Source organism: Synechococcus sp. MVIR-18-1, assembly GCF_014279835.1.
Lineage (GTDB): Bacteria > Cyanobacteriota > Cyanobacteriia > PCC-6307 > Cyanobiaceae > Synechococcus_C.
Map to the genome: position 1 here is coordinate 1272944 of NZ_CP047942.1, position 111514 is coordinate 1384457.

At 50.9% G+C, this 111514-nt stretch carries 117 protein-coding genes and 1 riboswitch (1 of these 118 only partly in view); of the genes, 58 read left to right on the forward strand and 59 right to left on the reverse strand.

Features of this window, described 5'->3' with window-relative positions:
- Positions 1 to 51: 51 nt before the first annotated feature.
- From SynMVIR181_RS06680 to SynMVIR181_RS06695, 4 genes are all read right to left on the reverse strand, one after another.
- Positions 52 to 456 (reverse strand): hypothetical protein, encoded by a 405-nt coding sequence (locus tag SynMVIR181_RS06680; RefSeq protein WP_186588690.1) that lies wholly within the window; start codon positions 454 to 456, stop codon positions 52 to 54.
- A 200-nt stretch (positions 457 to 656) separates the two neighbouring features.
- Positions 657 to 1487 carry a hypothetical protein gene (locus tag SynMVIR181_RS06685; protein ID WP_186588691.1) on the reverse strand — a complete coding sequence of 277 codons (831 nt, stop codon included), beginning with the start codon at positions 1485 to 1487 and terminating at the stop codon, positions 657 to 659.
- 827 nt (positions 1488 to 2314) lie between these two features.
- Entirely contained in the window at positions 2315 to 2587 is a 273-nt protein-coding gene (locus SynMVIR181_RS06690) for a SemiSWEET family sugar transporter (protein ID WP_186588692.1), read from the reverse strand.
- Positions 2588 to 2695: 108 nt separating this feature from the next.
- The gene (locus SynMVIR181_RS06695) at positions 2696 to 3172 is read right to left on the reverse strand and encodes a hypothetical protein (RefSeq protein WP_186588693.1); all 477 of its coding nucleotides are present in this window, start codon (positions 3170 to 3172) and stop codon (positions 2696 to 2698) included.
- Between the two features lie 395 nt (positions 3173 to 3567).
- Here SynMVIR181_RS06695 and SynMVIR181_RS06700 point away from each other — a divergent pair, with 395 nt between their 5' ends.
- Complete coding sequence (locus SynMVIR181_RS06700; protein ID WP_186588694.1) at positions 3568 to 3897, forward strand: hypothetical protein; 330 nt, start codon at positions 3568 to 3570, stop codon at positions 3895 to 3897.
- A 102-nt stretch (positions 3898 to 3999) separates the two neighbouring features.
- On the opposite strand, the gene SynMVIR181_RS06705 is transcribed toward SynMVIR181_RS06700, so the two are convergent.
- From SynMVIR181_RS06705 to SynMVIR181_RS06715, 3 genes are read right to left on the reverse strand one after another with little or no spacing between them, the layout of a single operon-like run.
- Positions 4000 to 5235: a flotillin family protein gene (locus SynMVIR181_RS06705; protein WP_186588695.1), complete on the reverse strand. Its 1236-nt coding sequence runs from the start codon at positions 5233 to 5235 to the stop codon at positions 4000 to 4002.
- Complete coding sequence (locus SynMVIR181_RS06710) at positions 5235 to 6554, reverse strand: flotillin family protein (protein WP_186588696.1); 1320 nt, start codon at positions 6552 to 6554, stop codon at positions 5235 to 5237. Before SynMVIR181_RS06710 ends, SynMVIR181_RS06705 begins: the two co-directional genes overlap by 1 nt.
- A 56-nt stretch (positions 6555 to 6610) precedes the next feature.
- Complete coding sequence (locus SynMVIR181_RS06715; protein WP_186588697.1) at positions 6611 to 7129, reverse strand: NfeD family protein; 519 nt, start codon at positions 7127 to 7129, stop codon at positions 6611 to 6613.
- A gap of 222 nt (positions 7130 to 7351) precedes the next feature.
- Here SynMVIR181_RS06715 and SynMVIR181_RS06720 point away from each other — a divergent pair, with 222 nt between their 5' ends.
- Complete coding sequence (locus tag SynMVIR181_RS06720; RefSeq protein ID WP_186588698.1) at positions 7352 to 8146, forward strand: DUF3598 family protein; 795 nt, start codon at positions 7352 to 7354, stop codon at positions 8144 to 8146.
- 20 nt (positions 8147 to 8166) lie between these two features.
- Here the strand turns inward: SynMVIR181_RS06720 and SynMVIR181_RS06725 are convergent, their stop codons facing one another.
- A complete protein-coding gene (locus SynMVIR181_RS06725) occupies positions 8167 to 8979 on the reverse strand; it encodes a J domain-containing protein (protein WP_186588699.1) in 813 nt (270 codons plus the stop codon).
- Between the two features lie 221 nt (positions 8980 to 9200).
- Here SynMVIR181_RS06725 and SynMVIR181_RS06730 point away from each other — a divergent pair, with 221 nt between their 5' ends.
- A complete protein-coding gene (locus SynMVIR181_RS06730) occupies positions 9201 to 9926 on the forward strand; it encodes a 16S rRNA (uracil(1498)-N(3))-methyltransferase (RefSeq protein ID WP_186588700.1) in 726 nt (241 codons plus the stop codon).
- 50 nt (positions 9927 to 9976) lie between these two features.
- On the opposite strand, the gene SynMVIR181_RS06735 is transcribed toward SynMVIR181_RS06730, so the two are convergent.
- From SynMVIR181_RS06735 to SynMVIR181_RS06755, 5 genes are all read right to left on the reverse strand, one after another.
- Entirely contained in the window at positions 9977 to 10813 is an 837-nt protein-coding gene (locus tag SynMVIR181_RS06735; RefSeq protein WP_186588701.1) for a metal ABC transporter permease, read from the reverse strand.
- A complete protein-coding gene (locus SynMVIR181_RS06740) occupies positions 10806 to 11573 on the reverse strand; it encodes a metal ABC transporter ATP-binding protein (protein WP_186588702.1) in 768 nt (255 codons plus the stop codon). Before SynMVIR181_RS06740 ends, SynMVIR181_RS06735 begins: the two co-directional genes overlap by 8 nt.
- 2 nt (positions 11574 to 11575) lie before the next feature.
- The gene (locus SynMVIR181_RS06745; protein ID WP_186588703.1) at positions 11576 to 12532 is read right to left on the reverse strand and encodes a metal ABC transporter solute-binding protein, Zn/Mn family; all 957 of its coding nucleotides are present in this window, start codon (positions 12530 to 12532) and stop codon (positions 11576 to 11578) included.
- Positions 12533 to 12568: 36 nt separating this feature from the next.
- Positions 12569 to 14161: an iron uptake porin gene (locus SynMVIR181_RS06750; RefSeq protein ID WP_186588704.1), complete on the reverse strand. Its 1593-nt coding sequence runs from the start codon at positions 14159 to 14161 to the stop codon at positions 12569 to 12571.
- 84 nt (positions 14162 to 14245) lie between these two features.
- Positions 14246 to 14770: a HupE/UreJ family protein gene (locus SynMVIR181_RS06755; protein ID WP_370593892.1), complete on the reverse strand. Its 525-nt coding sequence runs from the start codon at positions 14768 to 14770 to the stop codon at positions 14246 to 14248.
- Between the two features lie 117 nt (positions 14771 to 14887).
- A riboswitch (cobalamin riboswitch) is annotated at positions 14888 to 15034 on the reverse strand.
- 1096 nt (positions 15035 to 16130) lie between these two features.
- Between SynMVIR181_RS06755 and SynMVIR181_RS06760 the strand changes: the two genes are divergently transcribed.
- Both SynMVIR181_RS06760 and SynMVIR181_RS06765 read left to right on the forward strand, forming a co-directional pair.
- A complete protein-coding gene (locus SynMVIR181_RS06760; protein WP_255444185.1) occupies positions 16131 to 16541 on the forward strand; it encodes a M15 family metallopeptidase in 411 nt (136 codons plus the stop codon).
- Positions 16542 to 16577: 36 nt separating this feature from the next.
- Positions 16578 to 17243: an SDR family oxidoreductase gene (locus SynMVIR181_RS06765; RefSeq protein WP_186590549.1), complete on the forward strand. Its 666-nt coding sequence runs from the start codon at positions 16578 to 16580 to the stop codon at positions 17241 to 17243.
- A gap of 310 nt (positions 17244 to 17553) precedes the next feature.
- Here SynMVIR181_RS06765 and SynMVIR181_RS06770 read toward each other — a convergent pair whose 3' ends face one another.
- Positions 17554 to 18402, reverse strand: coding sequence for an NAD-dependent epimerase/dehydratase family protein (locus SynMVIR181_RS06770; protein ID WP_186588705.1), 849 nt, complete (start codon positions 18400 to 18402; stop codon positions 17554 to 17556).
- Between the two features lie 280 nt (positions 18403 to 18682).
- On the opposite strand from SynMVIR181_RS06770, the gene SynMVIR181_RS06775 reads away from it, so the two are divergent.
- The 4 genes from SynMVIR181_RS06775 to SynMVIR181_RS06795 all read left to right on the forward strand — a co-directional run bounded on the left by SynMVIR181_RS06775 (position 18683) and on the right by SynMVIR181_RS06795 (position 22243).
- Complete coding sequence (locus SynMVIR181_RS06775; protein ID WP_186588706.1) at positions 18683 to 19402, forward strand: class I SAM-dependent methyltransferase; 720 nt, start codon at positions 18683 to 18685, stop codon at positions 19400 to 19402.
- A gap of 1 nt (position 19403) precedes the next feature.
- A complete protein-coding gene (locus SynMVIR181_RS06780) occupies positions 19404 to 20564 on the forward strand; it encodes an NAD(P)/FAD-dependent oxidoreductase (RefSeq protein WP_186588707.1) in 1161 nt (386 codons plus the stop codon).
- Complete coding sequence (locus SynMVIR181_RS06785) at positions 20555 to 21649, forward strand: type III polyketide synthase (protein WP_186588708.1); 1095 nt, start codon at positions 20555 to 20557, stop codon at positions 21647 to 21649. The genes SynMVIR181_RS06780 and SynMVIR181_RS06785 overlap by 10 nt, the downstream gene beginning before the upstream one ends.
- 99 nt (positions 21650 to 21748) lie before the next feature.
- Positions 21749 to 22243, forward strand: coding sequence for a DUF411 domain-containing protein (locus SynMVIR181_RS06795; RefSeq protein ID WP_186588709.1), 495 nt, complete (start codon positions 21749 to 21751; stop codon positions 22241 to 22243).
- Positions 22244 to 22483: 240 nt separating this feature from the next.
- On the opposite strand, the gene SynMVIR181_RS06800 is transcribed toward SynMVIR181_RS06795, so the two are convergent.
- The 3 genes from SynMVIR181_RS06800 to SynMVIR181_RS06810 all read right to left on the reverse strand — a co-directional run bounded on the left by SynMVIR181_RS06800 (position 22484) and on the right by SynMVIR181_RS06810 (position 25072).
- Entirely contained in the window at positions 22484 to 22849 is a 366-nt protein-coding gene (locus SynMVIR181_RS06800) for a DUF2834 domain-containing protein (RefSeq protein ID WP_186588710.1), read from the reverse strand.
- A 280-nt stretch (positions 22850 to 23129) separates the two neighbouring features.
- Entirely contained in the window at positions 23130 to 24530 is a 1401-nt protein-coding gene (locus tag SynMVIR181_RS06805) for a cytochrome P450 (RefSeq protein ID WP_186588711.1), read from the reverse strand.
- Positions 24527 to 25072, reverse strand: coding sequence for an ureidoglycolate lyase (locus tag SynMVIR181_RS06810; protein WP_186588712.1), 546 nt, complete (start codon positions 25070 to 25072; stop codon positions 24527 to 24529). The genes SynMVIR181_RS06805 and SynMVIR181_RS06810 overlap by 4 nt, the downstream gene beginning before the upstream one ends.
- 384 nt (positions 25073 to 25456) lie before the next feature.
- On the opposite strand from SynMVIR181_RS06810, the gene SynMVIR181_RS06815 reads away from it, so the two are divergent.
- Positions 25457 to 25837, forward strand: a complete 381-nt coding sequence (locus SynMVIR181_RS06815) for a hypothetical protein (RefSeq protein ID WP_186588713.1) — start codon at positions 25457 to 25459, stop codon at positions 25835 to 25837.
- A 417-nt stretch (positions 25838 to 26254) separates the two neighbouring features.
- Here the strand turns inward: SynMVIR181_RS06815 and SynMVIR181_RS13460 are convergent, their stop codons facing one another.
- Both SynMVIR181_RS13460 and SynMVIR181_RS06820 read right to left on the reverse strand, forming a co-directional pair.
- Positions 26255 to 26509, reverse strand: coding sequence for a hypothetical protein (locus tag SynMVIR181_RS13460; RefSeq protein ID WP_370593828.1), 255 nt, complete (start codon positions 26507 to 26509; stop codon positions 26255 to 26257).
- Positions 26510 to 27082, reverse strand: a complete 573-nt coding sequence (locus tag SynMVIR181_RS06820; protein WP_370593829.1) for an ATPase — start codon at positions 27080 to 27082, stop codon at positions 26510 to 26512. It abuts the gene before it with no gap.
- 160 nt (positions 27083 to 27242) lie between these two features.
- On the opposite strand from SynMVIR181_RS06820, the gene SynMVIR181_RS06825 reads away from it, so the two are divergent.
- Positions 27243 to 27467, forward strand: coding sequence for a hypothetical protein (locus tag SynMVIR181_RS06825; protein WP_186525524.1), 225 nt, complete (start codon positions 27243 to 27245; stop codon positions 27465 to 27467).
- Here the strand turns inward: SynMVIR181_RS06825 and SynMVIR181_RS06830 are convergent.
- A complete protein-coding gene (locus SynMVIR181_RS06830; protein WP_186588714.1) occupies positions 27439 to 28713 on the reverse strand; it encodes a cytochrome P450 in 1275 nt (424 codons plus the stop codon). The two genes, SynMVIR181_RS06825 and SynMVIR181_RS06830, sit on opposite strands and share 29 nt — an antisense overlap.
- 180 nt (positions 28714 to 28893) lie before the next feature.
- Between SynMVIR181_RS06830 and SynMVIR181_RS06835 the strand changes: the two genes are divergently transcribed.
- The 3 genes from SynMVIR181_RS06835 (at position 28894) to SynMVIR181_RS06845 (ending at position 32324) form a co-directional block, all read left to right on the forward strand.
- Positions 28894 to 30297 carry a PhoH family protein gene (locus SynMVIR181_RS06835; RefSeq protein ID WP_186522798.1) on the forward strand — a complete coding sequence of 468 codons (1404 nt, stop codon included), beginning with the start codon at positions 28894 to 28896 and terminating at the stop codon, positions 30295 to 30297.
- An 11-nt stretch (positions 30298 to 30308) separates the two neighbouring features.
- Positions 30309 to 31205, forward strand: a complete 897-nt coding sequence (locus tag SynMVIR181_RS06840; RefSeq protein WP_186588715.1) for an LOG family protein — start codon at positions 30309 to 30311, stop codon at positions 31203 to 31205.
- Positions 31206 to 31538: 333 nt separating this feature from the next.
- Positions 31539 to 32324 carry an ABC transporter ATP-binding protein gene (locus SynMVIR181_RS06845; RefSeq protein WP_186588716.1) on the forward strand — a complete coding sequence of 262 codons (786 nt, stop codon included), beginning with the start codon at positions 31539 to 31541 and terminating at the stop codon, positions 32322 to 32324.
- Positions 32325 to 32361: 37 nt separating this feature from the next.
- Here SynMVIR181_RS06845 and SynMVIR181_RS06850 read toward each other — a convergent pair whose 3' ends face one another.
- Entirely contained in the window at positions 32362 to 32928 is a 567-nt protein-coding gene (locus SynMVIR181_RS06850) for a hypothetical protein (protein WP_186588717.1), read from the reverse strand.
- Between the two features lie 346 nt (positions 32929 to 33274).
- On the opposite strand from SynMVIR181_RS06850, the gene SynMVIR181_RS06860 reads away from it, so the two are divergent.
- On the forward strand, positions 33275 to 33559 hold the full coding sequence (locus SynMVIR181_RS06860) for a hypothetical protein (RefSeq protein WP_255444186.1): 285 nt from the start codon (positions 33275 to 33277) through the stop codon (positions 33557 to 33559).
- A gap of 324 nt (positions 33560 to 33883) precedes the next feature.
- On the opposite strand, the gene SynMVIR181_RS06865 is transcribed toward SynMVIR181_RS06860, so the two are convergent.
- Positions 33884 to 34117: a DUF3136 domain-containing protein gene (locus SynMVIR181_RS06865; RefSeq protein WP_186588718.1), complete on the reverse strand. Its 234-nt coding sequence runs from the start codon at positions 34115 to 34117 to the stop codon at positions 33884 to 33886.
- Between the two features lie 529 nt (positions 34118 to 34646).
- Here SynMVIR181_RS06865 and pstS (SynMVIR181_RS06870) point away from each other — a divergent pair.
- Entirely contained in the window at positions 34647 to 35627 is a 981-nt protein-coding gene (gene pstS, locus SynMVIR181_RS06870) for a phosphate ABC transporter substrate-binding protein PstS (protein WP_186522808.1), read from the forward strand.
- A gap of 183 nt (positions 35628 to 35810) precedes the next feature.
- On the forward strand, positions 35811 to 36995 hold the full coding sequence (gene chrA, locus SynMVIR181_RS06875) for a chromate efflux transporter (RefSeq protein WP_186588719.1): 1185 nt from the start codon (positions 35811 to 35813) through the stop codon (positions 36993 to 36995).
- Positions 36996 to 37039: 44 nt separating this feature from the next.
- On the opposite strand, the gene SynMVIR181_RS06880 is transcribed toward chrA, so the two are convergent.
- Together SynMVIR181_RS06880 and SynMVIR181_RS06885 are read right to left on the reverse strand one after the other, a co-directional pair.
- Positions 37040 to 38059, reverse strand: coding sequence for a helix-turn-helix domain-containing protein (locus tag SynMVIR181_RS06880; RefSeq protein WP_255444187.1), 1020 nt, complete (start codon positions 38057 to 38059; stop codon positions 37040 to 37042).
- 69 nt (positions 38060 to 38128) lie between these two features.
- A complete protein-coding gene (locus SynMVIR181_RS06885) occupies positions 38129 to 40150 on the reverse strand; it encodes a hypothetical protein (protein WP_186588721.1) in 2022 nt (673 codons plus the stop codon).
- Between the two features lie 408 nt (positions 40151 to 40558).
- Between SynMVIR181_RS06885 and SynMVIR181_RS06890 the strand changes: the two genes are divergently transcribed.
- Positions 40559 to 42118, forward strand: coding sequence for a DUF1214 domain-containing protein (locus SynMVIR181_RS06890; RefSeq protein WP_186588722.1), 1560 nt, complete (start codon positions 40559 to 40561; stop codon positions 42116 to 42118).
- Positions 42119 to 42730: 612 nt separating this feature from the next.
- On the opposite strand, the gene SynMVIR181_RS06895 is transcribed toward SynMVIR181_RS06890, so the two are convergent.
- The 4 genes from SynMVIR181_RS06895 to SynMVIR181_RS06910 all read right to left on the reverse strand — a co-directional run bounded on the left by SynMVIR181_RS06895 (position 42731) and on the right by SynMVIR181_RS06910 (position 44906).
- On the reverse strand, positions 42731 to 43780 hold the full coding sequence (locus SynMVIR181_RS06895; protein ID WP_255444188.1) for a DUF1214 domain-containing protein: 1050 nt from the start codon (positions 43778 to 43780) through the stop codon (positions 42731 to 42733).
- Between the two features lie 372 nt (positions 43781 to 44152).
- Positions 44153 to 44425: a hypothetical protein gene (locus tag SynMVIR181_RS06900; RefSeq protein ID WP_186515656.1), complete on the reverse strand. Its 273-nt coding sequence runs from the start codon at positions 44423 to 44425 to the stop codon at positions 44153 to 44155.
- Positions 44422 to 44622 (reverse strand): DUF3721 domain-containing protein, encoded by a 201-nt coding sequence (locus SynMVIR181_RS06905; RefSeq protein WP_370593893.1) that lies wholly within the window; start codon positions 44620 to 44622, stop codon positions 44422 to 44424. Before SynMVIR181_RS06905 ends, SynMVIR181_RS06900 begins: the two co-directional genes overlap by 4 nt.
- 26 nt (positions 44623 to 44648) lie before the next feature.
- Entirely contained in the window at positions 44649 to 44906 is a 258-nt protein-coding gene (locus tag SynMVIR181_RS06910; RefSeq protein ID WP_186588724.1) for a hypothetical protein, read from the reverse strand.
- 100 nt (positions 44907 to 45006) lie between these two features.
- On the opposite strand from SynMVIR181_RS06910, the gene SynMVIR181_RS06915 reads away from it, so the two are divergent.
- Positions 45007 to 46218 carry a DUF4336 domain-containing protein gene (locus SynMVIR181_RS06915; protein WP_186588725.1) on the forward strand — a complete coding sequence of 404 codons (1212 nt, stop codon included), beginning with the start codon at positions 45007 to 45009 and terminating at the stop codon, positions 46216 to 46218.
- Between the two features lie 57 nt (positions 46219 to 46275).
- Here SynMVIR181_RS06915 and SynMVIR181_RS06920 read toward each other — a convergent pair whose 3' ends face one another.
- Entirely contained in the window at positions 46276 to 46629 is a 354-nt protein-coding gene (locus tag SynMVIR181_RS06920) for a DUF760 domain-containing protein (protein ID WP_006852777.1), read from the reverse strand.
- A 15-nt stretch (positions 46630 to 46644) separates the two neighbouring features.
- The gene (lepB, locus tag SynMVIR181_RS06925; RefSeq protein ID WP_186522821.1) at positions 46645 to 47259 is read right to left on the reverse strand and encodes a signal peptidase I; all 615 of its coding nucleotides are present in this window, start codon (positions 47257 to 47259) and stop codon (positions 46645 to 46647) included.
- Between the two features lie 86 nt (positions 47260 to 47345).
- On the opposite strand from lepB, the gene menD reads away from it, so the two are divergent.
- From menD to murF, 6 genes are read left to right on the forward strand one after another with little or no spacing between them, the layout of a single operon-like run.
- Entirely contained in the window at positions 47346 to 49079 is a 1734-nt protein-coding gene (gene menD / locus SynMVIR181_RS06930; RefSeq protein WP_186588726.1) for a 2-succinyl-5-enolpyruvyl-6-hydroxy-3-cyclohexene-1-carboxylic-acid synthase, read from the forward strand.
- 5 nt (positions 49080 to 49084) lie between these two features.
- On the forward strand, positions 49085 to 49960 hold the full coding sequence (gene menB, locus SynMVIR181_RS06935; protein ID WP_186588727.1) for a 1,4-dihydroxy-2-naphthoyl-CoA synthase: 876 nt from the start codon (positions 49085 to 49087) through the stop codon (positions 49958 to 49960).
- Positions 49961 to 50003: 43 nt separating this feature from the next.
- Entirely contained in the window at positions 50004 to 50693 is a 690-nt protein-coding gene (locus SynMVIR181_RS06940; RefSeq protein WP_255444189.1) for a L,D-transpeptidase, read from the forward strand.
- Between the two features lie 58 nt (positions 50694 to 50751).
- Positions 50752 to 52308 carry a glycogen synthase GlgA gene (glgA, locus tag SynMVIR181_RS06945; RefSeq protein ID WP_186588728.1) on the forward strand — a complete coding sequence of 519 codons (1557 nt, stop codon included), beginning with the start codon at positions 50752 to 50754 and terminating at the stop codon, positions 52306 to 52308.
- Between the two features lie 18 nt (positions 52309 to 52326).
- The gene (locus tag SynMVIR181_RS06950) at positions 52327 to 53112 is read left to right on the forward strand and encodes a hypothetical protein (protein WP_186588729.1); all 786 of its coding nucleotides are present in this window, start codon (positions 52327 to 52329) and stop codon (positions 53110 to 53112) included.
- 2 nt (positions 53113 to 53114) lie between these two features.
- Entirely contained in the window at positions 53115 to 54485 is a 1371-nt protein-coding gene (gene murF / locus SynMVIR181_RS06955; protein ID WP_186588730.1) for a UDP-N-acetylmuramoyl-tripeptide--D-alanyl-D-alanine ligase, read from the forward strand.
- A 1-nt stretch (position 54486) separates the two neighbouring features.
- Here murF and SynMVIR181_RS06960 read toward each other — a convergent pair whose 3' ends face one another.
- Positions 54487 to 54681 carry a hypothetical protein gene (locus SynMVIR181_RS06960; protein WP_186588731.1) on the reverse strand — a complete coding sequence of 65 codons (195 nt, stop codon included), beginning with the start codon at positions 54679 to 54681 and terminating at the stop codon, positions 54487 to 54489.
- 84 nt (positions 54682 to 54765) lie between these two features.
- On the reverse strand, positions 54766 to 56118 hold the full coding sequence (gene glmU, locus SynMVIR181_RS06965; protein ID WP_186588732.1) for a bifunctional UDP-N-acetylglucosamine diphosphorylase/glucosamine-1-phosphate N-acetyltransferase GlmU: 1353 nt from the start codon (positions 56116 to 56118) through the stop codon (positions 54766 to 54768).
- 381 nt (positions 56119 to 56499) lie between these two features.
- On the opposite strand from glmU, the gene SynMVIR181_RS06970 reads away from it, so the two are divergent.
- A complete protein-coding gene (locus SynMVIR181_RS06970) occupies positions 56500 to 57510 on the forward strand; it encodes a hypothetical protein (RefSeq protein ID WP_186588733.1) in 1011 nt (336 codons plus the stop codon).
- Positions 57511 to 57631: 121 nt separating this feature from the next.
- Here SynMVIR181_RS06970 and SynMVIR181_RS06975 read toward each other — a convergent pair whose 3' ends face one another.
- The gene (locus SynMVIR181_RS06975; protein WP_255444190.1) at positions 57632 to 57946 is read right to left on the reverse strand and encodes a hypothetical protein; all 315 of its coding nucleotides are present in this window, start codon (positions 57944 to 57946) and stop codon (positions 57632 to 57634) included.
- A gap of 695 nt (positions 57947 to 58641) precedes the next feature.
- Between SynMVIR181_RS06975 and SynMVIR181_RS06980 the strand changes: the two genes are divergently transcribed.
- The gene (locus SynMVIR181_RS06980) at positions 58642 to 58920 is read left to right on the forward strand and encodes a hypothetical protein (protein ID WP_186588734.1); all 279 of its coding nucleotides are present in this window, start codon (positions 58642 to 58644) and stop codon (positions 58918 to 58920) included.
- A 119-nt stretch (positions 58921 to 59039) separates the two neighbouring features.
- Here SynMVIR181_RS06980 and SynMVIR181_RS06985 read toward each other — a convergent pair whose 3' ends face one another.
- Together SynMVIR181_RS06985 and aroA are read right to left on the reverse strand one after the other, a co-directional pair.
- Positions 59040 to 59948 (reverse strand): MnmC family methyltransferase, encoded by a 909-nt coding sequence (locus tag SynMVIR181_RS06985; RefSeq protein ID WP_255444192.1) that lies wholly within the window; start codon positions 59946 to 59948, stop codon positions 59040 to 59042.
- A gap of 7 nt (positions 59949 to 59955) precedes the next feature.
- The gene (gene aroA / locus SynMVIR181_RS06990; RefSeq protein WP_186588736.1) at positions 59956 to 61275 is read right to left on the reverse strand and encodes a 3-phosphoshikimate 1-carboxyvinyltransferase; all 1320 of its coding nucleotides are present in this window, start codon (positions 61273 to 61275) and stop codon (positions 59956 to 59958) included.
- 422 nt (positions 61276 to 61697) lie between these two features.
- Between aroA and SynMVIR181_RS06995 the strand changes: the two genes are divergently transcribed.
- Entirely contained in the window at positions 61698 to 62252 is a 555-nt protein-coding gene (locus tag SynMVIR181_RS06995; RefSeq protein ID WP_186588737.1) for a helix-turn-helix domain-containing protein, read from the forward strand.
- 309 nt (positions 62253 to 62561) lie between these two features.
- A complete protein-coding gene (locus SynMVIR181_RS07000) occupies positions 62562 to 63110 on the forward strand; it encodes a ferritin (RefSeq protein WP_186588738.1) in 549 nt (182 codons plus the stop codon).
- A gap of 266 nt (positions 63111 to 63376) precedes the next feature.
- On the opposite strand, the gene SynMVIR181_RS07005 is transcribed toward SynMVIR181_RS07000, so the two are convergent.
- Complete coding sequence (locus SynMVIR181_RS07005; protein WP_186522840.1) at positions 63377 to 63970, reverse strand: Crp/Fnr family transcriptional regulator; 594 nt, start codon at positions 63968 to 63970, stop codon at positions 63377 to 63379.
- A 472-nt stretch (positions 63971 to 64442) separates the two neighbouring features.
- Between SynMVIR181_RS07005 and SynMVIR181_RS07010 the strand changes: the two genes are divergently transcribed.
- Positions 64443 to 66089, forward strand: coding sequence for an iron uptake porin (locus SynMVIR181_RS07010; protein ID WP_186588739.1), 1647 nt, complete (start codon positions 64443 to 64445; stop codon positions 66087 to 66089).
- A gap of 124 nt (positions 66090 to 66213) precedes the next feature.
- On the opposite strand, the gene SynMVIR181_RS07015 is transcribed toward SynMVIR181_RS07010, so the two are convergent.
- Together SynMVIR181_RS07015 and SynMVIR181_RS07020 are read right to left on the reverse strand one after the other, a co-directional pair.
- Positions 66214 to 66471, reverse strand: a complete 258-nt coding sequence (locus SynMVIR181_RS07015; protein WP_370593830.1) for a hypothetical protein — start codon at positions 66469 to 66471, stop codon at positions 66214 to 66216.
- A 48-nt stretch (positions 66472 to 66519) separates the two neighbouring features.
- On the reverse strand, positions 66520 to 67182 hold the full coding sequence (locus SynMVIR181_RS07020; protein WP_186588740.1) for a Fe2+-dependent dioxygenase: 663 nt from the start codon (positions 67180 to 67182) through the stop codon (positions 66520 to 66522).
- A gap of 107 nt (positions 67183 to 67289) precedes the next feature.
- Between SynMVIR181_RS07020 and SynMVIR181_RS07025 the strand changes: the two genes are divergently transcribed.
- Complete coding sequence (locus SynMVIR181_RS07025; protein WP_186588741.1) at positions 67290 to 68294, forward strand: extracellular solute-binding protein; 1005 nt, start codon at positions 67290 to 67292, stop codon at positions 68292 to 68294.
- Here the strand turns inward: SynMVIR181_RS07025 and SynMVIR181_RS07030 are convergent.
- Positions 68269 to 69828, reverse strand: coding sequence for a UbiD family decarboxylase (locus SynMVIR181_RS07030; RefSeq protein WP_186588742.1), 1560 nt, complete (start codon positions 69826 to 69828; stop codon positions 68269 to 68271). The two genes, SynMVIR181_RS07025 and SynMVIR181_RS07030, sit on opposite strands and share 26 nt — an antisense overlap.
- 65 nt (positions 69829 to 69893) lie before the next feature.
- Here SynMVIR181_RS07030 and SynMVIR181_RS07035 point away from each other — a divergent pair, with 65 nt between their 5' ends.
- From SynMVIR181_RS07035 to sds, 5 genes are read left to right on the forward strand one after another with little or no spacing between them, the layout of a single operon-like run.
- Positions 69894 to 70634: a 2-phosphosulfolactate phosphatase family protein gene (locus SynMVIR181_RS07035; protein ID WP_186588743.1), complete on the forward strand. Its 741-nt coding sequence runs from the start codon at positions 69894 to 69896 to the stop codon at positions 70632 to 70634.
- Positions 70635 to 70681: 47 nt separating this feature from the next.
- Complete coding sequence (locus tag SynMVIR181_RS07040; protein ID WP_186588744.1) at positions 70682 to 71503, forward strand: carbon-nitrogen hydrolase family protein; 822 nt, start codon at positions 70682 to 70684, stop codon at positions 71501 to 71503.
- 5 nt (positions 71504 to 71508) lie between these two features.
- Positions 71509 to 72603, forward strand: a complete 1095-nt coding sequence (locus SynMVIR181_RS07045; protein ID WP_186588745.1) for an N-acetylmuramoyl-L-alanine amidase — start codon at positions 71509 to 71511, stop codon at positions 72601 to 72603.
- Positions 72600 to 73391 carry a glutamate racemase gene (gene murI, locus SynMVIR181_RS07050; protein ID WP_186588746.1) on the forward strand — a complete coding sequence of 264 codons (792 nt, stop codon included), beginning with the start codon at positions 72600 to 72602 and terminating at the stop codon, positions 73389 to 73391. Before SynMVIR181_RS07045 ends, murI begins: the two co-directional genes overlap by 4 nt.
- 37 nt (positions 73392 to 73428) lie before the next feature.
- Complete coding sequence (sds, locus tag SynMVIR181_RS07055) at positions 73429 to 74400, forward strand: solanesyl diphosphate synthase (protein ID WP_186588747.1); 972 nt, start codon at positions 73429 to 73431, stop codon at positions 74398 to 74400.
- On the opposite strand, the gene SynMVIR181_RS07060 is transcribed toward sds, so the two are convergent.
- Positions 74384 to 75055 (reverse strand): HAD family hydrolase, encoded by a 672-nt coding sequence (locus SynMVIR181_RS07060; RefSeq protein WP_370593832.1) that lies wholly within the window; start codon positions 75053 to 75055, stop codon positions 74384 to 74386. The two genes, sds and SynMVIR181_RS07060, sit on opposite strands and share 17 nt — an antisense overlap.
- Before the next feature lie 118 nt (positions 75056 to 75173).
- On the opposite strand from SynMVIR181_RS07060, the gene acs reads away from it, so the two are divergent.
- On the forward strand, positions 75174 to 77144 hold the full coding sequence (acs, locus tag SynMVIR181_RS07065; protein WP_186588749.1) for an acetate--CoA ligase: 1971 nt from the start codon (positions 75174 to 75176) through the stop codon (positions 77142 to 77144).
- Between the two features lie 52 nt (positions 77145 to 77196).
- On the opposite strand, the gene SynMVIR181_RS07070 is transcribed toward acs, so the two are convergent.
- From SynMVIR181_RS07070 to SynMVIR181_RS07080, 3 genes are read right to left on the reverse strand one after another with little or no spacing between them, the layout of a single operon-like run.
- Complete coding sequence (locus SynMVIR181_RS07070) at positions 77197 to 77670, reverse strand: TerB family tellurite resistance protein (protein ID WP_186588750.1); 474 nt, start codon at positions 77668 to 77670, stop codon at positions 77197 to 77199.
- 25 nt (positions 77671 to 77695) lie between these two features.
- Positions 77696 to 78439 (reverse strand): DUF1350 family protein, encoded by a 744-nt coding sequence (locus SynMVIR181_RS07075; RefSeq protein WP_186588751.1) that lies wholly within the window; start codon positions 78437 to 78439, stop codon positions 77696 to 77698.
- Positions 78436 to 78894, reverse strand: coding sequence for a peroxiredoxin (locus SynMVIR181_RS07080; RefSeq protein ID WP_186588752.1), 459 nt, complete (start codon positions 78892 to 78894; stop codon positions 78436 to 78438). The genes SynMVIR181_RS07075 and SynMVIR181_RS07080 overlap by 4 nt, the downstream gene beginning before the upstream one ends.
- Positions 78895 to 78978: 84 nt before the next feature.
- Between SynMVIR181_RS07080 and SynMVIR181_RS07085 the strand changes: the two genes are divergently transcribed.
- The 3 genes from SynMVIR181_RS07085 (at position 78979) to pstS (SynMVIR181_RS07095) (ending at position 81324) form a co-directional block, all read left to right on the forward strand.
- Positions 78979 to 79770: a 3'-5' exonuclease gene (locus SynMVIR181_RS07085; protein ID WP_186588753.1), complete on the forward strand. Its 792-nt coding sequence runs from the start codon at positions 78979 to 78981 to the stop codon at positions 79768 to 79770.
- A gap of 112 nt (positions 79771 to 79882) precedes the next feature.
- Complete coding sequence (locus SynMVIR181_RS07090) at positions 79883 to 80185, forward strand: hypothetical protein (RefSeq protein WP_186522872.1); 303 nt, start codon at positions 79883 to 79885, stop codon at positions 80183 to 80185.
- A 134-nt stretch (positions 80186 to 80319) separates the two neighbouring features.
- Positions 80320 to 81324, forward strand: a complete 1005-nt coding sequence (gene pstS / locus SynMVIR181_RS07095; RefSeq protein ID WP_186588754.1) for a phosphate ABC transporter substrate-binding protein PstS — start codon at positions 80320 to 80322, stop codon at positions 81322 to 81324.
- 211 nt (positions 81325 to 81535) lie between these two features.
- Here pstS (SynMVIR181_RS07095) and arsJ read toward each other — a convergent pair whose 3' ends face one another.
- A complete protein-coding gene (arsJ, locus tag SynMVIR181_RS07100; protein WP_186588755.1) occupies positions 81536 to 82792 on the reverse strand; it encodes an organoarsenical effux MFS transporter ArsJ in 1257 nt (418 codons plus the stop codon).
- Positions 82789 to 83811, reverse strand: a complete 1023-nt coding sequence (locus SynMVIR181_RS07105; protein WP_186588756.1) for an ArsJ-associated glyceraldehyde-3-phosphate dehydrogenase — start codon at positions 83809 to 83811, stop codon at positions 82789 to 82791. The genes arsJ and SynMVIR181_RS07105 overlap by 4 nt, the downstream gene beginning before the upstream one ends.
- Before the next feature lie 501 nt (positions 83812 to 84312).
- Here SynMVIR181_RS07105 and SynMVIR181_RS13465 point away from each other — a divergent pair.
- On the forward strand, positions 84313 to 84693 hold the full coding sequence (locus tag SynMVIR181_RS13465) for a Crp/Fnr family transcriptional regulator (RefSeq protein ID WP_370593833.1): 381 nt from the start codon (positions 84313 to 84315) through the stop codon (positions 84691 to 84693).
- A gap of 78 nt (positions 84694 to 84771) precedes the next feature.
- Here the strand turns inward: SynMVIR181_RS13465 and SynMVIR181_RS07115 are convergent, their stop codons facing one another.
- From SynMVIR181_RS07115 to SynMVIR181_RS07125, 3 genes are all read right to left on the reverse strand, one after another.
- On the reverse strand, positions 84772 to 85485 hold the full coding sequence (locus tag SynMVIR181_RS07115) for a response regulator transcription factor (protein ID WP_186588758.1): 714 nt from the start codon (positions 85483 to 85485) through the stop codon (positions 84772 to 84774).
- Between the two features lie 327 nt (positions 85486 to 85812).
- Positions 85813 to 87495, reverse strand: a complete 1683-nt coding sequence (locus SynMVIR181_RS07120) for an iron uptake porin (protein ID WP_186588759.1) — start codon at positions 87493 to 87495, stop codon at positions 85813 to 85815.
- A 384-nt stretch (positions 87496 to 87879) separates the two neighbouring features.
- Positions 87880 to 88107, reverse strand: coding sequence for an NAD(P)H dehydrogenase assembly family protein (locus tag SynMVIR181_RS07125; RefSeq protein ID WP_186588760.1), 228 nt, complete (start codon positions 88105 to 88107; stop codon positions 87880 to 87882).
- A 56-nt stretch (positions 88108 to 88163) separates the two neighbouring features.
- Here SynMVIR181_RS07125 and SynMVIR181_RS07130 point away from each other — a divergent pair, with 56 nt between their 5' ends.
- From SynMVIR181_RS07130 to SynMVIR181_RS07145, 4 genes are read left to right on the forward strand one after another with little or no spacing between them, the layout of a single operon-like run.
- On the forward strand, positions 88164 to 88736 hold the full coding sequence (locus SynMVIR181_RS07130) for a biotin transporter BioY (protein ID WP_186588761.1): 573 nt from the start codon (positions 88164 to 88166) through the stop codon (positions 88734 to 88736).
- Entirely contained in the window at positions 88733 to 89221 is a 489-nt protein-coding gene (gene lspA, locus SynMVIR181_RS07135) for a signal peptidase II (protein ID WP_186588762.1), read from the forward strand. The genes SynMVIR181_RS07130 and lspA overlap by 4 nt, the downstream gene beginning before the upstream one ends.
- On the forward strand, positions 89202 to 91367 hold the full coding sequence (locus tag SynMVIR181_RS07140) for a transglycosylase domain-containing protein (protein WP_186588763.1): 2166 nt from the start codon (positions 89202 to 89204) through the stop codon (positions 91365 to 91367). Before lspA ends, SynMVIR181_RS07140 begins: the two co-directional genes overlap by 20 nt.
- Positions 91364 to 92959: a YcjF family protein gene (locus SynMVIR181_RS07145; protein ID WP_186588764.1), complete on the forward strand. Its 1596-nt coding sequence runs from the start codon at positions 91364 to 91366 to the stop codon at positions 92957 to 92959. Before SynMVIR181_RS07140 ends, SynMVIR181_RS07145 begins: the two co-directional genes overlap by 4 nt.
- A gap of 90 nt (positions 92960 to 93049) precedes the next feature.
- Here the strand turns inward: SynMVIR181_RS07145 and SynMVIR181_RS07150 are convergent, their stop codons facing one another.
- On the reverse strand, positions 93050 to 94486 hold the full coding sequence (locus SynMVIR181_RS07150) for an aminotransferase class V-fold PLP-dependent enzyme (RefSeq protein WP_186588765.1): 1437 nt from the start codon (positions 94484 to 94486) through the stop codon (positions 93050 to 93052).
- Positions 94487 to 94552: 66 nt separating this feature from the next.
- Here SynMVIR181_RS07150 and SynMVIR181_RS07155 point away from each other — a divergent pair, with 66 nt between their 5' ends.
- Positions 94553 to 95083, forward strand: a complete 531-nt coding sequence (locus tag SynMVIR181_RS07155; RefSeq protein ID WP_186525531.1) for a nucleoside deaminase — start codon at positions 94553 to 94555, stop codon at positions 95081 to 95083.
- On the opposite strand, the gene SynMVIR181_RS07160 is transcribed toward SynMVIR181_RS07155, so the two are convergent.
- A complete protein-coding gene (locus SynMVIR181_RS07160; RefSeq protein WP_370593894.1) occupies positions 95013 to 96209 on the reverse strand; it encodes an alanine--glyoxylate aminotransferase family protein in 1197 nt (398 codons plus the stop codon). The two genes, SynMVIR181_RS07155 and SynMVIR181_RS07160, sit on opposite strands and share 71 nt — an antisense overlap.
- A 97-nt stretch (positions 96210 to 96306) precedes the next feature.
- The gene (locus tag SynMVIR181_RS07165; protein ID WP_006852826.1) at positions 96307 to 96831 is read right to left on the reverse strand and encodes an allophycocyanin subunit beta-18; all 525 of its coding nucleotides are present in this window, start codon (positions 96829 to 96831) and stop codon (positions 96307 to 96309) included.
- A gap of 220 nt (positions 96832 to 97051) precedes the next feature.
- Between SynMVIR181_RS07165 and glnA the strand changes: the two genes are divergently transcribed.
- Complete coding sequence (glnA, locus tag SynMVIR181_RS07170; protein ID WP_186588766.1) at positions 97052 to 98473, forward strand: type I glutamate--ammonia ligase; 1422 nt, start codon at positions 97052 to 97054, stop codon at positions 98471 to 98473.
- Positions 98474 to 98722: 249 nt separating this feature from the next.
- Here the strand turns inward: glnA and SynMVIR181_RS07175 are convergent, their stop codons facing one another.
- Complete coding sequence (locus tag SynMVIR181_RS07175; protein ID WP_186522900.1) at positions 98723 to 99118, reverse strand: hypothetical protein; 396 nt, start codon at positions 99116 to 99118, stop codon at positions 98723 to 98725.
- Positions 99119 to 99764: 646 nt separating this feature from the next.
- Here SynMVIR181_RS07175 and SynMVIR181_RS07180 point away from each other — a divergent pair.
- From SynMVIR181_RS07180 to SynMVIR181_RS07195, 4 genes are all read left to right on the forward strand, one after another.
- Positions 99765 to 100280, forward strand: coding sequence for an SET domain-containing protein-lysine N-methyltransferase (locus SynMVIR181_RS07180; RefSeq protein ID WP_255444195.1), 516 nt, complete (start codon positions 99765 to 99767; stop codon positions 100278 to 100280).
- Positions 100281 to 100632: 352 nt separating this feature from the next.
- Entirely contained in the window at positions 100633 to 101001 is a 369-nt protein-coding gene (locus SynMVIR181_RS07185) for a hypothetical protein (protein WP_186588767.1), read from the forward strand.
- A gap of 36 nt (positions 101002 to 101037) precedes the next feature.
- Positions 101038 to 101526: a hypothetical protein gene (locus SynMVIR181_RS07190; RefSeq protein WP_186588768.1), complete on the forward strand. Its 489-nt coding sequence runs from the start codon at positions 101038 to 101040 to the stop codon at positions 101524 to 101526.
- Positions 101527 to 101688: 162 nt separating this feature from the next.
- Complete coding sequence (locus tag SynMVIR181_RS07195; RefSeq protein WP_186588769.1) at positions 101689 to 101865, forward strand: hypothetical protein; 177 nt, start codon at positions 101689 to 101691, stop codon at positions 101863 to 101865.
- Positions 101866 to 102326: 461 nt separating this feature from the next.
- Here SynMVIR181_RS07195 and SynMVIR181_RS07200 read toward each other — a convergent pair whose 3' ends face one another.
- On the reverse strand, positions 102327 to 102593 hold the full coding sequence (locus SynMVIR181_RS07200; RefSeq protein ID WP_186588770.1) for a hypothetical protein: 267 nt from the start codon (positions 102591 to 102593) through the stop codon (positions 102327 to 102329).
- 151 nt (positions 102594 to 102744) lie between these two features.
- Here SynMVIR181_RS07200 and SynMVIR181_RS07205 point away from each other — a divergent pair, with 151 nt between their 5' ends.
- From SynMVIR181_RS07205 to SynMVIR181_RS07215, 3 genes are all read left to right on the forward strand, one after another.
- On the forward strand, positions 102745 to 103800 hold the full coding sequence (locus tag SynMVIR181_RS07205) for a class I SAM-dependent methyltransferase (protein WP_186588771.1): 1056 nt from the start codon (positions 102745 to 102747) through the stop codon (positions 103798 to 103800).
- A gap of 75 nt (positions 103801 to 103875) precedes the next feature.
- The gene (locus SynMVIR181_RS07210; RefSeq protein WP_186588772.1) at positions 103876 to 104190 is read left to right on the forward strand and encodes a copper-binding protein; all 315 of its coding nucleotides are present in this window, start codon (positions 103876 to 103878) and stop codon (positions 104188 to 104190) included.
- 364 nt (positions 104191 to 104554) lie between these two features.
- A complete protein-coding gene (locus SynMVIR181_RS07215; protein WP_186522912.1) occupies positions 104555 to 104809 on the forward strand; it encodes a DUF6439 family protein in 255 nt (84 codons plus the stop codon).
- On the opposite strand, the gene SynMVIR181_RS07220 is transcribed toward SynMVIR181_RS07215, so the two are convergent.
- A complete protein-coding gene (locus tag SynMVIR181_RS07220) occupies positions 104769 to 105275 on the reverse strand; it encodes an ATP-binding protein (RefSeq protein ID WP_186588773.1) in 507 nt (168 codons plus the stop codon). The two genes, SynMVIR181_RS07215 and SynMVIR181_RS07220, sit on opposite strands and share 41 nt — an antisense overlap.
- Before the next feature lie 63 nt (positions 105276 to 105338).
- Positions 105339 to 106052 (reverse strand): GUN4 domain-containing protein, encoded by a 714-nt coding sequence (locus SynMVIR181_RS07225; RefSeq protein WP_186588774.1) that lies wholly within the window; start codon positions 106050 to 106052, stop codon positions 105339 to 105341.
- A gap of 40 nt (positions 106053 to 106092) precedes the next feature.
- On the opposite strand from SynMVIR181_RS07225, the gene mnmH reads away from it, so the two are divergent.
- Genes mnmH through SynMVIR181_RS07245 form a run of 4 tightly spaced genes read left to right on the forward strand, consistent with a single transcriptional unit; the run spans position 106093 to position 109704 of the window.
- Positions 106093 to 107148, forward strand: coding sequence for a tRNA 2-selenouridine(34) synthase MnmH (mnmH, locus tag SynMVIR181_RS07230; RefSeq protein ID WP_186522918.1), 1056 nt, complete (start codon positions 106093 to 106095; stop codon positions 107146 to 107148).
- A 29-nt stretch (positions 107149 to 107177) separates the two neighbouring features.
- Positions 107178 to 107564: a photosystem II reaction center protein Psb28 gene (gene psb28 / locus SynMVIR181_RS07235; protein ID WP_186522920.1), complete on the forward strand. Its 387-nt coding sequence runs from the start codon at positions 107178 to 107180 to the stop codon at positions 107562 to 107564.
- On the forward strand, positions 107561 to 108640 hold the full coding sequence (locus SynMVIR181_RS07240; RefSeq protein WP_186588775.1) for an AI-2E family transporter: 1080 nt from the start codon (positions 107561 to 107563) through the stop codon (positions 108638 to 108640). The genes psb28 and SynMVIR181_RS07240 overlap by 4 nt, the downstream gene beginning before the upstream one ends.
- On the forward strand, positions 108637 to 109704 hold the full coding sequence (locus SynMVIR181_RS07245) for an AI-2E family transporter (protein WP_186588776.1): 1068 nt from the start codon (positions 108637 to 108639) through the stop codon (positions 109702 to 109704). Before SynMVIR181_RS07240 ends, SynMVIR181_RS07245 begins: the two co-directional genes overlap by 4 nt.
- On the opposite strand, the gene SynMVIR181_RS07250 is transcribed toward SynMVIR181_RS07245, so the two are convergent.
- The 4 genes in view from SynMVIR181_RS07250 to secD are tightly spaced (at most 32 nt apart) and all read right to left on the reverse strand, a layout consistent with a single transcriptional unit that may run on beyond the window.
- On the reverse strand, positions 109636 to 110118 hold the full coding sequence (locus tag SynMVIR181_RS07250) for a flavin reductase family protein (RefSeq protein ID WP_186522926.1): 483 nt from the start codon (positions 110116 to 110118) through the stop codon (positions 109636 to 109638). The two genes, SynMVIR181_RS07245 and SynMVIR181_RS07250, sit on opposite strands and share 69 nt — an antisense overlap.
- Before the next feature lie 32 nt (positions 110119 to 110150).
- The gene (locus tag SynMVIR181_RS07255; RefSeq protein ID WP_255444196.1) at positions 110151 to 110381 is read right to left on the reverse strand and encodes a hypothetical protein; all 231 of its coding nucleotides are present in this window, start codon (positions 110379 to 110381) and stop codon (positions 110151 to 110153) included.
- A complete protein-coding gene (gene secF / locus SynMVIR181_RS07260) occupies positions 110374 to 111375 on the reverse strand; it encodes a protein translocase subunit SecF (protein WP_186588777.1) in 1002 nt (333 codons plus the stop codon). Before secF ends, SynMVIR181_RS07255 begins: the two co-directional genes overlap by 8 nt.
- Before the next feature lie 3 nt (positions 111376 to 111378).
- On the reverse strand, positions 111379 to 111514 hold the 3' end of the coding sequence (gene secD, locus SynMVIR181_RS07265) for a protein translocase subunit SecD (RefSeq protein WP_186522929.1). The gene runs 1355 nt beyond the window's last position; only the last 136 of its 1491 coding nucleotides appear in the window; its start codon lies beyond the right edge, outside the window; the stop codon is at positions 111379 to 111381.

Below are 111514 nucleotides of genomic sequence, written 5' to 3' on the forward strand. Positions count from 1 at the left end.
ATTTTCGCTAACAAATCTATAAGCTCTTATATCATGATGTACTTTTAAATGTTAATCACTCTCGGGTAACTCATCAAATTCGGGCTTGCCAACAAGCAATATATCACAATCTATTTCATTGATTTGCACAACAAGTATTCGCCTTGGGCTTTCAAAAAATTCCTTTTTTGCTGTACCTATGGCATCAACTAAATCATCTATTGTGACCATTGCACCATTTGCGACATCCTTCTTAGCCTCATCCCACATCAAACAAAATTCATCTACCTCATTCATATGAGACATCATCATTTGCTTCATAGCTTTTTCAGAACCGATCTGTAATGACAGTTGGCTATATTTTTTAACTAAGGGCGAAGACATTGACATCGACACCTTTAGGTGATTCGATAGTCCTGAAATATTTATTTCTATTACCTCACAGTTTGGATTAATAATAATACAAGGAATCGCCATATCAAATAGTTCATGACTTATTAGTCTATTCCAATGATTTTCAATCTCTGACCAATTCTTCTTCAATTGAAAGAGCCTATTCCAGTGGGTAATACATGGTCAAAACCAGAGTTTTTTTAATAAGATTGGAAATATATTTTAACTAAAGAGTCATAGAAAGAGTTAGGCTTTGAAAATGAAAGTATAATACAAAGCAGGAATTAGTCAATTAATGCTTGCTGGTAATCCTTAATCGACTCTTGCAGCCCTATTTTCTTTAATCTTTCAAGGAATAGCTGACCTTTCGTGGGAAGTCCTCCTGGATGGTTTAGTTCATACCCCGTGACCTCTTCCAGTCCGATAGATGCCAATTCATAAAACGATGTACTAATTAAAAGTGTAGCAATTTCTGCATTCTGAAAATTATTGAGTGCATCAAGTTCTGAAGCCTGGTCTACTAAGTCCATACGAATTGGATATTTGGCAAACTTAACCAGCATTTGAAAATCAATTTTTGACTGAAGCCATGGTCGGCATACATCTTCATAAGCAAGGATTAATTCTCCAACAGGTGGACAGAACGCGTTAGTATCTAACTGTTTTGATACATTATTTATACCCCTATCCTCAATGATAATTCTAAGTAATTCAATCGAGAAATCATTGTATGACAAACAGAAAAAACCTTCTCGTAACGATTGAATCGAGGCTTCTGTTGCTCCATCACAAAACTCAGCGATCAGTGGTTGAAGCTTATTAAGTAGCTCTTGTGCCTGAGTCGCTGTTACAGAGATCGGTTCATGAGAACTTTGATCGTTCTTATTTGCAGAACGCGAGACAAGCCATTGACTTGGTGCAGTCGTGAACTCAGATGGAACCTTGGAATATGCATTTACTTCAGTTAGAGCCGCGAGTGCCATATCGACAGACTGGTATCCAGCAGCCTCAGCCTTTAATTCCCAATCAAATTTTTCATGCAACGCCTTTTCAATGGTTAGGACAACTGATGCGAGGTCTAGCTCCGTATCGCTTACACCAAGTTGAACAGCCAAACTCCTCAACGTCACGAGCTCTGCATCGGCGATGAAAATTTGATTCTTTAGCTCATCAAGCAATGGCTTACCTACCTTTCATGAAATAGTAATAGAGGAAATAGCTTCTTGCTGGACATAAGCGTTGAAGCCTATCTTTAGCTGCCCCTTGATCCGGACGCAGCTATGCGCTTTATGATGTTGCCGCGTTCGAGGCATGACTTCCTCATTGGCCATGTTCAGCATGGTATAAACACTCACGAATGAGTCCACAAGGCTGTAGTAGAGTCTTCACATAACTACATACTTCCCCGTGTCAGGTTATTCGACGAAATTTTTTGCTCTGAATGCGCCTCTAGTTATTGATACGACAGTAGTGCTTTTGGCTTTATCACAGCTCACAGCCTTGAGAGTTGCTAAAAAAGATCAAATCTAAGCTATGACTATTGATCAACACTGTAAAAGCCAACAAAGCACAGCAGACAGAAATTTTATGGATTTTAAATTTACAAAACCAGGATCGACAGAACAACTAAAATCTCTCGAGAGTCTTCATACATTAGTTTGTCAATGGGTAGTGTTCTTTCATGGTGATGAAAGCTATGATAAAGAAAAAGTTTCATTAAAAGAAGCTATGTTCTCGAACATTTACTAGGCTGTCAAGATTTTCTCTCTATTTTTTGTACCTATCAATTCATTTGCGTGATAATATTTTTCAACTGAATCGTGCATTAGTTTGATTTTAGTCATTCTACGGTTTTATTTTTTACGAGTTTGTTGGATTTCAAATAATATTCAATTTTTTTATCATTTGGAAAATACTTTTAAGTCATAATTACACCTATCATTTATAGTCGTCTTTCATTCTTCAAATAACTACTGAGCTTAATACTCAGGACAATAACTGCTGGTACTAAAGTGATTAGGTTAGCAAGCAAAACTGGACCATCATCTACCATCCACCCATAGATGGACCAGAACGTCACACCAGCTGTAAATAGTAGATACATTCGTAATGAGATCGATTGCGTATCTCTGCTTCGTAGCGTTTTTAGCGCTTGTGGAAAAAAGCTGACTGTTGTTAAAGTTGCAGCTATATACCCAATCAAATCAGCATTCATGAAAAACCAGGAAGTAATATACTATCCTATAGTAACAATCAAATGAAAACACAAAAACTATCTAATAATAAAAATACTAAGCAGTGAACTGAAATATACGGGAATTAATTACTGAGTGGCAACCATCTTCCTGCCATCATTGGAAGGTGGTGAAACTAATAAGAGATCTGCTCGAGACTCCCCCATTTGAACAATCAGCATCTTTCGTGGAGCTGCAATAAAACCTTTATTAGCGACATCCATTGCGTGAAGGATGTCATCAATATCACCTAAGGTATCATTTCGAGACAGCTGTTTGATCAAGGCAAGCTCTTCAAAAAACTTCTGGCTGTTGCTTTTATATGTATCCATCATTTTGCTCCTTGCAGCTTCTACTCCATACTCAACAGCGTTTTGAAGATAATCCTTCAAGAGTTGTCTCGACAGCGTTGGAGGCATATTAATATAATCTATTAAGTCAAAAAGGGTTGTTTCAAATAAGTCTCCATCTTTATCTATCAAAACACAAGGAGTCTCTAGTACAAAAGTTGGTTGATCTCTTAGACGTATCCAATGATTCTCAATGTCATTCCAGCTTTTAGACATAGGATTTGGTTCTCCGAGAATTACGTAATGTAGTCAATGAAAAATAGTGGCTAAATGTTGAATATCCAAAAGGCTTTATTAAGGCTCGATTTAAATTATCAAGTAGATCTATTTAATAACCATATTGCAAAAATTATAAATTAATGAATTTACCCATTCATGATAACCAATTCTGATGCGATTCCTGCGGAATATTTGATTCTCCACACATATCTCTTTTGCAATAAAACCATATTAACAACCAAATGACTAGTCATCTTGACATGATGGAGGATATATTAACAATCGGCGATTATAATTCTGAGTTCGATTGTCAATCAATTATAGAAATCTATAAGCAGCTTTGATTTAGGGCATTCAAAGCACTAGCATAGGTATTCAGCGTCATTACAGCAGTGGTTTTTCCATACTTAATCGTATTCCTGATTATTTCATTGTTTTTCAAGCCGTTCTGGAATCTCTATCGTCTGTTAATTCATTGGTCTTTTTTACTTATTTTGTCTCCTTGGATTGTAGGAAAAGCGTTGAGTGCACGCTGGGCTGAAGACGATTATGGAAATGGACCAAGATTAATTGCTCTTCCTATAGCATTAGGAGGTTACTGGCTATTGTATGGTTCATATGTTCATCCAGAATATTCGCTATTTCCACTCTTCATTTATTATTTTGTAGCGTGGCCTGCTTTCCGTCATAGTGATGCTTGGGAAAAACTAAACAGGAAATAAAATTTTCATACTCTTGACTTGAACAGACATAGGGTATACATTAATCCAATTTTCTTAAAGTAAATATATGGTTTGGCCTTTAAAATTTTTTAAATATGATAATCAGTCAGTCGTATCCCCAATATCTTTAGAAGTCATTTGTTCTGGTAACCGTAACCCTGTACTTGACTGCAGCTGCTTCAATAATGTAGCAATTGACAGACTGTTCTGCCCATCACGTTCTCCAATCAGATTGACTTCTTCAACTTCGATGGGTTGCACAGTATCGCTTAGCATCGTTAGAAGCGGTTCCAGCTTTTGCAATAGGAACAGACGCTTGGCATCGCTACCTGATCGTTTTAGTGACTCAACAAGATCACGTAATCCTTCTGCTTGAGACCTTCCTTGTTCAATAATTGTTGCAGCTTCACCTTTCGCTTCAGCCATCATTGTTTGACATTCTGATTCCGCAGGAGCGATAACATCAGCTTCTAATTGTTGTAAAACTTGCTTGATACGTTGTTCCTGTACTGGAAGCTCTGCTTCTGCACGAGCCAGCTCAGCACCAATACGTGCCTCTTCCTCAGCAACCAAGGCGTCACGCTTTGTTAGTGCATCCTGAACGCGTTTATTTGCATTCGCTGTCGCAATTGCCAGGTCTTTATCAAGTCGACGTAGCGATGTAATACGTTCGTTTTCTGCACGCTTCACAGCAGATTGAGATTTGGCCTCTGCTTCTGCTATTCGTGAATCCCTCTTCAATTCAACTAGTTGCTTCCTACCAATTGAATCAAGATACAAAACATCATCGGAGATATTTTGAATTTGGAGAGTATCTAACACCAAACCTAGCTTTTGAAGATCGTCTTCCGCTTCCTCTAGTAGCGTTCGTGCAAAGGTTACCTTGTCCTCATTTAATTGCTCCGGAGTTAAACTAGCCATGACACCTCGAAGATTCCCTTCAAGGGTTTCTTTTGCAATATGCCGAATTTCGTCTTGCGATTTCCCAATTAAACGTTCAATGGCGTTATGAATACCTGGTTCGTCACCTGAAATTTTTATGTTTGCAACGCCAGACACGTTTAAAGGAATACCACCACGTGAATAAGCGCTTTCAACTTGCAAATCAATGATCATATTGCTTAGGTCTAATCGCATCACCTCTTCGAGCAATGGGATGCGCAAAGCACTACCGCCTCGAACGGTTCGATAACCAACTGTTTGACCTGATCCAGTTGTGCGTCTAAGACCGGCAAAAATCAAAGCTTCGCTCGGTTGACAGATGTAATACAACTTTTTGAGGAGCACTATGAAGGCCCATACGCCCGCTCCGCCTGTTAGAAGAATAGACAAAAACATTACTGATTACCTCTGTTTGAAAGGGTGTCGATCAGGTCAATACCAAAGATTTCTTTGACTTGATCAAAGAACTGTCGTACGACGACGTGATTCAGCGCTACGAGGCTGGCAAGGCTGGATGCATCGTTGCCATCCAACGTTGTGATCCTTTTCAAATGAAGACGTCCTGGAAGACGTGTGGCGTGATCAAGCACCATTTCAATTTGCTGAAGAAGAAACACAAGCTCTGCTGTGCTGCCTGCCTCTTCCCAAACCTGAGTGAGCAGATCATTCACTAAGGCACTTGCTTTAACGTCCTCCGCCGTTGCAGCAGCCATTCCACGAGCTCTCAGCTCTTTTGCCTTTTGATTGGCTTGAGCTGGAAGGACTTGTTCGGCTTGCAGCCGTAGTCGTTCTAGCTCCGCCCTAACTTTTTGAAGTTTTTGCTCCGCTATCGCTCTAGCTTCCAGTTCCGCTGCTTCTGTTCGCTGCTCTTCAGATCGTGCCTTTTTTTCCATTAAGGCAACTTTGGTTCGCACACCGTTGTCCTTTTCAAGCACGACGGTCTGCGCATCAGTCCGAACCACTTCGGCTTTTTCCTCCATTTCAGCTTCAATCCGCTCGGCTTGACCGATCGCTTCAGCTTCAGCAATCTCAGCATCACGAACGATCTGAGCCACTCTTCTGCGACTGATTGAGTTGAGATAATCAACATCGTCGGAAACGCTTTGGATCTTTAACGTGTCCAGCTGAAGTCCGAGTCGCCTCAGATCATCTCCTACATCCTTGGCAATTTGCTCAGCAAAACGTAGTCGGTCCTCATTGACCTCTTCTGGCGTGAGCTGAGCGAGAACACTACGTAAATTTCCTTCTAGGTTTTCTTGGGCAACCTGAATAATTTCACGAGGATCGCGTCCCAGGAAACGTTCAATTGCGTTGTTACGAACATCAGGATCCGTACTGACCTTCACATTGGCAATGGCCTGAATATTCAGCGGTGTACCTCCATTAGAATAGGCATTTTTTACTTCAACTAAGACTGGTAGCAGCGTGACATCCATACGCCGTGCTGTCTCGAGCACTGGTTTTACAAATGTCCAGCCGCCGTTTGCAACGACGCGATATCCCTTCAAGCCCTGACTTCCCTGATTGGTACGCGATCCCGTTACCACCAGCATCTCGTTGGGTCGACAAATCCGAATCATCCATCGACTTAGAAGTGTCAGTCCAACGAGACTGACGACAACAATTCCAACCCCACCTGCGATTGTGTTGTTTTGATCCCTAGACAGGAAACCAACCGATGGTGAGGGCTGCTCACTGAGCAGTCGTGAAGACATGGGCAACGGGAAGCTGATCCTGGGTTAGCTCCGTAGAAGAAGATTGTCCACAAACCTCACAACCGGTCCACGCGCAGGGTGTATTCATCACTGGCCAGCACGACCACAGCCGTACCTTCTTCAAGTCGTCCCGCGTTGCTCAGGGCTGGTCTTCGAATCAAACTGCCACGCACGCGTAATTCAACAAAACCACGTTCCGCTTGGGTGATAGGCAATGTCACCAAAGCCTGTTGACCAATAAAGTCGTCATTGCGGATGAGTGTGTCTGCCTCCCGACGGCTCATAAGGCGCAACACATGAGATGCAGCCCATCCCATACCCAAACCCATTGAACAAGCAACAAACAAGGAAAGGAATCCACTGTCCTTTGGGCTAAGCAACAACATCAACAGTCCACACAAGCCGAACCCACAGAGACCAAACGACCAAAACGGAGTACTGAATAGCAGGCTTAGGTTTCCGCCCGAACCATCACCATCAAACCCTCCGCCATCGAGACCATTGCCATCGTTATCAAGGGAGAAGGCGATTAAAACTGCTCCTGCAACAAGGCAAAAGGAATAGGTCCAAATCATCGATACTCAGCCGCTGAGTGTTCATAATGGTGGTCTTGATCAATTCTGGACCCATTACTCAAATACGTCTACTACCAATGGTTGAGTTTGATCAGCATATTCATGAGACTAAGGGAACCAAATCATTGAGATCGATGTCCCCTCCTGAAGCACCAACTTTTATTTCATTGAGATTAACAGTCTAAGAAAAGTATCTTTCCTCATCTCCACTGGTGTGACACCATGAATGATCAAAATTTATCCTCCCTACAAAACTGGAATGCATTTTGGGATTATCACCTCGGAGCCTGGGATGGGCAATGGACACGTTATAAACCAAGTGGAGAGTTGTCAGAATCCTTCTTAAGTAATCGATCGTTTGAATCCGATCCTGAAAAAAAGATTATTAATCAATTTAATCAGTATTTCTATAATCATGGCGAGCATGAGGAAAAGCATTGGACGTACAGCTTCAAAGATCACTGCAAAAAAGATGGATTCATGCATCCTGCGAGCGACTATATGCGGGGATTGGCTTTTCGCGATGGATCTGCTGCATGGCTTGTTCTTCAGGCCAAAAAAGAACAATATTTTCCAATGGAGCTTTTTCTTACCAACAAGAATGTTCGCTGCAGCGTTGGCATGCTTTATGGGGTCGATGGTGAACTTCAAAGAACAGCTTGCATTCGTGAGCGACGTAAGGATCTTGATGATTCATCGTGGTCGAATACAAGTGAGCTTGTTCCACCTTGGGAAAACAGAAACCAATGGCATGGAATCACTCAAATTATTGATACTGATTTGACTCGATCTTCGATTAATACCACGTTCGAAATGAAACCACAAACGAATGAAGAAGAATATTTTTTCCCTGATAACATTGTGTTACGTTGTCCAGCAAGAATCACTCTCAACCAAAAATTTACAATTACCGGGATCTGGCTTGAATCCAAAAATCATCTGAAAACAATCAAAGCATTCTATGGGAATGATTCAAAACTAATTGATGTTCGCTTCAGTATTTACAACCATAAATAGCTTTTGCACTTCAGCATGAGTCATGCATTCATGATGAGTAACTGATAGGCTTCATTGACTTTACGAAATGAATCGGGTGAACCGCCAAGATCTGGATGATGTTGTTTAACTAAGCGCCTATAAGACTTTTTAATAGAGTCTTGAGATGCCCCATGCTTGAGACCTAAAACTCGGAGTGCTTCGATGATTGATAACTCCGTAGATTTATTTCCTTCACCGTAGGACTGGTAGTTGCGATCTGAAGCTCGCTGATCAGACCTTGTTCTGCGACTTTTTTGTGAGCTCCTTTGTCTATTTTTTAATTCAAAGACAACCCGTTGTGGGTCTTCGTCAAGCCATTCACGAGACCTAATTCCATACAGAGCAAATGCTGCAAGTACTGCGCATCGCTTTTTTGTGACCGGCTTAAGCATGGCAGCAATTAAATCGGTACCCAGCCCAGGCATCAGCCGATCCAATCGTTGTTGAAGATTGAGATGAGGGTGAAAACTGGCCCGATTCAATGCATCGATTAGATGCTCAAGTTCGCTGAGACGAAGGGCATTCCATCCCTGCTGCTTTGCAAGGGCTTCTCCCCAACGTTCAACCTGTTCAGAAGAGACGGATGGTGCTGTGTCTCCATGCTCTTGTCGACGCGGATTTGAGCGCTGTTGTTGTTTTGACTGGGATTGTGTCCACTGACGCTGACGGAGCACATCAAGCTGCCTTTTCAGCTGCAGAACCTGTCTACGCAGACTGTCATTTTCAGCCAAAAGGGCGTCAACGTTGCTTGTAACCGTCTGACGACGATGCGGTTCTGCCGCTGACGACCATCGCCGAGGATCAAACCCCATTAGCAGCCAAAACAACGCACGGCATGCTCAGCCATCCTGCTCAGATCACCATAGGGTGAACGATCAGACTCTCACAGAGGTTGTTCACGTCCAGCATTCTGACCAAACTGTCTGTGAAGCGACCATCCTTTCAAAACCGACGATTCAGCTGACTTGAGTCCAATCCATAAAATGAATACGATCAGCAGATCGTTCACCATTAAATAGATTTATCATTCTCCATGAATATTATTCTCCTCAAAACGCAAGACTTTCTTAGTGATTCAAATACAGCACACATTCGTGATTATCGATTAACGCATATCTTAAAGGTCTTAAATCCAACTATTGGAGAATCATTAAAAGTAGGCCTACTGGGTGGTGATTGCGGTCATGGCATCGTTGAGTCTATTGATTCACAAGTTGTACGACTTAAGGTTGTTCTAAACCAATCAGCCCCTCCAAGGCATCAATTTGACATTGTCCTTGCCTTACCACGACCAAAGATGTTACGACGAATTTTACGTACGATTGCAGAATATGGTGTTAAGAATTTACACTTGATCAACAGCGCAAGAGTAGAGAAGAGTTACTGGCAAAGCCCTCTTTTGCAACCAGAAAAAATTCAGGAGTCACTCGTTGCAGGCATGGAACGCTCCAAAGATACACTGATGACGAATGTACAATTTTATCCACGGTTCCGCCCTTTTGTAGAAGATCAATTACCCCATCTCTGCGGATCTCGTAGCTGCTGGATTACAGACATGGGTGCAGAAAATTCAGCAATTGATCTTAATATTGCCTCAAAACCCTCTGTCGTCATGATTGGACCTGAAGGTGGATTCGTACCCTTTGAAGTTGATCTGGCAACGGCAAAGATTGCATCGCCAATACATCTAGGCACAAGAGTTCTTAGTGTTGATACGGCAGTCACCACAGTATTAGCTCAGGCATTGCCAAGTATTTAATATCAACGATCCATCAATGATTCAAAGAAGACAAGCAAAAGGCGCATGAATTAGGATGATCTTGAATTGAGGTGGATGCTGCTGCTTAGCAACATTGCGAGTAGAAAACCAAGGAATTGAACCATCACGACTGAAGGACCTGAAGGCAAATTTGTTAAGCCCGAGAAAAGGAGACCTAGCAATGCACATCCACCACCAATAGCAGAAGAAATCATCACATACACTGGAAAACTTCGACTCAATAAACGGCCAGCACAAGCGGGAATCACAACAAAGGCTGAAATGAGCAACACACCTACAGCCTTGATTGATATGGCAACCACAACAGCCAAAAGGATGACAAATGCCAAACCATGCCAACGCGTACGTACTCCCATCGCGCCCGCCAAATCCTGATTCAGTGTGAGCAATACTTGAGCCCGCATACTGAGGCCTAGATAGATCACACTTGCAACAAGAAAGACTGCAATCACAACGATATCGAGTGGACTAATACCGAGGATATCTCCAAACAACAACTGTTGAATACCTCCGCGGTACGTCTTCACGCGACTCAGCACCAGAATCGCTACGGCCAGTGAGCTTGAATAAACAATGTTAAGCAGCGCATCAGTGGGAAGAGCACTGCGTTCAACCAACTGACTCACAAGCAGTGCAAAAAGCACGGCAAAAGGAATCAATACAAGCGTGGGATTCACGCCAAGCAGAATGCCAAGAGTGATTCCCAACAGAGATGAATGGCCTAAAGCATCGCTGAAGAACGACAGCTGACGAAGTACGGCAAAGCTGCCGAGTACTCCGCCAAGGGCACCTGTAAGCATCCCTCCAAGCAACGCCCTTTGCATGAACGGCTCAGACAGAAGGCTCCAAAATTGAAATTCAACCATGGGGCTGAGGCACCATATTGAGGCCGTAAAGCTCTCCTAACCGCTCCTCACTGAGGGTTGCTTGCGGAGTGCCACTGCAGCGAAGACTCCGGTTCAGGCAAAGAACCTGATCGCTGCTGCGTCGAACCATCTCTAAGTCGTGCGAGACCTGCAAAACAGTCCAACCCTCCTCACGGCGTAGGTCGAGCAATTGCTGCTGAAACTGCTCATTGGAATGAACATCAAGACCGGCTTGCGCTTCATCGAGCACGAGCAAGCGTCGTGGACGAACAAGGCAAAAGGCCAGCAGAACACGTTTCAGCTGATCACCCGACAATTCCGTCAGCAAGCGTTTGCGTAGATCACAGGTTTGGGTTCGGTCTAAGGCTCTCAAGACAGCTGCTGTTCTTTGCTTACCCGACCTCCACGGCAGGCTTGGTCCTGGCAAGTCAAACCCAAAGCCCACAAACTCAGCAACACTGAGCGGAATCAACCCTTGAATCACAAGGTTTTGAGGTACATAAGCGATCTGAGCCCGCACAGAACGCGGCAAACAACCATTGGCAGCTATGGGCTGACCCAGCAGCTCAACACGCCCAGAAGCATGGGGAAGCAGTCCAAGCAAAGCAGCGACAAGCGTGCTCTTTCCTGCTCCATTGGGACCGACAAGGGCCGTGTCGCTTTCAGCAGGGAGAGAAAAGGAAACCCCCTCTACTGCCAAACGCCCTCGGCGTTCGACGCTTAGATCATGAACCTGGAGGATTGCTTCTTTCACACTCATCCTTAGCTTCCGAAGGACTGGATAAGGGAGGCCACGTTCTTGTCCATGACCTTGAAGTAAGTATCGGGCTGTTTAGAAGCTTGTTCTGAACCTGTTTCCAGCGGATCAAACGTCACGACCTTGACACCAAGATCTAAAGCCAACGCATTAAAAGAACGGTCACCTTCCTGGGGTTCACTCAAAAGGGCCTTGAGTTGTGACTGCTGTACCTTTTTGGACACGCGTTGGAGATCCTCTGGTGTGGGGTTCATCTCGGGAACATCAACGACAAAATCCGCTTTGAGACCATAACGCTCTGCGAAATAGGGAGCAAAGTCATGGAAAGCGATGAACGTCTGACCCCGGAAAGGCTTGAGCTGGGTTGCAATTGTTGTATTCAAGCCCTTCAGCTGAGAAGCGTATGCAGCCGCCCTTTTTGTGTACCCATCGGCGCAATCTGGATCAGCTTTCACAAGGCCATCACGGATATTTTCGACCTGTTGAACCGCACGGAGTGGGTCCAGCCAAATGTGAGGGTTGACCTCGCCATACTCCTGGTCCCCCTGCTTAGCTTCATCCTGATCGTCGTCTGACCTGATCACAGCCACGCCACGACTTGTATCGACAACTTGAAGCGAGTTATTGTTTGCTGAGGTAATTAATTTGTCTAGAAAGTATTCCATCCCTAGTCCATTTTTTACCAAGACCGAGGCATTACTTAGAGCTGAGATGTCGGCAGGCGTAGCCTGGAAATCATGGGGGCCAAGATTTGGTGGAATCAATGACGTGACAGTGGCGCATTCACCGGCGACCGCTTCCGTGAACAGAGTGATAGGTAAAAACGTTGTAACAACGTTGAGTTTTGATTGATCACTATTACGATTCGTTTTTTGCGATGTGCCACAGGAAACGAGAAACGCCATAAGCAGCAACGCACCAGAAACAGAGAAGAATGATTTAGAACGCAAGAGAGAAAACATGGGAATGAAGAAAATTAAGTTTGAATTTGAAGTAATTTAAAAGTTGAAAGTTGTTTTTACCAATCCACCTAGTTGACTAAACGTATTATCGTTATCATCAAGATCAGTATTTTGACCCTCCGGACGGCTCAAATAGAATAATGCGGGTGTAACACTAATGTTGTCAGTGACCTGGAACTGGTACCACCATTCCCATACATAATTACCATCAGCTGGAGTTAAATCACCTTTCAGACTAGTTGCAAAAATAGGTTGGCCTACAGCCATACCTGCATTGTTGCCTTTCAGGAAGACGTCTGCCCATTCCAGACCAAGATTCCATGACTGACTGGCCGTGACATCTCCAGCATTCTTAGCGTAAACAGAGTTATAGCCATAACCTGCTGAGACAGATGGTATCCAACCACTGTCTTGTGGTTGCCAGGAGCCGCCAATACCCCAAGCATTCATAAAGCTGTTACCACCTGAAAAGTAGTTTTCTGCAGCAAATGGAGTGCCAAAACTACCGGCTAATTCAGATGGACTTTGAACACCTGACCAAATTGCAGCGATGTTCCAGCTTTCTGATTCATAAGCAATTTGTATAGTTCCTGAAGCTTCTGAAAACTCAGTTCCTATACCACCAGCATTGGGGTCTGAACTTGAACCCTGAGCAGCAACATAGTTGGCAGAGACGCTGAAACCGTTGTCAGCTGACCAACTAACACCAGCTCCTGTTCCCAGGTTTTTGTTGTAAGCAGCTGGAGCACCATTTAATGTTGTTATATCCAAGATTGCATCGATTGGATACGCACTAGGCCATACGGCAAGCATATCTTCCTGACCAACACGAGCACCGAGAGTGAAGGTGAGTGAGTCGGCAACAGAAAATTGATAAAAAAGCTTGTCAATTCCTAAATTACTTCCACCATTTTCTTGAAATGCTGTTTCTAAAGTTGACAATGCATTAGGACTGCCTCCAAAAGCAAAATTACCATCGAAGTTACCTGTTCTTAAGACAGTAAGCAATAAATCCTTTCCCGTGAAACTAGTTTCAAGACTTAATTGAAGGTCGTAATTGAACGTAGTAGCGCCAAAATCTCTATTGGCTGCATCTGCTTTTGATTTGGTTCCAGAAAAGTTATTGGCACCAACAACAAACGTTGCCAATCCTGAAAGCTTGGTGGTGGTGGAGAACTGAGTGGCTTCCAGTTCGCCAACGCGGGCTTCAAGCCCGTCAACACGGCCCTTGAGGATGGCAAGTTCTTTTTCGAACTCTTTCATCAGGCGCTTCAGCTCGTCGGTCACTTCGGTGACGCGGTCGAGACAGGCGTTCAACAAAGCAGCCGCTTCAAAGCGGGTCATCGCCCTGTTACCGCGGTAGGTGCCGTTGGGATAACCAGCAACACAGCCGTAGCGCTCGATCAGGTTGCTAAGAGCCTGATAAGCCCAATCGGTTGGGTAAACGTCTGAAAACTGAGTGATGCTGGTGACTTGCTCGCGGCTGCTGGCAACAGAGTGCACCGTGTTTTCGGGCATATCATTGATACTGAGATCAATAACACTGGATGCTTTGCTCTTCGGATTAGCTGTCGAAAAAACAATACTCAAAGTTGCAGGCACAATGAATATTTTCCGAATTAAATTCATGGCTATTTTAATGTTTGTACAATAAGTCCTCCTTTCCATCAAGAAGGAAGAGGTCGTGAATGTTTTTCTCTATTGATCTGCGTATTAGTCGATCAGTGCGACCCAGGCAAAGGCAATTCCGATACCCATCCAGATCCCAGCACCGAGACGACGCCCTTGCTCTCCAAGGTGAGTGATCACGGTTTGCGATAAAGAGCAGACAAGGGCTAATAAAACACCTTGTCCTATTAGCAAACCTAAGAAGTAGGTGATGAGAGGAGTGGGCTCCGCTCCGACAATGGTGCTGCCAAGCAAAAAGCCATGCAGACCAAAGAGCGGCAGAAGCCAGGCAGCTGGAGCGATTGAAAGCGCGATCAGGCCCTCAACCACAAGGCTTAACGACACGAGGGCTTCAGCCCAGGGCGCAACTACATCAGGTAAGGGGATGAACTGAGAAATCAGGCTTCCGCCTAAGCCGATGGCCAGCATTGGAATAATCCAGGCGCTCGGACGCTTAAGACCAATGAATGCGATGGCCAGCAAAAAGAGCAAATGGTCTGGCCCAAGAAGTGGGTGGCCAATGCCACTCACAAGACCCGACCATCCGGTGAGCTGGGTGCTGTCACCCATGCCAAACGGGTGGTGAGCAAAAGCTGGACTTCCCAGCAAAAGGAGAGGAATAATTCCTAGGGCAGCCGTTTTGATCGGCCCCAAGAAGGCCTGTTTCGAAAGAGTCAATTGTCGATCCTCGTCGGTTGTAGATCTGGCGGGCGTTCTGACTGACGGCTCCCGAAGAGACGCTTCACAGCTGCGGGACAGCGACGGAATCACACCGTTCTTTCCCCGTTTCCTTCTCAGGCTGACCCCTGAGAAACCAGTAGAAGAACTTTAGCTCAGTTCTTACAAAATGAGAATCATTTTCATGTTCTCGTTCCTCGGCATTTCGTCCCAGTCAGGCACTACGGATGCAGCCGATTGATATTGAGAGACAACATCCACCCAGAGCATTAGCGATGGACTAAGGAGGAAGACCTTGCCATGATTCGCTGCCGTTGCCGGATCGAACATCATGCCTCATAGCATCCACGACCCCCTGTTCAATCCATTGATTGCACTTGAAACGCTGCGGCCCTGATGCTCGGAGTACAAAGAGCAATCACGTTGAATGAAATTCCATCAAAAGGCAACATCTAAATCAACCGACCACAGCTCTTGCAAACGCATTAACCATGTTAATTGTGCAAACTAGTTGATTAGGATTGAGTCAACATAGACCTCTTTCAACATTATATATACAACAAACCTTTAATCAAACCATGAACTATGCCTGGCTTATTCATTTCTCGAAACGAAAGCAGCTCTAGTTGAATGAATAAACACAATCTTTTTGAAGGATCATGAAGACGAAACCAATGACAAGAGGTAACCTCTAATCAGTTTCAACACTGAACCTCTAAACACTTCATGCAACATCATGAAAAAGACATATGAACATTGACGAGTTCCAGCGAGATCTGTCCAAGCGGATTGGAAAGCGAGTCACCAAAATCTTGACAAGTGATGGCAAGGCCGTACAGGATTTAACCGATCTCTTTCAACCATCACCAGCCGGTTTTGCAGGACAACTCATTGATGTTGATGGATCTCGGCACTCCTGGGTGTTGTGGCAAGAGGCAGGTGAAATGTGGAACTTTCAATCAACATTCATCTCATAATCATTGATATCAGTATTTGGTTTAATGACCTAAAGCAAAAGGAAAAGCCTTAAAGATGTGCTGATCCTGCTCAAAGTGGCGGCTGGATTTTGTCTTTGCATCCCACTCAGCGCATTGCCTAGTGGTGCTGAGACCCCATTAACGTGCAGCGGCCTTGACCTTGTGTCATTAAATAGGGTTTCACCAAGACCTCTGTTTGAAATTCGCTATGCCAGTTCTAATAATTTTCTAGGACAAACCCTTTATCCCAAGGTTGACCACAACTACGTTGTCCCGTGGCCTTGGCACTACAAAACGTCCAACAAGATCTTGCCAAGGAAGGACTTAGATTAAAAATTTGGGATGCTCATCGTCCACTTGCTGTTCAGCAGCTGATGTGGGATGCAATCCAAGACCTTCGCTACGTTTCAGATCCCTCAGTCAATGCTGGACGTCATACCCGAGGCGCTTCAGTGGATGTAACACTCATCAATCAGCAGGGGAGTCCGTTGCGAATGCCAACGGATTACGACGATTTTTCGAAGTCCGCCCATGTGGATGCTGATGGCGTTCTCGCTGACCGCGCCGCCAATGCTCAAAAACTACGAACGGCAATGGAGCGCAGAGGATTTCGTTTCTTTGCCACGGAATGGTGGCATGTCGACTGGCACAACTGGAAATTCCTGCCGGTCATCGCACCCTCATGATTCCGAATCAAACTGTTGTCTGATTCAGAGGGCTCTTTGGCCACCTTTCTTGTTACAGGCGCAAACAGGGGCATCGGTCTTGAATTCTGCCGTCAACTACAGGCTCGTCATGACCAGGTAATTGCTGTATGTCGCCAAGCGTCTCCAGAGCTTGAGGCCATCGGTGTGGAGATTCAGTCCGGCATCGAACTGAGCAGTGAAGCCTCTATCTCCGCGTTAGTTCAGAACTTACAGAGTCGGTCGTTGGATGGCGTCATCCTTAATGCTGGTATTTTGCAATCCATGGATCTCGAGACCCTTGATAGCGAAGGGATCAAACGTCAATTTGAAGTGAATGCCCTAGCCCCGTTGTTGTTGGCGCAATCGCTAGTGGAACTGATGCCCCGAGGCGCAAAGCTGGCCCTGATCACAAGTCGAATGGGTTCGATTGACGACAACACATCGGGTGGCTCTTATGGGTACCGGATGTCCAAAGTGGCGCTGAATATGGCTGGTCGATCACTATCGATCGACCTGAAACCACGCGGAATTGCGATAGCCATCCTCCACCCAGGGCTTGTCAGCACGCGCATGATCAACTTCAATCCAAAAGGAATCAGCCCAGAAAAAGCGGTGATAGGGCTCCTGGCACGAATTGATGAGCTAGAACTCGAGGCCAGCGGGACCTTTTGGCATTCCAGCGGACAACAGCTTCCCTGGTGAATTGATACTTCAAAATGATGAAGCAATTTTCCACCGTTGATTTCAATAGCCGAAGATTGAAATCCTTAATTTTATCAATGAAATAATTATGTTGAACTCTTCAATGCTATGAGGAGATCCTTTTTGCTGTTTCAAAGACGATTAGAAATTATCTTAAAAATACTCCTACATGTTTAGACTGAGATCCTCAAAAGCGATACTTTTTAATGAAAAAATAAGAAAGCAATCAGGACTTATATACATGTAGAGCTAGTTAAACGATGGTTGAACCTAGCTCTACAACTTAGATGATTAACTACCAATCAATTGCCTAAACAGGGGTAGGAAGGAGCATGGAGGGAGAACTCAAGCGGAACCCCTCTGATTTTATTTTTTCATTACTTACTTTGGCATTCATCGCCCGAGCTCCTGGGCTATTTTCATTGGCCCAAATCACAGGAGGCAATCCATCAATATCACAAATTTCATTTGACAATTCGCGCCTACTGAGCTGCATATCGTCAACAAGGTTGTAAGTTCCCACAAGCTGGTTGTTAAAAGCGAAACTCACACCGTTGGTGATATCGACAATGCCACTCCAAGCAGGAACGTCATTCCCATTTTTTGGGATCTGTTCACCAGCTGCCTGTTTGATCATCGAAACCATATCCCTACCGGGGCCATAAATACCTCCTAAACGCATCACGCAGATTTTTGTATCAGGCCGATCAATGGTGAGCAATACATTTTCTGCTTCCACCAACATCGCATTAACAGGGTTTACAGAGTCAACAGATGAATTTTCAGTTACCATCTCGCCGCGATGATCTCCATACACACCAGCAGAGCTGATGTAGGTCACGTGGAGAGGCTGGATGGACTGACGACAACGCAAAGCGCGGGCAAGGTTTCGAATCCCGCTAGAAAAAACCGATTGATATCCATCACCGTTTTGCGTAGGGGCCACGCTGATCAGCAGACCCTGCTGGTCTTCAAGGAATGAAAAATCGCAGTTTGGGTCAGCGAGATCAAGGCTGATCGGTTCATTGACAACGTTGCGCAACTCAGCGAACCGTTGAGAGGTGCGGGTTGTACCAATGACGTAATGGCCTTGGCTCTTCATGTTTGCCGCCACGAAGCTACCGACGTAGCCACAACCAATAACGGAGTAGGAAGACATCTGGCAACAATTGAGTCAACCCATTTTTACAAGTCTTTACCCGTCAAGCGTGAGTCGATCGATACCGTATCGATGACGAGTGAGGCATGTACAGGTGCTTCAGCAAGAATCGATCCGCGCAGGGGTGATTCCCATAACCTCAGGCAAAGCGCTTCCACCGGAGGATTCTTAGCGGTCTTAGGACACCAACGCCTCAATCCCGAGAAGCCAAAAGCCCAACTGAGAAGCGTCTCCAGACCATATTTTTCTTAGCTTGTCCAAACAAAGAAATGGGCGACCGATGATCTGGGGTGCAGCTCTCAATAACCGAGATCGTCAACCGGAAGTAATGGATCAACCTGGCCTCGATCCAAAGGAGCATGCAAAAGCACTGATGGGCTTGCGACGCATCAATGCAATCAGCCGTTGTTCTGCTGGTCTATTTCGTGCCATCGAGGCCCTTGCGATCACGCAACCAGAACAACCACTTCGCGTTTTGGAGCTCGCCTGTGGAGGAGGTGATACAGCCATCGACCTTGCCCTGATGGCTCAACAAAAGGGGTTGGCAATCGAAATTCATGCCTGTGATCTAAACCCTGAGGCCGTTGAGATTTCACGCTCGAATGCGGAGAGGAGAAAAGCAGAAATCACTGTGTTTACTGCCGATGCTTTAACAAAACCCATAGAACACAGCACCTTTGATGTGGTGTATTGCACGCTATTTGCGCATCACTTGGATGAGGTTGACGTGGTTCGTCTTTTAGAAGTGATGGCATTGCGATCTCGGAAACTCGTGCTCGTGGATGATTTAATTCGTAGCCGGATTGGCTTTGCACTGGCCTGGATGGGAACCCGTCTCTTAAGCCGTTCCTGGGTGGTTCATACCGATGGTCCTCTCTCAGTACGCGGCGCCTTTCAACCCGATGAAATGATGAGCATCGCCAAGCAAGCAGGCATGAAAAATGCTCAGATCAAATGCTCATGGCCAGAGCGATACCTGTTGACTTGGGCCCATTCCTGAGATGGACATGTTGTGGGATGTCCTGATCATTGGAGCTGGACCAGCTGGAGGTCTTGCTGCTCTGGATTGTGCCAAGCAAGGATTGCGCGTCATGCTTGTTGAGCAACGTTCGTTTCCCCGCTGGAAAGTCTGTGGATGCTGTTTTAACAACCAAGCTCAAGCGATTTTGAGTTCTCGAGGTGAGACCACCTTGTTTGAAGATTGCGGCGGACAAAGACTGGACAGCTTGCGCCTCGGACTACGCGGTCGTGAAGCATCGTTGGCATTACCGAATGGCTATGTCCTTTCTCGAGAACAATTCGATCAAGCCCTGATCAATGCAGCAATCAAAGCTGGAGCGTCAGCTCGCTTTCAGATGACTGCGCAAGTGGAAGAAGCGAGCCCTAACTACAGACGTGTGCGCCTTAAAGATCATCAAAGTGGGACTACCAGCCATGTCAACGCGCGCGTTGTGCTGGTCGCCGCAGGCCTGTCTCAGCGTTGTCTTCCCCAAAACGAAGCAGGGCAAAGCAGGATTCGCAAGCAATCCAGACACGGTGCCGGATGCGTCGTGGATGATGACACCGATTACTACCCCAGTGGATCTATTCACATGGCCATTGGAAATCAGGGCTATGTGGGATTGGTTCGCAGGGAAGACGGATTGCTGAATCTTGCGGGGGCCTTTGATCGAGATGCACTCTCCCAAGGTCAAGGAGCTGTGGATGCAGCACAAAATGTTTTGAATCAGGCAGGATTTCCAGTGCCACCGGCACTCCAACAAGGGCAACGCTGGCAACTCACTCCTGCTCTCAGCCGCACTTCCAATGTGGTGGCAGGGGATCGCTTTCTTGTGATGGGCGATGCCGCGGGATATGTCGAGCCTTTCACTGGTGAAGGGATGGCCTGGGCCTTAACGGCAGGTGCTGCTGCAGCACCATTCGTACTGGAAGGCCTGGAACGGTGGACTGAAGACTTAGAAATGCGCTGGAAGGCAACGCTTCAGGTGCATATCGGCAGGAGACAAACAGTCTGTAGAGCCTTGTCCTCAGTCTTAAAACGTCAGGCCTCCACAACAGTTTTATTTGAACTTGTGAAACGTTGGCCCTCTATAGCTGAATCGATCGTCTCCAGCCTGAACGAAGAAAAGCTGCCATCGCCCAAAGGTGAGCCATGCCTTTGATGTTTCGTGGTCTAGGAACCGCAGTACCCGAACAGAGCGTCAATCAAACAGAGTCCACAACACTGTCTGAGTGGGTGAGTGCAGATCGTCCCGAACGCGCCTCGCTCGTACGCCGCATTCAGAGACGCTCGCAAGTCCAAACCAGGGGCAGTGTTTTATTAACTGGCGATGCAACCCAAACGATCCATCAACGTTTGCCGTTTTATGGGGTTAATAGCCCAAGGACAGAAGAACGAATGGAAGCGTATCGCCTAAACGCTTCCTTGTTGGCACTCAAAGCATGTAAACGTGCACTCGCAGAATCACAACTCTCTGCTGGTGTAATCACACATCTAATCACGATCAGCTGTACAGGGTTTCATGCTCCTGGCGTTGATTGTGATCTCATCGATCAACTTCAGTTGTCTCCCAATGTCCAACGCACACATATTGGATTTATGGGGTGTCATGCGGCATTGAATGGTTTACGCGTTGCCCGCGCCTTTGTAGAAGCTGATCCAAAAGCTGTTGTTCTCCTATGCGCTGTGGAATTGTGCAGTGTTCATTTGCAATACGGCTGGAATCCTGAACATGTCGTGGCCAATACGTTATTTGCAGATGGTGCTGCTGCTTTGGTCGCTACTCATGCTGAGACATCCAACCCGAAATCAACGTCAGGAAAGGTAGCCCTGCAGGCCTCTGGATCCACAGTGATTCCAAAGACCCATGATTTAATGCATTGGCAAATTGGCGATCACGGATTCTCCATGGGCTTATCCCCCAAAGTACCCGAAGCGATTTCCACATCATTGCAACCATGGCTGAACAAGTGGCTTCATGCCAGTGGAACGGATCTCAATAGCATCCAACATTGGGCCATTCACCCTGGAGGGCCAAGAATTCTTCAAGCGTGTGCTGAGTCATTGTCACTTAGTGACGATCAACTTGCTCACTCAAGAGAGATTCTGAGTCAGCATGGAAATATGTCGTCAGCAACAATATTGTTTGTTCTTGATCAGATGCGACAACATGATTGTCATGGACCATGTGTCGCGCTTGCGTTCGGCCCAGGCTTATGCGCAGAGGTTGCCTTGATCACCCTATAAAATTATTAAAAGGATCTGCATAGTCGCACCTTTTAATGATCACGATTCCAATCGAGGGCTCCTGCTTATTATCATTAGCGTGTTGTTGAGCAGATAGAGATGAAACGGTTTTATTCAGGAGTTGTGATGGCGCTATTTTTTGCCATCCTGCCTCTTTCGGTGGAGGCACAGCAAACAGCAGTTGCTGTGGAGCCATCAATGAATTCTGAGTCCATTCCTGACATTGCCATTTATCGCTCTGAGAGCTGTGGCTGCTGCACAAAATGGGGAGAACACGTAGAAACAGCAGGCTTCAGGATCCAAGACAAGGTGGTCGAGAATATGGAGACTTTCAAACAAGCCAATGGCATTACCCCGGAGTTGTCGTCTTGCCACACAGCGGTTGTTGATGGCTATGTCGTAGAGGGCCACGTTCCGGCAGCATCCATCAAAAAAATGTTGCAGCAACGGCCAGACATTAGAGGCCTAGCAGCACCTGGAATGCCGATGGGATCTCCTGGAATGGAAACAGCAGGTGTTAAAGCTGAAGCTTTTGATGTACTTGCCATCGCACACGACGGCACGACCACTGTCTTTGATCAGATCAGGCCTTAGTGATCGTTTGCTTATATGTTGGCAGACTCTCTCAGAATCGGTCGTAAGGGTTAAGACCTTTCGCACCTCCTTCCTCTCTTAGCTGACGCTCGTGCGAACACCCATTGCATCAGCACCTTGGCTAAAAAAAAGAATATTGGTCAGGACACAATCATGACCAACGAAAAACCGTTGAATTTAATTCAGCTCTACCAGGAGACTCATCAAAAGGTTATGTCACACTCTAATTAAAACCAAGACCTAGACAGATTTATTAGACGACCGCATCAAGCTCCTCTCTCTATTAAACATGAATAGGCCGAATGAAAACGCAAAAGAGATACCAAAAGTAGCAACAAAGTAAAGATACCAATACTTCATTTTCAGTCTCAATGCCTCAGCAATAATGAATGCAAAAGCAGCAATCAAAACAAGAGTCAAATCAGCAGCAATAAAACCGGCGGAAGCGTTAGCCCAGACGCCCTGAGAAAATAGGTCGACAATCTCCAGCGGATCAGTCAGACCTAGAGCTTCAGTTTCTTGGATAAACTGATAGATGCAATACCAAGGCCAGACAATCCCTCCGAAGGCTGTGGCGGCATAAATGGTCAGGCGCAGCTTTGCCATAATGAAAAAGAGGTAATCCCTAATATCTCATATGAAAAGCAGGGCATAAGTACAAACGCTACAGAATGGCCTACCAATAATCCAACAATCATTCAGAAATTTCAGCATTGAGGTTCGTTTGCGAACATCAATAAAATTCCAGACCATCCTGAGAAGCAAAAACGAAGTTATAGATACTTAAAAAGCTGCTACCTATCATCCATTAAAAACACTTTTAGAAATCCCGAAATCAAGAAGAGACAAGGAAAATCACCCAAGAGAATAAGCACTGATCTGAATACTACAATCCACCAAAGATGGAAACTCTGGGAACCGGTACAACATTGAAGCGGTAGGAATCCCTAGGAATTCGAATAGGCACAAGTGTGTATGGAATCGACTCAGCCTGGTCTGAATCAGCCTCCCAATGCTGAATCGTTTGCATCCAACGCACCAAAAAAACTCTCACACTGAGCTCAGCCAATGGCAAGCCAGGACAACCATGTTTACCAATCCCTCCTGGGAACCAACCTTCCTTAGGGAGCCGAAGGGCACTCCCTGCAAAAGGGCATCCAGGCCCTTGTTTGAGGTTGCCGTTGAGATCAAAGTCACTCATCCACCGTTCAGGTGCAAACGACTGAGGCTCTGGAAAAAATGCAGACATTGCGTTTCCGATTCGCGGGTCAGCCGTCACAACGGTGCCCGCTGGGATGCGGTACCCAGAAACCTCAATGTCTTCAGAGGTGATCCGGAAACCGCCTCCAGCCGGGGGTGCTAATCGAAGTGATTCACGCAGTACACCTTGTACGAAGGGAAGGTCCCATGCAGCGAGATGAGCTGGTGTATCTGGAGACTCCAGATTGTGATTCCTTGCCTCCTCGAGGACCTGATCTCTCACATCAAGACGATGTTTGGTTTGGATTAAACAACTAGCCATCAAGGAGGCAACTTCGATATAGGCCCCCCACACCATCAAGACGGTGGCGGTCGCAATGCGTTCATCACTCCACGGCTGTCCATGTTCATCGAGATTGTCAGTAAAAATCCGGAAGCAAGCTCCGTCCAGTTCGCCGCGTCGATATTTGCCCAAGCGCACTTCCATGTTCTGCTGGAGCGCAGCTAGTGCCTTCTCTCCCTTCCGAAACGAAGGAAGCTGCTTGCTAAGACTCAGAAGTGCATCGTTGTAAGAGATAAAAGCTTCGATCTCATCCTTCGTTAACGATTCACCAGCAAAGAGTTCTGAGTAGAGATTGAGACAGAGATGCTTCGCATCGAGCGCGATACACGTACTCCCGTGTTGAGCAATGCTTGATGTGAACTGCACCATGCAGCGATTGATCTTTGGTAAATAAGACTCAAGATTGGTTGGACTGAAGAGAGCGGAATAGCCACGTCGCGTGGACCGATGTTTCTCACCAGCCTGATTTAAAGCACCGTCTGCTGTGTGTAAGGCGGTAAAGGCGGCTGGTAACGCGCTTTCACTAATGCTGCGCTCAAGGCGGATGAACTGCTCAACCGCATCTGGACCACCAACAACGGCCGTAGGACGAAAGAAGAGGGTTGTGCCGAAAACTGGTCCAAACTGTTGGTGACGTTCTGCGATGAAACCGTCAGGATCCCGCAGGTAAGCGATGGATTCGCGCACCCCAATGAGCGGACCCGTTCTGCAAGGAAGAGGACGCAAGCTATTGGTGGTGCTCATTGGCGTCTATGACTGGCCAGAGACTCATCAGTAGCAGATCGTTTGTAGCTGGGTGAGCTGAGGGATGGGTCCAGCATCAACTTGATCGGAGCTGTGAGCGCCTGAAAGTTGTGATCGGTGAGGTTGGTATCGCCCAACTCCAGGTTGTAAAACAGGGCAGAGGGCTCGTGAAAAAAGGGCCCAGCATGCCAGGTGCCCTGATGGAGCTTCACAGCTTCGCCCGGGTGGACGTAAACCAATTGCACAGATGCAGCACAAAGCTCCTCGGGAAGCAGCTCTGGAGCGGCGACAGCCAACCACCAAGGCTGGGCGTCAGCAGAACCTAAACACTGCGTAGCCCGCTGATGGCGGGTCATGCTTGCCAGAACCGCCGGCCGATGGCGAAGGCGCATCACGTAGTAGCGCAGGTCAGCTCCCTCAAATTTGAGATGGGCATCAACGTCGCTATGGGGCGTCATGTCATCCACGGGAATAATCGCAGTGCCAAACCGCTCAAACCTGCAGTTCTGCAAGGGAAGGGAGGTCAGTGTCGCTGCAGTCATGACGCAATGATCTCTTGGTATCAGCTCTAGCTCATCGCGTCACGATATTGATGCTTACGATCCGCCAACTGAAAAGAGCTGTAGTCAGCTCAACAGAAGAAAAACAAAAAATTGACTGGTCAAAAAATCTAATAGAGCCTGCGAAAAGGCTGTTCACGAGGAGAGATCTGATCTGTCATGAAACAGAAACTTTTGCAAGCTTCTTAGAAGTGACACTACATAAATTGCCCTTAAGAAACCTCGTGTGGACCACAAGATCCAAGGCGTGATCGCAAAGTCGGCAGCCCTAAAGGATTTGTCAGACATTCCGAATAAAATAATTCCGAAATATCAGGGCATTGCCGGTGTTGATGCATTAAGAATGAGAGATCTGATCGGTTCCAAGTGACCACAAAGCAAGAAGCCCATACCATTATCAAGGGTTGCCTTGAGACCAACACTGCGTGGGTAGAAACCTTTAATGAACTTGGTTGCGTGCTGGCATTCGACCTCGACCCGATGCTTGAAGGGACCGTGACGGTGGATTTCATCGTTAAAGATCTCTGGGACAAAGGAATAAGAGCCACTCAAGACGAAGTTGTTAAAAGTATTTGCAGCTATGCCATAGAAAATAATTACGTATGGTCCATAGAAACTATTTTTGATAACTACGATTACACAGCCAAAACTCTAGAAAACCTCGGCGAAGACGGCAAAGCATTATTGACTGATATGGCTGATGATTCAGGCAATGAAGCTTTTAAATCAATGGCTAAAGCTGGATAATAGATAACAAACCGAGAATAGCAAGATCAGCTTTGATTAGATTGAAGGCAAATCAACAGTAGCACTGTTTAAATTAGTTTGAGTGGTGAGTTGTAAATAGAAAGCACTTTTAGCACCTAATCCTTGCAAATACTTTTACCAATAATTTCAGTATAGATTTGCATATAGACTTACAACAAGTCATCCCATTAACTCTTTCAGCTTGATTGCAAATAGCGATGCCTTTTGTAGTGCATGAGGAGCGTAAATCATTTTACTAGAAATGAAACCATGAACCGCGAGCTGTCGCTCAATGCTTGGAAGTCATGGAATGAAGAGCCACACGGTTGATCTTTCCCACAGAATTAAGAGGAAGAGAGGGAAGTAGCTGCAGAACTTCTGGAACCTTATACCCAACCCGCTCACGGGCAAAAGTAATCAGTTCTGGAACTGTGGGCAGATCAAATCCAGATTTAAAGGACACAGTTGAAGGTCTTGTTGTTGCTGACGCAGCTGTGCCTGCTGCATTTCAAGCACGTCATCAGTGAGTAAGCAGTCGTTGATCGTGCTCTGGATAGCGGCGTGATCCAGAGCTTTGCCCTGAACTACTAAATGAGAGATGCGATTGGGCCGGGAGGTGAGTGGCTCAACGGCTTCCAGGGGAAGAAACTGAGAACTCTCTTGGCTCACCATCTAATTGCAGAAAAATGAACGGCCATCAGGCAAGTTCATGAGTGCTTTGGCGCGATACACATCGCCATAGGCACCATTCACAAGCTCAAACCAAAAACTGCTGAGGCTGTTCGGGTCCCAAACACAGCCGTGAAGAGTGAGATGCCAGGCCTCGAGCTGGGTGAAGTTCAGCGTGTGGTGCTTGGGTAACTCAGGGTCTCGACCAAACAGAAAGATTCGATCGGGTTTGAGTTGGAAGCTGGTTAACTGCTTGAGAACGTGAAGGTCGATTCCACCGGCGTTACTTTGATCTGGAGGCTGAAACTGTTGAACCTCAATCAACACCAAGCAGTCCTGGGAAGGCAACGCTGTTTTTGAAGCTGAAGTTGAAATGGAAAGATCTTGCAGCTTGGGAACCTGATCCATCAACCAAGCGCAATCGATCCCTGCGTTATGGCCCTGTTCCAACCCCTCATCACTGGGACCATCGAGCCGCAGGTAGGCGCATTCACCTCCATGCTTAAGCAAGGTCTCAAGAATCCAGGTCGTTTTTCCGCAGCCGGGTGGGCCAGTGATTAACCAGGTCTGCTGCATCGTTCAGGACTTGAGGACAGCTCCACCCACGCAGACATCGCATAAATGGGAATCATTCTCATTATGTCCGATCAAATGTCACTTGCGTCTGTACAAAGTGTTGAAATCCACGAGGTTGATGCAACACGATGCGTGATTAAGGATGAATGGGAGTCCATCGATGGGTCTGCAACTGCAATCCGCTGAGTTCCTCCATGAGGACGGCATCACCTACTGCATCCGCCGCGACACGCTGGAGCAGGACTTCACTATTTATGAAAAGCGCGATGGCCAATGGCTCGATTGCGGAATCGATCAGGCGGTGAAAGATCTGAACTTTGCTGAGTTCAAGCGCCTTGGCTTGCTGAGCAAAAAGATCATGGATGCCGATCAGTGGTTGGCATAGCTCTCACCATCAGGCCGCTGCGGGGCGAGGGGCTGGGCACCAGCTGCAAGGAAAGGTCCTGATCCGGTTCCAGCTGCAGCTTTACCTTCTGGAGCAGACCTACCACCATCAAACGAATCTCCAGTTCCGCCAGGGCCTTGCCGAGGCACACCCTCTCTCCTCCTCCAAAAGGGAGCAGAGTTTGATCAAAGGAACCATCAAGATGGCGTTGGGGGCGGAAGTGGGACAGATCGCTGCTATCCATTTGCCCAGAGGGGCTAAGGGCCACCTGGATCACACTGTTCTCTGGCACCTCCACATCCGCTAACTCAATCTTGCGCAGGCTGCGGCGGAAGAACCCACCCACAGGTGGGGTCTGGCGCATGACCTCCAATACCGTGGCATCAAGACGAGCTGATTGCGGTATTGAGCTGGCTGGCCACGGAGACTCCATCAGCTCAGAAAGCAACCATTGCATCACCTCCGGCTGGATCAGCAGGGCCCGAAACAGGCAGCTCAGCGATGAAGCTGTGGTCTCATAGCCGGCGAACAGCAAAAGCAACAATTGTTCCGCCAGGTCATCGTCATCCAGCGGAATCCCAGCTTCATCAAGACCACCACTGATCAGATCAAGCCCCCCCCGATTGCTGCCCTGTTGCAACACCTGCTTGATGCGCTTAAGCAAACGCAGGCGTGCGGCCATGGCACGAGCGAAGGGAGTACCGGGGATCGCCAGAGGAAGTGAAAACAGGGCCTTGGTCCAGATCTCAAAATCAGCGAAGAGCACCTCGCGGCTTTCTCGATCCAGCCCCAGAACAGTGGTGGCGATCACCGCAAAAGCAAAGCGGCGCATCATCGCTGATAACGACACGCAACCAGGGCTTTGGATCAGATCATTGGCGAGCTCATCGATCAGCCCGGTAATCGATGGGGTGTAGCGGACCAACGCAGCGCTTGAAAACAACTGCCCAACAACCCTACGCCGGGCTTTATGGCCAGGTCCGCTGCGATTGGCCAAAGAGCGGCTCCCAAGCAACTGCTTCACACTTTCGGGCCACCAGCCCTCTAAGGAGTCGCCTTGATTGAGCAACTCCGTAATCGCTCGTTCTCCGCGGATGAACACGATGCGCTGCGCCAGCAACTTGGTGGCGAACACATCTCCATAGGCGTCAAATCGCCGCTGGGCAAACGACGGATCATTGAAGAAATCAAGGGTCTCCTTGAGTCCGGTCACGGCAGCGGTGCTGGGCAAAGGCTTTGCAGTCATGGGCCCAAGCGCTAGGAAGCCATCAAGCTATCGCTTTAATCAGCTGCGTTTTTGAGGGCAGACGGCGCATCCAACGTTTTTAGAGAATTAAATAAGGCAATGAGTGAAGTCCTGGTACAGAAGGAAATGACCGTGTTTTTTGCGTTCTAAATTACAAACAGAGAAGAGAGAGGGTTTGTCATGAACAAGAAGGTGGTTGTGAAGAAGGTGGTTGTACTCGATACCAATGTTCTTCTGCATGATCCAGAAGCTCCGAGCAGCTTTGGATCTGATCGCATTGTTCTCCCTATTCAGGTGATCGAGGAAATTGATCGTTTCAAGCGGGATCCCTCTGAAAAGGGTCGCAACTCCCGTCGGGTCGCCCGGTTGCTTGATGGTCTGCGGGAGCGGGGAAATCTCGCAGACGGTGTTCCATTAACGCCTGATGGTGACGGCACCCTCGAGGTGGCGTTCTGCCGGGCTGAGACCTTGGCCCAGTTGCCACCGGAACTCCGCGGTGGCGGCGGCGACAACAACATCCTGGCTGTAGCTCTGGAACAGATGCGGGCTAAGGGCCTAAGCGAAGCTCCAGAGGTGGTGTTGATCACCAAAGACACCAATTTGCGCATCAAAGCTGATGCCGTAGGCCTAGCCGCGCAGGATTACGCCAACGACAAAGTGGCGATCTCCGACCTCTATCCGGGGGCAAGAGGCGTGAAGGTCTCAGCTGATCTCATCGATGAGTTGCGTCAAAATGGACGTCTTTCCCTGAAGGCCCTGCCCGCTGAAGCGGTGGCGTCATTGCAACCCAATGAGGGGGTGACGCTGATTGATCGAGACAGCTCAGACCACACCTTCCTGGCTCGTCAACACGGCGATTCGGGAGAACTAGAACCTCTGGTTTGGCTGAAACGCGCCCGCCTCGGTCGCCTAAAGCCACGCAACCGCGAACAGAACTTTGCCCTCGATTTGCTGCTGGACCCATCTGTGGAACTCGTCACCCTTGTGGGTAAAGCCGGAACCGGCAAAACCTTGCTAGCGATTGCAGCCGGCTTGCATCAGGTGGCGGATGAGCATCGCTATGCCCGGCTGCTGGTGACCCGTCCGCCAATCTCACTCGGCAAAGAGATCGGCTTTCTGCCGGGAACTCTGGACGAGAAACTTGCTCCTTGGATGCAACCGATCGTGGACAACCTGGATTTCCTGACGGGTGATGCCATGAGCAATGAGCAAAAGGATGATCGCCGCCGCCATGGTGGTGGTCCAAAAAGCTCCTGGTCTGATCTCCGCGAGATGGGACTTCTAGAAGTAGAAGCCATCAATTACATCCGTGGACGATCGATTCCTCATCAATTCATGGTGGTCGACGAGGCACAAAATCTCACCCCTCATGAGGTGAAAACAATCGTGACTCGTGTGGGTGAAGGAACGAAGATCGTGTTCACCGGTGACCCTTATCAGATTGATAATCCCTACGTGGATGCGGAGAGCAACGGTCTTACTTGGCTCGCAGAGCGCTTAAAAGGTCAAACCCTCGTGGGTCATATGACCTTGACGCGGGGGGAACGAAGTGCATTGGCTGAACTAGCAGCCAACATGTTGTGAAGGAGCAGCCCATGGTTTCAAATTTCCTGGATTCAGGCTTGCCAAGTGAAGATCCAACCCGAGTGGCTCACAACCTTGAACAGATCATTCACTCGGACAACTATCGACTCGCGCATCAGGATCTTGATCTTCTCAATCGTTCCTCAATGCGTGGCGTAAGGATGTTGCTGGAAATCAGCAAGCCTGAGCTTTTCTTGGAGGAGGCTGGCATCACCTCAACAATCATTGTGTTTGGAGGTGCACGCTTACAGGAAAAGACAGCTGCAGAAGCGAGTCTTAAGGAAGCGATCAAAGAGCTGGATGCAAATCCAGATTCAGCAGAATGGAAGCGAAAGGTGAGTCGAGCCAGAAAGATGGTGAAACTCTCTTCGTATTACGACGCAGCACGAGAATTTGCATTTCTGGCGTCTCATTTTGGTCAATCAGGACCAATCTCAGGGCCTAGTTGTTCTACCCATGTGATTGTGACAGGAGGTGGTCCTGGAATTATGGAAGCAGCTAATCGTGGAGCTTTTGATGCTGGTTGCCGTTCAATCGGACTGAATATTGAACTACCCCATGAACAAAATCCTAATCCATACATCACGCCAAATCTCTGCTTTAAATTTAATTATTTTGCACTGCGTAAATTTCACTTTGTGATGCGTGCCGTAGGTGCTGTTTTGTTTCCAGGTGGTTACGGCACCCTCGATGAGCTTTTTGAGTTATTAACGTTGCGGCAGGTGGGAACACAACATGCCATGCCTATTGTGCTCTTCGGTAAAGACTATTGGTCACGACTGATTGATTTTGAGTTTATGGCTGATTCAGGACTGATTGATGATAAAGATCTCAAACTAATCCAGTTTGCAGACACGGCTACTGAAGCCTGGGATCTGATTCAAAATCAAACCTCTAATCCTGGATGAGAGCTCCAAATTACAAATATTTGTCTTAATAACAACATCCCTTCTGCCTGAGTGTTTTGTAAATGAAAGATTCTCCGACAAGAAACAACTATGCTGGACAGCAAGCACTATTCATAAAAAACATATCTGCATATCAAGGCAATAGTTCTAGCCATCAACTGATCATTCAAGGACAGGGCGCCTGTATTCGCAATCCTTAAGCCGCAATCGCATCGATCCTCCTAAGGAAACAAAATAATGAAACCTCGAAAACTCACATCGGTTTGATTTCTATGGAGCCTGAAGATGACGTAACACCCTTGCTAGGATTGAATCTGCATCAAGTTGATTGTCATGGGCGATATCTGGTTTGACGCCAATCATCTCGAAGCCTGGCTTGGCGGACAGCCCGTAATCCACGACCTTTGCTTAAAATTAAAAATTGGAGAGTCAACAACAATACTGGGGCCAAACGGGGCTGGCAAAAGCACAATCGTTAACCTGATTAATCGCAGTCTTTACCCAATCATTAAACAGGATTCTCATCTGGCAATTTTTGGAACGAGCACCATCAACATTTGGGAACTACGCTCCTCTATTGGAATCGTTAATAGTGACTTAGAAACAAGATTTCGTCCATCGATTCTTGCAAAAGAATTGATTCAAAGTGCCTTTTTTGGTTCAACACGACTAGGGCGTGACCAGAATCCCAGCCTGGATCAAATCGCCAAAAGCGACATGCTCCTGAACCAACTGAATCTTGAGGCCTTCGCAGAGAAGCCCTATGGACAGCTGTCAGACGGCCAGCGTCGCCGGTTGATGATTGCCAGGGCGCTCGTCCACAATCCCAAGGTGCTGGTTCTTGATGAACCATGTAGAGCACTTGATCTCAAGGCATGCCATCAACTCTTGGAGACAATGCGAGAGCTGTGCCAAAAAGGCACCACCCTCCTGGTGATCACCCATCGGATTGACACCATTCTCCCGGAAATGAGAAGGATTTTATTCGTCAAGCAGGGAAGAGTTTGCGCAGATGGCACTCCAGAGCAATTATTACAAGACCACGAACTAAGCAATCTGTTTAATACTCCCTTACGCGTACTCGAGCACAAGGGATTCAGACAGGTCTTGCCAGGTTGAGAACAAGTAGCTGATTGATGGTGTGGCCTTGATTAATTTATGACGGTAAAAGAGAATACTCTTGAAGGGTGGTACAAGCAGCTATGTCAGCTGAGCTGTTGATCGTAAGCGGATGCGTGACCGCGCTCACGCGCTCAAACAACAGCGGATATGTTGGAAGAGCAATACGCTTGGCAGCTTCCCGCCTGAACGCAAAAGGGGCTTGGCTGTAGAGCAAGCTCACGTGCGGATCAAGCTTGTAACCGAGTGCATTAGGAGAGCTGAGGCAAAACTGTTGGAACCAAGGCTGGAGTTCTCTGAGGGCTTCGGAGTTGAAACGCAGCACCAAACTCTGCGTGAATGTTTCGGTTGCCTCGATCGCTTTTGGGGAGAGCAAAACGGGTTGATGGCGATCGGCGAGTTGCTGGAGGCGATCGATCACCGCTCCTTCACTCTTGGGCTGATCAGCATCAAGAGGGTGGCTGTAAAGGGTGATATGTGGAGGCAACATGCAAAACCCTCCCCCATGCGACATCCCCTCACAGGCCAGAAGCGAGAGCTGATTCAACCTGACCTGCGCCTCTGGTCCAGGTAGCACCCAATACGACACAGCATGGCGAGACATTGATCCACCGTAGACAACTCAGTTCATCCACCAAGATGGGGATCGGAAGGAATCATGCAGCCTCTGCGTCTGGCTCCTCATACAAGTGTTTGAGCTGATCCAATTCGGCCATCAGATAGTGAATCTCGAGCCAGTCCGTAGACAATTCAATAGCGGTTTCCAACCGCTCAATCTGACGCTGTAGAAGCAAGGACATCAGCCAGGGAACGGGTTTCGCTATAGAACCGCGATCTCAAAGTTATGCAAGCCCCCGTAGTGCCAGAAAACAACGGCTGAATCCATCGCTATCTCTTGGGTTGGCGATTGCGAGAAGGCATGACGATTCACCCCATTCGACAGCTCTCGCATGAACTCAGCCCTTGCTGGCATCCGGGGAATCCGTGACCACCTTCTCAAGGTGGATGTTGATCTCAACGCTCTGCCAAGCCTGCAACCAGACGCCATCGCTGCAGCTGTGATGCGCTGCGATCCGGATCCCGAATGGAGAGAACGCATTCTGCGAGAGATGACACTGGTTGCCATGTTCGACAGTTCCCCAAGTCCGGAAGCTCTTGCGCTGTTGGAGCAAACAGCAACGGACTTCAAAGTGGTCTCCCACCATCCGTGTTTCGACATGACTGCTGCAATCTGATTAAAGACATCGATGCATGGGCTCATTTCGCCGATCCCATTGAAATCGTACGGAAACGTTTCTACATCCCAGCGCGCGGTCGACATCCTGAATATCCCAACAAGGAAGTAGGTCTCAATTAAAAAAAGAGCTACAGATATTGACGCAACTGGATCAGACCGAGCGTAGTATTCTATTAAATACAGAACAATCAGCTAAAGATCAGCAGCCAGAGAATAAACAAAATAGGCACAACTCACATATAAAACATCTACATGCGAGCTCAATGACTGCCGATTCACTATAGCCTAAAGCTTGAACATCTTAGATATAGCAGCGAACAATTCAAATCTCTTTGAGAATCAACCTTGTACGAATAAATTTATAAAAAAGGTATTCAGGCGAATGATAAATCTTGGGAAGCGAAGAGTGCAATCGCTGAAGGTAATCCCAACAAATTGTTCGTTTAACCTTTTCAAGGCTGTTACCCGCCTCAACTAACAGTCTCAAGGCTTTGCAGTAGGAGGGGAAACCGCTTTCCAGATCTGCAATTGTTTTTGGCTTTATAGTCTTAGTCATTGGTGATGACTAAAGGCCTGTTCAGTTTCAGCTGATGACAAGCTCTTTTGCTGTGTCAGGGATTACTTGATCAAGTATCAGAGTTTTGGGTGTATGGATCACGACATTGTTTTAGTATAATTCTATACGCAGATTGTTTAGATGTCGCGGAGGAAGTGATGCAAACGCAGAAGGGCTTAACAGACATTGACAGCTCTTTCTTTGCGATCCAATCCGCAATCAATAACGTCTAGGCGCCTGGTTAGATATAAACGCATGAAAGACGGCCAGTGACCAAAGAAGCTCTTGACATTGGTGACCACCCCTTGGCTTGGCGATGCTGCAGTCATGAGCCAAGTTGGTATTCACGAGGACCATGTAAATCCCAAAAACTTATGTATTCTAAACAACATTATGGTGTAGTATTTTTTGCAGGACATCGATGACTTAATCGAAAGTTAACAATACCTTCAACTGTCCTTATCAGTGGCTGCATCTATCCGGAACTAGTTTTCAAAGGTGTCAAAAATGGCATCACCAAGCATTACTCATGAACTCATTTAAGAAGCTTTCAATTGCCACTATTTTGGTTGCATTTGGAGCTGGAGTCTCTACACATGCAGCTCCTCGATTGACAGGAGCTGGCGCTTCCTTCCCAGCCAAGATCTACACACGCTGGCTTGCAGATTTAGCCAATTCTGGGGGGCCACAGGTGAACTACCAATCCGTTGGATCTGGTTCTGGCCGTCGTCAGTTCATGGCAAACACGGTTGACTTCGGTGCATCGGATGATCCGATGAAAAAGAAGGACATGGCCAAGGTGAAGCGCGGCGTGGTCCAAATCCCCATGGTGGGTGGCACGATTGCGTTCGGCTACAACAAGCCTGGCTGCAACCTGAAGCTGACTCAGACTCAGGCTGTGCGTGTTGCAACAGGCAAGATCACCAACTGGAAGGATCTTGGTTGTTCCGGCGGCACGATTACTTGGGTGCATCGCTCAGACGGCTCTGGCACCACCAAGGCTTTCACAAACTCCATGCAGGCTTTTTCTCCTGAATGGAAGTTAGGAACTGGTAAGTCTGTGAAGTGGCCTGGCAAGAATGCTGTAGGCGCCAAAGGCAACGAAGGCGTTTCAGCCGTGATTCAAAACAAAGTTGGCGCCATTGGCTACGTCAACCAGTCCTATATCAGGGGCAAAGTTGTCGCTGCAGCACTACAGAACAAATCTGGCGAGTACCTGAAGCCCTCGGTTTCAGCTGGAGCCAAGGCACTCAACGGGATCAGCCTCGATAAGGACTTAGCAGGTAAAAACCCCAATCCATCTGCAAAAGGTGCCTACCCCATTGCAACTTTGACATGGGTCCTGGCTTACAAGACTGGTAACGGCGCCAAGGCCAAGACAGTTCAAGACACGTTGAACTACATGCTGAGCAGCAAAGCTCAGAAAGTTGCACCTTCTCTTGGTTTTGTTCCATTGAAGGGCAACATTTTGGCGAAGTCCAAAGCTGCGGTGAAAAAGATTGGCAAATAATCAAGAAAGATTGAGCCCATTCAATTTGGATTGATTGTTGTCAACAATTTGCGTCTAAATCCCTAGCCCCGCCACCAGCGGGGTTTTTTATTGCCCATGGACTTGGGAGTAGCGCGATGTGTTCTACGTATCCAATGAAGCTTTAAAGACTTACTAGCCTTGTAAGGAGACGTTTCCTCCACTATGTCTTCCTTGCTGGAGGTATTCCTTCAGTTTTTTGTATTGGGTTGCACGTCCTTTGGAGGCCCTGTGGCCCACCTTGGCTATTTTCATGAGCGCTTTGTGCTGCGCGAGCATTGGCTCAAGGCTGATGCTTACAGCGATCTTGTCGCGCTATGTCAATTGCTGCCAGGACCATCGAGTTCCCAGGTAGGGATGGGCATTGGCTTGATCAGGGCTGGATGGTTGGGAGGGTTAGCAGCCTGGGTTGGTTTCACTCTGCCGTCGGCAGTGTTGATGGTGGTAGCCGCAGCCTTGCTCTCGTCTCAACCGAGCTGGTTCACCGACGGCTGGGTGCATGGCCTGCTGGTGGCTGCAGTGGCTGTTGTGGCCCAGGCAGTTGTTTCGCTCCAGCAGAAACTTGCCCCAGATCGAGAGCGGGCCACCTTGATGGCTTTATCTGCCGTTCTGGTTCTGATGATTCCGCATGCTTGGGCGCAGCTACTGACCTTGGCTGTTGGCGGACTGGTGGGACTTGTGGTCCTAGCTCCTCCAGAGAACGCGTCCTTGCAGTCGAACCGACTTGTGGTTCCACTCAGTCGGTGGCTTGCTCTGGTGATGTTGGGATTTCTGTGGGTATTGTTGCTGGCTCTGCCTTGGCTTTCGGCGGCGGATAGACCAATCGTTGTTCAACAGCTCAGTGGATTTTTACGGACCGGTGCGCTGGTTTTCGGGGGTGGGCACGTGGTGCTGCCCCTTTTGGAGCAAACCCTTGTTCCCCACGGTTGGATCGGGATTGATCAATTTTTGGCGGGTTACGGATTTGCCCAAGCCCTACCGGGGCCGATGTTCAGCTTTGCGGCATTCCTTGGTTTTGACCTACAGGCGGGGCTTCATGGCCTCGGTGGCGCTTTGCTGGCCATAACGGCGCTCTTCCTTCCTTCTTTTTTGCTCATTGGTGGCATCTTGCCGTTCTGGAGTGACCTTGGCCGTCTGGGCATGATGCGTCGAGCTCTTGTTGGCATCAATGCAGCTGTTGTTGGCATCCTGCTGGCCGCATTCTTTCAACCTGTTTGGCAATCAGCAATTCGCGGTAGTGCGGAGTTCAGCCTTGCAATCACGGCCTTTCTGATGTTGATCTGCTGGAAGCAACCGGCATGGAGAGTTGTTCTGTTTTGTGCCTTGGTGGGGGACTTAATTTTCTCCTGATGTTGCTTTTACAGAATCATGGAATCTGGCGTTGATGGCTATGGCTACTGCTGCGGCTGCAGCTGCAGCTTCAAATTCTCAGCGAGCGTGGTCTGCGGTTGTTCCTTGTATTGCTCCAAATACCGCCGTGCAAAGTGACCGCGGCTAGAGAAACCCATCGATGCCGCGCTGTCACCAACACCCTTTACACCCAGGCTGGCGCGAAGGGCGGGCTCAAGCAGCAACTGCCTCACGCGGTCCATGCGGATGGAGCGCTGCAGCTCCAAAGGTGTGCGTTCGAAATGCTCGCGGGATCCTCGGAATAATGAGGTTCGAGATTGAAACAGCTCGGTGCTGAGGTCCTCCACGGTGACGGTTTTCATAGGATTCTTGGCGCACCAGTGCAGCAGGTCGATGGCTGCTTCATGGCGTGCCTCTCGATTGGCGATGTGCATGGTGCGTGCCTGGGTTTGCTCAAAGCAGCGAATCACGATTTCGATCAACTGCTCGGGTTCTTCGTGGTTCGAATTCGAAGGGTTTTGCCCCTCTTGTATCGATTGGCTGAGCTGATCCTGCAGTGCCTGCCGAAGTTCCGGAAGCAGTTCGAGTTGGTTGGTGCTTTTCCAGCGTTCCAGGCTGAGCTGGCTTGCTCCCAGTCGGGCCAGGTGTTCCAGCAGAACGTCTTTGCCAATCACGATGGTGGCCAGCCGAGAACCAGCAGGCACCTTTAGATCGAAGTTGGTGAGTTGCTGGTTGTATCCCATCAGGGCTGGCCAAGACACGGGAATGCCCTGCGCGCGATAGGGCGATGTCGCATCGACATCATTTAGGGGGACAGCCAAGGTGCAAGCTGTCGATCGCCGGGTACCACTGAGAAACAGGCTTTGGTTCGTTTCGAGCAGATTGAAGCGAATGGCTCCGAGCTGATAGATGCGCAGTCGCCCTTGCAAAGGCCCGCGACTCATCTGCAGCGCGACAAGATCGGCAGACAGGGGCTTAAACAGCTCCTGCAGCCCATGGCAGCTGGAAAAGGGGCTGTCGAACTGAATCACCAAACAGGTGTCCTTAACAAGGCACGGATACAACGAAGACTTTATTCAGCCTTCATTTGAGTCGCCACCTACAACGTGTTTTTGCGCGTGTTCAGTCGGGGGTTAATTGGGTTTACGCACCGCACCAAAGAGGGGATTTTGAACAGGTGCTGCTACGCCATACGTCACCACAAGTCCTTGGCCTCCTGGGAATGTTGAGGTGCGAGGGCTGTAGCTGTTGTTGATCACAACATCGGCGTCATACCAATTGTTGGCGCTCCAGATGTTGCCGGCATCATCCACAACAACATCTGTTGTGACTTGGATGACACCGCTTTGATAGTTGTGAATCACATCGCCGGTGGTTTTCCCATCAGGGCATGTGGATGGGTCTGTTCCGCAGATGTGGATCAGGCTTTGACCGTAGAGGTTGCCAACCCAAACATTGTCGTTTCCGTCAATCGTGACGCCCCATGGCACGAAAGCGACTTCACCGGCCACTCCGTTTTTGATAATTTCAAGATTAGGAGAGATCAAGGCAAGATTGCCAAGAGTTTGGAGATTGGGGTTGGCCGCTGCAAAAGCAGCACCCGCCTCAAATTCCTGCATGATTGTCTTGGGCTGTTGAGGCGGGTTGGGTGTGCCAGGAGGCATCACCGCACCTGCAGGTAGTGCTCCTGTCGGTGAATTGGATTGTTGAGAGATCCAGGCGTTGCCCTTGGAATCAATCGCAAGACCACGAGCTCCCAATGCCACCGTGACTGTTTTGTATTGATCAGGTGAATCACCCTGAATCACGGTGAGTTTGTTATTGAAGCTGCTGCTTACCCAAATGCGGTTTTGATCGTCTGTTGCCACTCCAAAGGGTGCTTGAAGGCCTTCGATGGAGATGCGTTCACCCTTCCTGAAATCTCCTCCAGGAAACTGAATCATGTAATTTCCAGTGTTGTCTGCTATCCAGACATCACCATTTTTAGATGTAGCAATTCCCTGAAGTTGGCCTACTTCTTTATCAATAGTGGCAGGTCCAAGTGCTGTTCCATCTTTGAGGTCAAACACACCAACTTTGTTGTTGAATGTGCCAACCCAAGCATAGTTTTCTGAGATTCCTGTTCCCCAGCCAACCCCGTCCAAGCCCTGTCCGTTGTAGCCAGTAATTGCCGGTGATTGCGCTGTTCCCGTTTGATCGAAGTGCGTCATGCCGCCACCAATGCTGTTCACCACACCGGATTGCGATCCGGGGATCCAGTTGGCTCCACTCCAGAGATGGCCCTTCTGGTCAAAGCTCAACTTTCCGAGTGCAAATGCACCACCACCCTGCAGTCTGATCGACAGGGAAAAACTCTCTGGTTGAAACAACAAATAGGGAAGCGATGCGGTTGTTCTTCGGTCAGAGTTTTGGCCAACAGGATAATTCTTATCAAATAGTCTGTATAACTTATCTGTATTTTTCCAGGGTAATTTCGCAATGCTTGTCATTGCATCAAGAGTATTCGTGGCTTCTGTTAGGGAGAAGAGCTGGGTGCAGGATTGTTGTTTTTGAGGATCCCCGCAAAGCGCTAAAAGGTTGGAAAGAACATTAATACGAGCAGCAGTTTCTGAATTAAGTAAGTTGAATCCATTGAGCAATGTCTCCCCAAATTCTCCTGTGCTTGGGTTGATTAGGTGCTTGACATGTCCTGAACCAATCGCCAAAGCATTTTTGCTGCCGATCAGTTGATCACCTTTTAATTGCTGAGCATTGGGCCAGACAGATCCCACTGTGGTTCGTTCACTAATCGCGACAGTTCCATTCACTGTTTCATCGAGAACAGTGAGCATCGTGAGGCGATCAACCTTTGCATTGTTCACCGTTCCACCTGATGCGATCAGGTAGTGAACGGTTCCAGCGCTGGGCTTAACGGCCAGATCGAAACGTCCATCGCTTCTGGAACGCACAACGTTGACCCTCTTGGGCTGTGTCCCGCCTTGCGTTGTCCAGTGGGTGATCGAAGCATTAGCCACAGGTTGTCCCATCACAGAAACCTGGCCGCGTAGCGGCTTGTGGTCGCCAGCTTGTGCCGCTTGATCACCAGCAAAGCCAGCAAGGCTGATACCCAGGCCAGCGATCAACAGTCCTCGATTCAAGGCGTTGGTGAGGACCATGCAATGGATGGGCGAATCCTTTCTTGTTAGAGGGGGTCACTGCCCTTGCCACCCCCTCAACGGGCATCTTGTACGAATGGGCTCATGGGAGCCCATTCAGCAGGTTTCGTTAGTGCTTCTCACTCGGTCAGTGCCGTTGAAAAACCTCACGGGCAGCGAACCGCTCGTGAGGCCAAGTGGAGCTCAGAAGTAGGTCCCGTGCAAGTCAGCCGGAATCTCGAGATTCTGAGGCTCATCGCATTGGCTGGCTTGTTCAGCCAGTTGTGCCAGAGCGATTGATTCCGGTGGAAGCGGAACGCTGCACGCCTCGAGAAGAAAAAGAATGCACGATCAGGACCATTTTTATATGTAGCTCGAATATCGTTTAAGTCAAATAAAAACGACTCAAACCAGAGTTTTTACATCTTCATGCGTGCTCTCCCGATCGCTTTGACCTTGGGCCTTTTGTTTGGGGGATTAGCTGAGCGAGGACAGATCGCCCAAGCTCAATCCGTTGATGTCACAACCATCAAAGATGAACTTAGCCCCAGTGAATTCAGGGCCTATGGAGAAAGTTCACCTAAGAAACTGAAATCTCGCCTTGGTGAACTCACATTCACCAAGGGCGGTTTTGCAGGCGGTTACCCCAGTCTTGAGACCATCGATACTCTTAAGAATGAGCTCGATTTTCAAAAGGCAACACAGGCGTACATCTGGGCCGCTCCGATTGTCAGTTATGCCCGATGGCTTGAGTCCCATGAAGAGCTTTTCGGTGCCAAAGATGGCCAGATCGTGCGGCTCACCTCTCCTAAGGCGAAGCAGGGAATTCTGACGGCAAATGCCACAACTCCCTATGCAGTTGCCTTTGCCGATCTCTCTAGAACAGGGCCACTGGTTTTTGACATTCCCAAAGGACTGTCAGCAGGGGTTGTCAATGACATCTGGCAGCGTGGCATTCATGATTTCGGGATGTCTGGTCCGGATCAGGGCAATGGCGCGAAGCTGCTCGTCCTTGCGCCTCAGATGGCCATCCCCGATGGTTTGGATACCAATGAGTACACCGTCATTCGCAATGGCTCGAACATTGCGTTTTTTGGGATCAGGGCTCTGATGCCTGATCCTGCTGAGGCGGATCAGCTGTTATCAAGTTTCCGCATCTTTCCCTATGCAGAACGTGCCAATCCCACCCTGAATCCGATCATTGATGTGGATGAAAGCACGGAGTGGGGGCAATGGCAGCCCCATGGGATGGCCTACTGGAAGGCATTGAAAAAAATCATGGATCGCGAAGTTTTTGAAGATCGCGATCGCTTCTTTTTGAGCATGCTCGCCTCGCTTGGTCTGGAGAAGGGCCAACCCTTACAGCTCACGGCGACTCAGGCTGAGGTCTTGAAAGAAGCTGCCGTGATCGGTGAGGCCATGCTCAAATCGATCACCTTTGACAAGCCCTTCTCAAACAATGATCTTTACAAGGGCACGAACTGGGATCAGCTGATGGTGGTCACAGTGGATGACCGAGATGGTGATATGGATCAGCTATATCGCAGGGCTGCCTTTACCTGGGAGGCTGTTTCAAGGGGCAAGGCTTATTACATCGAGAAGGCAGGCATCGGACAGCAATACCGGACGGCTTACAAGGATGGCAATGGCAACTTTTTGGAAGGCGACAAGCACTACAAGCTGACGATGCCGCCCAATGCGCCTGCGGAGGTGTTCTGGTCGATTGTGGTTTATGACGTCAATTCGCGCACGCTGATTCTCAACGATGAAGGCAGGGCTGCACTGAGCTCAAGAACGGGTCTGATTGAAAACGACGATGGTTCAGTGACGATGCACTTCAGCCCTGAATTGCCGGACGGCGTTGAAAAAGCCAATTGGATTCAAACCAATCCCAAGGAGAGCTGGTTCTCCTATCTGCGCTTTTACGGACCGACTCAGGCCTATTTCGATCAGACCTATCCCTTGCAGGACATCATGCCTGTGAACTAACGATTGCATGAGAAAGCCCCATCAATGGGCTACTACAGGAAGGGCTACTCGGGGCGCGAGATCAGTCCTTCCTGTTACATCAATGTCTTCAGGCAATCCAACTCAACAATAAGGAGATAAGAAAATGAGAACCAAGCACTTCATCCTCACCGCCGCGGTTCTTGCAGGATCATTGCCGTTTCACCCCTTCAACCGTAGGAGAGTCCAACCTATAAAGCGAAGGTTCCCGAGGTATTGCTAACTCCCGACAAGATGGAGAGCAGCTATCTCGGTGAACTGAGATTTCAAGACGGTTTTCCAACGAAGGAAACTGCCTACAAAGTCAGCAACTTCGTAGACATCTCCCGTGCGGTCGAACTGTTCATCAATGGAACGCCAGGCGACTTCGAATCAGTTAAATAGCTGGACAATTAACATTTAAGAAACGCATTTGCTTTTGATTGAAGTTGAGAGTGACTGGCTAGGTAAGCCAAGTTGTCTCTAGTTTTTTGTGCAACTGGTCGTGATTGCGAGCAACCGCTGGATGCAGCAACTGCATCCAGTTTTCGAACGGCATGATTGTGCCGCTCGATTCGTCGTTCTTGAAGAAGCAGCTGTCTCAACCGTTTTTCATTACTGCTTCTGGACCTTCACTTTCATGATCGCTCCAGGGGCTGGCACGTACGCACGAAGGACTCCATAAAAGTCTTTGCCGGTGGGAATTCCGTTTTTTCCACCCCCACTAGGACTCAGCGTGATTGTTGTTGTGCCGTCTTGGTTCGGCTCTGAGGAAAATGTGGTCTGGTCGTAGATCTTCAGATCGTTTGGGATCAGCAGTTTGTTATCGGTTCCGTAGAGGGTCACTGAGAAGTAGCCGCCTGAGTTGTAGAGACCAGAGGGCACAGTCAGGGTGTAGGTCGCATCACCTCGAAGTGGTGCGCCAGTGTCGTCAACCATGATCGCGCCGTAACGAACCGTGTCCGCTGGCGTTCCTAGTTGACCCAGCTTGACTCCGGCTGCGAGGTCCAGGAAGCTGATGTCGCCGCTGACCCGACCGAAGGCTTCATCCGGGTTGAGATAGGAGATCACCGTATCGATAACGGCCTGGGCGTTCTTTGTTGTCTCTGAACTGAATTGCTGAACCTCACGCTGCATGTCTCCCTTACCACCCTGCAACTGGAATTGGCTACGGGAGGCGACAACGGCGTCAAGGTTGTCGACAACCACCATCCTGGTCAACACAAGACCCTGATCCGTTTCAAGCTCGACCACCTCAAAGTCACCTGCGGGGACCGCCTGGCCTGGTCGCTTGAGCAGGATCGGCTTTGCTGGGTTGGTGATGACAGCCGGCACGTTGTGCTTCATATCGAAGACCGACACCGACAGGAATTTGTCGTAAGTCGGCGTTGTGAGAATCGCCGGGCCGTCTGAGATCGAAAACCAGTTGTAGCCGTAGTCAACAGTGGCTTGAGGCGTAACCACCGTCGTGTCGCTGGGATCCACCAAACCGGTGAACTTGAAGCTCCCCTTCTCGTTTTTCTCCAGCCAAGTGTTCATCATCTTGACCTGTTCCTGATTCGGATACTCCCTCAAGTACGACTCGACAGTTTCCTGCGCTGCTGCGATTGGACACAGAGTCAGCAGAGGCAGAAGACAGAGAAAACGACGAAGGCGGTGAGACATCTCAGAAATTCTTGAGGGGAGCGCGGTTTGGCTCCCTGATTGCAATATTTTTGCAGCTATCCGACTGATATCACCGACTTTGTTATCGACAGCTCAATTCACTTTTGGGTTTGATCACCTACGTCTCGAGGTGTTGGTGGTGGCCCTATGAATGCCATTGAGGGCATCTCGGCAAAAGACTCAAGCTGGTCCCAAGTTGCCGCTACTGGCACCATCACAGGCCTAAGACATCGATCACCCACTGCTCCAAGAATTAGCTTCCGCCGTTGGAATCGTCTGAACCCGATTAGATCAACTGCAGTTTTTGCTTTTCTTTTTGCAGCAATGCATCTGTCTTTAAAAGCTATTGATCTCACTTCAAAACGATCCTTGTTATCTGGAAGGTTTCAAAAGCATGGCAAGTCCTGACACTGTCACCAAGATGGTGAGCACCCCCAGCAGCATTGGATAAACAGGTTGGAGATTGAGCCAGCCAAACTGCCCGGTATGGACTTTGAGGAGCCAAAAGGCATCAATTCCTTGCTCTAGAAGAAGGCTATAAAGCGAGCCTGTGCTCGCGGTAAGCAAAAGCGGTAGAGCAGCAAGCGGCACCAACCACCTGTGAATGCGTCGTGCTTTTCGCTGGGTCTGGACTCCAGGTTTCATTGCTTGCGTAGTTGTTGGTGCAGTTCTCGTTCATCCGCACAAGGCATCCATTTCCCATTGTTTTGATGGACGCTCGTACAGCCAATGTCATCGGCTCGCGCCTGAGCCTCGGCCTCAGTGGAGTAAAGGCCTTTGCCATGGGCAAGCGCTGGGCTGCTCCCTACAAAGACTGCCACCAGAGCGATCGCAACTGACATCAATGACTCGGTCTTGATCATCAAATTCAGAGGCCTTCGCAGTGTTCCACGGCCTTGAGATAATTCATTGTGCCGGGAGTTGTTAGCCCCTTGGGGTTGATCGCCACACGCAAAGCAACCTGCGCATCGACGCAACGGTTGTAGCGATGGGTCTTAACGGCTTGTGGAATCAAAAGAATGACGATTGACAGCAAGCTGATGCTGCTGATGAATGCCAACACCGGGTAGGCATGCGACCGAACCATTTCCCGCGCGGTCAATCTTTGCTCGGTGTGATCACTCATGAAACATGTCGACTGTCCTCAACATGACCAAGATCGTCGAATGCTCAGTCATGCCAGGTAGTTTAAGTGGAATGAATGACAGTTGGATTTCTGTGTTTTCGTGACTCAATCCGGTTCCGTAACGAAAACCGACCAACGCTGGCTCTGGTGGCCGCTGCTGCCGCTGTATCCCTACGGCAAGCGCGCCACCCACGTTGAAGAGCTGATTCCTGGCCAGGTCTGGAGCTTTGAGCAGCTCCAGGGCGTGTATTACGTCGCCGTGCCGATCCGGCTCACCGTGGTGAAGGTGCCCGGCGGCTTGATGCTGGTAAATCCGCTGCCCCCCACTGCTGAATTGCTCGCAGGCCTTAGGGCCCTGGAAGCTGAGCATGGACCCGTGTGCACGATCGTGTTGCCCACCGCATCTGGCCTGGAGCACAAACTTCCTCTCGGCCCGCTCGCACGCGCCTTCCCCAAGGCTGAGGTCTGGGTGTGCCCAGGCCAATGGAGTTTTCCGGTGCAGCTTCCCCTGAGCTGGCTCGGGGTACCGGCTGCGCGCACCAAAATTTTGCTTACGGATGGTGTGCCCCATCCCGAGATCTGCCAATGGATCTCACTTGGCCCCCTCGATCTCGGTGTAGGCCGCTTTCAAGAGATCAGCTGCCTGCATCAACCCAGCGGCGCCCTATTGATTACTGATGCCCTGGTGGGCATTCACGCAACACCACCCGCGATCTTTGATCGCGATCCCACGCCTCTGCTGTTTCATGCGCGCGATCGAGGTGATCAACCCCTCACTGATTCGCCAGAGGCTCGCCGGCGTGGCTGGGCCCGGTTGGTGTTGTTTGCCTCCTATCTCCGGCCCCATTGCCTGCGGGTGCCGCCGATCGCCGAGCTATTACGCCATGCCTTCCGACCTGGATTGCGGACCTGGAAAGCCCATTTCGGGGTGTATCCCTTCGATTGGCAAACCGGATGGCGTGACGATGCTGCAGCCTTGATGGGGAAGGAAACCGCCAAGTTGCAGGTTGCTCCAGTGCTGGAACGGCTGGTGTTACCGCGAGCGCAACAGGCGATCAACGCCTGGCTTCAGCAACTGGAATCCAAATCAGATCTGCGCTGGTTGATCCCCGCCCACTACAGCGCGCCGCTTGCCTTTAGTGCGCAACAGGCATCGGCGTTGCGATCGGAACTGAAACAGAAAAACTGGGCACCCAATGAAGGAAATTGGACCTTCCTCAGTGGTATCGATCAGCGGCTTTTAGAGCTTGGATTTGTCCCAGAAAATCCATTAAAAAAGACTGATCTTTCAAAAGATCAGTCTTTCGATTAAACAATTGGCAGACATTTAAAAAAGAGCTATTGCACTCTTAGACCAAAGCAAAAGAGCTCAAAGATTGAGATCGTCGTCTGGATTCACGGCCATTTCATCATCAGCGAAAAGCGTTTCTTCCAGTTCTTTGCGCTGCTCCATCTGACGCAGGAAGTATCCAGTCATCATCGCGGAAGCCAGCATGTTGGCCAAGTTGTCGCGATTCGCCGTGACCTTGACCTCAAATTGCTCGCCGGGAAGCATGCCGAGCAAACCCTGAACGTTGTGGCGAATAATGTCTTGAATATCGTTACTGGCAGAACGGGCCACTCGCTGCAGCACGTCCGGCGATTGGTCCTGGAGATATTGGATCAAGCTATTAACGGGCTGGCCGTCCTGGCTGTCCGTGGTTAGGAACTCTGGATTGAACATCCTGCCCACCTGTCGTCAGTCACTGGACCCTATCGCAGCTGCGATCTGGGGCACCTCCGAATCTTGGTGTGAGAACCGAATCGGACCGAACCGGTTCAAGGGCCAATAACGCCACACCGCGGTGCCAATCACCCTCTCATCAGGCAGTGCACCCCATACATGGGAATCAAGGCTGGCATTGCGGTTGTCGCCCAGCACCCAGTACTGCCCCTGGGGAACAGTGAGGGGCCCCTGGTCGTAATCCATCTCCGCAGGCTTCCAGTCTTCTGGCACAGGGATGTTGTTGCGCAGCAACGCGCCATCTCGCACTTCAATCGTGTCTCCTGGGCGGCCCACCACACGCTTAATCAGAGCGGCATTGGCGTCGTAGCCAGCCTCTACGAGCTGGGTGGGCACCGCAAACACCACAATTTGATCCAGGCCAATCGGTTTGTGCCGTTGACGGTTCAATTTGGGCGTGATTTTCTCCACCAGGATCCGGTCTTGCAACTGCAAGGTGGGCAACATTGAACCGGAGGGAATCCAGCGGGGTTCGATCACCTGCCAACGCAGGAGCAGGGCCAAAACCACCCACACCAGTAGGCCTATCCAACTGTTGCGCTTGGGTTCTGAGTTGGGAGTGGGTGCCATGGCAGGTTCTGCGTTAGCCGAGGATCGCATTAGCCATCACCGCTCCCCTGACGCAGGCCCTCGCCAATCTGCAAGCTGCTGTCCTGTTGCTCCAGACCCTGCAGCAACAGGGTCTGCGCCACGTGGTGCTTTGTCCTGGGAGTCGATCCGGCCCCTTAGCCCTTGCCGCCGCTGGCTTGCAGCGCGCTGGGCTGATCACGCTCAGCACGGCGATCGATGAACGCTCTGCTGGGTTTCATGCCCTCGGTCGCTCCAGCGCCTCTGGTACTGCCACGGCCGTGATCACCACCTCCGGAACCGCGGTGGCCAATCTTCTCCCCGCCGCCGTTGAAGCGGATCGCTCCAGCCAGCCGCTGCTGCTGATCAGCGCCGATCGGCCCCTACGGCTCAAAAACAAAGGGGCCAATCAAACCGTGAATCAGGAAGCCTTCCTCACCCCGGTGTGCCGCTGGTGTGGGTCAGGTCCCTTGGATGGCCTCAACGCAGGGATGGAGCAGGAGCTGCAAGCCCTGGCTCACAAGGCCTGGCGGCATCTGCATCAGCAGCCCGGACCTGTGCATCTCAACGTTCCCTTTGAAGAGCCCCTGCTCCCGGATCTGAATCAGCAGAACGCGTTTTGGAGCCAGTGGAACCGTTCAGAGCCTGAGGCCATCACCCAAAGCGCTGAACCCTGGAGGCCAACGAGCAACAACGCCCCGCCAGCACTCGATCCTGACCAGCCCGGTGTGATCGTTGCCGGGCCCTGGCGAGGACTGAGCTCCACGCTTGCGCCCTATCAAGCCGCCTTAATCGACTGGCAACAGCGCAGTGGCTGGCCCGTACTCGCCGATCCCCTCGCCGCGATCCCAAACGGCTTAGGGGGCGTGATTCGCTATTGGGATCTGCTGCTCCCCAATGGTTTGAGCCAGCTGCCCGCCAACGCCCAGGTGCTGCGACTGGGCTCGATGCCGGCCAGTCGACGCCTGGAGGCCTGGCTAGCGAGCCAGCAAGGGCCACAACTTCTGATCACAGAAGGTGATCCACGGCCCCTCGATCCGCTCGACGTCGCCCAGCAATGGAGCGGCGGCCTAGCGCAGTGGTGGCAACAGCTCAGCCCCCAGCTCAGTCGCTCTCCTACTGAGGCCTCGGCTGGCGCACAGCAAACACGGTCGCTGCTCAACGCCTGGAAAAACGCAGACGCTGATGTTGGCAAGCGCCTCTCGGCCCTGCTGCCGATCCAGGGAGCCGCCAATGAACCCGCCTTGATGCTGGCCCTAGCGCAGCTGTTGCCAGCTGCGCTGCCTGTGATGCTCGCTGCCAGCAGTCCGGTGCGTGATTGGCAAGCCTTTGCCGCAGGCGATACCGGGAGCCGGCGCTGTTTCAGCTTTCGGGGTGCCTCCGGCATCGATGGCACCCTCTCCCTGGCCATGGGTCTAGCGGCCGAGCTCGGTCCAACGGTGTTGATCACAGGTGATTTAGCGCTGTTGCATGACAGCAACGGCTGGCTCCTGGCCAGCGCTCACCAACTGCCCTTGTTCGTGCTGTTGATCGACAACGCCGGCGGCGGCATTTTCGAACAACTGCCCATAGAAACCACCCCCAGCGATGGCTTTGATCAGCTGTTTGCCATGCCCCAACGGGTGGACCCCCTCGCTCTGGCCGCAGCCCATTCCATCCCCGTGCGTCAGCTCGCCTGCCTAGACGATCTGCCTACCGCCCTGGAATGGGGGTTGGATAGATCTGGACCAGCACTCCTACGGGTGTGCACCGATCGCCGCAACGACGCCCAGCTTCGCCGCAATCTGCGTGAGGCGTTACAACAGGATTCCAGCCTTTCCTGATCGCCATGCCAGAGCCCGTCATCCGGCAGGTGCTCCCTGGATCCAGCGGAGTGAACTGGCAGCCCTGGGGAACCTACGAGGATGTGCTGCTGGATCGCTGTGATGAGGGCATTGCCCGCTTAGCGATCAATCGACCCACCAAGCGCAATGCCTTCCGGCCCCGCACGGTCTCAGAGCTCTGTGACGCCTTTGCCCGGATCCGCGATGACAGCCGCATCGGCGTGGTGCTGCTCACCGGTGTGGGCCCCGCCGCCGATGGGGGCTACGCCTTTTGTTCAGGTGGTGATCAAAGCGTGCGCGGCGATGGGGGCTATCTCGACGAAACAGGCCTGCCCCGCCTCAACGTGCTCGACCTTCAACGCATCATTCGCAGCCTGCCCAAGGTGGTGATCGCTCTGGTGGCGGGGTATGCGATCGGTGGCGGTCAGGTGCTGCATCTGCTCTGCGACCTCAGCCTGGCGGCGGAGAACGCTGTGTTTGGTCAAACCGGGCCACGGGTTGGCAGTTTTGATGGCGGCTTTGGTGCCGGCTATCTGGCTCGCGTGGTGGGCCAGCGCAAAGCCAAGGAGATCTGGTTTCTCTGCCGTCAATACGGCGCCGACGAGGCCCTAGGCATGGGCCTTGTGAATGCGGTTGTTCCCTTAGAGGCTCTCGAGGCCGAAGGGGTGCGTTGGGCCAGAGAGGTGCTGCAACACAGCCCAACGGCGATTCGCTGCCTCAAAGCAGCGTTCAATGCAGAAACCGATGGCTTAGCTGGCATCCAGGAATTGGCCGGACAGGCCACCCACCTCTTCTATCGAACCGAAGAGGGCCAGGAGGGCCGCAATGCCTTCCTGGAGAAGCGCAATCCAGATTTTTCCGACACCCCATGGCTGCCTTAGCCACAAAAGTCGCTAAAAAAAGAAAGCTGTTGCGCCCCTTCGGATGCGGTTTCAAAAGCCTGCTCAGTTGATGCCTGCTGCGCTGCTCACCGCCTCGCTGCTCACCGCAGCGGCAGGAGTGGCCTCAGGACAAGAGGTTGGCGAAACCCTCCGAACAGAGGTGAAGGGCGAGATTTTGGTGGAGGCTCCAGAGGAGGGTCCTAAACGCAAATCCGATCCGATCCCGCCCCTGGCGATCCCCTTGAGCGATGCCGCCTCCCTGGCCCGTGTTCCGAGCGATGTGATGGAGCGTGATGGGCTGCAGCTTGTGCTCGACCGCAAGCACCATCAACTTCTCGTTCTGAGGGATGGCCGGATGACGCGCCGGTTTCCAGCCGCGGTGGGCACCACAGGCTGGGAGACCCCTGCCGGACGCTTCAGGGTCTTTGAAAAAGTGAAAAAACCGGTGTGGACCCATCCGGTGAGCGGTGATCTTGTGGATGCGGAAAGTGAAGGAAATCCCTTGGGTTCACGCTGGATTGGCTTCTACCGCGACTGCAATGGACGCTCGGGTTGGGACGGCGAGCAATACCTCGATATCAATGGCTGCACCGTGGCCGGATTCCATGGCACCCCTTACCGCTGGACGGTGGGACGGGCCGTTTCCCATGGCTGCGTGCGTCTTTATGAGGAGAACGTTCAGGAGGTGTTCGATCTCGTCAGGGTTGGAACTCAGGTGACCGTGGTCCCGTGAAAGTGATACCAACGCAGTAATGCGTCTACAGTCTCGCGGCTTACAGGTTTGATCGTCCATGCGCGTGCTCTTTGCCGCCGCCGAATGCGCCCCCATGGTGAAAGTCGGTGGGATGGGCGATGTAGTTGGATCCCTTCCCCCTGCCCTGAAGGCTCTGGGGCACGACGTTCGCTTGATCATGCCGGGATACGGCAAGCTCTGGTCTCGATTGGAGATCCCTACGGAACCGATCTGGCGAGGCCAGACCATGGGCACCGATTTTGCGGTCTTTGAGACCCGCCATCCCACCAATGGCTTCACCATTTATCTGGTTGGTCACCCCGTCTTTGATCCAGAACGGATTTATGGCGGAGAAGATGAAGATTGGCGCTTCACCTTTTTTGCCAGTGCTGCGGCTGAATTTTCCTGGAACGTCTGGAAGCCGAATGTTCTCCATTGCCATGACTGGCACACCGGCATGATTCCGGTCTGGATGCACCAAGACCCAGAGATCAGCACCGTTTACACGATCCACAACCTCAAATATCAGGGGCCCTGGCGCTGGAAGCTGGACAAGATGGCCTGGTGCCCTTGGTACATGCAAGGCGACCACACCATGGCTGCCGCCCTGCTCTATGCCGATGGCGTGAATGCGGTGTCACCCACCTATTCCAGAGAGATCCGCACCTCGGAATACGGCGAAAAGCTAGATGGGTTGCTCAATTACATCTCCGGCAAACTGCGCGGGATCCTGAACGGGATTGATCTGGAGGCCTGGAATCCAGCCACCGATCGGGCCTTACCCGCCACCTTCAGTGCCGATGATTTGTCGGGTCGCGCCCGCAACAAGCAGGTGCTCCAGGAACGCATGGGTCTCGAGGTCAGATCCGATGCCTATTTGCTGGGCATGGTGAGCCGTCTGGTGGATCAAAAAGGCGTTGATCTGCTGTTGCAAGTGGCGGATCGTTTGCTCGCCTACACCGACACCCAGATCGTGGTGCTTGGCACCGGTGATCGCGGCTTGGAATCCGGTCTTTGGCAGATGGCCTCCCGCTATCCAGGTCGCGTTTCTGTTTTTCTCACCTACGACGACGACCTCTCACGCTTGATTTACGCCGGCAGTGACGCCTTCCTGATGCCCAGTCGGTTTGAGCCCTGCGGCATCAGCCAATTGCTCGCCATGCGCTACGGATGCGTGCCCGTGGTGAGAAAGGTGGGTGGTTTGGTCGATACGGTTCCACCGCATGATCCTGCCCAGCACAGCGGCACAGGGTTCTGCTTCGATCGGTTCGATCCCGTGGACTTCTACACCGCCCTCGTGCGCTCCTGGGAAGCCTTCCGCCATCAAGACAGCTGGCGTGAACTGCAGCGCAGGGGCATGCAGCAGGACTACAGCTGGGCGCGTTCAGCCTTGGAATACGACCAGATGTACCGGGAGGTCTGTGGCCTCAAGGAGCCAGGTCCCGATGCCGCTGCCGTTGAACAGTTTTCCCAAGGCCAGAGTGCCGATCCCTCCTTGGACCCAGGCCAACGCGGAGCCCCCACCAGCCCCCCCGAACAACCCACAGACAACTCGCCCAAGGAACCTGGCTCACGCAACCCGCTAGCCAGACTGTTTGGCGGTCAGCGACGCTAATGCTGCAGGCAACCACGAATGCAGGATTCCTTCGAACCGCAGCCATCTGACAACGACAGCGCCCTCCCAGCTCCTTACAACAGCCCCTGGAAGGCCCTTGGCCAAGATCTGAGGGCCGTGAGCGCCGATCTGCGTCTTCGCAGCCAAGAGCTGTGGCGCCGTAACCGCGAGGGAGATCTGTCGGTTCCAGCGTTTTGGCCAGAGTCATTCGCAGCGTTGTTTTGGCCTGTGCTGCTGGGATTCGGCCTCGCAGTCCTGATCCTGGGCGGCATTCAATTGCGTCAGTCCCTTCAAGAGCAGTCGCCACCAGCAGCTCCAGAGGTGGAACGTGTCCGCACCACCCCCTTCCCAGAAGCACGCCCCCTACCGATCACCACCAGCGGCGCATCCGATCTCAACAACCAAGGCTTGGCGCAGGAACCAACAACTAGCGATCAGCCCCCTGCCCTGAGCGACCTGGAACGCGAGCCGGCATCAGCAGAAACTGACGCAGACCTATTGCGCTTTGATCCACTCCTCGAGCTTTTGGCAGAGGAGGGTGGCACCGATAGCGGTCAGGGATCAGCTCTGATTGTTTCCGCCAAACCCCAACCAGAGCGGAACGCTGTGATTCTGCAAATCGATGCTGCCGCTTGGATGCAACAGTCTCCTGACCAACGCCAACACCTAGCCGAAACCTGGTGGACCCGACTGGAAGACCAGGGCTATGCCGATCTGCGTCTTGTGAATGAACAACAAGAGCTCTTGGCTCGACCCGCCAGGATCGGTGGCGGCATGATCGTGTTCGATCCAAAGAGGGTTTAAACGTGCTGGATCTAGCTGATCTCGTTTCGCTCTGGGGGCCGCCACAACGTGGCGATGGCGCTGCACCCAACCTCCAGCAACGCTTAGGCCCTGTCTGCACAGACAGCCGACTGCTCACGGCAAACGCCTTTTTTGTGCCGTTACACGGTGAGCGCTTTGATGGTCATCGCTTCCTCGCCACTGCAACGGAGCAAGGCGTGCAGGCCGCCGTGGTGGCCCGTGATAGTGACATCCCAATACCGCCAAGCTTGCTGCACTGGACCGTGGACGACACGCTGGAGGCCTACCAACAGATCGCCTGCTTGGTGCGGCGCAACTTCAACAGCGCTGTTGTGGCCGTCACCGGGTCCGCCGGCAAAACCACAACAAGAGAACTGATTCGTGCCGCGTTAACACCCCTTGGAGCCGTTCAAGCCAGTGTCGGCAACAACAATAACGACGTTGGCGTACCACTCACCTTGCTTGGTGTAGACGAACAGCATGCTGCTGTGGTGGTGGAGATGGGAATGCGCGGTCCTGGTGAAATTGAACGCTTATCGCGTTGTGCGGAACCTGAGATTGCCGTGATCACCAATATCGGTACGGCGCACATTGGCCGCTTGGGCAGTCGCGAAGCAATTGCCGCAGCAAAATGTGAAATCACTGCAGCGCTTTCAGCCGATGGCCTTGTGGTGATTCCAGCCGGAGATCCTCTCCTCGATGCAACCCTCGCCCGATGTTGGAGTGGTCGTGTGCGGCGTGTTTCGCTTGTAGGCGATACCAACAACTCTGGTCAACCCGCTGATGATCTCGGCGACTACAACCCTGCAACGGGACAGATCCAACTGGGGAATGACAGCTATCGCTGCCCCCTAGAGGGGAAACACAATGCACGCAATTTCATGCTGGCACTTGCCGTTGCCAACACCCTTGGCGTTGCACCCTCAGACCTACAACAGCTCGATGTCGAGGTACCGGGAGGTCGCAATCGCCGCCAACAAATCGGTGCCTTAACGGTTCTCGATGAGACGTATAACGCTTCACCGGAAGCAGTGTTTGCGGCGTTGGATTTATTAGCAGCTCAGCCAGGTCGACGGTTTGCAGTACTCGGCACCATGCTGGAGCTAGGACCAGACAGTGAACGCTTACACAAGGCGGTGATCGATCACGCCGCAGCCTTGAAGCTTGATGGACTGGTGGCTGTGGCCACTGGCTTGGAGGCCAAGGCCATGAGCAACGCAAGTGCAGCATTGCCACTGTTTCGGCAGGTGGAAACACCCGAACAGGCCGCTGAACCTTTAATCGAGTGGCTCAGGCCTGGAGACACCGTGCTCTTAAAAGCCAGTCGAGGGATTGCACTGGAACGATTGCTTCCGTTATTGCCACAGCTTTAGGTCAGGCGGCTCTCAGCGCGTCCGGTGGGTCTTCGCAGCGAATCAAATCGATCGCATGGGGATGGTCATGGATGTAGCGAATTTCCTCCATCGCCAACACCCTTGCTTCAAAGGCATCTCCCGCATAAAAACATTCTTCTTGATGATCACTGGTGGCATCGCGATAGCGAACAGTGAAACGCTTTTGATCGGACATGGAAGTATCAACCTGTCGCCCCACGCTTACGCATCAACGAACGCAGGCCAAGGGCATGCTGTGAAAAAAGTCTGTTGATTCAGCTCACTCGGCGTTGCGATCCCAGCCTTCCTTGATCAATTGCTTCGCACGACCGATCGCAAGGGATCCATCAGGAACAGCTTTGGTGATCGTCGACCCCGCAGCGATCGTGACATTTTTACCGATCACAACAGGTGCAACCAATACGGAGTTAGCCCCAGTCTTGCTGCCCGCACCAATCACGGTGAGATGCTTATTTTTGCCATCGAAATTGGCCGTAATCGTGCCCGCTCCCACATTCACATTGGCGCCTAACTCTGCATCTCCGATGTAACTGAGGTGATTCACCTTGCTACCAGCAGCGATCACACTCTTTTTAATCTCCACAAAATTTCCAATCTTGCAGGAATCACCAACGGTGGTGGCAGGTCGAATATGGGCGAAGGGGCCAATCGCAACATCGTTACCAACACGTGCATCACGCACGACGGATTGCACAACAGAGACATCACAACCGAGTTCGGCATTGTCAAGCAAACTGCCTGGGCCTAGGCGGCAGTTATCGCCAATTCGGCAGGTGCCTCGCAGATGAGTTTGGGGTTCGATCACCACGTCACAGCCAAAGCTGCAGTCCTCACTCAGGGTGCAACTGGCGGGGTCCACAAAGGTCACACCCTCATCCATCCAGTGATCACGCAAGCGCTGTTGCAAGACACCCTCACACTGAGCGAGTTGTCTGCGGTTATTGATTCCATTCACCTCATCGGGATCACTCACCTCCATCTGCATCGCCACGCCTAAGAGCTGCACCGTATCGGTGAGGTAGAGCTCGCCCTGATCGTTGTCGGTGCTCAATTTCGGCAACACCTCTGCCAACTTTTCCCAGTTGAAGCAATAAATGCCCGCATTGGTGAGGTTGTTGGCCCGTTGCTCGTCGCTGCAATCGCGATGTTCAATAATTCCGCTCACCCGGCCATTGGCATCCGCAAACACGCGGCCATATCCAGTGGGATCGTCGAGCCTTGCCGTTAACAAGGTCACATCTGCCTTGCTGCTGCGGTGCGTGCTCACCAATGCATCAATGGTCTCGGCTCGCAGAAGTGGAACATCACCGTTCAGCACTAATAATTCGCCTCGAAAGCCCTGGAGAGGCTCCAACAGCTGTTGGACAGCATGCCCAGTGCCATTCTGTGGCTGTTGCAGCACAAATTCCAAGCCGCCATTGGAGCTGAGCTGCTCTTCCACACGCTCCGCTTGATGGCCAACGATCAACAGCCGGCGCTCTGGCGCAAGGTTCCGGGCACTGGCGAGCACGCGTTCCACCAAAGTAGCTCCCGCTAGGGGTTGAAGCACTTTCGGAAGCGCACTTTTCATACGCGTGCCTTTCCCAGCGGCAAGAACGGCAACGGCGAGCATGGAACAGGAGCAAGACCGGCGAAATCTACCGGTGGAAGCAGATTCTGGGAATACACCAACAGTCAACTGCGGTTATCAGATCTCCACTTAAAACTTAGTGATCGGCGAAAAGGCTGTGCCAGCACTCCCACCGCTACTAGACCAGCAAAAACAACACTCAGACGTAAAACTCAAAGCGAGAAGACTCAACAAGTATCGCCATCACACTCCCTAAGCATCATCAAGCCAAAACATCAAAAGGTGCCGTACAAGGCTGGCCTTGAACAAGTGAAGAATCTGGAACAAGAAAGTCCTGTGAGGAGACTTAATCCGCCAGGCAAACCTTAAGCACAACAAAAGAATGAAAACAACGTGTTAAAATAGATCAAAGAAATAACAAAAATGTCAAGTAAACTGCATTTCCACTCCATAGTTTCTGGCCTCAAAGACCTAATTGATTGCGGTGATAACGGGACTGAAGAGCAAATCAATGTACTCAAAGCGATCGCATTAGGAATCTTCAAAATACCAATAGAGGCTTATAACAATCTGGAATCGATAAACCAGCAACAACTAGCGAAGGTTGTGGTAGAGCCATTCATACGCAGACGCTATATCCAACTCGCAGTCATGCTTGAACTATGCAGACACCCTAAATCCCATCAACAACTCAGCAAACTTGAATCATCAGCCGAAGAACTCGGCCTCAATGGAAATGCATTAACAGTTTGCAGAAAAATGATCGACATGTCCGCACTTGAAGCCACCACAGATTACATCAGACGCTACAAACAATATTTCTTAGTACTGCAGGAACAGCATGGACCGGAGGCTTTTAATCATGAAGGCGGCCGCCAATATGATGAATCATTCTTTCAAACACTCGATTCATTTTCAATCATGAGTCCGGGCAGCTTAGGTAGAGAATTTTTCAACTTCTACGAGCGCAATGGAATGCATTTACCAAGTAGAACATCGATCAACCCTGGCTATTATGTTTGTCATGATATGAATCATGTTATTGCCGGCTATGAACCGACTGGGATCGGGGAAATTTGCTTGGGTGCGTTTAAATTAAGCATGAATGATTGTGATGCCAATTGGATGGCATCCATGACCAATTTTTTAATTCACGAGGCGGGGGTTTTCAAGCCTGGGAAAAGCGCTCAATACGAACCACTCGGCGTGGATGGAGATCCTTTTGATGGACTTAATGGAAAACAGGGTGTGATGACGTTGAAGGGAGCTCCTGAAATGTTGGCTGATGCATTGGAAAGAGGAACCAAGTGCAACAACGACTTCAGCACAATGGATCATATCGAAATGGCCACTGTTCCCCTGAAAGAAGTGCGAGAAAAGTACAATGTTGTACCCCCACTGATGAGTGTTGCCGATGCAAGCATTCACTGGTAGATTACGACATTAAGAGGTTCAAATTCCTTATTGAATTAAACCTTTTGAGGCTGAAGCGGTTCAACAGTCTGATCACGATTCAGATGGTATTGGCTCTGATATTTCTCCCTAAAAAACAGACTTAATCGCCTTCATCAAACGCTTCCGGCCAGATTGCCTTACAGCCTGGGTCTCGGGCTAATGCGGCAGCCTTCACATCATCCACCTCCAAATTTCCGATTTGGTGGGCAGCAATCAACAGCATCAAACGTTTTAAAGCCTGACGACCCTGATCAGGCTGGAGCCAACCGAGCCCGTAATACTTGCAAGTGGCATTCAACCAACCTTGGGCCTCTCCGCGCAACTTGATCTCGAGACCGTCGAGAGCAGAAGTGGCAATCGATGGAGTGGCCGTGAGCAAAGACGTTGCAGCAACGACTGATAAAAGCTTGCGCAAACGAAATCCGACTAATTCTCCAGTATGAACGAGGCAATTCATTAACACTGCCACTTTCGCGGCCAAGCACGCGTACTGGGCCTATCAGAGAAACCTGCTGAGGCCCTTGCAAAACAATTTATTGATTCGCAAAAGGAACAAGCTGTAAAGATAGAGGCATACCAACACACCACAAAATAAATATTGATTAGATGGTATCAACCGCTACATCGCAACAGGACAAAATCTTCAAAGTTGAATTGATACTCAATTAACGAGACATTGAAAAAAGTTCAAGTACAAATGTCCGACCAATATCATAGTCTTTTAAAAGATTATGCGAATGCGTGGAATATGACAATGTCAGAAGTAATGCATGAATGCACAAGTCATCACATGAATGAGCATTCAAACAGGTGTAAATACATAGACGCACTATTTCGATTTAAAGCTATCAAGAAAGACAAACGGTTATCCAAGGACTGCTATGGCAGTGCTTGCTTTGCTTGCAATCACGTTACGAGCTGCAGAACAGGCGTCTACCAAGGGGCCTGGGAGATGAATCCAGACTTTGAGAGCTATGCGGACATGACTGTACAAAGTTGAAACAACAATCAATACTATTTGCGGTCAGCAACATATTTTTCAAGAACAAGCAGGAAGATATCAAAGACTGCGAGTAAAGTCATCAAGAATCAATGTATTGACGAAAAGTGATGAATCAGGAGAACGTATACGCTGCCAACAGAAGATCCAGATTTATCGAACAAGCGAATGAAGCCATCTACCACATTGAAGAAAGAGAGCGCCTTGGGATTGATATCACAGACGATGACAAGCCAATTACAATAGAACAAAGAAAAAAGGAAATCACTCGTATTCGCAAGAGTTTTACACGTATTAAACAGTCCAACCTGATGGAGAACGCCAAAGAAGCAATCATAATCAACGATTCTAAGCAAAAAGTGCTGCCCTTCAATGAAGAAAGCAACTAAGACGAAGAAAGAACAGTAATCATAAAAAGTAAGCAACAAATTAAAGAACAACTGATGGATTCAAGCATGTTTTGTTCGCCATCATGTCCATCTAGTCGGATGATTCCAAGGTTTTAATTTCAAGCTTGTCTCAGCAACCCCCACTTTCGCTGCCAAGCGCTGGTACTAGGCCGATAAGACAAAGCCTGTTCTTGTTGGCGTCGCTTCAAAATCGAAGCGGCCAAGTCGGTGCCTGACGGGTCTCGGTAGGGCACACCCGCCCTCGTCTGAAGATGTTCCTCTTCCATCACGCTTAAGCCACACCAACCAGGGCCCGTTTCAGGTGGAGTCTGATCGCGATCTTTAGAACATAACGCCAGAGTTCCAGAGCTCCACTCTGATTTTTCTCCTGCCTTTGGAAGCAGCGAGCGCAACTCGAGACCGGCATGGCGCAAACTATTTCGTACTGCTGCTGCTCTGCAATAGGTCAACAACCGCCCCCCAGGTGCGAGTAAAGAGGCAAGGCTCTGCAGAAATTCTTCACTCCAGAGCTGGGGACATTTTCCAGGAGAAAAAGCATCCAACAGGATCAAATCCAGTTGTAAATCCTTGGGTAGGTTCTGCAGCTCCTGACGCGCATCACCCCAAAGCATCTGCACCGAATGCTGCCGGAGCGAATCCTGCCAATAGCCATCAGTAGCAACTGCCCCTAAGGCAGCAACAACATGCTTAGGCCAAAGGTCTATAAATCTCGGCTCAGCAAGGGCCAGTCTTAAAGGCGATCGATCAAGTTCTAACCCCCAACATTCCAAACGTGGCCCGCCTGCATTGGGAAGGGCCGCCATCAGGGCAGCCGTGTTGTAACCCAAGCCAAAACAGACATCTAAAACACGTAAACAACAACCGCTGGGAAAGCGATCAAGCTGAGCCGGCAGCACAAATTTACTATTGGCTTCTTGAAGAGCACCGCCAGAACTGTGGAAGCCTTCAGCAAAACGATCGCTATGCAAACTGAAGCTTCCGTCGGCTGTGAAGCGCGTACTCAGCACAGAGGAATCAGCGACGCAATCTCTCAAGATCGTCCCAGAAGGTGGGGTAACTCACAGCCGCTGCTTCGCTGCGGGTAATTCTTGAATCACCCTCGGCCATTAAGCCAGCAACAGCAAGACTCATCGCCACACGGTGGTCTGTCTCACTATCCAATTCAGCACCTTTCAGAGAGCGGCCACCACGAATGGTGAGACCATCAGGATGTTCATCAATGTCGGCACCCATGGCTTTAAGTTGCCGCGCCATTACAGCAAGTCGATCCGTTTCTTTCACACGCAACTCAGCTGCACCACGAATACGACTTTCTCCATCACAAAAACAGGCCGCGACACTCAGGATTGGAACTTCATCCACCAAACGCGGCATGATCTCCTCTCCAAACTGAAAGGCCTTGAGAGGACCATGACTCACCTGCAGATCGCCAACAGGTTCACCCGCAACATCGCGGCGATTCAACACGTTGATCGAAGCGCCCATCATCTCCAACACGTCCAGAATCCCAGTACGCGTGGGATTTAAACCCACATTTTCCACCGTAATCTGATCGCCAGGAACGAGGGCACCTGCCACAAGCCAGAAAGCCGCTGAACTGATATCTCCCGGCACCACAACATGCTGACCTTTCAATGTGGCACCAGGACGAACCAAAATATGTCGTCCCATCTCACCACCAACTTCAAGGTCAGCACCAAAGGCTCTGAGCATGCGCTCGCTGTGATCACGAGAATGGGCAGGTTCGATCACACTCGTTGCCCCATCCGCCGTGAGAGCAGCCAAGAGAATGGCGGATTTCACTTGAGCACTGGCAACAGGGGTCCCCACAACAGCACCCCTCAACCTTTGACCCTGGACAGCCAGCGGAGCCAAATTTCCTCGATCGCGACCACGCACATCTGCCCCTAAGAGGGAGAGGGGTTGACCAACCCTGTTCATCGGCCGGCGACAAAGAGAAGCATCACCGGTCAAAACAAAATGGCGCCCCTCGCGTCCAGCAAGAAGACCAAGCATCAACCGCATGGTTGTGCCCGAATTACCGCAATCGAGAATCTCCGAAGGCTCTTGCAAACCATCAAGACCAACGCCCTCAATGGTCACCATTTCACCGCTCTGAATCGGCGAAATCATTGTCCCCATCGAGCGCAGGCAAGCAGCTGTACTAATCGGATCCTCTGCTGGTAAAAGACCTTCGATTGTGGTTGTGCCCTCAGCGATGGCACCAAAGAGCAGTGCCCGATGAGAAATAGATTTATCGCCTGGAACACGGACCCGGCCATGGAGGCTGCCACCTGCCTTCAGATCCCTAGGGGAGCCATTTGATCCCGACACCGTTGAACAGCCTGTGGTTGATGAAAACAATCCTATTAGCCCAATCTTCAAAGGCTCAGGCTTGTTGTTAAAGTTGTCACCAACTCCTGCTGTAAAAGCAAAAACCTTCGCTAACAACCCAGACAAAAAGCAATAACGATCACATCAACAAAGAAATAGCCCTGAAAATATAAACTCAATCATTCCAATATGCTCATAGAAAACAAATAACAGGAGAATTGAGATCACATCCAAGCGATGATTAGGTCGCCAAAACCTCCGAATAAAGCCAGCAAAATAACTGTGAGTTGATATATCATTTTATACAATCTGATGATTCATATGACGACCATGATGTCGTGAAATTTGGGTAAGCTACCCAGAACATTAGCCAGCATCAATTGCATTGCCTCAAAAGGGGTCAGAGTTTAGATATCACATTCTTGGATCTTGATGAAGCCAAAACTTGCAAATTTTTAGGCATAGAAGAAGGAGTCTTACGCGTCTGCCTCGTCTCAACAATCAATTCCGAACTATTTCCAATTGGTTTTTTTGGTTCAGAGTGGTTGAGGCTTGAGAAAAACAGACTTAGAAATTTTGATCTGCGCCTAGAAGCACTAAATGAAGTAAAATTTAAAATAACATCCACCCATGATTGTGCAAACGAAGTGGATTCCATCTTTCACAATCACTGGCTACTAATATTGTGCATGATAAAATCATCCACTCAAGTTGAGATCAGAATCTGTCGTTTAATCGCGATTCTAGTATTTTCGTTTGGAAGAAGGAATAAAGAGAGTTATACACTGCCATTCGAATTAAGCCATTCACAAATCGCCCTCTTAGTTGGCTGCACCCGATCAACTGTAACGCGTCAAATTGGCTTCATGAAAGAGAAGGGATTAATCTGCTCAGAAAAATACCAGTTTGGAATCTTAGTTAGCGAGAAACTAATCGCACAGGAATCAACATTTGTAGAGTATTTGCAATTCACTTGATTAACCACGACCACATTTACAATGGCCACCTTTCCACTTCGAACATTTTGATTTCTTACAGCCTTTTTTCTTACTAAAAAAGCTCAAAATTGAAAGTCTTTTCGTCATTTTATCGATCCCAAGGCCTTCTTGTGAACCCTGAAGTCGTGCCATTCGAGTCATCTTGAGATTGACTCTCATTATACATGGTCGAAAGCGCACAAAATAAACAATGTTGCTTGACGAAACAGTGGAAAAAGTCAATAATTAATAAGTGATTTTTGATTCAGAGGAGTGTTCAATATGACGATCTCAGATTCGTCAACGCAGATGGCAACGAACGTTGCACAGGGACCTAACGGAAGGGCACTGGCTGAATCCATGAATCCAGATTTGCTCAGTGCAATCCAGCAACACATTTCAATCGAAAGGCATGCCTCAATCACTTATTTGGCAATGTCCATCTGGTGTGCTGAACGTGAACTTGCTGGTTTCTATCAATTCTTCGATGGTGAAGCGAAGAGCGAGCAGTCCCATGCCGTGCACTTCACCCAGTATTTGATAGCACGCAGTCAATCCAACGACCTGCAACTATTAGCTGCTCCAAGGCAAAGCTGGGACAATTTGGCTGCATTAATGGCAACAGCCTTTCAGATGGAAGCTGATACAACGTCTTCGATCCAAAGCGTGTATGCCATGGCTGAAAGAAACAGCGATACCAGAACTAGCGTATTCCTAGATCCACTCATTGAAGCCCAAATTCAATCCGAAGATCAATTCGCTTACTTGCTCGGGCGGGTGAAGTTCGCGAATGGTGACCCCACAGCGTTGCTTGTCATCGATAACGAATTAAGAGCAGGTCAAACGCAGCGAGGTTGACCTGAGCATTGCTCGTTTGCTTTGTTCGTAGAGCAAACGAGCACTAATCGTGAGCTGCTCAAGATTAAGGACGTCAAAAGTTTCATAAATTTCCACGAGCCTGATGTGAATCGATTCCAAATCGTCTCTTAAACGCTTCTTCAGCAATGGGCTGATCGATTTAATTGTTCTTTCAATGGCGATGCACTGGTAACTCGTTAAATGTTCAACCTCCTGACTCAAGGTCAGAACCAGGCTCTCACTAGCAATTCCTTCCACGTAATCACCTAAAATCCGAGCGGACTTGATTCAATCAATCTGGGAGAGAGTTTCATAGAAGCTTCACCAGAGTTGGTCACCAACATTTCACCATTGCGAAGTTTGGAGATCAAGCGCGTAGACGTCACTCTGGTGGAGCCAATCAATTCACCAATTCGGTCGTGTGTAAGTCGAAAGGGAAGATTGCACCACTCTCCATAGCGCTTACCCAAGCGATTCACTAACAGACTCAGCAAGGCGTGAAGTCTCTGTTCTGCTTGTCCTAAGTGACGAATTCTCAGAAGTTGCAGCGTCCACTCATTCACTGAGTCATACCCATTTGGGGATGGCTCCATCGATTTCGTTTCGATTCTCAGTGGAGTCATCGCTTCAACGCAAATACCATCACTGCACAAACAATCAGTCCTGAGCTGATCACCTGTCTGTAGGAAGGCAAGCGTCATCCCTTCTGTTTCTTCGCAAGGGCAATACACCCTGGCAATCCCTTCGAGCACATTTAATTTCATGCAATCACTGCGCCCGTGGGTGTCGACAAGCACGGTTTGCCCCGTCGGGATTTGGATCGACGACGTGGGGTCGTCAGGCAGGAAGCGGAAGCTCACGGAGTGGTTTTAACGCTAATGAGAATTGATAGCAACATAGCCGAAACAGAGCCTTTCTGCAATCGATTCTCAATAGCTATTGCTTGTTGAAGGGGTTCGTGTGCGATCTCGACCTTTTTTGATCCAAAACGACTGACTTTGCGTCTGATCGCCAACAAAGTCATCCCTGCCACCAATGGAGTCACGTCGAACAAGAACGAACGCGACCGCTACAAGCGCTGCGAGAGCGAACAAAGAGGTTCTAAGTATGAATTTTGTAGTGTCCAAGTCTCGAGTTAATTTCGAGGCCATTGTCTAGCGACAAAAACAGAATTGAATTCGCTTGTATCAAATGACGTGCATCAATGTGCCTTATGTAAAAAAGAATTGTGCTATACAAGGGGACTAAAGTGTCTTATTTACGTCGCAACTTCGGCAAAGAGCAATTAAATTTGCGTCGACGCATTTTGCGTCATCTTGTGTGAGGATCAATTTGAAACTTTTCCATCAACTGCTGGTGGCCCCAGCTGCCCTGGGCCTTTTGGCACCTGTGGCTGCTAACGCCACTGAGCTGAACATCAACGGTGTTTCTGACTACGCCGCTACAGGCGAGCAAGTCACCAGCATCACTCAGTTTTCAGACGTCTACCCAACCGACTGGGCTTATCAGGCACTTAGCAACCTGATCGAGCGCTACGGCTGTGTTGCCGGTTACCCCAACGGCACCTACCGCGGTAACAGGGCCATGACCCGCTTTGAAGCGGCTGCTCTGCTTAACGCCTGCCTCGACCGCGTCACTGAAGTGACCGACGAGCTCAAGCGCCTGATGAAAGAGTTCGAAAAGGAACTCGCCATCCTCAAGGGCCGTGTTGACGGACTTGAAGCCCGCGTTGGCGAACTGGAAGCCACTCAGTTCTCCACCACCACCAAGCTCAGCGGCAAGGCCGAAATGACCATCGGTGCCACCTCATACGGAGGGGACGAAACCGATGAGCTTTACGACGAAGACGGCAATTATTTAGGAGACACGGCTACAACTTTCTCGTATCGCACCACTCTGAATCTTAATACAAGCTTCACCGGGAAGGATCTGCTCTACACACGCTTGAGAACAGGTAACTTCAACGAGAACGCTTTCTCAGGAAATGGCTACACCGGTAAGCAAACGCAAATCGAAGCTTCCAAAAGCAGCGCTAACAGCCTGAAAGTTGACAAGCTTTGGTATCAGTTCCCACTTGGTAATGATTTCCAAGTGTTTGGTGGTCCTCTAATCGAAAACTACTACATGCTTGCCGCCACACCTGGCGTCTACAAGCATGTACTTAAACAGTTCAAGCTCGGTGGTTACTACGGTGCCTATGGCGCAAGTACCTCACCAGGTTTTGGTATCAACTGGATCAGCAACAGAAATGCTGATTACAGCGATCCAAAGCTTAAATTAAGCGCTAACTATGTATCCAAAAATGGAATGGTTAGCCAGACCAGAGATCAATTCGATTCTGATGGTGAGAAAATTTCCAGCGGCGGCGGCTTTGGAACAGAAAATGGTAAGGGCAAATTCCTGAGCCAAATTGCTTATGGAACACCTTCATGGCAAGTTTCTGCAGCATATGCTTATTCACAAAAAGGTATGACTGTTGGCGGTGCTGGAACACCTCTTGGTGCGTCAACTAAGGGGTACTCTGATGCTAATCAGTTCAACCTGAATGCTTATTATCAGCCTCTCGATAGTGGCTGGATCCCAAGCATCAGTGTTGGTTGGAGTCTCTCAAGTTATAACCTTCCCGATGGGACTGCTGATGGAACACGTAGCCAAACACAAGGTTGGCTTGTTGGTTTGAACTGGCAGGATGCATTCATGCGCGGTAACCGCTTAGGTTTTGCTGTTGGTCAACCTCAGTTTGTAACTGCAATCAAGGGACAAGGTAAGAACGACACCGGGTATGCAGACGATGGCAACTATGCCTTCGAATTGTATTATGACTTCCAGGTCACCGATAACATCACCGTGACTCCTGCATTGTTCTATCTGAGCCGTCCTTTTGGACAAAGGACTGGTGAAAGTGGAGAGTACGGCGGCACTGGTGCTGACACCTTCAGCACTCTTGGTGGTCTTGTCCTGACTACATTTAAGTTCTAAAGCTTAAATCCAATCGGGTTAATCAATAAGTAGGAGGGTACATCCCTCCTTTTTTTTGCCATAAGTTGCCATTAAGAAAGGAGGGACTGATAAGTCCCTCCAAAAAACCGTCAAAGACTCTGTATTACCAGCAATTCTCACCCTCTCCAATGGGAATACAAATATCCTGCTCCGCTGCTTTTTTAGCTGCAGCCTTGGCATCAGCATCTTTCTTAGCTGCAGCATCGAGATCTTGATCTGTCGACCATTCTTGAAGGCCACCCGTCGGTGCTTGATCAGCTTGAACAGGGTCCACTATGGCTAGCTGACCTGACAATGCAGCTGCACTAGCAAGAAATATTGAAAGAGCAGTTGTCTTTTTCATGAAATTTTGAGCATACAACCTAGCTTAGTGACAACAGCGAAAGAGGCCGCATCTTTTTATACATGCCTAATGACCTAAACGGCGCAACAGATTTGTATAAGCCAAAAAGATCAAATCAAGTTCATCACTACGACCGTGCTTTGCCAAAATTGCTCGCGCACCACTTTCTAGTTGAAACAAACAAAGACGATCATTTTCACCTTTAACATAGCTCTCAATCCAACCCACACAAACAGTACGAACACCACTCATTACAGTACAAACGCGATGCAACGATGTGCTGGGATAGATCACAATTTCTCCCTGCTTCAGCTTGATAGGAAAAGACTCAGAAATACTATCGATTTCCAATTCACCACCCTCATATCTTGTCTCATCAGTTAAAGATAGAGTAAAAGACAAATCACTTCTTCCACTGCTCATATAGGCATTGTCAACATGCGTTTCATACCCACCATCCTTTTCTGTTTTAGAAATTAAGAATCGGTGGAGCTTGCGCGGAAGGCAAAATCCCTTCACGACGGGATGATTCCACATGGCACGTTCTACGAGCTCATGAATCTCTTCTCGCAATGGAGACTCATCGTTAAGTTGTGAATTTCGTTTCCCCCCCTTAGCGTGAGCACCAGCGGTCAGCGAACCATCCTGCCATTCCGCTTCATGAGCAAGTCTCTCAAGCAAGCGTTCGCAGGTTATTGAGTCCAGTATTTGCAATTGCAAGTGATTCATTGTTCAACCCTTGTATCTCTGAAAAAATCGACGAAGCGTAGCCCTGTGACAAATGATTCATTTGCGTCCCAACAGGCTTCTATAATAAAAGAAAATGCTTTATTGAGATGAAACCTTTTTTGTTTCTCACATCTCTTTTGCCTCTAGCACTATTTGCGCCAGCTTTTGCGGCAGAAGAAGTCAGAGTGTACTCAGGTCGTCATTACAATACTGACCGTCAAGTTTACAAAAAGTTTTCAGATCAAACCGGAATCAAAGTTCGCCTAGTTGAAGCCTCAGGGATTTCATTGGTTCAGAGATTAAAGAGCGAAGGTAAGAATACAAAAGCTGATGTCATTATCTTAGTTGATGCTGCACGCATCAATAATGCAGCCAATGCAGGACTCTTTGGCAATATTCAATCCTCATCTTTGGATCAATCTGTACCATCTCGCTATCGCGATCCTAAGAAAAGGTGGTTTGGCTTAACCCGACGCGTACGCGCGATTATTGTTAATCCAGCACTCGTTTCTCCATCCTCAGTCACGTCATATTCACAACTAGCGAGCCCAGCCCTAAAGGGGAAAGTTTGTCTTAGAAAGAGAAAAAATGTCTACAATCAATCACTTGTTGCCGATCAACTAGCACTAAAGGGAACAGCCAAGGTTAAAACCTGGCTGAAAGGTCTTACGAACAATGTTCGTCAACCCTATTTTGGTGGTGATATCGGGCTCATTCGGGCTGTTGCCCAAGGCCAGTGTGGCGTCGGAGTTGTGAATCACTACTATTTAGCGCGCATGAGAGCGGGAGTCAACGGAAAAAAAGATCAGCAATTTGCTAACAAAGTAAAAATCGTGATGCCTAAACCTGCTCATGTCAACATTAGTGCTGCAGCAGTTTCACGTTATTCTAAGAACAAGAAAAATGCAGTTAAATTGATCGAATATCTCTCATCCCCTCAGGGAAGCGCTGGACTTGCAGGGCCAACCTATGAGTTCCCCTTAAAAGGAGTTGGCGGCTCAACCTACCTCAAAGGAATGACGAAATTCACTCCTGATCGCGTTACTATTTCGCAACTGAGTCGCTACAACAAAGAAGCGATTCGTCTTATGACCGAGGCTGGATGGAAATAAGCTTGTCTAAGACATAACCAAAGAGTGCAGGATCTGGTTCAGCATCTTCCAGATCTGACAAGCCAAGCTCCTCGAGCCGGTCAGTAACTTTTTGCTCTAAATCTGCTGGACGGCTCAGTGGCTCACCCCACTCATGATTTTTTTCTGGTCCAATTTTGGTCGTAGCATCAATGGCCATCCTTCCACCCAGGCCCAGTTGTTCGCTAGCAAAGTCAAGGGTGTCAAAGGGTGTATTTTCTAAGACAAATAGATCCCGTTGTGGATCAACTTGTGCTGCAATAGCCCAGACAACCTGACGTGGATCACGCACATTGATGTGCTTGTCAACAACAACAACGAACTTCGTATAAGTAAACTGGGGAAGCGCACTCCAGAAAGCCATTGCAGCTCTCTTTGCCTGGCCAGGATAGGCTTTGTCAATCGAAATAACTGCTAATTTATAACTTAGCGCCTCCATTGGCAAAAAGAAATCTTTGATTTCTGGAATTTGTTGACGCAGTATTGGCGTATAAATTCTGTTTAAAGCAATGGCCAACATCGCTTCTTCTTTCGGTGGCCGGCCACTGAACGTGGTGAGAAAGATCGGCGACCGCCGTTGCGTCATGCAGTGGAAACGCACCAAAGGTGAATCTTCCACACCACCGTAAAAACCCATGTGGTCGCCAAACGGACCGTCCGGGCCTACCTCTCCAGGGGTGATCGTTCCCTCTAACACCACCTCACTGCAACTTGGTACCTGCAGATCAATTGTTTTGCAAGGGGTGAGACGCACGCCCTCCCCTGCATAAATTCCCGCAAACAGCCATTCACTGAGTTGCACAGGGATTGGTGTTGCTGCTGCCATCACAAGCAAAGGGTGAACACCAATAGCGATGGCGACCTCCAGCTTTTTGCCCATTGCCGCCGCCTTACGTAAATGACGAGCACCTCCACGAACGCTCAACCAATGCACGGTCATGGTGTTGACCGATTGACGCTGCAACCGATAGACCCCCACGTTTGGGACTCCGGTTTCAGGATCTTTCGTGATCACAAGACCCAGCGTGATCACACCACCGGCATCACCCGGCCAAGGCCTGATCAGCGGGATTTGATCAAGATTGACGTCATCTCCCAAAAAGATCTGCTGACGGCAGGGAGGGACAAGATCGCGGTCTGGTCGTGCCTTCACCAAATCCCAAAACACCCTTGCAAATTGCTTGGTCTCCTTGAGGTCTTTTGGAGGCCTTGGTTGCTGCAGGATGGCGAGTCTGGATCCAAGCTCCTCGAGCTGTTCAGCCCGCTCCAAACCCATGCTCCAAACCACACGCTCCACAGTGCCGAGCGTGTTGACGGCTACGGGCATGCTGGAGCCAATCACGTTCTCAAACAGCAGGGCTGGTCCACCAGCAGCAAGAACCCGATCAGCAATGGCTGCAAGCTCAAGATCTGGATCAACTGGCGCCGTAATCCGCCGCAGCTGACCGCGCTCTTCCAGCAGCTTGAGGAAGTCCCGCAAATCTCTCGTTCCAGGGCCGGGTCCAATCAAAGCCATGGAGTCGAAAGGGTGATCAGGAAGCAATCTGGTTACTGTGACGCACGCTGATCGAGATCGTGGCCATGAAGGTTTCCTATTTCCACGTTGCTGGTGACGTGCCAGACACCATCAACGGTTCAGACGGTCCTGACGCCGCTGTTGTCATCGATGTCCTGCGCGCCACCACCACCATTGCCTGGGCCTTGCACAACGGAGCGGAAGCCGTTCAAACCTTTGCTGATCTCGATGAACTTCGAGCGGAAGCCAATGCTTGGCCCGAGGCAAAGCGTCTGCTGGTGGGCGAGAGGGGAGGTTCCAAGCTGGATGGATTTGATCTCGGCAATTCCCCCGTTTCCGTTGTCCCCGAGACCGTGAAGGGCAAACGCCTCTTTATGAGCACCACCAATGGCACCCGCTCCTTGCACCGGGTTCGAGAGGTGGCCTGTGTGCTCACGGCGGCTTTACCAAACCGAGAAGCGGTGGCACAACGACTGATCCGCGATCAGCCCCAGCAGGTATGGATGGTGGGAAGCGGCTGGGAAGGGACCTATTCCTTGGAGGATTCGTTGGCAGCCGGCGCCCTCGCCGACTCTCTCCTGGCAGCAGGGGCCACCGTTGCGAACGATGAAATGCAAGCAGCACTTGCGCTGTGGTCCCAATGGAAAGACAACCCGGAAGCCTGTTTACGAATCGCATCCCACGGACAGCGTTTAATTGGCTTGGGTGATCACAACGCGGATTTCCAACGCTGTTCTGGCCTTGATCAGCTGTCGGTGGTGCCCACGCAGGCCGAACCAGGCGTGCTTCGTGCTGTTTCTGGGTAGCCGCACGGCTGTAAGCCAATACCATTTGCGAATCGGATTAAACGCACGTGAGTGACTTTTTGGCTGCGGCCCTACAACTCACCAGTACCACTGACCCTGAAAGCAATTTTGCGGCCGCTGAGGAGCAAATCGATTTAGCGGCGCGTCGTGGCGCCGAGCTCATCGCTTTGCCCGAAAACTTTGCCTTTATGGGTGACGACGCTCAGCGACTCGAGCTGGCACCGGCTTTGTCTGAACAGGCATCTCGCTTTTTGGTCACCATGGCTCGTCGCTATCAGGTCGTGATCCTGGGTGGTGGCTTCCCCGTTCCCGTCGGTGATGGCCAACGCCACTTTCAAAGGTCACAGCTGGTAGGCCGTGACGGTCAAGTGCTGGCTAGTTACGACAAGATCCACCTCTTTGATGTGGACCTCCCAGACGGGAGCTCCTACCGGGAATCAGCGAGCTTCAGCCCGGGGACATCCCCCCCACCCGTCGTGGATGTGCCTGGACTATGTCGTGTGGGGCTGTCCATTTGCTACGACGTGCGCTTTCCTGAGCTCTATCGCCACCTCGTTGGAGCCGGAGCTGAGTTGTTAATGATTCCCGCTGCCTTCACAGCCTTCACAGGGAAGGACCATTGGCAAGTTTTGCTCCAATCACGGGCGATCGAAAACACGGCCTACGTGCTGGCTCCAGCCCAGACAGGCGTGCACTACAAGCGACGACAGAGCCACGGGCATTCACTGGTGGTGGATCCTTGGGGCACGGTGTTGTCCGATGCCGGGGTGGCTCCAGGGGCCGCCATCGCTCCCATTGACCCCAGCCATCTCCAGCGCATTCGCGGGCAGATGCCGAGCCTGCAGCACCGCCAACCCTCGCTGTTCTGAAGGGCATGGCTCCGCTGACCTTCCGCTTCAGTGCGCTCATTCTTGCGGCGGCTGTCCAAGCGTCATCCCTGCTTCTCAGCCTGCCGGCCCAAGCCGCCAGTGCCCTGGCAGCCTGGAAACTCAGTTCTTCAGGGGAGCTCCTGCTGCGCACCGCAGCGGGTGCGCGACTTCAAGCCTTCTTCGAAGCCGGGGATCGCACCCGCGGTCCAAGGGTGTGGATCGATTTTCCAGGTGAGCTCAGTCGATCGAGAAGCCTGCCCGGGTCCGGCCCCGTTCGCGAAATTCGGCTTGGAAAACCGAGCGCAGGTGAAACCCGATTGGTGATCGAGTTTCAGCCAGGGGTCGATCTCGATCCCAGTCAATTGAAATTGATCGGTACTGCTTCCAATCGCTGGAAGCTCAGCTTTCAAGGGCTTTCCACCACAGGGTTAAGGCCGATCGGGGAAGGAGATCTCAACCGTGCATCCTCGGGGTCCTGGGCGGGTGGCCTGCGCATCCAACCCAGCAAAACTCCAGTGAATGCGGCGGGCTTACCCACCGTGACGCGAGGAAAATACCGCGTTGTTATCGACCCAGGCCATGGTGGTCCCGATCCGGGCGCTGTGGGAATCCGAGGGATCAGGGAAAGTGAAATCGTTCTCGATATCTCCCTTCAAGTCGCTCGATTGCTGGAAGCCAAGGGGGTCCAGGTGATCATGACGCGAACAGCTGAAGTGGATGTCGATCTTCCGCCTCGGGTTTCAATTGCCAATCGGGCTGGTGCGGATGCTTTCGTCAGCACTCATGCCAATGCACTAAGCATGGCCAGGCCTGATGTAAACGGTATCGAGACGTTTTTTTACTCCGACCGTCGTTCCGCCCGCTTAGCCGCTCACCTTCAGCAGCAAATGCTAAATGTGTCCCCCGGCAGCCCGAATCGAGGTGTTAAGCGAGGTCGATTTTTTGTGATTAGGCGCACCACAATGCCAGCAGCTCTCGTGGAGATGGGATTCGTCACTGGCAACATTGATTCTCCGCGCCTGGCCACCTCGTCCCATCGTCAGAGGCTGGCTTTAGCCCTTGCCACCGGCATTCTTGATTTTCTGAAAGGAGTGCGTTGACCATTCGTCTCGGACTGTTTGACAGCGGCATTGGCGGGCTCACCGTCCTGCGCAGAATCCTCGAGCGTCACGGTGCGGTACCCGTGACCTACCTAGGCGACACCGCCCGTGTTCCTTACGGCAGTCGCTCTCCTTCAGAAATTCGTTCGATTGCGGCTGAGGTTGTGGCTTGGTTGCGAGCCCAGAAGGTCTCCACCGTCGTCATGGCTTGCAACACCACCAATGCTCTCGCCAGGGACGTCACCGAAGGACAAGCCGGCGTTCCGGTTGTAGGGCTGATTGGAGCTGCCGCTGCGTTGGTGAAAGAATCCCGCGTTGGTGTTCTTGCCACTCCTGCAACAGTTGCCTCTGGCGCCTACCGGGAGAGCATCGAAGCGCTCCATCCCGGCACCTTGGTGGTTCAACAGGCCTGTCCAGACTTTGTTCCGCTGATCGAATCCGGAGATCTCCGTTCTGATGAACTTCGTGAAGCAGCCATTCGATATTTACAACCCCTGCTTGAAGCCTCGGTCGATTCGGTGGTGCTTGGTTGCACCCATTACCCGCTGCTAGTGCCACTCCTTGCGAACTTATTGCCTCCTCACATGCGTCTGATCGACCCGGCTGTCGCCGTCGCAACCCAACTCGATGCCTTTTTGGGCCAACCGTTACCCGGAAGCCAAAATCAGCCGGTATCACTGGAAGCCACCCACATTTGCGTGACGAAAGATGCCCAAGGCTTTGCGGAGAGAGCCACGGCTTGGCTGGGCCAAAGGCCTTGCGTTGATCTCGTGAATCTGCAGCCATAGGTCTGCGTTTCCTAGGATCTCAGCACCGAGGGGATTCATGGCCACCGTCACCGAGTTGCTGCAGCCGGTCGAGGCGGATCTTGAGATCCTGCTAAGCGACCTTCGCAGCCTGATAGGAGCCGGTCACCCGATTCTCCAAGCAGCTGCTGAACACCTCTTCAGTGCAGGTGGGAAGCGACTCAGGCCTGGAATTGTCTTACTGATTTCAAGGGCGCTTTCAGCAGACGGAGAGTTGAGTTCACGGCATCGACGCCTGGCTGAGATCACTGAGATGATCCACACCGCATCGCTTGTCCACGACGATGTTGTTGATGAAGCGTCAACACGACGGGGCGTTGAGACCGTTCACAGCCGTTTTAATTACAGAGTTGCCGTTCTCGCCGGTGACTTTTTGTTTGCTCAAGCGAGTTGGCACCTCGCAAATCTCGACAATCTCGATGTCGTGAAATTGCTTAGTCGCGTGATCATGGATCTCGCCGATGGAGAAGTTAAACAAGGCTTGTTTCGCTTCGATACAGGCCAATCATTCGAGACCTATTTCGAAAAGAGTTACTGCAAAACCGCATCTTTAATTGCCAATAGTGCAAAAGCAGCAGGTGTTTTAAGCGACTTGTCAGAGCCACAACTTGAATCGCTTTATCACTACGGCCGTCAGCTCGGCTTGGCTTTCCAAGTTGTCGATGACATCCTTGACTTCACTGGCAGTGATCAACAGCTCGGAAAACCGGCAGCTAGTGATCTATCCAGTGGCTACCTCACAGCTCCTGCTCTCTACGCCCTTGAGGAGCGCCCTGCTCTGTCGGGTTTGATTGAACGCGAGTTCAGTGGAGAGGGTGACCTTGAAACCGCTTTGGCTTTCGTTCGTGAGTCAGAAGCAATCCCCCGCACCCGCGAACTCGCCAAAACATTCGCTCGAGAAGCAAGAGAATCCTTGGATTGGATGCCCGAATCCCCATCACGCACTGCCTTGCTCGAATTACCAGACTTCGTTCTTAGTCGTTTGTACTAAGGCTGTTCCGGAGTTGTTGCTCCCCTTCGCCCAAGCTGGTGATGAAGGTGAGCTGGGAATGGTGAATTGCAGCGGGTTCGCTGAGCGCATCGACCAACTGCCAGACCCAGCAGCCTGCCTCTAAAGCCGACTGACAGCCAGCCTCGGAATCCTCAAACACCCAACATTCCCCTGGCGACAACCCCAGCCTTTGGGTCGCTAAGACGTAGGGATCAGGAGCTGGTTTTCCCGCACGAAGTTCAGAGTCATCGCCCAACACACGGCTTTGAATTAAATCCAGCCATGGATGACCGGAGATTTTGTAGAGCAGAGACGCCTTTTTACTGCTGGTGACTAGAACCATGGGCAATGTCTTAGAGCTGCAAAATCGGATCAGTTGCTCCGCACCAGGAACGGCTGGAGCCTCAGCCACTAAACGCCTGGCAATCGGCTCCCGCACCTTCAGGAGTTGTTCCGCTGAAACGGACTGCTGCAACCATGAGCACACCAAGTTGGCATTGTCCTCCCGGCGACGTCCCTTGAGTTGTTGCAGTTGCTGACGCGACAAGGATCCGTTGAAGCATGCTGCCGCTTCCTTCCAAGCCTTTGCCTGTAAAGGTTCGGTATCAAGCAGGAGACCATCAAGATCAAACAGGCATGCTTTTGGCGCTGACAAGGATCCTGCCTTTGGCATCGTTGCCGCATCACTCTTCTGTGGATTCTGACAACGCGACTGGTCAGGATGCTGAAAGCATCGATAGTGTTGTCCTGTCAGTGCATTTGAGCAGCAAGCGATGAGTGAGGGTTCCACCATTGAGAGCGTGCTTCAAGAACAGCGTGTCTTTGATCCACCAGCGGACCTCGCCAGGGATGCGCGTATTTCTGGGATGGAGTCTTATCGCGCTCTAGCTGAAGCAGCGAAATCCGATCCAGACACGTTCTGGGGAGAAGCAGCCCGTCGTGAATTGCATTGGTTCGAACCGTTTCACACCGTTCTCGACTGGGACAACCCACCCTTTGCACGCTGGTTTGAAGGGGGAACAACCAACCTCTCCTACAACTGTCTTGACCGTCATCTGAATGGCCCCAAGGCCAACAAGACAGCCCTGATCTGGGAGGGAGAGCCCGGGGATGTGCGCACCTTCACCTACCAAGAGCTGCATGCCGAGGTGTGCCGTGCCGCCAACGCCCTCAAGGCCATCGGAATTGGCAAAGGTGACCTTGTCGCTCTGTACATGCCGATGGTGCCTGAGGCCGCCATCGCGATGCTCGCCTGTGCGCGCATTGGCGCTCCTCACTCTGTGGTGTTTGGTGGGTTCTCTGCAGAAGCCCTGCGTGATCGCCTGATCGACGGTGAAGTGAAAGCGGTGATCACCGCCGATGGCGGTTTCCGCAAGGACAAACCTGTGTCACTTAAGCCGGCTGTAAATGCAGCGCTTGCCGATGGTGCATGCCCAACGGTGCACTCCGTGCTGGTTGTGAAGCGCACCGATCAACCGGTGGAGATGGTGGATGGGAGAGATCAGTGGTGGCATGACCTGGTCGCCAATCAAGAGGATGCATGCGTCGCGGAGCCCATGGCGAGCGAAGACCGCTTGTTTGTGCTTTACACCTCTGGATCAACAGGAAAACCCAAAGGTGTGGTCCACACCACCGCGGGGTACAACCTTTGGGCCCATTTGACCTTTCAATGGATCTTCGACATCCGTGACGACGATGTGTTTTGGTGCACGGCCGATGTGGGCTGGATCACCGGACACAGCTACATCGTCTATGGGCCTCTGTCGAACGGCGCCACCACAGTGATGTACGAGGGAGCTCCTCGACCCTCCAAGCCAGGGGCCTTCTGGGAAATGATCCAGAAGCACAAAGTGAGCATTTTCTACACCGCTCCTACCGCCATTCGCGCCTTTATGAGGAGTGGACGTGCGGTGCCTGATCAGTACGACATGAGCAGCCTGCGCCTGCTCGGCACCGTCGGTGAGCCGATCAACCCTGAAGCCTGGATGTGGTATCGCGATGTGGTGGGCGGTGAACGCTGCCCAATCGTCGACACCTGGTGGCAAACCGAAACCGGTGGCGTAATGATCAGCCCACTCCCTGGAGCGACCCCCACCAAGCCAGGCTCTGCCACCTTGCCCTTACCTGGAATCCAAGCCGACATCATCGATGCCGAAGGCAAGAGCTGCGGACCAAACGAAGGCGGATACCTAGCGGTGCGAGCCCCTTGGCCAGGAATGATGCGCACCGTTCATGGAAATCCGCAGCGGTACCGGGAGAGCTACTGGGAAGCCATTCGCCCTGCAGATGGATCCCACCTCTACTTCGCTGGTGATGGGGCACGCCGGGATACCGACGGATATTTCTGGATCATGGGTCGTGTGGATGACGTGATCAATGTCTCGGGTCATCGTCTTGGCACGATGGAAATCGAGTCGGCCTTGGTGAGCCATCCCGCCGTAGCCGAAGCGGCTGTCGTCGGTCGACCCGATGATCTCAAAGGTGAGGGCATCGTTGCCTTCGTGACGCTGGAACTGGGACGAGAGTCCAACGACGCCCTCGTTGCCGAACTGCGCGCCCATGTCGGCAAGGAGATCGGACCGATCGCCAGGCCCGACGAGATTCGCTGCAGCGATGCGTTGCCAAAAACGCGTAGTGGCAAGATCATGCGCCGGATTCTCCGCGCTCTTGCTGCCGGTGAAGAGGTCACAGGCGATACCAGCACGCTGGAAGACCGCTCCGTTCTTGATCGTCTACGCGGCTAAGTCCAGACATCCGATGCAGCATCAGCGGCGAGGGCTGCTGCATCGGTTGATCTCAAATCATTGGAAAGTCGGGTGGGAGCAGCGCTTGATCGGGCCAGCCATCTTTGCCATAAATGGCATCCAAAATCATGTTGAGAAGAGAGGGTTTCTGCTGAAGCTCCTCTTTGGCAGCCCATTGGATTTCGTTTAATTCCTCATCCGAAACTTGAAGCGCAGCGATTAACTCTCGATAAGCCGTTCGTTCTTTTGCATTGATATCAGCGTTATCGCCTGGATTCCGCGACACACCCGCCACCAAACAAGCCACCCTGACCGCTGTGCATTGATCGGTGTGATTGGTGAGCAATTTGGCGAGCTCAGTCAAACTTTGAGGCTGATTGGGCCTGTAATCAGGAGTGCTCTCCTCGAGATATAAGCGCTCAGGCAAGTCTTTGAGCAAACGATCTTCCTCGTCTGAGATCGTGCCATCACTCAGCGCGATACACCTTGCAATCTGCAGAAGTACTTTTTGTGGGTTGGCGCTCACAACGGTCTAAACAGGGCTTCTTCAATCATCGCTGACGTTCAAGGCCGAGTCCAAGATTGCTAATGGATTCAATCAAGTTGCCGATCACCCTGGCTCTTGATGGATCATCGGCCCAATCTCCCAAGAGCCCTTGTCGAAGTCCAGCACTCGCAGGGGTGAGGTGATCTCCCTTCATAGGAACAAACTGACTTTGGTCGCCGGAGCGCTTGCTGAGCGCCTGCATCAGATCCTGGCTTTGATCGAGCTGATCAGAGCCAAAACGAATCACCAGGTTGTGAGGCTGGAGGTAATAGCGTTCGATCAAGCGCAGTGTTTCCTCAGGTCCAGGGCTGAATTCCGTGACCACACCAAGGCTTGGCGCCAATGTGCCCAGTAGGGGAATCGAGCGTTCAGCGGTGAAGTTGTTGAAGCTCAAGGCGGCCATCGCAAGACTGTTGCGACCTCCATCCGGGGCCAGCAAATGCAACTTGCAGCCCAAGCTGTGACCCACACGCACCGGAACGAGATCCTTACCCAAGCGTTGGTTGAGGACTGAGCGACAGGCGCGTAAAGCCTGCCAAGCTTCTCTGGCCTGCAGCTGATGGTCGAAACCTGGCACATAGCTCCAAGCGTGAACCGCGAGCTGACGGGCAGCCAATCCTTCCAATAGGCGTCGGTAACTGATCTGGGGATTAGTGGCTAAATAGCTCCCACCAATAAATTCAACGAGCCCTTGCGCTGAAGCAGGCCAGAGGCACCAACAGCCCTGTTGTCGCTGCCAGCGGCTCATCCTTTGGACAACTCCTTCACGATCCGTTCCGCTTCACGCACGTGCGCTGGCCCATCGAGCATGTTGTTGAAGATATGGCGAATGGTGCCCTCGGCATCAATCACATAGGTCACCCGTCCTGGAAGCAAGCCAAGAACTTTGGGAACGCCAAAACTTGTACGTAGGCGTTGCCCTTGATCACTGAGGAGAGGAAAGGGCAATTGGTAACGCTGGGCAAATTTTCGATGGCTCACAGCATCGTCGCTACTCACACCCCACACAACAGCACCGAGAGCCTCGAAAGAGGAATAGGTATCGCGGAAGGCACACGCTTCAGCAGTGCAGCCGGGAGTGTCGTCCTTAGGGTAAAAAAACAGCACCAACACCTTGTTTTGCAGCTCATCACGACGACGCAGCACGCCGTCTTGATCTTCGAGGGCAATCTCTGGTGCCCGGTCTCCGATCGTGAGAGCCATAAAGGAAATCAAGAATTGGCGGCACCCTAGGAAGCACCTAGGGCGAGACGGGAGAATGGTTTTAAGAACGAGCGAGCTGGAGTGATGGAGTCAGGCGCTGTTCCTGGTCAATTGAATCTTCTGGGTGAATTCCAGGTTGAAGAGCCGCAACCTTTACCGAAACAAGCAAAGCAAGAGCGCAATACATCGGCAGCGCGCACCCTGCTGATCATTGATACCGAAACCTCTGGCCTCGAACCTGAAGCGCATCACTGCCTTGAGATTGGGGCGATTTTGTTTGATGTCCCAAGCCGGCAGATCCTGGCCCAGATGTCTTGCTTGTTACCCGTTGCGACCAATGCAGCTGAGGCCATCAATCGCATCCCCGCAGCAGTGACGCGCTTGCCGCAACCCTGGAAACCAGGATTGGATTACTTCCAAGAGCTGCTGAACGCTGCTGATCTTTTAGTGGCACACAATGCGGCCTTCGATCGGCAATGGTTTGGCAGGGGCCATCTTCCTGGAACAGATCTGCCCTGGCTCTGCAGCATGGAGGACATGCGTTGGCCGAAAGAAAAACAACTGCGGTCACGCCCTTCCGTCCGAGATTTGGCATTGGCCTACGAGATTCCGGTTTGGGCAGCCCATCGCGCTCTCAGCGATTGCATTTATTTGGCCGAAGTGTTCCGCCGTTGCAGTCAATTGGAACAACTCATTGAACATGGGCGCGAACCCCGTTCCCTCATGCGAGCTCAGGTCTCCTACGACGATCGCCAGCTTGCTCGAGATGCAGGCTTCCGCTGGAATGATCCTGTGAAAGGAGCCTGGACAAGGCGTCTCAGCACCCGTGAAGTGGAAGAACTGCCATTTCCAGTCGTGCAACAAGAGGAAATTTGACGTCAACCACCTGGTTTTGTTTCAGCAATCCGAAGGCAGGTAGGGGATTTTTCACGGAGAAGGTCCGCGGCATCAGGCTGTCAGTACGGTTGTTCTCTACCTTCGTCCCAGCGTGCAGAGACCACTCAGCCACTGCGAATTCAGGACCTTTGACCCCTTACGGCGTCGTTTGAGGCGCTGGCAACAAGCGCGCACTTGGGCGCGTTTAATCCGAGAAGCAGAATCCCTTTGGCACGTGGATGTTCGCGAGTTAAGACGGCTCGGGGCGATTGAACTTTCACAATTGGTGGAGGAGGTTCCTCCCATCCAGCGCACCCGAGTGAACCGCTGGCTCAATCGCTATGCCGTTGCAACGCGTTTGATTTGCACTCAAAACTACAAACCCGACCCCCTCCAAGACAGCCACAGCACATGACCAGACGATTCAGATATGGAGATCCCAAAGATCCTGAGAGGCTGGGGAAACCAAACTGATAACCATTTCTTAATGCTCACTTTAATTGCTTATGAAGATCAGCTCTTAAAACAAGCGAGCAGTGATTTCGCAGCATGCGTCGTCCTTTCATGATTCGCTCATCCCTCACTCTCATGGGTGTGGCTGCAGGCCTCAGCCTTGCAGCGTGTACAAGTACAGAAAACAGCAACAAAAACATTGAAGGGACACTCTCTGCAGCAGGTGCATCCTTTCCCGCTGCGATTTATCAACGCTGGTTTTCGGATCTAGCGCCACAAGGGATGGAAGTCAATTATCAATCTGTAGGTTCTGGAGCAGGAGTACGCCAATTCACTGCAGGAACGGTCGACTTCGGGGCTTCTGACAAGCCAATGAAACCCGAAGCCATTGACAAAGTGAGTCGAGGTGTTGTTCAGATCCCGATGACAGCTGGCGCAATCGCCGTTGCTTACAACAACTCAGATTGTGAACTGAAGCTTACGCAAGATCAATTATCCGGCATCTTTTTAGGCACGATTAAAAACTACAGCGAACTGGGTTGCGATCCAAAAGCCATCAAGATTGTGCATCGATCCGATGGATCTGGAACCACATACAACTTCACCAAGCACCTTTCAGCAATTAGTCCTGAATGGAAAGATAATGTGGGCGCAGACAAATCTGTGCAGTGGCCATCTGGAATTGGAGCCAAAGGAAACGAAGGTGTTTCTGCTCAACTTCAACAAATCGATGGCGGCATTGGCTACGTCGAACTGGCCTATGTGAAAGGAGACTTGCAAGCAGCAGCTGTTCAAAACGGCTCAGGGAAGCAAGTTGTTCCCACCAACAAAACTGCCAGTGAAGCATTGGGATCCATCGATCTTGGACCAGATCTGATCGGTGGGAACCCCAATCCTATGGGTGGATATCCAATCGTGACGTTCACGTGGGTGCTGGCCTACGCCAACGGCAATGCTGAAAAGCTGCCTCTGCTTCAGAAGACCTTTAACTACATGCTCTCTGAAGAGGCCCAGTCCATAGCTCCAGAACTTGGCTACGTTTCACTTCCGCCGGAAGTGGTTAGCAAAGCCAAAGAAGCTGTCAACACAATCAAGGAGTAATCCTTCGTCGAATAACGACAAAGGGTATAAAAAATAGGGGGGAGAACAAATTCTCCCCCCTATTTTTTATGAGTAAAAGTTAGACACATGAAGAGCCGCAGGATGCCCTGCCCGCTACAAAATCATCGCAAATACATCATAGGAGCGCAAAAAGACCTCGCCTAAATGGTACACACAAAAAAAATCTATAGAGAAGTATCAATAAAGAGAATCACACAGACTGGATGGTATTGACGCAATGTCTAGGAGGTGGCGGTAATTGACAACTGCTCAAAAATGCCAAACCGACAAGAACGGAAGACATCAACAAACAAGCCTCCATTCCCCCTACAAAGAAAATAGCTCCAGACAACAAGGTGCCCGTTAAACGGCCAGCTGCATTCGCCATGTAATAGAAACCAACGTTAAGGCTGACGTTCTCGGAATCGGTGTACGACAGAACCATGTAGGAATGAATGGAGGAGTTCATTGCAAACACCACCCCAAAAACAGCCAGTCCTGCAGTGATCGCAATCGACACATCAACTTCTCGCCATAGGGAAACAGCGATGAGGGCCGGGACCGCAGTTAACAAGGCACTCCAAAACTGCAGGGATGAAACCCCAGGTGGAGTGGTCTTACCCCAAAGACGACGTAAAGCAGGGGCGGCCCCCTGGACGAGGCCGTAACCAATCACCCAAAGGCCCAGAAAACCACCGATCTCCCAGAAGCTCCAACCCAAAGAAGCCTCTAGAAAAACAGGCAGAGCCACCACAAACCAGACATCCCTAGCCCCAAACAAGAAGAAACGAGCCAAGGACAAAACGTTGATCCCCTCAGATTTAGAGAACAGTGACGAGATCGAAGGCTTGTCCTTCATCTTGCCGAAATCAGCTGGCAAAACCAAAGTTGGCAGAAATACAAATGCCAAACCTGCCGCCATCCAGGCAACTGCAAGATTGAATCCAAAGGATGTGAGAAGAACCCCTCCCAGAAAAAAACCGACTCCCTTCAGTGCATTTTTAGAGCCAGTAAGAATCGCAACCCATTTAAATAGTTGTGATTCACCCGTTTCTGCCTCATCTGCATTCACGGGAACAACCACCTTAATTGCACTTTTGGCGCTCATTTTATTGAGGTCCTTTGCAATGCCACTGATTGCCTGAGCCACCATCACATAGCTCACACTCAACAACTTGGGCCAACTAGCAGCCACAGGTATCAACATCAACAACGCAAAGATCTGCAGCAACGTGCCAACCCAAAGCGTGAGACGTAACCCATAACGAGCACCTATCAAACCACCATAGAGATTGGTCAGGATGCCAAAAAATTCATAAAAGAGAAATAGAAACGCAATCTCAAGGGTGGAATAACCAAGTTCATGGAAGTGAAACAACACCAACATGCGCAAGGCACCATCGGTAAGCGTGAACGCCCAGTAATTGGCGGTCACGACGCTGTATTGCTGCAGCGAAGAGAGCCTCATTCCTCGAAGGAGACCACATGGCATGCCAGATCTGCCATTCGTGAGCTGTACCCCCACTCATTGTCATACCAGGCATAAATCTTGACTTGAGTGCCGTTGATAACCATGGTCGACAACGCATCAACAATGGTACTGCGATTATCATTGACATAATCCACTGACACCAACGGTCGAGTTTCATAGCCAAGAATGCCATGAAGGTCTCCATTGGCAGCAGCCTCAAAGGCTCCATTAACATCCTCAACGCATACTTCCTTCTCAAGCTCAAACACTGCATCAGTGAGCGATGCATTCAAGAGTGGAATCCTCACCGCATGACCATTCAACTTTCCCTCTAATTCAGGAAAGATAAGACCGATAGCTTTTGCTGATCCTGTCGTCGTTGGGATCACACTTTGGAGACAGGATCGAGCACGTCGCAAGTCGTTGTGAAACCCATCTACAACAACCTGAGTATTGGTGACATCGTGCAATGTAGTAATCGAACCATGCTTAATCCCAAAGCTATTATGAATAACCTGCACAATGGGTGCAAGACAATTGGTTGTACAAGATGCAGCCGTTACGACCCTATTCCGACTGGGATCATAGAGATGATGATTAATCCCATAAACGATATTAAGGATTTCGACATCATCAACAGACCCCTTAACTGGACATGCAACAAGTATTCTTTTTAGGTTAAGGATATTTAAAAATGATTGAAGCAATTCTGATGATTTGAACTTCCCACTGCACTCAAGCAACATCTCCACGCCAGAGTCACTCCAGCCTGCTTTTGTAGGATCAATCTCTGAGCTGAATCGCACCTCCTGGTCGCCAACGAGGAAGCCCGTTGCATGGGGGCGAACCTCATGTTGCCAGCGTCCATGAACAGAATCGAAGTGAAGCAGATGGGCTGCAGCTGCGGCATCACCAGCGCAATCGTTCACATGAACGATATTAATTCCGGGTCGACCCCATAGAGCACGAAAAACGAGCCGACCAATCCGGCCAAAACCATTGATGCCAATGCGCATCGAAGTTGAGCAAGAGATAACACCACAAATACTCAACAGTTGGAGGCGCTGTGTTTAGAAAGGGTTAAAGCATTCGACAGGATAGGTAAAGATATCCAGCACTTCACGTCGAGATGGCAAAAAGCGAGACATCAGCGCTGAAGACAAAAATTCTTAAACAAACCATTACCAGCTCTTTGCTCAGTGCTGAATCAGGCTCCATAGGGTTACCGCATACCACTCGTATATCGAGAAATGGTTTGCACGCCTAGCAGCTCCAGCGGATTCCTCGGAGATCTAGAAAACAGTTATCGACGTCGCTCCATTCATTTTGATTCAGGAGTGAAGGTACCCTTACTCCCAGATCACATTTGGATCGTTGTACGAGGCATTGTGAAATTAAGTTGCCTCAACGAGCAAGGTGATGATGTTTTGCTTGCAATTGCAGGACCCAATGAGCCCTTTGGAGAGCCATTAACGCATTTGGACCTGTTCGAGGCCACAACTCTTGATCACTGCGACTTGCTGGGTTTGTCCATTCAAGATGTGAATACTACGCCTCATCTGAGCAACAATTTGATGAAGGCAATGATGCATAGAACCCGTCAGTCGGAAGCTCTGATCGCCCTATTGGGCCTGCGTGGTGTTGAAAATCGTGTAAAAAGCTTTTTAGAGCTGATGGCAGAAGATTATGGTCAACCTTGCGATCAAGGCCTCAAACTAAATTTACGCCTAACCCATCAAGAAATCGCTAGTGCTGTAAGCACAACCCGAGTCACAATCACAAAGGTACTAGGACAACTCAAAGAGAGTGGTTGGCTTCAATATGACAGCAAACAAAAGATCATCGTAAGCCACCTTCCGAGTAGAAATACAAGCGAAAACAAAAAGATCTTGGCTTAAACGAAGTCCTGAACGTAGATACGGAGCAAATATATAACCATGAAGATCACTATCAATTGCGTTTAATACAGGAAACTATCAACAGAATCGGTAGCCAAAACCGCGTACAGTGAATATTTTTGTTGGACTAGATGGATTGACTTCAATTTTTTCACGTAACCAACGAATATGAACATCAACAGTTTTTTTGTCGCCGATATAGTCGACTCCCCATATCTGATCTAGCAACTCGTCTCTGCTCCAGACTCTCTTAGGATGTTGCATAAATAGTTCAAGGAGTTTAAACTCCTTAGGCGATAATTTAATATCAAAGCCATCACGAGAAGCTCTACATTCATCAGAAAATAGCTTCAAATCGCAACACTCAAATTTTTCAAAAACAGGTGCCGCTCCACTTAATGGGTGACGCCGCAGTAGGGCTCTACAACGAGCCAAAAACTCTCGACTCCCAAATGGCTTCACTAAGTAGTCATCGGCACCAACTTCAAGGCCCATGACACGATCAGCTTCTGTATCCAAATGACTAATCATTAAAACAAGAGATTGATTATTTTGCATTCTGAGTTTTCTGCAAAGATCAAAGCCACTAACCCCAGGAAGCTTTCGATCAAGAACAATCAATTCAAACTCTTCATCCTGTAGCAGCTCCCATGCAAGTAGTCCATTGTCCAGAGCTTTAACGTCAAAGCCTTCTTCCGAAAGAACGCCACAGATGAGATCACGGGTGTCTGCATCGTGATCCACAATCAACAGACGGGCTGCATGGGAGATATCAAAAAAATCTGTTGTCATGCAGGTTTGAACACCTTAAAAAATCTTTTAGGGATGACCCCATTTACTGTAGCCAAAGAGCTATTCCTTTGCAGGTCTGTGTCCATCCATCTAGAAATAGATGGGCATCAAGCAGGAGTGAGCAAGTGAACAACAGTCGATCAAAAAATGTTGATACAACACGCCCAAATGTGCGGATGGATATCAAAATACTAACAGACAATGACACTTATCATCAACATTGCGCATCAACAACAAAGACTGAATTGTATGGCAATAAAAAAGCCCTTAGCAAATACTAAGGGCCGTAAAATCAACAAGCTAACCTTAATTAGCATCAACCAAACTTTAGAATTTAAAGGTTGTTTGAACCAATCCTCCGAAAACATTAAACTGGCCATCATAGCCGCTTCCATTCTTTACGAAAGCTTGCGTGTCTTGTCCTTCAGGACGAGACAGATAGAACAGTGCTGGGGTAATAGCAATGTTATCCGTCACCTGGAAGTTGTAATACAACTCGAAGACATAGTTGCCATCGTAGGGAGTATCACCGCCCTTGAGAGCCGTCGCAAACGTAGGTTGACCAACAGCGAAGCCAAGATCATTGCCTTTCAAGAAGACATCATCCCACTTAAGACCAGCCATCCAGCTCTGAGTTGTCAGCGCAGTTCCGTCAGCCTTGTCGTTAGAACTCACAGTATTCAAACCCCAACCAAGAGAGATGGAGGGGATGAAACCAGGATCTTCAGGAGCCCAGTAAGCATTGATTGCATAACTGTTGGTGCTACTTGAACGACGTGCGTCCTTAACACCCTTGCTATTTGTATATTCGCAATCGTTGTTCCAGTCATCGGACTTAGCGAAGCTAGTTCCACGACGGAAGCCATTACCGCTGTCGCACTGTCCATAGCGGTAACCAAGTGCTACACCCCAACGAGGACCCGCATAACCCAGCTGAGCCATCAAGCTGGCTTCAGAGTTGGAGGTCATAAAACCGCCCTTATTGGGATCAGAAATATTTCCGTTCTTATCATCGGCAACATAGTTAACCGAGAAACTGAAGTTGTTGTCTCCCTTATCAACTTTTTGCTGCCAATAAGCACCAATCAACTGACCTGTTTCTTTATTATAAACGCCACTGGTTCCCATCAATGCCGTCCAATCAAGGATTTTGGCACCACCTTTATTGTACTTAGAAGGCCATAGAGCAATGGATTCAGTATTACGAGCAACAGCGCCAGCAATGAATGTGAACTGATCACCTACAGGGAATTTGTAGTACAGACGATCAACAATCACATTATTGCTTACATTGCTGTCAACAGCACCAGAGTCGGTCGCGACGTCGAGCGCAGCAAGGTTCACGCCTGAACCAGCAAAAGCATTTTTGCCTTTTTTAAAGTTGCCCGCACGCAAACGAGCAAGCAATTTGTCTTTACCAGTAAAGCTTGTATTAAAAACTAACCGTTGATCATAGTTAAAAGATGTAGCTCCGAAATTGCTGTTGTAAGCATCAGCGCCAGCCTTGCTACCTCCAGCATTCGTTGCACCGATTACAAAGGTGCTCTTGCCCTTGAGTTTGGTGGTGGTGGAGAACTGAGTGGCTTCCAGTTCGCCAACGCGGGCTTCAAGCCCGTCAACACGGCCCTTGAGGATGGCGAGTTCCTTTTCGAACTCTTTCATCAGGCGCTTCAGCTCGTCGGTCACTTCAGTGACGCGGTCGAGGCAAGCGTTCAACAGAGCAGCCGCTTCAAAGCGGGTCATGGCCCTGTTACCGCGGTAGGTGCCGTTGGGGTAACCGGCAACACAGCCGTAGCGCTCGATCAGGTTGCTAAGTGCCTGATAAGCCCAGTCGGTTGGGTAGACGTCTGAAAACTGAGTGATGCTGGTGACTTGCTCGCGGCTGCTCGATGCAGAGGTAGCGGCGTAGTCAGAAACACCGTTGATGTTCAGCTCAGTGGCATTAGCAGCCACAGGTGCCAAAAGGCCCAAGGCAGCTGGGGCCACCAGCAGTTGATGGAAAAGTTTCATTTTCGGTCCTCACACCAAAAATTAATGAGGGAATTAACCCGCAATCAAATTATTCGACCAGCAAATAATACTCTGTATGCTCGACGCCAATAGGATGTATTCCAAACTACAATTACCCCCAATTAGCCCTCTTCATTAATCTTTTACCACCGGTTAACTTCTTCTTAACAAAACCCTTTTAATCTTTTATCTTATCAGCTTTAAAAAGAAATTTTAGAGTCAAAGATCCTTTGTTCAAAAAGGATAGAAATGGCTCCGATGATCTCCGTGTCCATCTAGGCCCTGTTGTTGAGTGCGTTGCTGAACGCTCTCAGCTGTCATTGAGCAGTCCAATACGTACTATCCATTAAGACGTCTGCCAGCCCTGAGTAGCTCGATTCGTCCTTAACTCTCCTTCTCAGATCCTGCGGGACATAAACGATCAATCGGAATTAAAAATGTGCCTCGCCGAAAGCGGACAGCGGCAATTTCGAGGGGATGGAGAGCAACCACAGACCCTGATTCATCACTGCCAACGAGATCGGAAGGCCGAAGCATTGGCATGGGATCTGCCGTTTTGAGATAGGGCATCGGGCTGATCAGTTGGACTTGGTCACCAATAGAAACGGTCATGACACCTGGGCAATCACCCTCTCCTACAGCAGGATGGGGTCAGCTGTTATTTGCCCGTGCGGGCTCTTGCCACTTGGAGCGGTGCGATCGCGGGAGTGCTCCTGATCCTTGTTGGAAGTTTGATCCCGGCCGCCGTCCTGGTGCCGGTTGCAGAACTTCCCCCCCGATTGCTGAGTTTGCCCAGCACCTGGCAAGTGCCGGCACTGTTGTTATGCGCTCTTGTCTGCGGCCCACGATCAGGCGTAATAGCAGCGGTTGCATACATCACCGTGGGGCTGGTTGATCTTCCCGTCTTTCATGACGGTGGAGGTCTTGGCTATGTCCTCACTCCCGCCTTTGGTTATCTCGCAGGCTTTGTGCCGGCTGCCTGGCTCACCGGACGGCTTGCGCATCAAGAAGGAATGAACGACTTAGCGCGTCTCACGTTGGCGGGTCTTGCCGGAGTGGTCACGATTCAGCTATGCGGAATTCTTAATTTGCTTCTCGGTGCAGGTGTGAATCGTTGGAGTGAATCACTCCCTGATCTGTTATTCAGTTACAGCTTGGGTCCCTTGCTGGCCCAACTGGCTCTTTGCGTCGCAATCGCCTTGATTGCACTTCCGATTCGTCGTCTGCTCTGGATCGAATGATCAGCCGCAGCAACCGAGTGATCCGGCGTCGCACAGTTGTCTTCATCAGCCTATTGATCCTGCTGCTGGATCAAGCATCCAAAATTTGGGCTCGATCCCATCTGCTTCCAAATCTGTCGCAACCGTTCCTGCCGGGGTTACTGCAGTTGCGGCTCGTGCGCAACACCGGCGCCGCCTTCAGCATGCTGAGTGATTCCACGGCCTTACTCGGACTGCTCAGCCTGCTCGTTTCGCTGGGTTTGCTGGCCTGGATCTGGCGATCCAAGCGACTCGATCTCTGGTTAGGTCTGGCCCTGGCCTGCCTGCTGGGAGGAACGCTTGGCAATGGCATCGACCGCTGGCAATTGGGATATGTCACCGACTTCATCGAGCTGGTGCCCTTCCGTTTTCCCATCTTCAATGGCGCGGACATCGCCATCAACCTCGCCGTCCTCTGCTTCGCCATCGACGCTCTCTCCCAACGCCATGGACAAGCGAAATCCTGACGGCCCGTCCTCAGCCCAACTGATCATTCATCAGAGCGATCAGGCGGATCGGACCATTCCATTGCATGGCGATGGCTATCGGATTGGACGCGATGGTCCTCTGGAAGTGAGCATCGATCATCCAGCCGTCAGCCGCCAACACGCGTTGCTGCATCGCCAGGGGCGGCGGCAATGGATCCTTCAAGATTTGGACTCCACGAATGGCTTGTGGTGGAAAGGCCGCCGGGTGTCGCAGCTGGAACTGCGCGATGGAGACGTTGTTCAGTTTGCGCCAGCTCTAGACGAAAAGGCTCCCTTCCTACAGTTCAACGATGCAGCCGGCCGCCGACGCCATCGAGTTGAGCGCTGGTTGGGCCTGCTCTTGTTCGGATGCCTGGGTGCAGGAGGAGCGCTGCTATTGCTGTCCAATCTCACCATGCCGATCCGCGGGCAACTGGCGCGCGTGCGCGGTCCGGTGGCCATTTACGACGGCAATAACCAACCGCTGACCTCTGTTGACTCCAGTCGTCATCGCGAGCTCAAATCGGTCAATGGGTTCTCCCCCTTGCTGGTTGATGCTCTGCTCAGCAGTGAAGACAACCGTTTCTGGTGGCATCCAGGGGTCGATCCGATTGGCACGCTGAGAGCTTTCAGCACCAATTTGATCGGCGGCAAGGTGCTGGAGGGAGGCAGCAGTCTCACGCAGCAATTAGCTCGCAGCCTCTATCCCAATTACGTAGGAGATGGAGACACCCTGGAGAGGAAATGGAAAGAGCTGCTTGTGTCCTTGCAGTTGGAAAGTCGTTTCAGCAAAAGCCAATTGCTGCTGAGCTATCTCAATCGCGTGTACTTAGGCGTTGGCTGGGGATTTGAAGATGCCTCACGCGTGTTTTTTGATCAATCCGCAGCAGATCTAAACGTGCAGCAGGCTGCACTTCTTGTGGGTTTATTGCCATCACCCAATGGGCACGATCCCTGTCAGTTTCCCCAGCGCGCTTTAAAAGCGCGTAATCGGGTGATCAACAAAATGGCCGATGGTGGTCGACTCTCCCTGGAGCAAGCGCGACTGGCGCGTCGTCAACCGATTCAGCTTGCAAAAGAGGCCTGCAGTCGGGAGCAGGTCAGTCGCTCAGCACCTTTCTACACCGATCAAGTGCGCCGAGACCTCACAGCGCTCGTGGGTCCAGACGTGGCGGATGAAGGAAATTTCTTGATCGAAACGCACTTAGACCCTGTTCTGCAATCTGTGCTGGAACGCCAATTGAGCGGTTTGTTGGCCAACAATTCCAGGCTTGGCGTTCAGGAGGGGGCCGCTGTTGTGCTCGACAGCCGCACGGGCGGAGTTCTCGCCATCGCCGGAGGTCGTGACTACAACGCGAGCCAGTTCAACCGTGCCTCAATGGCGTTACGGCAACCAGGAAGCACCTTCAAACTCATCACTTACTTGGCGGCCCTGGAACAAGGCCTGAAACCCAACGACACCTTGGATTGCAGCCCCCTTCGCTGGGGAGGACAGCGCTTCGACAGCACCTGTTCGGGCCAACTGACCTTGGCCAGTGCCTTCGCCTCAAGCCACAACACCGCAGCGCTGCGCTTGGCCCAACGCGTGGGCCTGGAGCAAGTGGTGAGTCTGGCAAAACGCCTGGGAATCACCACTCCCTTAGATCCTGTACCGGGGCTCGCTCTTGGACAGAGTGAAGTTCGCTTAATTGAGCTCACCAGTGCCTATGCCGCTGTGGCCAATGGCGGCATCTGGCAAGCGCCCACCACCATTCGTCGTTTGCTTGATGCTGAAACCTGCCGCTTGGATCGACCGAGTGGCTGCGGCAGCCTCAATGGAGATGGCGAAGCTGGACAGCGCCAAACGTCTCGTCGTGTGCTGAAGGCACAGACCACTCAGCAGATGCAGGGCTTGATGCGAGCGGTCATTCGCAGCGGCACAGGGCGTGCCGCCTCGCTCGGTGGTCAAGAAGGGGGAAAAACAGGAACCACAAATGATGGGCGGGACCTGCTGTTCATTGGCTACGAGCCGAGTCGCCATTGGGTGCTGGGAATCTGGCTGGGCAACGATGACAACAGTCCTTCCGCTAGTTCCAGCGTCTTAGCAGCCTCTCTCTGGAGTCGCATCATGCGTGCCGCAGGACAGGGCGGTGTGGTGGGCCGATGAAGGGATCCAACCGCCTGATCTTGTTTGGCGCCGCTGGGCTGATCGTCCTCTTGGTGCTTGGCCTGGTGCTCCAGGCGATTCGCAATCTGCTCTGGGATCTCAGCTACATCCTTCCTCCCTGGCTTGTAGGACCCGTGCTGCTGATCGGCACCATTTTGGTGATTGCCTTCGTGGTGCAGATTGGCTGGCCCGTGTGGAAGGGATGGAAAAGCCGTCGCGGAGCGACAAAAGCCGGCACTACAGCCCCTTTGCCGCCTGGGTCGCGTCGTCAAGCGGCTGAACAAAGCCTGGAAAGCATTGATCGCCTCCTGGAGCGTCTCCAAGACGATGTAGCCCGGCAGGCTTTGCATCTGGAGCGCGAGCGCGTGGCGCGTGAGTTAGCACGCGGCGATTTAGTGGTGGTGGTGTTTGGCACGGGCTCTAGCGGCAAAACCTCCCTGATTCGTGCCCTGCTCCAAGACATTGTTGGGAAGGTTGGAGCACCGATGGGCTCCACAACCGGCAGCCAGACCTATCGGCTTCGTCTCAACAAGCTGGAGCGCGGACTGCAATTGGTGGACACACCTGGAATCCTTGAAAGCGGACTGGATGGAAGAGATCGGGAACAAGAAGCCCGTGAACGCGCCAGCCGGGCCGACTTAATGCTGGTGGTGGTGGATGGTGATCTTCGCTCTGCCGAATGGGATGTAGTGCGCAGCCTTGCGGGGTTAGGCAAGCGCTTGATGTTGGTCTTGAACAAATGCGATTTACGGGGAGAGGAGGAGGAGAAGCGTCTTCTGGCCTTGCTGCGCGGACGTTGCCAAGGCCTGCTGGCTGCTGAGGACGTCATCCCAACCAGTGCCTCTCCCCAATCGTTGCCAAGACCTGGCCAGAAACCCTGGCAACCTCCAGCAGAAGTGGCAGTGCTACTTCAACGCATGGCCGTGGTGCTCCATGCCGACGGCGAAGAGCTCTTGGCCGACAACATTCTTCTGCAATGCAGAACGCTGGGCGACAAGGGGCGTTCACTCCTCAACCAACAGCGACAGAGCGAAGCAAGACGGATCGTGGACCGTTACAGCTGGATTAGTGCAGGCGTCGTGGCAGCAACACCACTACCCGGCATCGACTTGCTTGGTACTGCTGCCGTCAATGCCCAGATGGTGATGGAGGTGGCGAAGGTCTACAACGTGCAGCTCACTCGCGCCAAAGCGCAGGAGTTGGCCGTATCCGTGGGAAGAACCCTGGCAGGTCTGGGGGTCGTCAAAGGTGGTGTCGCCTTGATTGGCACCGCACTGAGCGTGAATCTGCCCACCCTGTTACTGGGAAAAGCCGTTCAAGGTGTTGCTGCTGCATGGTTAACGCGGATCGCAGGAGCCAGTTTCATCACTTACTTCCAGCAAGATCAAGATTGGGGGGATGGTGGCGTGCAAGACGTTGTGCAACAGCACTACGACCTCAACCGTCGCGATAGTGCCCTCCAACGATTCCTCGATACCGCTCTCAGACAGGTGGTGGAACCACTGCGGCAAAAGGCAAAGAAGCGCTTACCACCCCAACCAGGGCCTCGGGCGGAGGGGGACGCATCGGGCCGCGGGCATCGAGAACGGTAATCAGAGCCAAATAGGCCACACCAATCAGCACAGACACAATGCCTGTGACGATCGCCACCCAGCGGCCACGTTGCTGCTTTGGGGCAGCCATCAGGGCAAAGCCTCCACGGATTGATTTAGAGCTGATGCCAGTTGGTCCAGCAAACCATGATCGGTATGCGGGTTGCCAAGAACAGCCTTCAGGAAATGATGTCCTTGATGGAGCGGTCTCGACACCATGATGCCCTGGCTGAGCAAGAGCCGGCGTGTCTCGATCGACCAGCGTTCATGCTGCTGCGCCTGTCCGCGTTGGGGCCTAACGGCGAGCACATGCAAAGGGCCGGAGAGAATCATCAGCCTGTTCGGATCCAGTTGTTGCTGGAGATACTCACGTCGAGCGATCGCGGCCGTCAACACCTGCTCAATCCCTGATTCACCGAGTTGTCGCAAGCCAAGCCAGAGCTTGAGCACTTCCGCCGGACGACTGCCCTGCAGACCCAATTCACCACCGTGATCGTGCTCGAGGGCAGGCTCCATGTAGGGAAGGCCTGTGGAGAACGCAGCGGCCAGCACGGCGGCCTTACGAACCAGCAGAAGGGATGAGGTCTTTGTGATGCCAAGAACTTTCTGGGGATTCACGGTGATCGAATCAGCGCGCGCAATCCCATGGAGCAGATGGGTGGTGGTGGCACTCAGAGCAAAAACCGCACCGATCGCCCCATCCACATGCAGCCATAGGCCCAGGCGAGCGCAGAAATCAGCCATCGCAGAAACGGGGTCGATGGCGCCTCGCACCGTGGTGCCTGCTGTAGCCACCACTGCGATACAAGGGCGTCCTTCTCTTGAAAGCGTTGCGACTTCAGCCTCTAGTTGCTGCAGATCGATGAGCCCTTGCTCGTCCACCGGGATGGCACGAACTCCGTCGCTTTGAAGCCCCATCACGCGCGCTGCCTTATGCCATGACACATGGGCATCAGCACTGACCACCACCACGGCCTCTGGGTTGTGATCCAAGCCCGCATGATGGCGAGCGGACACCAAGGCGATCAGATTGCTCAGCGTGCCACCACTAGCCGCAACACCTGAGGCCCCTGCAGGAAAGCCAAGGCGTTCGGCAAACCAGGCGCAAAGCTGCCGTTCGAGATGACTCAAGCTGGGAGACAGCTCCTCGGCCAGAAGGTTGTTATTCAGCCCAGCGCAGATCAAATCCGCGGCGATAGACGCACTCAGTGGCGGCGGATCGAGATGGGCAAGAGCCCCGGGATGGGAAGGCTGAAACGACCCATCCATCACCTGCTGGAGGTCATCCAGCAGTTGCTCCATATCGCGACCATGGGCTTGCGGGGCAGCATCAGGAAGCACCCGAAGTGCTGGCAGTGGACCCCGCTCACCCGCCGAACCGATCCAGCTGCATAAGCGCTCGGAAGCACCCTCCAAAAACTGAAGGAATAGAGGGTCAAGCGCATCGGGTGAAGCAAACGCCGACAGAGCTACCGGTTCAGGATTGCTGGAAGGTCCAACCAAGAAGACAAGATGGGGAGTGATCATTCTCCCCTGTGGTGGAACATCAAAGTGGTGGCACATCAAACGATGCGCTCAGCCAAGAGCCTGACGATGCAGTCTCCAATCGAACTGTCTTCCACGCAGATGCAAGCCTGGATGGAGCGCTTGATTGAGCGCGCGCGCCGTTTCGGGGAGCGTGGAGAGGTTCCCGTTAGCGCCATTGTTTTGGATCACCGAGGCCGATGCATCGGCCATGGCATCAACCAAAGGGAGCTGAACAATGATCCGCTTGGGCATGCTGAATTGATGGCGATTCAACAGGCCTGCCGTCTGCGTGGTGACTGGCGTCTTAATGACTGCACCCTGTTGGTGACCTTGGAACCCTGTCCCATGTGCGCCGGTGCCTTGGTTCAAGCGAGAGTCGGACAAGTGATCTTTGCCGCAACTGACCCCAAGCGAGGCGCTATGGGAAGCACGGTCAACTTGGCCACTCATGTCAGTGCACATCACCGAATGACAGTGATCGGTGGTGTGCAGGCTGAGGAAGCGAAAGAGATGCTGTCGAGCTGGTTTAAGCAGCGACGGCGACGTTCTGACGGAACTGGGGAAGCTCCGTTTCAAACAGATTCAACAACCTGCTGACGTTCTCAGGGTTTGAGTTGTAACCCATCAGGCCGATTCGCCAGATTTTTCCGGCAAGAACACCAAGACCACCACCCACTTCAATGCCGTGGTTATTGAGCAGGTGCTGGGTGAAAGCCTTTCCATCCACATCTTCTGGGATACGAACGGTGGTGAGGGTGGGCAAACGAAGCTCCTCGGGCACATGCATTTCAATGCCCATCGATTCCAGACCGGACCAAAGCGCTTCAGCGTTAGTGCGGTGACGCGCCCAAGCCATATCCAAGCCTTCGTCCGCCAACAACCTGAGCGCTTCGCGCATGCCGAAATTCATGTTGACCGGTGCTGTGTGGTGATACACACGGTCACTTCCCCAGTACTGATTGAGAAGGGAAACGTCGAGATACCAATTAGGAACTTTGTCTTGACGCGCAGCAAGCTTGGCTTCAGCGCGGGGACCCATCGTGAATGGGCCAAGACCTGGAGGGCAGCTCAAGCCCTTCTGACTACAGCTGTAAGCCAGATCCACCTTCCATTCATCGAGATAGAGAGGAACACCACCAAGGGAGGTCACGGTGTCGAGCAGGAGCAAACAATCGTGCTTCCGGCAGAGATCTCCGATTCCCTCCATCGGTTGGCAAACGCCGGTAGACGTCTCGGCATGCACCATCGCCAAGATGGTGGGCTTGTGCTCAATCAAAGCGGCTTCAAGCTCTTCCTTCGTAAAGGCTTCACCCCAGGGCTTTTCGATCACTTTCACGTTGGCGCGGTAGCGACCGGCCATGTCCACAAGACGATTCCCGAAATAGCCCTTAACAGCAACAAGAACGGTGTCGCCGGGTTCAACCGTGTTGGCAAGGGTTGCTTCCATGGCCGCACTGCCCGTGCCACTCATCGGCAAAGTCAGGCGGTTGTCTGTCTGCCAGGCGTAGCGAAGTAACTCCTGCACTTCGCCCATCAGCTCCACATACAGCGGATCGAGGTGGCCAATCGGAGTTCGAGACAAAGCCTTAAGCACCGTTGGATCGGCGTTCGAAGGTCCTGGACCGAGCAGCAAACGATCGGGAGTGCTGATTGGGGCAATGACCCTGCGATGGGACGAATCAACCAACCGGGGGGAGTGCGTCGTCGCCAAAGCCAGGATCACCAATTAATGGCCAGCAGCCTACGCATAGACAGGTCACAAAAGGGAGCAAAACGGTTGCTTTGCAACGCCTCTTGAAACGAGACCAATCGCTGAGCGATTAGCGCTGACTGATGTCGTTTGCAGAAAGACCAGATGCCAGATGATCGAAGGGCTTGCGAAGCATCAAGCAGTCGCTGGGACTTGATCCTTCAGCCACCATGCGCTCGCAGAGGACATCTGCCAAAAGAATCATGCTGCGAACCGTGGGTCCGGTCGGAACACCAAGGCTCTTGTAAGTGTCGTCCAAGCCGTTAAGAACCCGTTCATTCAGGATCGTGCTGTCATCGGCAATTAGGGCATAGCTCGCGTAACGCAGGAAATAATCCATGTCACGCAAGCAAGCTGAAAGCCTGCGGGTGGTGTAGGCGTTACCACCGGGCAATAAAAGCTCAGGATCTCCAACAAACAATCTTTGACTGGCTTCTCGTACGAGCTCAGTCGCTTCGCGATTAATCAGTTCAACGGCCTTGAGTCGCAGCTCGGCTTGACCGAAATAACCCTCAATCCGATCGATGGCCGATCGATCGAAATAGCGACCCAACTGGTCATAACGGCCGATCAACCCGGTGATGGCATCACGCATGATGAGGTCGCTAGGGATCACTAGCTGAAAGCTAACACTGCAAAGGCGGTCAGAACGCTCTCATCACCTGGGATTCAAGGAATTTGACAGAAACGGTTACCAAGCGTTAACCGATCACTCACCGACAGGGGCGCACTCTTAAAAAAGTGCGAAAGGATACAAAAATGAGCCAGTTCGATGCCTACCTTCAAAGGATATTTTCTAGGCTGTCGTCCAAACCATGGCTAAAACTGCTCAGGACGTGCTTCGTCAGATCAAGGACGAAGGAATCGAGCTGATCGACCTCAAATTTTCCGATCTGCATGGCAAGTGGCAACACCTAACGGTGTGTTCCGACATGCTTGGCGAAGATGAGTTTCGGGAAGGCTTGGCCTTTGACGGCTCTTCGATTCGCGGCTGGAAGGCGATCAACGAGTCGGATATGTCCATGGTTCCAGACCCTTCCACGGCCTGGATTGATCCGTTTTATCGGCATAAAACTCTGAGCATGATCTGCTCGATTCAAGATCCACGTACTCATCAACCATTTGACCGTTGCCCGCGGGCTTTAGCTCAGAAAGCATTGGTTTATCTCGCCAATACAGGTCTTGCAGACAAGGCATTTTTCGGCCCCGAGCCCGAATTCTTTCTGTTCGATGATGTTCGCTACAACTCAAGCGAAGGCGGATGTTTCTACAGCGTTGACACCATCGAGGCTGGCTGGAACTCCGGAAGGGTAGAAGAAGGTGGCAACCTCGCTTATAAAATCCAAACCAAGGAGGGTTATTTTCCTGTTGCACCAAACGACACAGCTCAGGATATCCGCTCTGAGATGTTGTTAATGATGGCTCAATTGGGGATCAAAACTGAGAAGCACCACCATGAAGTGGCTGGCGCCGGTCAACACGAATTGGGAATGGTGTACGAGGAGCTTATTAAGGCTGCCGATAACGTGATGACCTACAAATACGTTGTTCGCAACGTGGCCAAAAAGTACGGCAAATCGGCAACGTTCATGCCCAAACCTGTCTTTAACGACAATGGCACTGGCATGCATGTGCACCAAAGCCTTTGGAAAGGAGAGCTCCCCTTGTTTTTCGGTGAAGGCACCTACGCAGATCTGTCCCAGACAGCCCGTTGGTATATCGGGGGCATTTTGAAGCATGCCCCAAGCTTCTTGGCCTTCACCAATCCCACCACCAATAGCTATAAGCGTCTGGTTCCCGGCTTCGAAGCACCTGTGAATTTGGTGTACTCGGAAGGCAACCGATCTGCTGCAGTTCGGATCCCCCTCACCGGCCCCAATCCAAAAGCCAAGCGCTTGGAATTCCGCTCCGGTGATGCTTTAGCGAATCCCTATCTGGCCTTTGCGGCGATGATGATGGCTGGGATCGATGGCATTAAGAACCAGATTGATCCTGGTGATGGCTTCGATGGTGACCTCTTCGAACTCCCAGCCGAACAGCTGAAGAACATTGCCACCGTTCCTGCATCACTGAACGGAGCCTTGGAAGCTTTGAACGCTGATCACCACTACCTCATGGAAGGTGGGGTGTTCAGCAAAGACTTCATCGACAACTGGATCAATCTCAAATACGAAGAGGTTCAGCAGTTGCGTCAGCGGCCCCATCCCCACGAGTTCACCATGTACTACGACGCCTGATCGAAACGGCTTAGTAGCGCACAGGATCGAGAACAACCACCTAAAGCTCTCTACTCAATGATCCCCATGATGGGGATCATTTTTTATGAGTAGGGCGACATCAATGCCATTCACAAAACATTCCAATAAACACCACGAATGCTTAGATCGAACCCCATCTCCATCTCACCTTAGGGAGTGAAATCAGCAGTGATTTGGCCTTGCATCAAACGGCACCTGTTTTTGCGGTGACGATCAACTTGGCTTAACTCAATCGCTCTCGTACCAGCCGTCCTCAATGGCTCTTTGCCATTGATCAATAGCTGCGATCGCCAGCTTTTTAGCGGACTCCAAACCTGGCCAAAACATAAGTATCAGCAAAGACCGAGCGGTAGTGGATTCATAAATCTCAAGTGCTTCATTTCGACGGCTTTCAGGGTCAAAAATCACTTGCAAGTTGATCTCCTGGTTAACAGTAATGTCAAGACGAGACAAACGCTTGGTGATCGTTTCATCTAAATGTCCAAAATGACTGCAGTCAGTACTCTCAGAAATGCTCCAACTGCCATTAGGGCAAGAGCGCGATTCACCCTCTTTCCAATCGATCTTTTCGCCGCCGGCAGACATCAGGGCATGGAGCACGTTGTCAACTGTTTCGATGGTCATCAGCTCGCCTCCCGTAAATTACGTCAAAGCTCAAAATTAAAGCGATAGCCCAATTAGGCAAGCACCCGAACGATATACAACAAGTCTTGAATTCTCTGAACGTATCAACTGGTGTGCAGAAACAAGATAGTTCTCAATGTGTCCACAGCATCTAGCGGAGTGATGGGTTGGTCTCGCCGGCAGCAGATGGGCAGTAGTCATACGTTTAAGCGCGACATATGGTGCTAACACTTGATAAGACGCTGCATCAATCATCTTTTGAGGAATGATCAGCAAACACCAAAACAAGACCTAAGCAACAGGAGTTGAGACAAGAAATTCAATCATTACAGCATAAATGACACAAAAAATTCATCAGCCCTGAAAAAGAGCAAATTAGGTGAAGCTTCGTAGCATAGAAATCTAATGACATATGATAGCCAAGAATTTTTTCAGCATTCGCGGTTATCATCACTTTCAATCTAAGCGAAAACCCGGCATCATTCGATTGCAATGCGATATAAGTTGAAACCAGAACAAAAAGCGTCGAAGTGCTTTATTTTTGAGCAAGAATTATTTCTAATAATTAGAAGGCAATGAGTGCTATAATTATTGATTTTTAAAAAAATTAAATTCACTGGTGAGTGATAATACCCATTGCTAAAAAATGACAATTGACAAGAATAAGGTTGATCATTGGAATCGTATTTTGTCAATAGGGTATGAATTGAAGGTCACTCCAGGTAGAGGAGATGGTGTTTTTTCTACCAAATCCTTCTCAATTGGAGACATCGTGATGGTTGGAGTTATCGAAAAAACTCTTACCGCAAACCACTCTCATGCTTCACAAGTATCAGCCTCACTGCATGTTCAGCATGCAGGCTTAATCAGCAAGGTTAATCACTCATGCAATCCATCATGTGGCATTTCAGTCAATGCATCTGGTGCTCATGATTTTATTGCCTTTAGAGGTATTGAGCAGGGTGAAGAAATTACTTTTGACTATGCAATGCGAAATTATTCAATTGATTATTTTCCCGATCCCTGTTTGTGTGGAGAAGTAACTTGCAGAGTGCATGTCAATGGCTGGAAGGGATTATCCATTGAAAAAAGAGGTGAGTACGAGGGCTTTGTCGCTCCCTACCTTTTGCAGATGAGCGATAAAATTTCTTTGGCTACTTAAAACCGCCAAAAACCTGTCTTAGTAACGCTGGCTATAAGCCATTGCTTGGGCGCAAATTAAATGCTCATTGAGCAACTTTTTGATCACTAAGAGGTTCTTTGCCATTAATGGCAAAAAACCTCCTCATTTTTCATCCATGTCCGTAATATTAGAATAACCAGATCTAGATCAAATCGTCTTGATAGCATTTTGTTGAGCGTTTGCGACTGCAAGACGGCAACCTGCAAGAGCGGTTGAGCTCATATAGATTGAGCGCTGTCGCAGTCATCTAAGGCCTCCTCCTGACATCAGCGAATAGGCAGCATCATTCCTCTCACACATCCAACAAGGTGCTTGACTTTTTACAGAGCAGATGACAGACAAAAAGAAAATAGTCACCTACGGAATGGACGTTTTCAACCCTGTACTCTCACAGAAACTTGCTGACTTGACTCAGAAGTTTGGGCTTGGACGTTGCCATGAGCGTGCCCCTGCAGCATTCGAAGCAGCGCCTGCCTGGATGAAACGTTATCTAAGAGTGGTAACAGGGGAGTTGTACTCGGATGTTGGCCTAGAACCAACAGGCCACGGATCACACAGTTGGTTGTTGTGGGTTGAGATGGATGCTGATGGCACCACCACCAAGATCGAGATTGTCGACCCAAGTTTGATAGAGTTTTTCATGCAGAATGACAGTGTGGTGACAGGAATCCATTACGTCATCACAGAAGATCAACTCTAGAAACAAACAGACTGCCGACATTCCCCCATTGAGGGGATGTGGAAAACGGGGTATTGCATCGATACTAAGCAAGCACAAGAAGAATCACCCACAAACCAGCAGCCAATGAAACGCCTGGACTCAATCTCTTTTGCTTCAGTTGTGATGATCTCATCATCCTGTCTGTTCCCTTCAGCAGCAGAAACACCGTGGAGAGGCGTTAATGAACAGAAATGGGCCGAATTGATCCAATCCAATATCAGTAACCAAGCTTCAGCAGAGACAATTTGCACAAATTCCACTAATTTTGCGACAACCTCGAAAGATGCGACTTTCAAAGTTTGGGCTAATTCAATAGCTCAAACATATTGTAATGAAGACAATGATGAAAATGACGTCGTTGAGGGCGTTGAAAAAGCAAAAGCAGCTGCTCCAATCGCCAACAAGGAAGAGCAATGCAGACTCGACAGCTCCGAGATCTACAAAATCAGCCTTGGGGAGAAGGTTCACAAATATGACAAGGGATGCTGGTCCTCATTCAATTAAATGCCAAAGAAGTCATTCATAATAAATTGCCGGCATCTCTTTGAAGAATGTATAATCAGTAAACAAAAGCAACATAAATCTATAATCTGACAGTCTTAATCCGAGTAGGAAAGCCAGCTGCTTCTTCCCATCTTGTTAGCGTAAATCACCCCATTGACACTGATGACGATTCCATTTGGCGAGTACCAACCATCGAATCAACCATCGAATCAGCTGTTCACCCCTCGTTTACGGCTATGGCTTGACGAGCGCTTAAGACACCTTGTGAGTCAACAGAGAATTCAAGATGCAAGGGCCTTGCGTGGGGAGTTTTCGATCGAAGAGCTCTTCACACGCTGACATTTTATCTCAATCTTTATTTTGTTAAAAGAGAGAATGCATCTACACACCTACTTCTAGAAAAATCAGGAAGCAAGAAAGGTGTTCGGCTGGCCTCCTGAGGCTTGTATGGGTTACCCACTACGACCATCAATCACTAAAGACTCAAGTCCTTATCTTGCACAATTTTCAAGGCAAGCTTCAGAGATGAGAAGAGCCTCTTCACGGAGTGGAAACAAGGCAACAAGAACAAGAACAATTTATAAACTCTGCCTTTGGCAGGATTTTTATGCTTAAGCGATCCATATTCTTCAGTCAATATATAAACCGTATGCCTACTCCAAATCATCAACTTGATCTTGCTCTAATAAAGTTAAAAAATGGCAAGATCAAGATGTCTGAGACAACGTCATTGTCAATGCTGATTCGGGCGTAGTCACTCAACCGAAATCAATGCTGGCTCTGCTTTTGATTCCTTGGACTCAGCCATGGCGCAGGTGAGCCATCGCACTCTCATGCAGATGCCTTTCATGGGCATGGCGGTTCGCCCAAACGCGCTGTTGAGCAAGTGCGCTCTTGGAATCAAGAAGATCTGGATGTCCCTCAAGCTGGACGTGGCTGGATTGGCTCAGCCTTTGCTCATGGGCGTGATGATCGGCCCAGGCAAGAAATTCAGCAGCAGACTTCTGGCGACGCTCCAGCACATTGCCGCTGTAGCCAACCGGAAGGGAACGAAGAACGGCTTTCATGGTGCAAGGCCTCGTTTCGATGCCATTATTCTGTAGCGGTTGATACGAAATTTGCATCTGCTTCACATTTCTTTCCTGAAAGACCTGCTTTGCATCCCCGATTGGATGGGCTCATCGATTGAAATAGGCGTATCGATAGGACAACAGGCCAATGGCGTCGAGCCTGACTGAAATTGCTTACCGCACCATCCAGCAGGGCCGGGGCCTGGCAGGACTTGTTCATAAGGAGCTGAGCACCAAAGCCATGGAGCTGTTGGCACCCGATGTTGTGCCAAGCACAGAGCCTGTTCCCGACGCGTTGTTGAACGAGCTCCGGCGCTCATTAAGCGCTCTTCAGGACATCGATTGGCAGGAGTCTGAACAAGGGCTCTATCCCAAATCCCTGCTATTCGATATTCCTTGGCTGGAGTGGGCCGAACGTTACCCACGCGTTTGGCTTGACCTTCCCTCAAATTGGGCCAGGCGAAGATCTCGAAACGTCCAAGACATCCCTGAAACACACGATAAAGAGCTGTATCCCGACTACTACTTACAAAATTTCCATCATCAAACTGATGGTTATCTCAGTGACCACTCTGCTGAGCTCTACGACCTACAAGTCGACATTTTGTTCAACGGCTCCGCAGACTCGATGCGCCGGAGGCTGATCGCTCCCTTGAAACGTGGCTTGAAGCGCTTTAGTGATCGCCCTGAAGCCAGCCTTCGCATCCTTGATGTCGCGACAGGAACAGGTCGGACGCTCCACCAGATCCGAGCTGCTCTCCCGAAAGCCTCACTGTTTGGGCTTGATCTCTCTGAGTCCTATTTGCGTCAAGCCAATCGATGGCTGAACAAAGGAAGCGACAGCCTTGTGCAACTGCTGCAAGGCAATGGTGAATCCATGCCTTTTGGTGATGAAAGCATGCAGGCCGTGACCTGCGTGTTCCTGATGCATGAGCTTCCAGCTGAAGCGCGTCAGGCTGTTCTCAATGATGCCTATCGATTGCTAGAGCCCGGTGGAGTTCTTGTTCTTGCCGATTCGATTCAACTCAAAGATTCACCGCAGTACAGCGTTGCGATGGATAACTTCCGCCGGATCTTTCATGAGCCCTTCTACCGAGATTTCATTTCAGATGACATCGAATCACGCCTCAGTCATGCTGGCTTCACAGGGATTTCAGCTGAATCTCATTTCATGGTGAGGGTTTGGACGGCCAACAAGCCTTGAAGTGATTCCCTGACATACCTGCGGTGATGTCGACTAGCGCCCCATAAGGTGCAGGAACCCTTGCCGAGGGCTTTGATGATCAACCCCTTTCATGTCCGCTGGCTTCAAGGCTGGACATTCCAGTTGGTCCTTATGGAAGGAAAAGTGCAGGTGGAGGCGAATGGTTTTGGAATCTGTATCCGTACAGCCCTCTTGCATGGCGAAACACCTCAGGATGCTGCCGATCGACTCGTTCTCCAAGAAGACAAGCGGCGCCACGCACTGCATCAATCTTGGTTAAAAGGTCAAGCCGTTCCAGCTCATTCCTGTGAATCGCATGATTCCCCTGAAACGACGACTACCGTGCCTGATTCGCTTGTGATTGTGCATCACAAGTCTCTCGTTTGTTAATTCAAGGCTGTGTTGTTATCGCCTCAGGTAGATAGTTTCACCAACACAAATCCAATCAAAATTCCGGGACCGCCCCAACGCAGCGAACGCCAAAAAATTGGGGCTGATTTTGGTTTAAAAATCCAATTAAATTCATTCTGACCTTCAACGAGTTGTTGAAGAAGCTTCCGGCGTTGTAATCGTCTTCTAGAGCGAACATCGTTGCCCTCCCAACCTCTTGGCTGAACATGAATCAAAGTGGCCAGGGCGTGTATTGGACGCAACTTTTTGCGACGGGAGCCTGATGCCATGAGAGCGTTCACGATGCACGTCACAACATCTGACGTGAACCATCAGGATAAAGGCACTCGATCGTCCAAAGACAATGTCAACGGCTGAATCGCGCTGGCCAGAAGCTGCACCTGAACTCGCTAAAGACCTTCATCAATGCTTGAGTCTTGGCGATCGTGACTGGCATCGTTTGAAGACCGATGCCGACCGTCGAAGCGCTGAACTGATGGCTGCTGCTCTGTCGCAACTCATCCAGGGTGGAGAGCGTCACGATGTTGAGGAACTCACAGAGCAAGCACTCCGCTGGATCAGACGGGAACTGAAAGATCCTGGCTGTCCGCACCGTTGAGGGACGCCACTCGAGAGTCGGGCCTGCGGCTTGCCAACTGGACACGATTCCCGCGGCGACTCCAGCGCACATCATCAAAACACTGATAAATCAAAAACAGCCCACGGCCTTGATTCGCTTCGATGCACTCAGGAAGTTCGCCGAAACGGGCATCGGAGGGAATCCCTTCACCCTCATCCTGGATCTGCCAAATCATCCATTGAGGGGTGAGAATCCGACGCACACGTAAACACTTTTTGGGATCGCCTGAGTTCCCATGACGAACAGCGTTAACAAGCGCTTCCTGAAGACCGAGCTGAAGTCGACCCGTTGTCTCAACACAATCAACGGGGTCGAGAAGCAACTCCAACAACGGAGAGAGTTGGAGCGTTGAAGGAAGAATGAAATCAGCCCAGCGCGTTCGTGGGAACGAGGGGGTGAGGTTGAAACCGAACGACCCTGAAGTCGATCCAAGCCGTGATGACATCAGGACCGAAGCACTCTGTTTTGACCATACCCCTTGATCTGATCTATGCCACAGGGCAGCAACTCATTGACGAGCAACCAGGGACGGATGGTTGAGCAATGCATCGATCAGTCGAATGCCTCGAAGCTGGTTGACCAGAGGCATATGGCCCTCTGGAGCCTTCAAGGACCAATCAAAAGCCTTCGGATAACGCGTCCAGACTCCTTCTTTTTTCCAGCCAATCCGAGGCCAAAGCTTGTCGTAACGACCATTGAGAGTGGCCAGCAAACGGGCCTGCACTGTGAAACCAAATCGACCTTGGGAGTAAGCGATCCAGAGACGATCCAGCGTGACGAGATCCAGACCTCTCATGGATAACACTTCGCTGAAGTAGACATAACCTCGCAGTTCAGCCTGCTCACCGGCAAGCTGGCGAAGAAAGGCACTCGTAAGGCGATCAGCCTCTTCAAAACGTTCTTCGAGAAGAGCCTGCTGAAGAGGTGAGTAGTCGAGATCGGATTCCGAACCGGTGACAAACCATCCCCCTGAAGCATCAAGAAGAGAGCTCAGGGCCGAGGGTTGATGGCGATGCAGGGTCTGCAAAATCCAACCCGCAGCCCAGTCGTCTCCTTCTCGATCGAAGGAGGCCAGCGCAGCCGCACCCATGGCAGCAAACTGATCAGCCGCTTTCTCGACTGCTGGGATCAAGGAGCGTTTTTGTCGTAACGAGCCACTGGAGAATTTCTCTAGGAGCTGGTCGACGCTGAGATCGGAGGAAGAAGAAAGACCAGAAAGCATGACGAACTACCGGCTCTAACTGGCTCGGCGTTGTCCCACTATGTCAGGGATGGGATCCACAAACGTGAGCGGTATCGATCAGTTTCGGACAGCGAGTGGAACGTTGGTTGATGTGCGCACTCCATCGGAATTTGAACAGGGCCATTGGCCAGGCGCGATCAACATCCCGCTATTTGACGATGAACAGAGAGCCGTCGTGGGTCGCACCTACAAGCAAAAGGGCCGGAAACAAGCCATAGAGCTGGGTCTGAGCTTTACCGGTCCAGCCCTTGTCGATCTTTCCAAAGCGCTTACAAAAGCAGCAGGAGGCCCCGACCAGCCGCTTCGGCTGTACTGCTGGCGTGGAGGAATGCGCTCCAACAGCATGGCCTGGCTTGCCGCTCTCAAAGACCATCCCACCCTTGTGCTCGAAGGCGGATACAAGGTGTATCGCCGCTGGGTACTCGAGCAATTTGAACGCCGGTGGCCCGTCCAGCTACTTGGCGGAAGAACGGGCACGGGAAAGACAGATCTCCTGATCGCTTTGCAAGCTTTAAATGTGGCTGTGGTGGATTTGGAGGGTTTAGCTCATCACCGTGGAAGCAGCTTCGGTGGTCTTGGTCAACCCAACCAGCCCAGCAGTGAGCATTACGAAAACAAACTTGCTGAAGCCTTAGATGGCTATCGGAAACGACAAGCCCCACAAATTTGGCTGGAAGCCGAGAGCTCTTCGGTGGGCTGCTGTCGCATTCCAAAAGCACTGTTCGAACAGATGCAACAGGCACCGGTCCTCGAAATTCGCCGCACTCTGGAAGAGCGCATCGATCAGCTCGTGGAGGTGTACGGCTGCCAAGACTCCGATCAGCTGCAACAGGCCACAGAACGCATCCAGCGCAGGCTCGGCCCACAAAGAACTCAGGCAGCCCTAGAGGCAATCAAAGATCAGCGCTGGCACGATGCTTGCAGCGCAATGCTCGACTACTACGACCGCTGCTACGACCACGAGCTGAAACAAGCCCGAGAAACGTCCAATCTTGATCTCAGTGGCCGCAATCCACAGGATGCGGCAATCGAACTGCTGAACACCGGGCGCGTTCTACCGATCGATGCCCCTTAAGATCCCGCTTAGGTACTGGAGCAGCATTCATGGCAGACGGAAGCAAGGCAGTGATCCAGTTCCTTCGTGGTGTGGATGAGCCCGTTGTTCCTGATATCCGCGTGACACGCAGTCGTGACGGACGTACTGGACAAGCGATCTTCGTCTTTGAACAACCCGAGGCCCTGGCTCCTGAAGTCATGGAAGCGATCACAGGCATGTTCATGCTCGACGAAGAGGGCACGCTCGTCACGCGAGAGGTCAATGGCAAGTTTGTGAACGGCAAAGCAAGCGCCTTGGAAGCCACCTACACCTGGAAGAGTGAGCAGGATTTTGAGCGTTTCATGCGCTTTGCTCAGAGATATGCCGATTCCTCAGGTCTTGGTTATTCCCAGGATTCAGGCGAAGCTGCAGAGAGTGACAACGCAAACGGGTGAAGCTTCAACACTGGCTAGGACTTTGCGCCGTTCTGGCAACAGGTCTGCTGCTTTGGAGTCTGCGTGAAGTCCTAATCCACTTATTCGCGGCCATTGTTTTGGCAATGGCGCTGTGCACCCTTGTTGGAGCCCTGCGTCAACGCTGGAATATTCCCAGGCCTCTGGCTCTTTTGGCCTGTGTTTTCGGGCTCGTGGTGATGGTGGCGGTTGGCTTAACCGTGATCGTGCCGCCCTTTACGAGCCAGTTTCAACAATTAATTCTTCAGCTGCCATCGGCGGCAAAAGCCTTGAAAGAACTGCTTTTGCAGGCTTTTTCATCGGTGAGCTCAATGGTTTACGGCAGTGGGAGTTCTAGTAATTGGAGCGAACTACTCTTTCCCAAAGGTTTGGCGGATAGTCCAGGCGGGCCTGCGATTGCCTCAGGCGTGACTGGAGGATTTCTCAGCCTTCTTGGCTTGGCAGGCAATGTTGGCAGTGGTCTGCTGCAGCTTCTCTTCGTCGTTGCCGTCACCTTGATGGTGGCGGTCCAACCCCATTCGTACAAGAACGTTGGCATTCAGATGTTGCCGTCCTTCTATCGAAGACGAGCTCGCGTCATCCTCAACATGTGCGGCGATGCCCTCAGCAGCTGGATGATCGGCGTGTTGATCAGTTCGGTTTGCGTCGCTGTTTTGGCGGGCATCGGGCTTTCACTCTTGGGAGTGAAGCTCGTGATGGCCAATGCATTGCTTGCGGGATTGCTCAACGTGATTCCCAATGTGGGTCCCACGCTGAGCACGATTTTTCCGATGTCCGTTGCTCTCCTCGATGCTCCTTGGAAAGCATTGGCTGTCTTGGGGCTCTACATCGTGATTCAAAACCTTGAGAGCTACGTCATCACGCCTTCGGTGATGCAGCGCCAGGTCAATTTGCTTCCAGGACTCACCCTTGCTGCTCAATTTGTATTCACCGTTCTGTTCGGTCCGCTTGGCTTGTTGCTCGCTCTGCCCTTGGCGGTTGTCTTGCAGGTGCTCATCCGCGAAGTCGTCGTTCACGATCTTCTTGACCCCTGGAAGAAGCAAAAACTGGCCTCATGAACGCACGCACCCTGCTGATTGCCCTCACATCCATTCTGCTCACCCTGCTGCTATGGCAGCTGCGCTGGGTGCTGCTGATTCTGTTCGGAGCCATCGTATTGGCCGTAACCCTCGACGTTCCGATTCAGAAGTTGATGCAACGCTTCAGGCTCAAACGGCCCGTTGCGCTGTTGCTGGTTCTGGTGACCCTGTTCCTCGGTGGAACCTTGGTGGTTCAACTTCTCCTACCTGAACTGCTGGGTCAATTCGAACAACTCACTGCGCTATTGCCCAATTTGATCGACAAAATCAAGTCGATCATCGCCACGCAACCAAGCCTGGCAGACCTCAACATCAGTCCCTCTGAATCGCTGAGCTGGACAGGGATTCAGCCCGTTGGGGCACAGCTACTTGGTTATGCCGGTGGTGCGGCCAACGGCTTGATTCAAGTGCTCCTAATGAGTCTGCTGGCGATTCTGCTCGCGCTGGATCCCAATTCTCATCGGCAGATGCTGATCGCCGTGAGTCCACGCCCTGCACGGGCTCAGGTCACGGAATTGCTGGATCGCTGCCGTGAAGCTCTCGGTGGATGGCTTGCCGGCATGACCATTTCAGCGACCGCGGTGTTTGTCCTCACCTGGACAGGGCTCGCCGTTCTTGGTGTGCCTTTGGCCCTGCTCAGCGGCCTGGTGTGTGGCTTGCTCACCTTTGTCCCCACGATTGGGCCTACAGCCGCGACCCTTGTGCCGATGGGGATTGCCCTGCTGATCTCCCCAACCCTGATGGTGCAGGTGCTGGTCTTGCGACTTGCACTGCAAAACCTAGAAGCTTTTGTCGTAACGCCTGTGCTGCTGAGCCGGACGGTGAATCTCTTGCCAACGGTGGCACTGACCGCCCAGCTCAGTCTGGGAGCCCTGCTCGGGCTGCCAGGCGTCCTGCTCGCGTTACCGCTGGTCGTGGTGCTTCAAGTGATCATGCAGCAAGTTGTGATCAGGCAGATCATGGATCGCTGGGAGTTATCCCCCGTATTGCCATCCCGTGCTGCTGAGCTCGAGAGCAGCAGCATCACGGTGGAGAACCGCTGATTTCACTTGACCAAGAAACACGGTGTGATCACCATGGGCAAGTTCCCCCACGAGCTCACACTCCACGGCACCCAGAGCATCCTTCAGGATCGGTAAACCCAGCTCGCCCGTTGTAAAAGGTGCGGCATCAAAGCGTCCGCCAACCGCTTGCTGGGGCTTGAAAAACACAGCAGCTAAATCCTTCTGATCGGCTGCCAACACATTGAGGGAGAAGCGGCGCGTGCGTTGAATCATGCCGTTGCTGGTGCTATCAGCACGAACAGCCATCACCACGAGGGGTGGATCGAACGATCCCTGAGTCACCCAACTAGCGGTGAACCCGTTGACTTGATCCCCTTCTGCAACCCCACAGATGAACAAGCCATGGGGAATTTTTCTAAGAAGGGTTTTCTTGGCGTCGAGATCGAGCGACATCATGCATTCGAGGCGGACATCCAACTTAGGAGTCAGGGCTCAGACCGACGCCCAGGTCCGTAGTGACGCCACATGGAGGGAAGAAGAAGGATGACCACCACTGCAAGGAGATGGTGCCGAATCGCAAAAATCAGGCTGGTCAGCGTGATGTGATCCACCAGAAGCTGAAGCTCCACCCGTAGATCCAACAGAGCGAGAACGCCCAACAGCAGGGGAACCCAGCGTTGGGATGGAGAGCTGGGTGTGATGGCCAAATCACGCACCTGCCGTGCCTTGTCTTGGCCAAATACTGAGAAGGGAAGGGGCAAGAGCAATGCTCGACCAGCTGCCCACAATCACGCCAATCGCAAGCGCCACCGCAAACCAAAACAAGGTGGACCCACCAAACAGAATCAGACCCAAAAGGGGTAACAGGGTGGTGCCACTGGTGTAGATCGTGCGGGTGAGAGTCGCGGAAACGGCACGATCCACCTGAGCATCCAGGGGCAGGTCACCGTCTTCACGTTGTCGTTCGCGGATGCGATCAAACACCACCACGGTGTCATTCACGGAGTAGCCGGCGATGGTGAGGAGTGAAACGGCAAACAAACTGTCGACTTCCAAACCGCTGATCAGTCCAAGCCAGGCGAAGACTCCACAAACGATCAACACGTCATGGCCTAAGGCCACGAGGGCAAGAACGGCATAACGACCGTCGTAACGAATGCTGATGTAAAGAGCGATGCCGGCAAACGCCACCAGCAACGAGATCAAGCTGCTGCGCAGCAACTGACCACCAAGACTGGGGCCAATCGTGTCAACCGATTGGCCACCCACTTCAAAGGGACCAGCGATGGGCTCAACAGCCTCGATCACGGCCTGCCCCTGTGAGGCGGTTAAAGCGGGCATGCGCAAGACAACCGATTCACCTCGGTCGAGCAACTGCACCCGAGCCGAAGCGAGATTAGGCAGGGTGTTGGCGTCTTGATCACGACCTTCAGCAGGCAACGTGAGGCTTCCAAGCGTCTGCTGGATATCGATGGCCCTGATGTCTTGGCAATTGTCTTTGCACAAGCGCTCGAGCTGGATTTTGGTTCCACCTGTGAAATCGAGTCCAGGCCTTAAGGGGGAACGAATCTGAGGATTCGTCCAGCTCAGCACCAAACCCAGCGCGCTGAGCGACAGCACAATCACGGAGATCAACCAAACCTTGCGCCGTTGTCGACTCAGAGGAAAACGCAAAGGGCGTTCTTGACCAGTTGGGGAGGACACAGCCATGGCTCAAACAGCGGAGGAAGGCAGCTGCCTTGCGGGCAGAAAATTGGTTGGACGGCGCAGCGATTGGTAGCTCATCAAGAAGCGCAAGAGCGTGCGCGTGCAGGTCAGTGCCGTGAACAAACTGAGCAGAACACCGATT

Bases quoted from the DNA above. Each gene is read 5' to 3' on its own strand.
- SynMVIR181_RS06680 (WP_186588690.1), bottom strand. From the start codon at position 456: ATGGCGATTCCTTGTATTATTATTAATCCAAACTGTGAGGTAATAGAA.
- SynMVIR181_RS06690 (WP_186588692.1), bottom strand. From the start codon at position 2,587: ATGAATGCTGATTTGATTGGGTATATAGCTGCAACTTTAACAACAGTC.
- SynMVIR181_RS06695 (WP_186588693.1), bottom strand. From the start codon at position 3,172: ATGTCTAAAAGCTGGAATGACATTGAGAATCATTGGATACGTCTAAGA.
- SynMVIR181_RS06705 (WP_186588695.1), bottom strand. From the start codon at position 5,235: ATGTTTTTGTCTATTCTTCTAACAGGCGGAGCGGGCGTATGGGCCTTC.
- SynMVIR181_RS06710 (WP_186588696.1), bottom strand. From the start codon at position 6,554: ATGTCTTCACGACTGCTCAGTGAGCAGCCCTCACCATCGGTTGGTTTC.
- SynMVIR181_RS06715 (WP_186588697.1), bottom strand. From the start codon at position 7,129: ATGATTTGGACCTATTCCTTTTGCCTTGTTGCAGGAGCAGTTTTAATC.
- SynMVIR181_RS06720 (WP_186588698.1), top strand. From the start codon at position 7,352: ATGAATGATCAAAATTTATCCTCCCTACAAAACTGGAATGCATTTTGG.
- SynMVIR181_RS06725 (WP_186588699.1), bottom strand. From the start codon at position 8,979: ATGGGGTTTGATCCTCGGCGATGGTCGTCAGCGGCAGAACCGCATCGT.
- SynMVIR181_RS06730 (WP_186588700.1), top strand. From the start codon at position 9,201: ATGAATATTATTCTCCTCAAAACGCAAGACTTTCTTAGTGATTCAAAT.
- SynMVIR181_RS06735 (WP_186588701.1), bottom strand. From the start codon at position 10,813: ATGGTTGAATTTCAATTTTGGAGCCTTCTGTCTGAGCCGTTCATGCAA.
- SynMVIR181_RS06740 (WP_186588702.1), bottom strand. From the start codon at position 11,573: ATGAGTGTGAAAGAAGCAATCCTCCAGGTTCATGATCTAAGCGTCGAA.
- SynMVIR181_RS06745 (WP_186588703.1), bottom strand. From the start codon at position 12,532: ATGTTTTCTCTCTTGCGTTCTAAATCATTCTTCTCTGTTTCTGGTGCG.
- SynMVIR181_RS06750 (WP_186588704.1), bottom strand. From the start codon at position 14,161: ATGAATTTAATTCGGAAAATATTCATTGTGCCTGCAACTTTGAGTATT.
- SynMVIR181_RS06755 (WP_370593892.1), bottom strand. From the start codon at position 14,770: ATGGGTGACAGCACCCAGCTCACCGGATGGTCGGGTCTTGTGAGTGGC.
- SynMVIR181_RS06770 (WP_186588705.1), bottom strand. From the start codon at position 18,402: ATGTCTTCCTACTCCGTTATTGGTTGTGGCTACGTCGGTAGCTTCGTG.
- SynMVIR181_RS06775 (WP_186588706.1), top strand. From the start codon at position 18,683: ATGATCTGGGGTGCAGCTCTCAATAACCGAGATCGTCAACCGGAAGTA.
- SynMVIR181_RS06780 (WP_186588707.1), top strand. From the start codon at position 19,404: ATGGACATGTTGTGGGATGTCCTGATCATTGGAGCTGGACCAGCTGGA.
- SynMVIR181_RS06785 (WP_186588708.1), top strand. From the start codon at position 20,555: ATGCCTTTGATGTTTCGTGGTCTAGGAACCGCAGTACCCGAACAGAGC.
- SynMVIR181_RS06795 (WP_186588709.1), top strand. From the start codon at position 21,749: ATGAAACGGTTTTATTCAGGAGTTGTGATGGCGCTATTTTTTGCCATC.
- SynMVIR181_RS06800 (WP_186588710.1), bottom strand. From the start codon at position 22,849: ATGGCAAAGCTGCGCCTGACCATTTATGCCGCCACAGCCTTCGGAGGG.
- SynMVIR181_RS06805 (WP_186588711.1), bottom strand. From the start codon at position 24,530: ATGAGCACCACCAATAGCTTGCGTCCTCTTCCTTGCAGAACGGGTCCG.
- SynMVIR181_RS06810 (WP_186588712.1), bottom strand. From the start codon at position 25,072: ATGACTGCAGCGACACTGACCTCCCTTCCCTTGCAGAACTGCAGGTTT.
- SynMVIR181_RS13460 (WP_370593828.1), bottom strand. From the start codon at position 26,509: ATGGTGAGCCAAGAGAGTTCTCAGTTTCTTCCCCTGGAAGCCGTTGAG.
- SynMVIR181_RS06820 (WP_370593829.1), bottom strand. From the start codon at position 27,082: ATGCAGCAGACCTGGTTAATCACTGGCCCACCCGGCTGCGGAAAAACG.
- SynMVIR181_RS06825 (WP_186525524.1), top strand. From the start codon at position 27,243: ATGGGTCTGCAACTGCAATCCGCTGAGTTCCTCCATGAGGACGGCATC.
- SynMVIR181_RS06830 (WP_186588714.1), bottom strand. From the start codon at position 28,713: ATGACTGCAAAGCCTTTGCCCAGCACCGCTGCCGTGACCGGACTCAAG.
- SynMVIR181_RS06835 (WP_186522798.1), top strand. From the start codon at position 28,894: ATGAACAAGAAGGTGGTTGTGAAGAAGGTGGTTGTACTCGATACCAAT.
- SynMVIR181_RS06840 (WP_186588715.1), top strand. From the start codon at position 30,309: ATGGTTTCAAATTTCCTGGATTCAGGCTTGCCAAGTGAAGATCCAACC.
- SynMVIR181_RS06845 (WP_186588716.1), top strand. From the start codon at position 31,539: ATGGGCGATATCTGGTTTGACGCCAATCATCTCGAAGCCTGGCTTGGC.
- SynMVIR181_RS06850 (WP_186588717.1), bottom strand. From the start codon at position 32,928: ATGTCTCGCCATGCTGTGTCGTATTGGGTGCTACCTGGACCAGAGGCG.
- SynMVIR181_RS06860 (WP_255444186.1), top strand. From the start codon at position 33,275: ATGAACTCAGCCCTTGCTGGCATCCGGGGAATCCGTGACCACCTTCTC.
- SynMVIR181_RS06865 (WP_186588718.1), bottom strand. From the start codon at position 34,117: ATGACTAAGACTATAAAGCCAAAAACAATTGCAGATCTGGAAAGCGGT.
- pstS (WP_186522808.1), top strand. From the start codon at position 34,647: ATGAACTCATTTAAGAAGCTTTCAATTGCCACTATTTTGGTTGCATTT.
- chrA (WP_186588719.1), top strand. From the start codon at position 35,811: ATGTCTTCCTTGCTGGAGGTATTCCTTCAGTTTTTTGTATTGGGTTGC.
- SynMVIR181_RS06885 (WP_186588721.1), bottom strand. From the start codon at position 40,150: ATGGTCCTCACCAACGCCTTGAATCGAGGACTGTTGATCGCTGGCCTG.
- SynMVIR181_RS06890 (WP_186588722.1), top strand. From the start codon at position 40,559: ATGCGTGCTCTCCCGATCGCTTTGACCTTGGGCCTTTTGTTTGGGGGA.
- SynMVIR181_RS06895 (WP_255444188.1), bottom strand. From the start codon at position 43,780: ATGTCTCACCGCCTTCGTCGTTTTCTCTGTCTTCTGCCTCTGCTGACT.
- SynMVIR181_RS06900 (WP_186515656.1), bottom strand. From the start codon at position 44,425: ATGAAACCTGGAGTCCAGACCCAGCGAAAAGCACGACGCATTCACAGG.
- SynMVIR181_RS06905 (WP_370593893.1), bottom strand. From the start codon at position 44,622: ATGTCAGTTGCGATCGCTCTGGTGGCAGTCTTTGTAGGGAGCAGCCCA.
- SynMVIR181_RS06910 (WP_186588724.1), bottom strand. From the start codon at position 44,906: ATGAGTGATCACACCGAGCAAAGATTGACCGCGCGGGAAATGGTTCGG.
- SynMVIR181_RS06920 (WP_006852777.1), bottom strand. From the start codon at position 46,629: ATGTTCAATCCAGAGTTCCTAACCACGGACAGCCAGGACGGCCAGCCC.
- lepB (WP_186522821.1), bottom strand. From the start codon at position 47,259: ATGGCACCCACTCCCAACTCAGAACCCAAGCGCAACAGTTGGATAGGC.
- menB (WP_186588727.1), top strand. From the start codon at position 49,085: ATGCCAGAGCCCGTCATCCGGCAGGTGCTCCCTGGATCCAGCGGAGTG.
- SynMVIR181_RS06940 (WP_255444189.1), top strand. From the start codon at position 50,004: ATGCGGTTTCAAAAGCCTGCTCAGTTGATGCCTGCTGCGCTGCTCACC.
- glgA (WP_186588728.1), top strand. From the start codon at position 50,752: ATGCGCGTGCTCTTTGCCGCCGCCGAATGCGCCCCCATGGTGAAAGTC.
- SynMVIR181_RS06950 (WP_186588729.1), top strand. From the start codon at position 52,327: ATGCAGGATTCCTTCGAACCGCAGCCATCTGACAACGACAGCGCCCTC.
- SynMVIR181_RS06960 (WP_186588731.1), bottom strand. From the start codon at position 54,681: ATGTCCGATCAAAAGCGTTTCACTGTTCGCTATCGCGATGCCACCAGT.
- glmU (WP_186588732.1), bottom strand. From the start codon at position 56,118: ATGCTCGCCGTTGCCGTTCTTGCCGCTGGGAAAGGCACGCGTATGAAA.
- SynMVIR181_RS06970 (WP_186588733.1), top strand. From the start codon at position 56,500: ATGTCAAGTAAACTGCATTTCCACTCCATAGTTTCTGGCCTCAAAGAC.
- SynMVIR181_RS06980 (WP_186588734.1), top strand. From the start codon at position 58,642: ATGAATCAGGAGAACGTATACGCTGCCAACAGAAGATCCAGATTTATC.
- SynMVIR181_RS07000 (WP_186588738.1), top strand. From the start codon at position 62,562: ATGGCAACGAACGTTGCACAGGGACCTAACGGAAGGGCACTGGCTGAA.
- SynMVIR181_RS07020 (WP_186588740.1), bottom strand. From the start codon at position 67,182: ATGAATCACTTGCAATTGCAAATACTGGACTCAATAACCTGCGAACGC.
- SynMVIR181_RS07025 (WP_186588741.1), top strand. From the start codon at position 67,290: ATGAAACCTTTTTTGTTTCTCACATCTCTTTTGCCTCTAGCACTATTT.
- SynMVIR181_RS07030 (WP_186588742.1), bottom strand. From the start codon at position 69,828: ATGGCTTTGATTGGACCCGGCCCTGGAACGAGAGATTTGCGGGACTTC.
- SynMVIR181_RS07035 (WP_186588743.1), top strand. From the start codon at position 69,894: ATGAAGGTTTCCTATTTCCACGTTGCTGGTGACGTGCCAGACACCATC.
- SynMVIR181_RS07045 (WP_186588745.1), top strand. From the start codon at position 71,509: ATGGCTCCGCTGACCTTCCGCTTCAGTGCGCTCATTCTTGCGGCGGCT.
- sds (WP_186588747.1), top strand. From the start codon at position 73,429: ATGGCCACCGTCACCGAGTTGCTGCAGCCGGTCGAGGCGGATCTTGAG.
- acs (WP_186588749.1), top strand. From the start codon at position 75,174: ATGAGTGAGGGTTCCACCATTGAGAGCGTGCTTCAAGAACAGCGTGTC.
- SynMVIR181_RS07075 (WP_186588751.1), bottom strand. From the start codon at position 78,439: ATGAGCCGCTGGCAGCGACAACAGGGCTGTTGGTGCCTCTGGCCTGCT.
- SynMVIR181_RS07080 (WP_186588752.1), bottom strand. From the start codon at position 78,894: ATGGCTCTCACGATCGGAGACCGGGCACCAGAGATTGCCCTCGAAGAT.
- SynMVIR181_RS07085 (WP_186588753.1), top strand. From the start codon at position 78,979: ATGGAGTCAGGCGCTGTTCCTGGTCAATTGAATCTTCTGGGTGAATTC.
- pstS (WP_186588754.1), top strand. From the start codon at position 80,320: ATGCGTCGTCCTTTCATGATTCGCTCATCCCTCACTCTCATGGGTGTG.
- arsJ (WP_186588755.1), bottom strand. From the start codon at position 82,792: ATGAGGCTCTCTTCGCTGCAGCAATACAGCGTCGTGACCGCCAATTAC.
- SynMVIR181_RS07105 (WP_186588756.1), bottom strand. From the start codon at position 83,811: ATGCGCATTGGCATCAATGGTTTTGGCCGGATTGGTCGGCTCGTTTTT.
- SynMVIR181_RS07115 (WP_186588758.1), bottom strand. From the start codon at position 85,485: ATGACAACAGATTTTTTTGATATCTCCCATGCAGCCCGTCTGTTGATT.
- SynMVIR181_RS07120 (WP_186588759.1), bottom strand. From the start codon at position 87,495: ATGAAACTTTTCCATCAACTGCTGGTGGCCCCAGCTGCCTTGGGCCTT.
- SynMVIR181_RS07125 (WP_186588760.1), bottom strand. From the start codon at position 88,107: ATGACCGTTTCTATTGGTGACCAAGTCCAACTGATCAGCCCGATGCCC.
- lspA (WP_186588762.1), top strand. From the start codon at position 88,733: ATGATCAGCCGCAGCAACCGAGTGATCCGGCGTCGCACAGTTGTCTTC.
- SynMVIR181_RS07140 (WP_186588763.1), top strand. From the start codon at position 89,202: ATGGACAAGCGAAATCCTGACGGCCCGTCCTCAGCCCAACTGATCATT.
- SynMVIR181_RS07145 (WP_186588764.1), top strand. From the start codon at position 91,364: ATGAAGGGATCCAACCGCCTGATCTTGTTTGGCGCCGCTGGGCTGATC.
- SynMVIR181_RS07150 (WP_186588765.1), bottom strand. From the start codon at position 94,486: ATGATCACTCCCCATCTTGTCTTCTTGGTTGGACCTTCCAGCAATCCT.
- SynMVIR181_RS07155 (WP_186525531.1), top strand. From the start codon at position 94,553: ATGCAGTCTCCAATCGAACTGTCTTCCACGCAGATGCAAGCCTGGATG.
- SynMVIR181_RS07165 (WP_006852826.1), bottom strand. From the start codon at position 96,831: ATGCGTGATGCCATCACCGGGTTGATCGGCCGTTATGACCAGTTGGGT.
- glnA (WP_186588766.1), top strand. From the start codon at position 97,052: ATGGCTAAAACTGCTCAGGACGTGCTTCGTCAGATCAAGGACGAAGGA.
- SynMVIR181_RS07175 (WP_186522900.1), bottom strand. From the start codon at position 99,118: ATGACCATCGAAACAGTTGACAACGTGCTCCATGCCCTGATGTCTGCC.
- SynMVIR181_RS07180 (WP_255444195.1), top strand. From the start codon at position 99,765: ATGACAATTGACAAGAATAAGGTTGATCATTGGAATCGTATTTTGTCA.
- SynMVIR181_RS07185 (WP_186588767.1), top strand. From the start codon at position 100,633: ATGACAGACAAAAAGAAAATAGTCACCTACGGAATGGACGTTTTCAAC.
- SynMVIR181_RS07190 (WP_186588768.1), top strand. From the start codon at position 101,038: ATGTGGAAAACGGGGTATTGCATCGATACTAAGCAAGCACAAGAAGAA.
- SynMVIR181_RS07195 (WP_186588769.1), top strand. From the start codon at position 101,689: ATGACGATTCCATTTGGCGAGTACCAACCATCGAATCAACCATCGAAT.
- SynMVIR181_RS07200 (WP_186588770.1), bottom strand. From the start codon at position 102,593: ATGAAAGCCGTTCTTCGTTCCCTTCCGGTTGGCTACAGCGGCAATGTG.
- SynMVIR181_RS07205 (WP_186588771.1), top strand. From the start codon at position 102,745: ATGGCGTCGAGCCTGACTGAAATTGCTTACCGCACCATCCAGCAGGGC.
- SynMVIR181_RS07210 (WP_186588772.1), top strand. From the start codon at position 103,876: ATGATCAACCCCTTTCATGTCCGCTGGCTTCAAGGCTGGACATTCCAG.
- SynMVIR181_RS07215 (WP_186522912.1), top strand. From the start codon at position 104,555: ATGTCAACGGCTGAATCGCGCTGGCCAGAAGCTGCACCTGAACTCGCT.
- SynMVIR181_RS07220 (WP_186588773.1), bottom strand. From the start codon at position 105,275: ATGTCATCACGGCTTGGATCGACTTCAGGGTCGTTCGGTTTCAACCTC.
- SynMVIR181_RS07225 (WP_186588774.1), bottom strand. From the start codon at position 106,052: ATGCTTTCTGGTCTTTCTTCTTCCTCCGATCTCAGCGTCGACCAGCTC.
- mnmH (WP_186522918.1), top strand. From the start codon at position 106,093: ATGTCAGGGATGGGATCCACAAACGTGAGCGGTATCGATCAGTTTCGG.
- psb28 (WP_186522920.1), top strand. From the start codon at position 107,178: ATGGCAGACGGAAGCAAGGCAGTGATCCAGTTCCTTCGTGGTGTGGAT.
- SynMVIR181_RS07245 (WP_186588776.1), top strand. From the start codon at position 108,637: ATGAACGCACGCACCCTGCTGATTGCCCTCACATCCATTCTGCTCACC.
- SynMVIR181_RS07250 (WP_186522926.1), bottom strand. From the start codon at position 110,118: ATGTCGCTCGATCTCGACGCCAAGAAAACCCTTCTTAGAAAAATTCCC.
- secF (WP_186588777.1), bottom strand. From the start codon at position 111,375: ATGGCTGTGTCCTCCCCAACTGGTCAAGAACGCCCTTTGCGTTTTCCT.